This window comes from Streptomyces sp. NPDC045431, assembly GCF_040646655.1.
Taxonomy (GTDB): Bacteria; Actinomycetota; Actinomycetes; order Streptomycetales; family Streptomycetaceae; genus Streptomyces.
On record NZ_JBEZAQ010000006.1, the window covers coordinates 169,905 to 280,924 of the forward strand.

Genomic DNA, 111,020 nt, shown 5'->3' on the forward strand with positions numbered 1-111,020 from the left:
ACGACACGACGCCACACGAGACCGCACGAGACCGCACGGCACAGCACGACACGTCAGGACACACGAGTTCGGCCGGGGTGACCACTCCGGACCGGGGGACGAACGGGAGTCACGTGACCGCCTCACTGTTACGGGAACAGCGGCAACAGCCCCTGCCGCGCGCGTACCGCGCGGCCGCCTGGACGGCCCTCGCCTGGGCGGGCGTCCTGCTGGTCTGGGCCGCCTACAACTGCTTCTGGCAGGTGGGACCCGCGGAGTTCCTGCAGGGCGTCTTCTACTACGGATTCAACGACGGTTCCGGCCGCGCCGAGACGTTCAACCTCAACTGGGCGGTCGTCTACCTGGCGGCGGGGCTGCTGATCCTGAAGGGCAACGCCCTGGGGCGCGGACTGGCCGTCGGGGTGGCCCTGGTGGAGGGCTACAACCGGCTGCGCAGCCTCACCGGTGCGCTCCTGGACGACCAGCAGAGCGACTGGTTCACGGGCACCCTCCAGGGCCAGCTGAAGCTGGTCACGTTCGCGGCGGGCTTCCTGGTCACCGCGGCACTCACCGTCCTCCTCGTCCGGGGGCGGGAGGCGCACCAGCCGTGGCAGCCGCCCGCCAACCCGTGGACCCGGCAGGCCCAGGCCGCCCAGCAGTCGGCTCAGCAGTCGGTTCCGCACTCGGTTCAGCAGTCCGCCCAGGCGTACCCGCAGCAGGGCCCTCCGCCGGCCGCGCCGCAGCCGTACCACCCCGGGCCCCAGGCCGCGCCGCACACCCCGCAGCCGTACGGGAACGCCGTACCGCCCGTACCACCGGGCTGGCCGCAGCAGGACGCGCGGCAGGGGCCGCCACAGGGCCCGCCCTACGGCGCACCGCGCCCGCCGCAGCCGCCGCAGGGGTGACTCCGTAGCGAGCCCGTAGCGCCCCCGTCCCGTCACGCATGCAACGCACCGGAGAGAGACCCTTCCTCATGTCTTCGACCGCCGTACGCAGCGCGGTGACCCCGTCCCGCCTCGACGCCAGGATGGCGAAGCGGCATGCCAAGTGGAAACCGAGCGTCCTGGCATTCCTGCTTCCCTTCCTCTGCCTGCTCGCCTTCGGCCTGTGGGTCTTCGAACCGAACCCCTCCCCGCTCGGCTGGACCCTCTCGGTCATCTGGTCGCTGCCGGCCATCGGCGTGATGGTCGGCTTCCAGGGCGTCCTGCTCATCCGCCGCCGGGTGCGCCGCGCCCATGAGATGACCCCGCCGGCGCCCGTGGAGCAGGACTCCCTGATCGTGCTGGTCCCGACCATCGGCCGCCACGACACCTACCCGGCCCTGGAGAGGTCGGTCCTCAGCTACGTCGAGCACCTCCCGGCGTACTTCCCGCACCTGCGGGTCGACGTGCTGACCGAGGAGGGCTGCGAGGCCGCCGCCCGCATCGACGCGCTCGCCGCCTCCCACCCGCTCATCCGGGTCGTCGCCGTCCCCAAGGCGTACGAGACGCCCAACGGCACCCGCTTCAAGGCACGGGCCAACCACTACGCGCACGAGCTGCGGATCGGCGAGGGCGAGGCGCTCGACGACGTGTGGGTCCTGCACATGGACGACGACACCGGGGTCGGTCCGGACACGGCGGCGGCCCTCGCCCAGTTCGTCAACCGCCAGCGGCGCGCCGGCGACCAGGCCAAGCACATGGCGCAGGGCATCCTGGCGTACCCGCGGGAGAACGCCGTCAACCGGTTCACCTGGCTCGCCGACGCCGTCCGCCCCGCCGACGACATCGCACGGTTCCGGGCCTTCACCGGTCTCGGCACCCCCGTCGCCGGCGTCCACGGGGAGCTGCTGCTGTTACGCGCCTCCATAGAGGCGACCATCGGCTGGGACTTCGGCCCCAAGGCGATCGTGGAGGACGCGCAGCTGGCGCTGACCTTCTGCCGTACGTACCCCGGCCGCAGCGACTGGTTCAACGGCCGCTGCTACGGCGCTTCGCCCGCCACCACGCGGGACTTCGTCAAGCAGCGGGAGCGGTGGGCGTGGGGGCTGGTGGCGCTCTGCTTCAACCGGACCATACCGCTGCGCTACCGCTGGTTCCTGATGCTGTGCATGGTCAGCTGGGTCCTCGGCCCGCTCCAGCACGTGGCGACGGTGCTCTTCGTGGCCTGGCTGGTCGGGGACTTCAACACCTCTCCGGTCACCCAGTCCGTGGTGGTGATGTGGTCGCTGAGCTTCGCCTATGTGATCTGGACGTACTGGGAGGGGCTGCGGCTCAACGCCCTGGTCTCGTTCAACGGCAAGCGCGCCTGGTGGGAGCCGTTCGCGGTGCTTGCGCTCATCCCGGTCTTCTCGGTGATGGAGGGGCTCGGCGGCCTGCGCGGGCTCATCAAGTTCCTCCGTCGCGAGGAGAACAAGTTCGTCGTCATCGCCAAGCCCGCATAGCGTTCGGAAACCCAGATGAGCCCCATGAGACCCATGAGTCGCATGAATCCCGTGAGTTCCTCGAGCCCCGCAACACGGAAGCAGCGTTCCAGGATCCCCCTCCTCGCCGTGTTCCCGGTGACGGTGACCGTTCTGGTCGTCGGCGCGCCCCTCGTGGTGGGTGACCACCCGGTGCGCTGGGAGGCCGGCGACCCGGTCCCCAGGATCGTGGTCGGCGACGACTCCGCACCACCGTCCGTACGGCCCGAACCGCCCTCCTCCCGGGAGGGGTCCCGGAAGAACGCCTCCCCCGCGCGCGTGGCCCGGCCGTGGCGGCCCGGCATGCCGCAGTGGGGCGTCCAGGTCTACTGGGAGGACAAGGCGTCCCACAGCGACGCGTACATCGCCGCGAAGGCCGCCGAACAGGCCGACTACCTCGTGGGCCTGAAGGCCAACTCGGTGGCCGTCTCCTTCCCGCTCTACACGGAGGGGCGTACGTCCAGCGTGCTGAAGGCGGGCGTCCACACGCCGAGCCCGGGGCATCTGGCCATCGTCCTGGAGACCTTCCGCAAGGCGGGTCTGCGCACCACGGTCCGCCCCCTCCTGGACGAGAAGTCGCTGGACCCGCCCGAGGGCTGGCGGGGCAACATCGCCCCGTCGAGCCGCTCGGCCTGGTTCGCCTCCTACGAACGCTTCCTGGGCCCCTACCTGGACGTGGCGGAGGGCGAGAAGGCGGCGACGTTCGTCATCGGCACGGAGCTGAACTCCATGGAGGGCGCGCAGGGCTGGAAGGCCCTGGTGGAGTCGGCCGAGAAGCGGTTCTCGGGGGAGATCTCGTACGACGCCAACTGGGACAGTTACGTGGCCGGGCGGGTCGACGTGCCGGTCACCCACCTCGGCGTCGACGCGTACTTCCCCGTGAAGGTGTCCGACGACGCGTCCGTCGAGCAGCTGGCCGCCGGCTGGAACACCTGGCTGGACAAGAAGGCCGAGGGCCCCCTGCCCCGCGTGGTGCTGACCGAGGCGGGCATCGCCGCGATGGACGGCGCGTACCACGCCCCCGGCGACTTCTACACCACGCGCGAGGTCAACACGGCCGTCCAGGCCAACTGGTACACGGCCGTCTGCCGGGTGGTCCAGGAGCGCCGGATGGGCGGCGTCTACTGGTGGTCGGTCTACTTCGACGACGACCCGAGGACCCCGCCCACGGACGAGGAGTCCCGGCTGAACTTCGCCGGCCGCGCGAAGACGGAGGAAGCCATCCGTTCGTGCTTCGGCTCCGCCTATCCAGGCCCAGGCCCAGGGACCGGGACGGGGACCGGCACCGGGACCGGGACCGGGACCGGAAGCCGTTCCGGTCCGGACACCACCCCCGCACCATGACCCTTCGGAACAGCAGAAAGGGGTGAGCCCGCGATGAGTGAGGCCATCCTCCTGGTCGGCGGCAAGGGCACGCGATTACGGCCCCTGACCACCCACACCCCCAAGCCCCTCCTGAGGGTCGCGGGCGTCCCCCTCCTCACCCACCAGCTGGCCCGCGCGGCGGCGGCCGGAGTGACCCGGCTCGTCCTCGCCACGTCGTACCTCGCCGAGCTGTTCGAGGCGGAGTACGGCGACGGCTCCGCGCTCGGCCTGGAGCTGGTGTACGCGACGGAACCGGAGCCCCTGGGCACGGGCGGCGCCATCCGCAACGCCGCCGCGCTCCTGACGAGCGGCCCCCGGGAGCCGGTCTTCGTCTTCAACGGCGACATCCTCTCCGGCGTGGACCTCGCCGCCCTGCGCACCGCCCACCTGGCCTCGGGGGCGGCCGTCACACTGCACCTGACCCGGGTCGCGGACCCGCGCGCGTTCGGGCTCGTACCGACCGACGCGGAGGGGCGGGTGACGGCCTTCCTGGAGAAGCCCGGCCCGGCGGAGCGGATCACCACGGACCAGATCAACGCGGGCTGCTACGTCTTCACCCGCGCGGTGATCGACACGATCCCCACCGGGCGGGAGGTGTCGGTGGAACAGGAGACGTTTCCCGGCCTGCTCGCCGCCGGTGTCCCCCTGCACGGCGTGGTCGACTCCGGCTACTGGCTGGACCTGGGCACGCCGCAGGCCTTCGTACGCGGCTCCGCCGACCTGGTCACCGGCGCGGTCGCCTCACCCGCGCTCCCGGGCCCGGCCGGTGACGCGCTCGTCCTGCCGGGCGCCCTGGTGGACCCGGCCGCGGTGCTCAGCGGCGGCACCGTGGTGTGCGAGGGGGCCGTCCTGGCGGCCGAGGCGGTCGTGGAGGGCAGCGTGCTGCTGCCGGGCGCCCGGATAGCCGGCGGCGCCCTGGTGCACCGCTCCGTGGTCGGCGAAGGCGCCTCGATCGGCGCGGACACCACCCTGCGGGACACGGTCGTCGGCGCCCGCGCGGCCGTCGGCCCGGACAACGAGCTCGTCCCCGGGCTGCGGATCGGCTGCGGCGTCACGCTCCCGCCGGCCGCCATCCGCACCTCCGCGGCGCCGTCGCTCCTCTCCTAGGACCGCGCGGACAGGACCGTATGGACAAGCCGTCCGCGGAGAGGACCGTACGCGGACAGGACCGTACGCGGACGGGACCGTTACGCGGACGGGGCCCGCACCGGCGCTCGGTGCGGGCCCCGTCGCGCGAAGGCGCGGGGGAAGCGGTCAGCGGCTGTGCTGGGCGTCCGCGACCGTCACCTCGACACGCTGGAACTCCTTGAGCTCGCTGTAGCCGGTCGTGGCCATCGCGCGGCGCAGGGCGCCGAAGAAGTTCATCGACCCGTCCGGCGAGTGCGAGGGACCGGTGAGGATCTCCTCCGTCGAGCCGACCGCACCGAGGTCCACCAGCTTGCCGCGCGGCACGTCCTCGTGGACGGCCTCCATGCCCCAGTGGCGGCCCTTGCCCGGCGCGTCCGTCGCGCGGGCCAGCGGGGAGCCCACCATCACCGCGTCGGCGCCGCACGCGATCGCCTTGGGCAGGTCGCCGGACCAGCCGACGCCGCCGTCCGCGATGACGTGGACGTACCGGCCGCCGGACTCGTCCATGTAGTCGCGGCGGGCGGCCGCGACGTCCGCGACGGCGGTCGCCATCGGGACCTGGATGCCCAGGACGTTGCGCGTGGTGTGCGCGGCGCCGCCGCCGAAGCCCACCAGGACGCCCGCCGCGCCCGTGCGCATCAGGTGCAGGGCGGCGGTGTACGTGGCGCAGCCGCCGACGATGACCGGGACGTCCAGCTCGTAGATGAACTGCTTCAGGTTCAGCGGCTCGGCCGCGCCGGAGACGTGCTCGGCGGAGACGGTGGTGCCGCGGATGACGAAGAGGTCGACACCGGCGTCCACCACGGCCTTGGAGAACTGCGCCGTGCGCTGCGGGGAGAGCGCGGCCGCGGTGACCACGCCCGCGTCGCGCACCTCCTTGATGCGCCGCCCGATCAGCTCCTCCTGGATCGGGGCCGCGTAGATCTCCTGCAGACGGCGGGTCGCGGTCTCGGCCGGCAGCTCGGCGATCTCGTCGAGCAGCGGCTGCGGGTCCTCGTAGCGGGTCCACAGGCCCTCGAGGTTCAGGACGCCGAGGCCGCCGAGCCGCCCGATGCGGATGGCGGTCTCGGGCGAGACCACCGAGTCCATGGGGGCGGCCAGGAACGGCAGCTCGAAACGGTAGGCATCGATCTGCCAGGCGATCGAGACCTCCTTCGGGTCCCGGGTGCGCCGGCTCGGTACGACGGCGATGTCGTCGAACGCGTACGCCCTGCGGCCGCGCTTGCCGCGCCCGATCTCGATCTCAGTCACGATGTGTGGCCTTTCCCTCTACGTCTGCGCCTACCAGTATCCCCGACACACGCGGGAGGGGCGGTTCCGGCCGTATCCCGGAACCGCCCCTCACGCGCGTACGCCTGATTCCCGCTGCTACTTCCTGCTGTAGTTCGGCGCCTCGACGGTCATCTGGATGTCGTGCGGGTGGCTCTCCTTGAGGCCCGCCGACGTGATCCGGACGAACTTGCCGCGCTCCTGGAGCTCGGGGACCGTGCGCCCGCCGACGTAGAACATCGACTGGCGCAGGCCGCCGACCAGCTGGTGGACGACCGCGGAGAGCGGGCCGCGGAAGGGCACCTGACCCTCGATGCCCTCGGGGACCAGCTTCTCGTCGGAGGCGACGCCCTCCTGGAAGTACCGGTCCTTGGAGAAGGACCGCTGCTCGCCACGGGACTGCATGGCGCCGAGCGAGCCCATGCCGCGGTACGACTTGAACTGCTTGCCGTTGATGAACATCAGCTCGCCCGGCGACTCCTCGCAGCCCGCGAGCAGCGAGCCGAGCATCACCGTGTCGGCGCCGGCGACCAGGGCCTTGGCGATGTCGCCCGAGTACTGCAGGCCGCCGTCGCCGATGACCGGGACACCGGCCGCGCGGGCGGCCAGGGAGGCCTCGTAGATGGCGGTGACCTGCGGGACGCCGATGCCGGCGACGACGCGGGTGGTGCAGATGGAGCCGGGGCCGACGCCGACCTTGATGCCGTCGACACCGGCGTCGACGAGCGCCTGGGCGCCGTCGCGGGTGGCGACGTTGCCGCCGATGACGTCCACCGAGGAGTTCGACTTGATCTTGGCGACCATGTCGCCGACCAGCCGGGAGTGACCGTGGGCGGTGTCGACGACGATGAAGTCGACGCCCGCCTCGATCAGCGCCTGGGCGCGCTCGTACGCGTCGCCCGCGACACCGACGGCGGCGCCGACGATCAGCCGGCCTTCCTTGTCCTTCGCGGCGTTCGGGTACTTCTCCGCCTTGACGAAGTCCTTGACCGTGATGAGGCCCTTGAGGATGCCGGAATCGTCGACGAGCGGCAGCTTCTCGATCTTGTGGCGGCGCAGCAGCTCCATGGCGTCGACGCCGGAGATGCCGACCTTGCCGGTGACCAGCGGCATGGGGGTCATGACGTCGCGCACCTGCTGGTGGCGGTCGGTCTCGAAGGCCATGTCGCGGTTGGTGACGATGCCGAGGAGCTTGCCCGCCGGGTCGGTGACCGGGACGCCGCTGATGCGGAACTTCGCACAGATCGCGTCGGCCTCGGCGAGGGTGGCCTCCGGGCGGACCGTGATCGGGTCGGTGACCATGCCGGACTCGGAGCGCTTCACCAGGTCGACCTGGTTGGCCTGGTCGGCGATGGAGAGGTTGCGGTGGAGGACACCGACGCCGCCCTGACGGGCCATGGCGATGGCCATGCGGGACTCGGTGACCTTGTCCATCGCCGCGGACAGCAGCGGGATGTTCACCCGTACGTTCTTGGAGATGTACGAGGAAGTGTCGATCTGGTCGGGCGCCATGTCCGACGCGCCCGGCAGCAGCAGCACGTCGTCGTAGGTCAGCCCGAGTGTCGCGAATTTCTCGGGCACTCCGTCGACGTTGGCAGTCATGACACCTTCCCCAAATGGCCTTGATCGGTGCGGATGTCCATGCTAACGGGCTGAGCGCGTGTCTCATTCCACGAGCAAGATCACCCGGAAGGTTTGTACGTTCACACGGACGGACGCGGCCGTACGGGGCCGCTCGGAGCGGCCGCGCGGGGTGCGCGCGGGGGTCGTACGGGCCGTACGGACGGGCCGCTCACTGTTCGGCGAGGGCGCGCAGGCGGCTGAGGGCGCGGTGCTGGGCGACCCGCACGGCGCCCGGGGACATGCCGAGCATCTGGCCGGTCTCCTCGGCGGTGAGGCCGACGGCGACGCGCAGCACCAGCAGCTCGCGCTGGTTCTCCGGGAGGTTGGCGAGAAGCTTCTTGGCCCACTCGGCGTCGTCGCTGAGCAGGGCCCGCTCCTCCGGTCCGAGCGAGTCGTCCGGGCGCTCGGGCATCTCGTCGGACGGTACGGCGGTGGATCCGGGGTGCCGCATCGCGGCCCGCTGCAGGTCGGCCACCTTGTGGCCCGCGATGGCGAAGACGAACGCCTCGAAGGGGCGCCCGGTGTCCTTGTAGCGCGGCAGCGCCATCAGGACGGCGACGCAGACCTCCTGGGCCAGGTCCTCGACGAAGTGGCGCGCGTCACCGGGGAGCCTGCTCAGCCGCGTACGGCAGTACCGCAGGGCCAGGGGGTGGACGTGCGCCAGGAGGTCGTGGGTGGCTTGCTCGTCGCCTTCGACGGCACGGTGGACCAGCGCTCCGATCGCCCCCGCTCCCGCGGACATGGCAGACACCTGCGTCTCGTCATCGCGCATCGGTCCATCGTGCCTTGACGTCTGCCGCTCGGTGGCACCGCGTGCGTACTTGTGCACCGAAGCGTTATGAGCAGGTGCGCCGGACGTCATCTCCTGCGCCCTCCCCTCCCGCTCGATCGACTCGTCCCCGAGGAACTCCACATCTCAAGGATGCGGCATCGAGCCGGAAACAGACATCGGGCCTCCGCCGCCCCGTCCGCCGGGCGGCGGACGGGGATCCGACCGGTCACGTGCTAGCGCACCAGACCCCAGCGGAATCCGAGCGCGACGGCGTGCGCCCGGTCCGAGGCGCCCAGCTTCTTGAACAGCCGCCGGGCGTGGGTCTTGACCGTGTCCTCGGAGAGGAACAGCTCGCGGCCGATCTCGGCGTTGGAGCGGCCGTGGCTCATGCCCTCGAGGACCTGGATCTCGCGCGCGGTGAGCGTGGGCGCGGCGCCCATCTCGGCCGAGCGCAGCCGGCGCGGGGCGAGGCGCCAGGTCGGGTCGGCGAGCGCCTGGGTGACGGTGGCGCGCAGCTCGGCGCGCGAGGCGTCCTTGTGCAGATAGCCCCGGGCACCCGCGGCGACGGCGAGCGCGACGCCGTCGAGGTCCTCGGCGACGGTGAGCATGATGATGCGGGCGCCGGGGTCCGCGGAGAGCAGCCGGCGGACGGTCTCCACGCCGCCCAGACCGGGCATGCGTACGTCCATCAGAATCAGGTCCGAGCGGTCCGCGCCCCAGCGGCGGAGGACTTCCTCGCCGTTGGCCGCGGTCGTCACGCGCTCGACGCCGGGCACGGTGGCGACGGCGCGGCGGAGCGCTTCTCGGGCAAGCGGGGAGTCGTCGCAGACGAGGACGGATGTCATGGCCGTCCTCCGCAGCTGATGCGCGTCACCTTGGGCCTCCAGGCTGGTTACGTATCGTCACCTGTGCGGTTGACGCGCCCGGACGTCTGCCCGAGCGCTTGTTCTCTCAACCGCCTCCGCACTCTCAACGACGGTCACTCGAAAGAGTTACGGGTCCGCCCTCCCCCTTCGGCACTCTACGTGAGTGAGCGCGTACGGAGCAGAGCGACGCAGGTCACCGTTGCTTCACCCAGAGCTATGCCCCATTTAGCGGCTTTTCCTTCACTTTGTCGGTGTCTGTAGCTAGATTCGCAATGAGTCATATTTACATCTACTTAGACAGTAGTTGTACGGTCGTGGCTGTATCAGCCCAGGCATCAGCCCAGCTATCCGCTCAGCACCGGTTTCAAGGGGACATGCGCTATGGCAGATTTCTCCCGCCTTCCCGGACCCAACGCCGACCTGTGGGACTGGCAGCTCCTCGCGGCCTGCCGGGGGGTCGACAGTTCGCTCTTCTTCCACCCGGAGGGGGAGCGCGGCGCGGCGCGGAGTGCGCGCGAGAACTCGGCGAAAGAGGTCTGCATGCGGTGCCCGGTCCGCGCGGAGTGCGCGGCCCACGCGCTGGCCGTGCGGGAGCCCTACGGCGTATGGGGCGGCCTCACCGAGGACGAGCGCGAGGAGCTCATGGGGCGGGCCCGCAATCGTCTGGTCACGACGTCGGCGGCAGGGGGCCCGGGAGCATCGGCGGGATCGGCGGCACGCAGCTGAAGGAACGTTTCTTCACCAGGTCTTCACCCGACAGGACTCAGGGCGGCCCAACGGGGCCGCCCTTCTGAATGTTCAGGCCCTTCCGATGTCCGGGCCCTTCCGGTGTTCAGGCCCTTCAGGTGTTCAGGTCCGGGCCGCCGTGCGCGCCAGGTGGTCGAGGGTGGCCGCGACGGCCGGGACGTTGGCCAGGTCCGGCAGGGTGAGGGCGACGATCTCCCGCTCCAGGGCGGGTTCCACGGCGACCGTGCGGGCGCCCCGGGGGCGTACGGACTCGATGGCCAGCTCCGGCAGTACGGCGACGCCCAGGCCGGCGCCGACCAGGCCCACCACCGCCGGGTAGTCGTCGGTCGCGAAGTCGATGCGCGGGGTGAAACCGGCGCTCTCGCACACGCTGACCAGCTGGCGGCGGCAGCGTGGGCAGCCGGCGATCCAGGACTCGTCGGCCAGGTCACCGATGGAGACGGAACCGGCGTCCGCGAGGCGGTGCCCCTCGGGGACCAGGCCGACCAGGCGGTCGGCGAGCAGGGGCCGGACGACCAGGTCGTCCCACTCCGCGACGGCCGGGCGGTAGCGGAAGGCGAGGGCCACGTCGCAGTCGCCCTCGCGGAGCATCTCCACCGAGCGCGGCGGCTCGGCCTCGACCAGGGAGACGCGGGTGCCGGGGTGGGCGGCGCGCAGGGCGGCGAGGGCGCCGGGCACCAGGCTGGAGCTGCCGCTGGGGAAGGACACCAGCCGGACCCGGCCCGCCCGCAGGCCCGCGATGGCGGCGATCTCCTCCTCCGCGGCGGTGAGCCCGGCGAGGATGCCGGAGGCATGGCGTACGAGCGCCTCGCCGGCCTGGGTGAGGCGCATCTCGCGGCCCGTGCGGATCAGCAGCGGGGTACCCGCGGACGCTTCGAGCGCCTTCATCTGCTGGCTCACGGCGGGCTGCGTACAGCCCAGTTCGCGGGCGGCCGCGGAGAAGGAGCCGGTGGCGGCCACGGCACGCAGGACGCGGAGATGGCGGGCTTCGATCACCCTTCGAATATAAGACTTGCTTGGGTGTTCAGCGAAATATCCATTGGTCACTTTGGGTCACGCGGGCTAGCCTGCCGGGCCATGAGGATTCTGACCGTGAACGTGGGGCGGCCGAAGGCCGTCGAGTACACCGACGCGCCGAGCGGCACCACCGGGATCGACAAGCGGCCCGCCGAGGGCGCGGTGCGGGTGGCGGAACCCGGCCCCAGGGGCGAGGGCGCGAGCGGCGTGGCCGGGGACGCGGTGTGCGACCTGCGCCACCACGGCGGTACGCACCAGGCGGTGTACGCGTACGCGCGCGAGGACCTCGACCACTGGGAGGAGGCGCTGGGCCGGCCCATAGCCAACGGCGCGTTCGGCGAGAACCTGACCACGTCGGGCCTCGACGTGAACGGCGCGCGGATCGGGGAGCGCTGGCGGATCGGTTCCGAGCTCGTCCTGGAGGTGGCGTCGGCGCGGATCCCGTGCCGTACGTTCGCGAGCTGGCTGGAGGAGAAGGGCTGGGTCAAGCGGTTCACGGAGCAGGGGGCTCCGGGCGCGTACCTCCGGGTCGTCGAGCCGGGCGAGATCCGGGCCGGCGACCCGGTGGAGGTGGTGCACCGGCCGGACCACGACGTCACCGTGGCGCTCGCCTTCCAGGCCTTCACCGTGCGGCGCGAGTTGCTGCCGGGGGTGCTGGCGGCGGGGGACGCGCTCGACCCGGAGCTCCGCGAGACGGCACTCAAGTACGCGCGTACGAACGCTTCACCGACGGGCACTAACGTGCCCGTATGACGACTGCACTGATTACGGGCGCGACGGCGGGAATCGGGGCCGCCTTCGCGCGGCGGCTGGCGGCGGAGGGCCGCGACGTGGTGCTGGTGGCGCGCGATGTGAAGCGGCTTCGGGAGCAGGCGACCGAGCTGCACGACCGCCACGGTGTCGAGGCGGAGGTACTGGCCGCGGACCTGTCGCGGGAGGAGGGCATCGCGGCCGTGGAGGCGCGGCTCTCCGACCCGAAGCGGCCGGTGGACCTACTGGTCAACAACGCCGGGTTCGGCAACAAGGGCCGGTTCCTCGAAGTGTCCATGGCGGACGAGCTGAAGATGCTCACGGTCCACTGCGAGGCGGTGCTCCGCCTCACGGCGGCGGCGACCCGGTCGATGCGCGAGCGTGGCCGGGGCGGTGTGGTGAACGTCGCGTCGGTGGCCGCGTTCGTGCCGCGGGGCACGTACGGGGCGTCGAAGGCGTGGGTCGTGCAGTTCACCCAGGGAGCGGCGCGCGATCTGGCGGGCAGCGGGGTGCGGCTGATGGCGCTGTGCCCGGGGTTCGTACGGACGGAGTTCCACGAGCGGGCCGGGATGGGGACGGACAACATCCCCGGCTGGATGTGGCTGGACGCCGACAAGCTGGTCCGGGAGGCGCTGGCCGACCTGGCGCGCGGCAAGACGGTGTCGATCCCCGATCCGCGGTACAAGGCGCTGATGGGCGTGGTGAAGCTGGCGCCGCGCGGACTGCTCGGTGGCTTCAGCTCGCGGGCGGGCCGCAAGTACGGGCCGCGGTAGCCGCGACGTGGCCGGCGATCGGATCTCGACGGATGCCGACGGATGCCGTCGGATGCCGTCGGATGCCGTCGGATGCCGTCGGATCCGATCGAATGATCGGAACTTCTCGGGTTTCGATCAACTGGACTAGGGTCTGAAGAGCCACCACACCTCAAGGGGGACTTCCGCGTGCGCGAGAGTGCTGTCGAACGTCATGACCGGCTGCTGGCCCTGGTCCGGGAGCGGGGCACGGCCCGGGTGTCGGAGCTGGCCGCGCAGCTGGGCGTCTCCCCCGTCACGGCGCGCCGGGACGTGGAGGCGCTGGCGGCCCGGGGGCTGCTGGACCGGATGCACGGCCAGGTCTCCTGGCCCGAGCGGCCGTCCGGCGCCGAGGGGCCGGGGCAGGACGGCGGCCCGGTGCTGGGGCTGCTCGCGCCGTCCGCGACGTACTACTTCGCGGAGATCATCCGCGGGGCGCGCGAGGCGGCGGCCGCGGCCGGGGCGCGGCTGATCCTGCGCATCTCGGACTACCGGCCGGAGGACGACCGGGCGCGTACCGAGGGCCTGCTGGCGGCCGGCGCCGAGGGGCTGCTGGTCGCGCCGGGCTGGCGGGCGCCGGGCGACCAGGCCGCGCACAGCGACTGGATCGCCGAGCTGCCCGTCCCGGCGGTGCTGCTGGAGCGGCGGGCCACGCCGGGCTCGCCGCTGGACGCCCTGGACCGGGTGTCGTCGGACCACCGGCACGGGGTGGTCCTCGCCGTGCGCCACCTGGTCGGGCTCGGCCATGGGGCGCCGCTGCTGGTGGCCCGGGCGGACAGCCCGACCGCGCTCGCGGTGCGCGCCGGGTACGCGGAGGCGCTGGGCGCGCTGGGCCTGACCGGGCCGGGCCCGGTGATCGACTCCGTACCGGCGGAGCTGGACCCGGAGGGGTTCGAGGAGGCGGTGCGGGCGCTGTCGGCGGCGGTGGCGTCGGGCGCGGCCACGGCGGCGCTGGTGCACAACGACGTGGACGCCATCCAGATGGTGCAGCGCCTCGCCGAGCTGGGCGTACGGGTGCCGCAGGACCTGGCGCTGATCGCGTACGACGACGAGGTGGCGGCGCTCGCCGATACGCCGCTGACGGCCGTGGCGCCGCCGAAGCGGCACGTGGGGCGGCTCGCCACCGAGCTGCTGCTGGAGCGGCTCGCGGAGGCGGGAGCCGGAGCCGGAGCGGCGGCGGGAGCCGGGGCCGGAGCGGGGGCCGGGACCGCCGACCGGGAGGAGCCGCGCCGGCATGTGACGCTGCTGCCGAGGCTGCGCGTACGGGCCTCGTGCGGCGCTTCCTCGGGTGCTGCGGATCCGAAACCGATCTGATCTTTTTTCGATCAAACAATCTTTCGCTCTTGACTTCGCTCATGAGGGGCTCAAGTATCTCGGCCACGAGGTCCGTTCCTGTCGCCCTTCGTACGAAGCTGGAGCCCGCCATGCGCCGCAGCCGGAGAACGTCCGCCGCCATAGCCCTCACCGCCACCGTCACCGCGTTCGCCGTCCTCACGGCGTGCGGCGGCGGTGACGGTGGCGGTGACGACGCGTCAGCCCCGGGGGCCGACGGCAAGCCCGTGACCCTCACCTTCTGGGGCTGGGCCAAGGGGTCGAAGGAGGTCGTCGACGCGTTCAACGCCTCGCACACGGACATCAAGGTGAGGTTCGAGGAGATCCCCGCCGGCAACGCGGGCGGCTACGCCAAGATCTCCAACGCGGTGAAGGCGGGCAACGCCCCCGACCTGGTCTCCATCGAGTACCCCTCGCTCCCCGAGTTCGTCAGCCAGGGTTCGCTCCAGGACATCGGCGCCCACTTCTCCGAGGAGGAGAAGAAGAAGCTGCTGCCGCAGGCCGTCCAGCTCACGACCCTCGGCGGCAAGACCTGGGCCGTGCCCTTCGACGCCGCGCCGCAGGCCTTCTACTACCGCAAGGACCTCTTCGCGAAGTACGGCGTCGCCGTCCCCCGCACGTGGGACGAGTTCAAGGCGGCGGCCGAGAAGGTCAAGAAGGCCGACGCCAAGGCCAGGATCGCCACCTTCTTCCCCGACGACCCGACCACCTTCGAGGCGATGGCCTGGCAGGCCGGCGCCCAGTGGTTCAAGGCCGAGGGCGACACCTGGAAGATCGAAACCGGCGACGCGGCCACCAACAAGGTCACCGCCTACTGGCAGGGGCTCCTCGACGCCGACCTCGTCCACAACGACGCGTCGTTCACCCCCAAGTGGACCGGCTCCCTGAAGAACGGCACCACCCTCGGCTACCTCGGCGCCTCCTGGGGCGCGGGCGTCCTCAAGGGCACGCTGCCCGAACAGAGCGGCAAGTGGGCCGTCGCCCCGATGCCCAGCTGGGACGGCAAGCCCGCCAGCGGCATGCTCGGCGGCTCGACCTTCGCCGTGACCAAGGACAGCAAGAAGACCGAGGCGGCGGTCGAGTTCGCGAAGTGGATGGCCACCACCGAGGAGGGCGTCACGGCCCGGATCTCCTCCGGCACCTCCAGCGCCTTCCCGGCCGCCACCGCCCTGCGCCCGGTCGCCAAGCGCTCCTTCGACGCCGGTTTCTACGGCGGCCAGGACATCTACCGGCTGTTCGAGCAGGCGGGAGCCTCCATCAACCCGCACTGGGCCTGGGGTCCGGCCACCGGCACCACCAACACCGCCATCAAGGACCGGTTCGGCAAGGTCGCGAGCGGCGGCGTCACCCTCGCCGAGGCCGTGAAGGCCGGGCACGACGCGACCGTCGCCGAGCTGACCAAGCGCGGCCTGAAGGTCGAGGGCTGAACCGATGAAGGCCCGTGTCGCGCGCGCCGCCGGAACAGGAGTCGCCCGCGTCCATGCCGATGCCGGTGCCGGAGCCGGAGCCCGTGCCGGAGCCGGAGCCGGAGCCGGAGCCCGTGCCGGATCCCGTACCCGTGCCGGTGCCGGTGCGCGCAACCGTGCCGCAGCCGTCCTCCTGGCCCCCTTCTTCGCGCTGTTCACCGCCGTGATGGTGGTGCCGGTCGGATACGCGGTCTGGCTCAGCCTGTTCAGCGAGAAGCAGTCGGGGCTGGGCTTCGGCGGCACCGAGACCGTCTTCACCGGACTCGACAACTACGCGGCCGCGCTCGCGGACCGGGCCTTCCTCGAGGGCTTCGGCGTCCTGCTCGGATACTGCCTGTTCTACATCCCGCTGCTGCTCGCCGGGGCCCTCACCCTCGCCCTGCTGCTCGACTCGGCGCTCGCCCGCGCCCGCCGCTTCTTCCAGCTCGCGCTCTTCCTGCCGCACGCCGTGCCCGGCATCATCGCCGCGCTGATCTGGGTCTACCTCTACACGCCCCAGCTCAGCCCGGTCGTGAAGGCCATGGAGTCCGGCGGGATCGGCTTCGACTTCTTCTCCCCCGAAGGCGCCCTCCCCTCCGTCGTCAACATCGCGCTGTGGGAATGGCTCGGCTACAACATGGTGATCTTCTACGCGGCCCTCCAAGCCATCGACCGCTCCGTCCTCGAAGCGGCGACGGTCGACGGCGCCGGTGCCTGGCGCATCGCGTTCGGCATCAAACTCCCGCTGATCCGCGCGTCGCTGACGATGGTCGCGCTCTTCACCCTCATCGGCTCGCTCCAGCTGTTCACCGAGCCGCTGATCCTCAACAAGGGCACGGGCTCCGCCGTCACCTCCTCCTGGACGCCCAACATGTACGCGTACTCCGCGGCCTTCGACCGCAACGACTACGGGCTCGCCGCCGCCGCCTCCGTACTCCTCGCGCTCACCGCCGCGCTGCTGTCCTTCGCCGTCACCCGCCTCACCGGCCGCCGCCAGGAGAAGCACGCATGAGCGCGACCGCCCGCCCCGGGCCGCCCAGCCGCTGGCTGTCCCGCACCGCCGTCAACGGCGTCCTGCTGCTGTCCACCGCCTACATGCTCTTCCCCCTCGTCTGGCTGGTCACGGCCGCCACCAAGGACGCGGGCGGGCTGCTCGGCGGGGACGCCCTCTCCTTCGAGGGCTTCGACCTGTCCGGCAACCTGACCCGGCTCGCCGAGTACGGCGACGGCGTGTACTTCCGCTGGTACCTCAACAGCCTGCTGTACGCGGGCGGCGGCGCCCTCGTCTGCTCGCTGATCTGCGTCGCCGCCGGCTACGCCTTCGACAAGTACGACTTCCGGGGCAAGGAGAAGCTCTTCGGCACCGTCCTGCTGGGCGTGCTCGTCCCCACCACCGCGCTCGCCCTGCCCATGTACCTGCTCGCCAGCAGCACCGGCATCGTCAACACCTACTGGGCCGTGCTGATCCCGGTCCTGGTCAACCCCTTCGGCGTCTACCTCTCCCGCGTCTTCAGCGCCGGCTACATCCCCGGCGAGGCGCTGGAGGCCGCCCGTATCGACGGGGCGGGCGAGCTGCGCACCTTCTGGTCCATCGGGCTGCGCATGGTGATGCCGGGCTTCGTGACCGTCTTCCTCTTCCAGTTCACGGCCATCTGGAACAACTTCTTCCTCCCCCTGGTGATGCTCTCGGACCAGAAGCTCTTCCCGCTGAGCCTCGGCCTGTACGCATGGAACAGCAACGCCCACGCCGAACCGGACTTCTACCCCCTCGTCGTCACCGGCTCCCTGCTCGCCGTCGTCCCCCTGGTCGTTGCGTTCGTCTCCCTCCAACGCCACTGGAAAGCCGGCCTGACCGCCGGCAGCGTCAAGTGAGGAGCTCGGTTTCCACCATGCACCACGCCACCGACAACCGGCCGACGGTCCTCCTGGCGATGGGCCCCGGCATCGCGGACCGCCTGTTCACCGACGCGCACCGCGCCCGTCTCGCCGCCCTGTCGCGTACCGACCCGCACCTCGTCGCCCACGACCTGACCGATCCCACCCCCCGTGTCGCGGCCGCCCTCGCCGAGGCCGAGGTCCTCTTCACGTGCTGGGGCGCCACCCCGCTGACGGCCGCCGTCCTCGACCGGGCCCCGCGCCTGCGCGCCGTCGTCCACGCCGCCGGGTCGGTCAAGCACCACGTCACCGGGGCCTGCTGGGCGCGCGGCATCACCGTCACCTCGGCGGCCGCGGCCAACGCGCTGCCCGTCGCCGAGTACACGCTCGCCGCGATCCTCCTCGCCGGCAAGCACGTCCTGCCCTCGGCCCGGCGGTACGCGCAGCTGCGCGCCGCGCACGACTGGCACGAGGAGCTCGCCGCCGCCGGCAACTACCGCCGTACCGTCGGCATCGTCGGCGCCTCGCGCATCGGCCGCCGCGTGATCGAGCTGCTGCGCCCCTTCGACCTGCGGGTCCTGCTGTACGACCCGTACGTGGACGCCGCCGGGGCGGCGGCGCTCGGCGTGGAGCCGGTGACCCTGGACGAGTTGTGCGCCCGCGCGTCGGTCGTCTCCGTCCACGCGCCGCAGCTGCCGTCGACGTACCGGATGATCGGGCCGCGCCAGCTGGCGGCGATGCCGGACGGGGCGACGCTGGTCAACACCTCGCGCGGCTCGCTCGTCGACGAGGAGGCCCTCCTCGCGCACCTGCGCTCCGGTCGTCTGCACGCCGTCCTGGACGTGACGGACCCGGAGCTGCCGCCGCCGGACTCGCCGCTGTACGAGTTGCCGAACGTGCTGCTCACGCCGCACGTGGCCGGTTCGCTCGGCAACGAGCTGCACCGGATGGCGGACCAGGCGCTGGACGAGCTGGAGCGGTACGCGGCGGGCGTGCCGTTCGCCGACCCCGTGCGGCCCTCGCAGCTGACCAGGTCGGCGTAGCCGCCCGGAGCAGCACCGAGGCCCGGTGCCCCCGCGACGGGGGCACCGGGCCTCTGGCGTAACGCGTACTACCGCGTACTACTGCGTCGGGTGACGTCAGTGGGCGTGGCCGTGGCTGTGGCCGTGGCCCGCGTCCGCCGGCTCCTCTTCCTTCTTCTCGACCACGAGCGTCTCGGTGGTCAGCAGGAGGGAGGCGATCGACGCGGCGTTCTCCAGCGCGGAGCGCGTGACCTTGACCGGGTCGATGACGCCGGCCTTCACCAGGTCGCCGTACTCGCCGGTGGCGGCGTTGAAGCCCTGGCCCTTGTCGAGCTCCGCCACCTTCGAGGTGATGACGTAGCCCTCGAGGCCCGCGTTCTCGGCGATCCAGCGCAGCGGCTCGACCGCGGCGCGGCGGACGACCGCGACACCGGTGGCCTCGTCGCCGGTCTTGCCGAGGTTGCCCTCGAGCACCTTGACGGCGTGGACCAGCGCGGAGCCACCACCGGAGACGATGCCCTCCTCGACCGCGGCGCGGGTCGCGGAGATGGCGTCCTCCAGACGGTGCTTGCGCTCCTTCAGCTCCACCTCGGTGGCGGCGCCGACGCGGATCACGCACACGCCGCCGGCCAGCTTCGCGAGGCGCTCCTGGAGCTTCTCGCGGTCCCAGTCGGAGTCGGTGGACTCGATCTCGCCCTTGATCTGCGCCACGCGGCCGGTGACGTCCTCGGACTTGCCGCCACCGTCGACGATGGTGGTGTCGTCCTTGGTGACCGTCACGCGACGGGCGGTGCCGAGCACGTCCAGGCCGACCTGGTCGAGCTTGAGGCCGACCTCCTCGGCGACGACGGTGGCACCGGTGAGGGCGGCCATGTCGCCGAGCATCGCCTTGCGGCGGTCGCCGAAGCCGGGGGCCTTGACCGCGACCGCGTTGAAGGTGCCGCGGATCTTGTTGACGACCAGGGTGGACAGGGCCTCGCCCTCGACGTCCTCGGCGATGATCAGCAGCGGCTTGGAGGAGCCGGCCTGGATGATCTTCTCGAGGAGCGGGAGCAGGTCGGCGATCGCGGAGATCTTGCCCTGGTGGATCAGGATGTACGGGTCGTCGAGGACGGCCTCCATACGCTCCTGGTCGGTCACCATGTACGGGGACAGGTAGCCCTTGTCGAAGGCCATGCCCTCGGTGAAGTCGAGCTCCAGGCCGAAGGTGTTGGACTCCTCGACGGTGATGACACCGTCCTTGCCGACCTTGTCCATCGCCTCGGCGATGAGCTCGCCGACCTGCTGGTCCTGCGCGGAGAGCGCGGCCACGGCGGCGATGTCGGCCTTGTCGTCGATCGGGCGCGCGGTGGCGAGCAGCTCGTCGGAGACGGCCTTGACCGCGGCGTCGATGCCCTTCTTCAGGGCGGCCGGGGAGGCGCCGGCGGCGACGTTGCGCAGGCCCTCGCGGACCAGCGCCTGGGCCAGCACGGTGGCGGTGGTGGTGCCGTCACCAGCGATGTCGTTGGTCTTGGTGGCCACCTCCTTCACCAGCTGGGCGCCGAGGTTCTCGTACGGGTCGTCGAGCTCGACCTCGCGGGCGATCGTCACACCGTCGTTGGTGATGGTGGGCGCGCCGAACTTCTTGTCGATGACGACGTTGCGGCCCTTGGGGCCGATGGTCACCTTGACGGTGTCGGCGAGCTTGTTGACACCGCGCTCGAGGGCGCGACGGGCGTCCTCGTCGAACTTCAGGATCTTCGCCATGGGGCTGAGTCAGTCCTCTCGAACGAACCGCGCCCCTCGACGCCCGGCGCTGTGGAGAGCGGGGCGGCCAGGGGCGCAGCTCAAAGCATCTCTGCTTCGGGAAAAGCGGGGTGAATTACTTCTCGACGATCGCGAGCACGTCGCGGGCCGAGAGGACGAGGTACTCCTCGTTGTTGTACTTCACCTCGGTGCCGCCGTACTTGCTGTACAGCACGATGTCGCCGGTCTTGACGTCGAGCGGCAGGCGCTCGCCGTTCTCGAAGCGGCCCGGGCCCACGGCGAGGACGACGCCCTCCTGGGGCTTCTCCTTCGCAGTGTCCGGGATGACCAGGCCAGAGGCCGTGGTCTGCTCGGCGTCGAGCGGCTGGACCACGACACGGTCCTCGAGCGGCTTGATGGCAACCTTGGAGCTGGTGGTCGTCACGATCCGACCTCCCCCTTCGGAGATCTCACGGGGTTAACTGTCTGAGGTGGCGACCAGGTGGATCCGTCGTCGCGGGTGCCGGACCTGCCCGTCGCTGTGTTGGCACTCTCCGGTGGGGAGTGCCAGAGCCGAGACTATGACCGCGATTAGCACTCGGTCAAGCGGAGTGCCAATTCACGACGGCGCGGCGTGTTCTCGCCGCCCTCGGCGGGGTCCTCCGCGACGGGGTCCTCAGACGTAGTCCTCGAGCTTCGCGACGGCGTAGCCCTTCGCCGTCACGACGTTCATGACGTACCGGATCATGTCCGCCATGCTGCCCTTCCAGTCCTCCCGGCCCCGGAAGTGCGTGAGGATGATGTCGCCGGGGTGCAGGTCCCGGTCCCACTCGCGCCACTCCATGTGGTCGGGGAACGCCTCGGCCGCCCACAGCGGTACGGCCTTGACGCCGCAGGACCGGGCGGCGCGCAGCGTGTCGCCGTTGTAGTTGCCGTACGGCGGGCGGAAGAGCGGCGGGCGCGTGCCGTAGCGCTTCTCGATGACGTCCTGCTGGCCGCAGATCTCGCGCTTCTGCTCCGCGTAGGAGAGGGCGGGCATGTAGCGGTGGTTGAGGGTGTGGTTGTGCAGGGCGACACCGGTGCGCTGCATCTTCTTGAAGTAGCCGTAGTCCTCCCTGATGAGGTAGTCGCTGAGGAACGCGCTGTAGGGGATGTCGAGTTCGTCCATCATCCGCACCAGCTCGGGGTCCTTCTCGGCGCCGTCGTCGATGGTGAGGAAGACGATCCGCTCCTTGGTGGGGACGGTCGTGAAGACGGGCGGCAGGGTGGGGTCGCCCACGCCGAAGCCCTTACGGAAGGTGATCTTCGGTTTCTCGGCGGCCGTGGGCGGCGGGGGCGCGGCCAGCGGCGTGAGCTTCAGCCCCCACTTGCGGGCGGCGACGGCGCGGGCGGCCTGCGCGCGCTTGACCCTCTCGACGTACGCGGCCAGCGCGCCGGCCGGTCCGGCGGCCGCGGCCCCGCCGCCCTGGCGCGGCTCGGGCTGTCCGCCGGCGGGGGCGACGTCCTCCCGTCCGGAGGCGGGGTCACCGCAGGCGGCGAGTGCGGCGAGGAGGAGAGCGGCGAGCACGGCGGCGGCGCGCCGGGGCCACCACCCCCTCGCGACCGACGGCATTTGTTCCGTTTGTCGTACTAGCTGCATGGCGCCGCATCCTGTCAGCGCCGCGCCCCGCCGCCCGGGCGACACCGCCGCCCCGCGCGCACCATCGCCCACCTGGCCCACAATGGGGCGGGTGACCGATCTCGCCGCCTTCTCCGCGCTCCTCACCGACGAGGGCCAGCTCCTGCTGGCCGCCCTGCGCGACTACGACCCGTCCCAGGAACTCGCCGTCGCCTCCCGGCTGCGCCGGGACCACCCGGCCGAGCTGGTCACGGCGGCGATCGGACAGGCCCGGCTGCGGCAGCGGGCGGTGGCGAAGTTCGGCGCGGAGGACGCGTACCGGATGTACTTCACGCCCAACGGCGTCGAGCAGTCGACCCGGGCCTCCGTCGGCGCCTACCGCGCGGCGCGCTTCAAGGAGCTGGGCGTACGCGGCGTCGCGGACCTCTGCTGCGGCATCGGCGGCGACGCCATCGCGCTGGCCCGCGCGGGGATCCGGGTCCTGGCCGTGGACCGGGACCCGCTGACCGCCGGGGCCGCCCGCGCGAACGCCGAGGCGCTGGGCCTGGCCGACCTGATCGAGGTGCGCTGCGAGGACGTCACGGAGGTCGACACCTCCGGGTACGACGCGGTCTTCGTGGACCCGGCCCGGCGCGGTGGCCGGGGCCGCGTGTTCGACCCCGAGGCGTACTCGCCGCCGCTGTCCTGGGCCGTCGGCACGGCGCTCGGGGCGCCGCACGCCGCGCTGAAGATCGCCCCCGGCATCCCGCACGAGACGGTGCCGCCGGAGGCCGAGGCCGAGTGGATCTCCGACGGCGGCGACGTGAAGGAGGCCGTCCTCTGGTTCGGCACCCGCCCCGGCGCGGTCACCGCCACGCTGCTCCCGGGCCCGCACACCCTCGACGGCCGCGGCCTGCCCAACCCGCCGGTCCGCGAGGTCGGCCGTTTCCTGTACGAGCCCGACGGCGCGGTCATCCGCGCCCACCTGGTCGCCGAGGTCGCCGAGGAGCTCGGCGGCGGGCTGCTCGACGAGACGATCGCCTACATCACGGCGGACGAGCTGCGCCCGACGCCGTACGCCACCGCGTACGAGATCACCGACCGGATCCCCTTCAACGTCAAGAAGCTCAAGTCCCTCATGCGGGAGCGGGAAGTGGGCCATCTGACGGTCAAGAAGCGCGGCTCCGCGGTCGAACCGGAAGAGCTCCGCCGCAAGCTGAAGCCGAAGGGCCCGAACGCGGCGACGGTCTTCCTGACCCGGGTGGCGGGGGCGCCCACGATGCTGATCGGACGCCCGGCGTAAGGGGCTTCACCGCACGGCCTGCGGGCGGCGCGCCCCCAGGCGTACCGCCCAGCGGTAGTGGCCCACCGCCTTGGTCACGGCGATCAGCCCGTGGACCCACAGGATGAGGCCGACGCCCATGAGGGCGGCGACCTCGGCGTACGTCGTGGAGCCGGGGCGGGCGGAGGCGGGGACCGCGAAGCAGAGCCAGAGGCCCGACGCGCACAGTGCGAAGGAGAGCAGGAACCAGATCAGGCCGAGCACCGGCACCCGGAAGGCGGCGTCGCGCGGCGGGTCGCTGTCGAGGGACGCCCACTGGGCGAGCAGTTCGCGCGCCACGCGGTCACGGCGGACGGCGAAGGCCACGGCGAACACGGCCGGGATCACGACGGCGAGGCCCAGGCAGACGCCGAGGGCGCCCGCCATCGCCATGAGCGGGTCCACCAGGCCGTCCTCCAGCGACATCAGCGCTCCGCCGACGGCCAGCCAGCCCGCCTGCAGGCCCGCCAGCGTCAGCAGGAACAGCACCAGCCGCCGCCCGCCCATGATGCGCCAGGTCAGCTCTCCCATGGCCCGGTTCCGGTCGGCGAGCAGCGCCGCACGGTCCGGCCAGGTGCGCAGGTGCGGGGGCGGCGGGGGCGGGGGCGGGGGCAGGAGGCGACGGGGAGACATGCTCCGAGGCTAGCGACCGTGATCACGCGGGGGGAAAGGCGCCCGGGGTCAGAGGTAGTCCTCCAGGCGGGCGACCGTGAAGCCCTGCTCCTGGATGCGGCGCAGCATGTTCGCCGTCATCTCGGTCATGGAGGTGCCCTTGAGGTCCTGCGGGCCGCGGAAGTGGGCCAGGACGATGTCGCCGGGGTGGAGCTTCCGGTCGCCGCGCTGGTACTGCATGTCGGTGATCTGCATCGACTCGCGCCACAGCACGATCGCCTCGACACCGCACTGCGCGGCGGCCGCGCGGGTGTCCTCGTTCCAGTTGCCGTACGGCGGGCGGAAGAGGCGTGGGGCGGTGCCGTAGGTCTGCTTCAGCTTCTCCTGCTGTCCGCAGATCTCGCGCTGCTGGGCGGCGGCGCCGAGGGTGCGGAGGTTGGGGTGGGTGAGCGTGTGGTTGGCGACGCCCGCGCCGCCGCCGAGGTCGCGCAGGCGCGTGAAGTACGCGTAGTCGTCGCGGATGGCGGCGTCCGTCAGGAACATCGTGAAGGGGACCTTCAGCTCCCGCATCATCTCGATGAACTCGGGGTCCTTCTCGGCGCCGTCGTCGAAGGTGAGGAAGACGACCTTGTCGGTGGTCGGTATCTCGCTGATGACGGGCACCGGGCCGCCCGCGCCCGTCTTCACCGGCTTGGCCTTCGGCGGGGCCGGCGGCGCCGGGAAGGGCTTCAGGCCCCATTTCGCGTACGCGGCCGAGGCGTCCGGTGCCTGGCGCGGCGGCGCGGCCGCGGTCGTGCTCGGCGCCGGCTCCGGGACCGTTGCCGAGCCGGAACCGGAACCGGAGCCGGAACCCGACGCCGTACAGCCCGATATGAGCAGTGCCGCGGCCAGCGCCGCCGCACCCGCGATGTACTTCCCCACCCTGCAACCCCATGTTCGAACGTCTGATCAGCCGCGTACTGCTTGACGGCTGAACGACTCCGGGGGTTGCCTCAGGCCGCCGTCCCGTGGGACTCGAACCGCCAGCGGTGGACCGGCCGCGTGACCAGGTCCGCCGGCGGCTCGGGCAGTTCGGGCAGGTCCGCGTCGTACGCGGCGTCCCACCATGTCAGCACGAGGACCCGGTCGCCCGGCGCCGTGAAGGTCTCGCGGCGCTGCGGTACGGCCTGCGGTACGGCGGCGAGCCCGGCCGCCCGCGCCCACGCCAGCAGCTCCGGGCCGCGGCCCTCGGCGGCGCGGGCCTCCCACATCAGGGTGACCACGGTCATGAGTAGAGGTTGTCCTTGCTGATCTCGTGGACGTGGTCGTGGTCGTGACCGTGGTTGCCGGGCACGTGCGGCTCGGTCACCGGCAGGGAGGAGTCCGCGGGCAGCTCCAGGTCCGAGGCCGGCCGGTTGCGGGCGACCATCTCGGCGCCGAGCGCCGCGACCATCGCGCCGTTGTCGGTGCACAGGCCCGGCCGGGGCACGCGCAGCCGGATGCCGGCCCGCTCGCACCGCTCCTCGGCCAGCGCGCGCAGCCGCGAGTTGGCCGCCACACCGCCGCCGATCATCAGGTGGTCGACTCCCTCGTCCTTGCACGCGCGTACGGCCTTGCGGGTCAGGACGTCGACGACCGCCTCCTGGAACGACGCCGCCACGTCCCGGACCGGCACCTCCTCGCCGGCGGCGCGCTTGGCCTCGATCCAGCGGGCCACCGCGGTCTTCAGGCCGGAGAAGGAGAAGTCGTACGCCGGGTCGCGCGGCCCGCTCAGGCCGCGCGGGAACGCGATCGCGGCCGGGTCGCCCTCCTTCGCCAGCCGGTCGATCACCGGCCCGCCCGGGAAGCCGAGGTCCAGCACGCGCGCGATCTTGTCGAACGCCTCGCCCGCCGCGTCGTCGATCGTCGCGCCCATGGGCCGTACGTCGGAGGTGATGTCCGGCGCGAGCAGCAGCGACGAGTGGCCGCCGGAGACGAGCAGCGCCATCGTCGGCTCGGGCAGCGGCCCGTGCTCCAGCTGGTCGACGCAGATGTGCGACGCCAGGTGGTTCACGCCGTACAGCGGCTTGCCCAGCGCGTACGCGTACGCCTTGGCCGCCGAGACGCCGACGAGGAGCGCGCCCGCGAGGCCCGGGCCCGCCGTGACCGCGATGCCGTCGAGGTCGCGCGCGGAGACCCCGGCCTGCTTCAGGGCGCGCTCGATGGTCGGGACCATCGCTTCCAGGTGCGCGCGGGAGGCGATCTCGGGCACCACGCCGCCGTACCGCGCGTGCGCGTCCACGCTCGACGCGACGGCGTCCGCGAGCAGGGTCGTGCCCCGGACGATGCCGACGCCGGTCTCGTCGCAGGAGGTCTCGATGCCGAGGACGAGGGGTTCGTCAGCCATCACTCTCAGTTCCTTGTACGGTCAGGCGCATCACCAGCGCGTCGATGTTGCCCGGCTGGTAGTAAGCGCGGCGGAAGCCGATCGGTTCGAAGCCGAAGCGCTCGTACAGCTTCTGGGCGCGGGTGTTGTCCACGCGCACTTCGAGGAGCACCTCGTCGCACTCGAAGGCGGTGGCGTGCCGCAGCAGTTCGGTCAGGAGCCGCGCCCCGAGGCCGGTCCCCCACTGGTCGCGGGCGACGGCGATGGTCTGTACGTCGCCGAGGCCGCCGGCCGCCGCGAGCCCGGCGTACCCGACGATCCGCCCGTCGGGCGCGGACTCGGCCACGACGTAGCGGCGGGTGGAGTGCGGGCCGCGCGCGTGGGCGAGCTCGGACCAGAACATCCCGGCCGACCAGGCGTCGTCGGGGAACAGCTCCCGCTCCAGCGCCAGCACCGGCTCGATGTCCCACCAGCGCATCTCGCGAAGCGCGGCCGTGGTCACCGTGGTCACTTCGGCGTGACCACCTTGTAGTTCTTCGGCACCTGGGCGTCGGGGCGCCGCAGGTACAGCGGCAGCGGGTCCTCGAACGTCCCGCCGTCCCGCAGCCGTTCGGCGGCGAGCGCGGCGAGGGCCGCGGCCGACTGGTGCTCGGGGTCGCGGGCGTCGGGGAACACCTCGCCGTACAGGCGGGCTCCGGCGCCGACGGCCGGGAGCCCGGCGACCTGGTCGGCGATGTCGGCGGGGCGGTCGACGGCGGGGCCGGTCGCGCGCGTACGGCAGTCGTCGTAGCGCGCCCAGTAGACCTCCTTGCGGCGCGCGTCCGTCGCCACGACGAACGGCTCGTCGATCCCGGAGGCGTAGGCGAGCCCGTCGAGCGTGCACACGCCGTGCACCGGTACGCCGCCGAGCGCCGACGCGAAGGTGGCGGCGGTGACGAGGCCGACCCGCAGCCCGGTGTACGGGCCGGGGCCGACGCCCACGACGATGCCGGTCACGGCGTCCAGCGTGCGGCCGGCCTCCCGGAGCACCCGGTCGACGGTGGGCAGCAGCAGCTCCCCGTGGCGGCGGGCGTCGACCTGGGCGGCCTCGGCGAGGACGGAGTCCCCGTCGTGGAGGGCGACGGTGACGGCGGGTGTGGCGGTATCCATGGCGAGCAAGAGCACGCAAACAGCCTACGGCTCCCGAGGCGGGGGCACGGCCGCCCCGGTCGGTCCGCCCGCCGACTGCTACCGTCACCCCCATTACGTACGCGTACGCGCGAGAGGTGGGCAGCAGGGTGGCAAGGAGCAGCTCGGGATTCGTGGCCGGGCTCACCGTGGCGGCGCTGGCCGCGGTCGGTTTCCTCGCCTATCAGGCGTCGGCCAACGTCCCCGCCGACCTCGCGGCGAAGCCCTCGGCGTCGCCGAGCGGCCCCGCGACGCCGGCGCCCGCGCCCGGCGGCGGCACCAAGGCCGCGGACCCGCTGGCCCTGCCGGAGGAGTCGGGCACGGGGACGCGGGTGGTGTACGCGCTCGGCGCCCGGCGCGTCTGGCTGGTCGACGCGAACGACAAGGTCACGCGGACGTTCGCGGTCATGCCGAGCACCGTCAACCCGAAGCCGGGCACGTACGCCGTGACGACCCGCTCGGGCAGCGTGGCGGGCTCCGACGGCGTACGGGTCGAGCACGTGGTGCGGTTCGCCCGGGTCGACGGGGTGACGATCGGCTTCAGCGCGGCGGTGGACGGCACGATGGCCAGCCCGGACCCGACGCGCAAGACGGGCGGTATCCGGATGACGCGGGCGGACGGCGACGCGCTGTGGACGTTCGCCGCGGTCAACTCGAAGGTCGTCGTCGTCCCGTAAGGCGTGACGCCGGCCGGGCCGTTACGCGGGTCGGACCGTTACGCGGCGCGGGCCGTTACGCGGCGCGGGCCGTTACGCCGCGTCCGACGTCACGGCGTCGTCGCCCGGCACGTCCGCGTCGGCGTCCGCTTCGGCACCGTCGCCGTTCTCGGCCCGGGGCGGGGTGGACACGGCGCTGGCCGCCGCACACGACGCCAGCAGATCACGCATCGAGACATCCTGCTCGGACGTCGGCATCGGTTGCCTCCTGGGGCTCCGGGGGCAGACGTGGTTAGGTGGACCTAACCACGTACGGGTATCCATGGGACCACGCCCCGGACGTACGACGCAACATCGTGCCGACACCTTGTCGGAAACTACGGGGAACGCGGCGCCGCCCGAGGCCGCGAGACACGAGCCGCGAGCCGCGAGGCTCAGGCGAGGTCCGGGTCCGGGTCCGGGTCCGACCCCAGGCCCAGGCCCAGGCCGTCGAGGTCCGCCTCCGCCCAGCGCGCCCCGTACCCGGACAGCGTCACCACGCGCCGCTCGTCGTCCGTCGAGCCGACCACGCGGTGGATCACCACGTGCAGCCGGTCCTCGGACAACTCCTCGACCTTGCCCTCGCCCCACTCCACGACCACCACCGAGTCCGGCAGGGACACGTCGAGGTCGAGGTCCTCCATCTCGTCGAGGCCGCCGCCGAGGCGGTAGGCGTCGACGTGGACGAGCGCGGGGCCGCCGGTCAGCGACGGGTGGACGCGGGCGATGACGAACGTCGGGGACGTGACCGCCCCCCGTACGCCGAGCCCTTCGCCGAGCCCGCGCGTCATGGTCGTCTTGCCCGCGCCCAGTTCGCCGGTCATCAGAACCAGGTCGCCGGGGCGCAGCAGTTTCGCCAGCGCGCGGCCGAGCTCCTGCGTCTGCTCGGGCGCGTGGAGGGTGAACCGGGCGGTGGCGGCGGGGGCTTCTGCGGCTGCGGCCTGGGTGCCGTCAGCCGCCGGGCTGTGCGGTGCTTCCATACCCGCCAACGTTAGCCGCTGCGGACACCGCCCCCACGCGCGCCAGCAGGTCCGCGAGCCGGTCGGTCACCGCCTCCGGGTGCTCCAGCATCACCAGGTGCCCGCCGTCCGGGACGATGACCAGCTCGGCGTCGGGGAGGAGGTCGGCGATCGTCTCGGTGTGCGAGCTGGGCGTGACCAGGTCCTGGTCGCCCGCGAGCGCGAGCACCGGCACCTCGGCGAAGACGCGCAGCGCGTCCGCCTTGTCGTGGTCCGTGAACGCCGGGTAGAACTCCGCGACGACGTCGATCGGCGTGCCCTCGATCATCCGCTCCGCGAACCGGGCGACGGCCGGGTCCACGTCCCGCGACGAGAACGAGTACCGCTTGATGAGCCCCGCGAACAGGTCCGCGGTCGCCCCCCGCGCGCGCTCCACCAGCTCCGCCTGCGAGCCGAGCGCCCGCAGCACGCCCGGCAGGACGCGCCGGACGGCGTTGACGCCCGCGACCGGGAGGCCGTAGTTCACCTCGCCGAGCCGGCCGCACGACGTACCGACGAAGGCGACGCCGACGACCCGCTCGCGGATCAGCTCGGGGTACTGGTCGGCCAGCGCCATCACCGTCATGCCGCCCATCGAGTGCCCGACCAGCACGAGCGGCCCCTCGGGCGCGGCGGCGTCGATGACGGCCTTCAGGTCGCGGCCCAGCTGGTCGATGGAGACCGGCACGGCGTCGGCGTCCGGGCGGCGGCGCTGGGCGACGCCGCGCCCCGAACGGCCGTGGCTACGCTGGTCCCAGTGGACGGTGCGCACCAGGCCGCGCAGGGCGGCGCGCTGGAAGTGCCAGGAGTCCTGGTTGAGGCAGTAGCCGTGGCTGAAGACGACCGTGACGGGCGCGGGCGCCTTGGCGCCGAAGAGGCGGCGCCGGCGCGGGATGCCGCCTCCCGCGTCCGCCTCGTCGGGGTCGGCCACCTCGTCGACCTCGTAGTACAGCTCCGTGCCGTCGTCCGCCGCGGCCTTGCCGGGGGTGCCGCGCAGCGCGCCGTACGGGCCCGCCGCGTCCAGCGCGAGGCGCGCCTTCCTGCGCATGCCGCGCCCGACGGTGAGGCGCTCTATGGCGACACCGGCGGCCGCACCGGCCGCGATCACTCCTATCGCCGCGCCGGCGAAACCGGCGCGGCGCCAATTGCCGGCGGCCGCGGCCTCCACCGCACTGGTCTCACTCACGCGGCAGCTCCTCGTCGGTCAGGTCGCGTCGGTTACGTTCGTATAGACGCGTGGTACCCGCGATCCGATCCGGGTCACGATCTCGTACGCGATCGTGTCCGCCGCCCGCGCCCAGTCCTCGGCGGTCGGCTCACCCCGGTCGCCCGGTCCGAACAGCACGGCCTGCGCGCCCGGCTCCACGGCGTCGCCCTCCAGGTCGACCACGAACTGGTCCATCGCGACCCGGCCGGCCACCGTCCGCACCCGGTCCCCGACCAGCACCGGGCCGCGGCCGGAGGCGTGGCGCGGGATGCCGTCGGCGTACCCGAGGGGGATGAGGCCGAGGGTGGTCGGGCCGTCGGTGACGTAGTGGTGCCCGTAGCTGACGCCGTGCCCGCCCGGCACGTTCTTGACGAGCGCGACGCTCCCCACCAGCCGCATGACGGGCCGCAGCCCGAAGTCGGCCGGTGCGCCCACCTCGGGGATCGGCGAGACGCCGTACATGGCGATCCCGGTCCGTACGAGGTCGAAGTGGGTCTCGGGCAGGGTGAGGGTGGCCGGGGAGTTGGCCAGGTGCCGCACCTCGGGCCGGACGCCCGCCTTCTCGGCGTACTCCAGCATGGTGTGGAACGCGTCCAGCTGGGCGGCGATGGAGGGGTGGCCGGGCTCGTCGGCGCAGGCGAAGTGCGACCAGACGCCGGTGACCCGGAGCAGGCCGTCGGCCTCGGCCCTCAGCGCCTCGCCGACGAGCCGGGGCCAGTCGGCGGGCTGGCAGCCGTTGCGGCCGAGGCCCGTGTCGGCCTTGAGCTGCACGCGCGCCGGCTGTGCGGTCCGGCGCGCCGCCTCGATGACCTCGTCCAGGGCCCACATCCCGCTCACGGCCATGTCCACGTCGGCCCGGATGGCCTCGTCCCAGGGGCCGCCGGGCGTCCACAGCCAGCACAGGACGGGCGCGTCGATCCCGGCCGCCCGCAGTGCGAGCGCCTCGTGCGGCGTGGCGGTCCCGAGCCAGGTGGCTCCCGCCTCCAGCGCCGCCCGGGCACAGGGGACGGCGCCGTGCCCGTACGCGTCGGCCTTCACGACGGCCATGACCTGGACGTCCGTCCCCACGCGCCCGCGCAGGGCACGCACGTTGGCGCGCAACGCCCCGAGATCGATCTCGGCGCGGGCGCGAAGGGTCTGCGGTGTCTCACTCATCGCGCCCAGTCTCTCAGGTGCGCCCGTCGCCCTCGCCGCGCGCTCGTGTCATACCTGTCACGCGACCCCCCGCCACGCCCCCGGCAGCGCCTCCGCCACGTCGTACGCCGTGATCGGCGCCTCCCGCGCCGCCCGCCGCGCCGCGAGGCCGTGGAGGTACGCCGCCACCGACGCGGCGTCCCGGGGCGCGAGGCCGGCCGCGAGCAGGGAGCCGGCGAGGCCCGACAGGACGTCGCCGCTGCCCGCGGTGGCGAGCCACGCCGTACCCGTGGGGTTGACCCGTACCGGCCCCTCCGGGGCGGCGACCAGCGTCGTCGAGCCCTTGAGCAGCACGGTCGCGCCGTACCGGCCCGCGAGCTCCCGCACCGCCTCCAGGCGCCGGGCCTCGACGTCCTCGCGGGCGACGCCCAGCAGCGCGGCGGCCTCCCCCGCGTGCGGGGTCAGGACGGTGGGGGCGGGGCGGGCCCGGACGGCCGCCGGGTCCAGGTGGCGCAGGCCGTCGGCGTCGACCAGGACCGGTACGTCGGAGGCGAGTACGTCGTCGACGCCGGGCGTGTCGCCGAGGCCGGGCCCGATGACCCACGCCTGGACGCGGCCCGCCTTCGCCGGGGGCCCGGCGTGGACGAGCGTCTCCGGGTGGCGCGCGATGACGGCGTCGCCGGCCGGGCCGACGTACCGCACGGCCCCGGCCCCGCCGCGCAGCGCGCCGGAGACCGCGAGCACCGCCGCGCCGGGGTAGCGGGCGGAGCCGGCGACCACGCCGACGACGCCGCGCCGGTACTTGTCGCTCTCGCCGGAGGGGACCGGCAGCAGCCGGGCCACGTCGGCGTGCTGGAGCGCCTCCAGCTCGGGCTCGGCCGGCAGCCGGAGCCCGATGTCGACGAGCCGCACGGCGCCGGCGTACTCCCGCGCCGGGTCGATCAGCAGCCCCGGCTTGTACGCCCCGAAGGTCACCGTCGCGTCCGCGCGCACCGCCTCCCCCGCGACCTCGCCGGTGTCGGCGTCCACGCCGCTGGGCAGGTCCACGGCGACGACGGCCGCCCCGGAGTCGTGGGCCGCGCGCACCACGGGCACGGCGTCGGGCCGCAGCCCGCCGCGCCCGCCGATGCCGGTGATCCCGTCGAGGACGAGGTCGGCGCGGGCGAGGACCGCGTACGGGTCCTCGGCGACGTGCCCGCCCGCGCCGCGCAGCGCCGCCAGCCCGCCCTCATGGGCGCGGGAGCCGAGCAGCACCGCCGAGACGCCGGCCCCGCGCCGGGCCAGGCGGGCGCCCGCGTAGAGCGCGTCGCCGCCGTTGGCGCCGCTGCCGACGAGCAGCACCACGCGCGCGCCGTAGACGCGGCCCAGCAGCCCGGCGCAGGCGGCGGCCAGTCCGGCCGCGGCGCGCTGCATCAGGGCGTCCGGTGGCAGCCGCGCCATCAGTTCGGCCTCGGCGGCCCGTACGGTCTCCACCCGGTAGGCGGTACGCATCCGATCACCCCTCCACGACGACGGCGGCCTTCCGTGATCAACCCTCCGCGACGACGGCGGCCTTCCGTGATCAACCCTCCGCGATCACCACGGCCGACGCCACCCCCGCGTCATGGCTGAGCGACACGTGCCAGTGCCGTACGCCCAGCTCGGCCGCGCGGGCCGCGACCGTGCCGCGCACCCGCAGGCGCGGCCGGCCGCTGTCCTCGACGTACACCTCGGCGTCGGTCCACAGCAGTCCGGCCGGCGCTCCGAGCGCCTTCGCGATCGCCTCCTTGGCCGCGAAGCGGGCGGCGAGCGAGGCCATCCCGCGCCGCTCGCCGCTCGGCAGGAGCAGTTCGCGCTCCAGGAAGAGCCGGTGCGCCAGGTTCGGTGTCCGTTCCATCGACGCCGCGAACCGGTCGATCTCCGCGACGTCGATCCCCACCCCGATGATCATTTCTCTCCCGATCTGTCCCGCTCACTCCACCGTCACGGACTTGGCGAGGTTACGCGGCTGGTCGACCTCGTTGCCGCGCGCGGTCGCCAGTTCGCACGCGAACACCTGGAGCGGCACCGTCGACACCATCGGCTGGAGCAGCACCGGCGTCGCCGGGACGCGGATCAGGTGGTCCGCGTACGGCACGACCGCCTCGTCCCCCTCCTCCGCGATCACGATGGTCCGCGCACCGCGCGCCCGGATCTCCTGGATGTTCGACACGATCTTGTCGTGGAGGACGGAGCGGCCGCGCGGCGACGGCACCACGACCACCACCGGCAGGCCCTTCTCGATCAGCGCGATCGGCCCGTGCTTCAGCTCGCCCGCCGCGAACCCCTCCGCGTGCATGTAGGCGAGCTCCTTGAGCTTCAGCGCGCCTTCGAGCGCCACGGGGAAGCCCACGTGCCGGCCGAGGAACAGCACGGTGTCCGCGTCGGCGAGCGAGCGCGCCAGCTCGCGCACCGGCTCCATGGTCTGCAGGACCCGCTCGACGTCCTCCCCGATCCTCGACAGGTCGCGGACCACGGCCCGGATCTCGTCGCCCCACGTGGTGCCGCGCACCTGCCCCAGGTAGAGCGCCAGCAGGTAGACGGCCACGAGCTGGGTGAGGAACGCCTTGGTGGAGGCGACCGCCACCTCGGGCCCGGCGTGCGTGTACAGCACGGCGTCGGACTCGCGCGGGATGGTCGCGCCGTTGGTGTTGGAGACGGCCAGCACCTTCGCGCCCTGCTCGCGGGCGTGGCGCAGCGCCATGAGGGTGTCCATGGTCTCGCCGGACTGGGAGATGGCCACCACCAGCGTGCGCCGGTCGAGGATCGGGTCCCGGTAGCGGAACTCGCTCGCCAGCTCCACCTCGCACGGGATGCGGGTCCAGTGCTCGATGGCGTACTTGGCGATCAGCGCCGCGTGGAACGCGGTGCCGCAGGCCACGATGACGACCTTGTCCGCCTCGCGCAGCACCTCGTCCGGGATGCGGAGCTCGTCCAGGGTCAGGGAGCCGTTCGCGTCGATGCGGCCGAGCAGGGTGTCGGCGACCGCCTTCGGCTGCTCGGCGATCTCCTTGAGCATGAAGGAGGCGTAGCCGCCCTTCTCGGCCGCCGAGGCGTCCCAGTCGACGTGGTACGCCCGTACCTCGGCCGGCGCCCCGTCGAAGTCGGTCACCGTCACGGCGTCCCGGCGGACCTCGACGACCTGGTCCTGGCCGAGCTCGATCGCGGAGCGGGTGTGCTCGATGAACGCGGCCACGTCCGAGGCGAGGAACGCCTCGCCCTCGCCGACGCCCACCACCAGCGGGGAGTTGCGCCGTGCGCCGACGACCACGTCCGGCTCGTCGGCGTGCACGGCGACCAGCGTGAAGGCGCCGTCGAGCCGCCGGCACACCAGCCGCATCGCCTCGGCGAGGTCGCCGCAGGACGAGAACGTCTCGGCCAGCAGGTGCGCGACGGTCTCGGTGTCGGTCTCCGACTCCAGCGTGTGGCCCCGCTTCGCCAGCTCGGCGCGGAGGGCGGCGAAGTTCTCGATGATGCCGTTGTGGACGACGGCCACGCGCCCGGCGTTGTCGAGGTGCGGGTGGGCGTTGGCGTCGGTGGGGGCACCGTGCGTGGCCCACCGGGTGTGCCCGATGCCCGTCGACCCGGCCGGCAGGGGCCGGGCGTGCAGCTCCTTCTCCAGGTTGACGAGCTTGCCCGCCTTCTTCGCGGCGGCCATCCCGCCGTCGGCGAGCACCGCGACACCGGCCGAGTCGTAGCCCCGGTACTCCAGCCGCTTGAGGCCCGCGATCACCACATCGAGCGCCGACTGCCCGCCGACGTAACCCACGATTCCGCACATGTCGGCAGCCTAGGGGAGGGCGCCCGCGCCGGGCAGTAGACCCGCACGCGTCACGCTTTCGCCCGGTACGCCCGCATGGCCAGCGGATAGAAGACCAGGGCTATGCCCGCCGCCCAGACCAGCGACCACAGCACCGGCCGCCCCACCTCGCCGCCGAGCAGCAGCCCGCGGAAGGCGTCCGACAGATGGGTCACGGGGTTGACCTCCACCCAGGCCTGGAGCCAGCCGGGCATGGTGTCGACGCGGACGAAGGCGCTGCTGGTGAAGGTGACCGGGAAGATGAGCGTGAAGCCGAACGCCTGCACCTTCTCCGCGTCGCCCGCCAGCATGCCGATGAGCACCGCGCACCACGACACGGCCGCCGCGAAGGCGATCACCAGCGCCACGCCCACGAGGAAGCCACCGAGCCCGCCGGTGAGCCGGAAGCCGAGCGCGAGGCCGAGGGCGATCATCAGCAGCACCGCCCACAGGTGCTTGGCCAGGTCGGCGGCGATCCGGCCGATCAGCGGCGCCGAGCGGGCGATCGGCAGGCTCCGCAGCCGGTCGAAGACACCCTTCGTGAGGTCGGTGTTGAGCGCCATCGCGGTGTAGATCGTCATGAACAGCGTGTTCTGGACGATGATCCCCGGCAGGGCGTACCGCAGGTACGCGTCCGGCGAGCCGGCCATCTGGCCGCCCATCACGTACGTGAAGAGGAACACGAACATGATCGGGGTGATGCTGTAGTCCACCAGCTCCAGCGGGTTGTGCTTGACGGCCACCAGGCTCCGCCACGCCATGGTGGCGGTCTGGCGCACGGCGGCCCCCGGCGGGACGCGGCCGCTCGCCGTCACCGGGGCGGTCGCGGTGGTCGCGGTGGCCGCGGTCATGCCGAACTCACCGCCTTCTCGATGTCGCTGTCGTCGGGCTCCGGCGTCCGCCCGCCTTCCTTGCCGGACTCCTTGCCCGGCTCCTTGCCGGGTTCCGGCTCGGCGCGGTGGCCGGTCAGCGCCAGGAACACCTCGTCGAGGGACGAGCGGCGCAGCGTGAGCTCGCCGACCGCGATGCCCGCCCCGTCCAGCCGCCGTACGACGGCGGGCATCAGCTCCGGGTCGTTCACCGGCGCGGTGATCACACCGCCCTCGATCTGGGTCTGCGCCCCGGCCGCCTGCTCCACCAGGGCGTGCGCCGCGGCCAGGTCCGCGTCCCGCACCGGCCGCAGCTGGAGGACCTGGCCGCCCACCTGGGACTTCAGCTCGTCGGGGGTGCCCTCGGCGATCACCCGGCCCCGGTCGATCACCACGATGTCGTCGGCGAGCATGTCCGCCTCGTTGAGGTACTGCGTGGTGAGCAGGGCCGTCACGCCCTCGGCGACCAGGCCGCGCACCATGTCCCACAGCTCGCCGCGGCTGCGCGGGTCGAGGCCGGTCGTCGGCTCGTCGAGGAACAGGATCCGCGGCCGCCCGACCAGGCTCGCCGCCAGGTCCAGCCGGCGCCGCATGCCGCCGGAGTACGTCTTCACCGCGCGCCCGGCCGCGTCGGTGAGGTGGAACCGCCCCAGCAGCTCCGCCGCCCGCGCCCTGGCCTCGCGCCGCGATATGCCCAGCAGCCGCCCGATGAGCAGCAGGTTCTCGGTGCCCGTGAGGTTCTCGTCGACCGCCGCGTACTGCCCGGTCAGGCCCACCAGGGACCGCACGAGGCCCGCCTGCCGCACCACGTCGTGCCCCGCCACGGTCGCCCGGCCCGCGTCGGGCTGGAGCAGCGTGGCGAAGATGCGGACGGCGGTGGTCTTGCCGGCGCCGTTGGGCCCGAGCAGCCCCAGCACCGTCCCGGTCCGCGCGGCGAGGTCCACGCCGTCCAGCGCCCGGGTCTCCTTGAAGTGTTTGGCCAGGCCCTCGGCCTGGATCGCGTACGCGTCGGTCATGGGAGTTTCCCCTCGGATCGGGGTCGTCGCGCTGACGCGGGCGGACGGCGGCCGGCCGACGCCCGCCCTTCCCACAACTGTGACGCACGCCACCGGGATTCCCTGGCGTCGGCCGACACCAAAACGTAATGAGAGAAACTACCTACCGCCGGTAAGATCATTTCGCTCATTCTTCAGCCGCGAGAGACGCCAGGAAAGAACAACATGAGACTGCGTAGGGCCCTCCCGATCGCCGCCGTATTGCCGGCCCTGCTCGCGGTGTCCGCGTGCAGCGGGGAACCGAAGGAATCCGGCGACAAGAAGCCGGATGCGAAGGCGAGCGCCAAGGGCGCACAGAGCGCCGAAGAAAAGGAGGCGGCCGAAGCGAAGCAGCTGGGGGCCCTGGACACCAAAACCCTCGAAAAGGTGGTCCTCACCGGAAAGGCCGCCGGATTCGACGCGAAGAAAATCGCGAAGGCGGAGGTCGAGGCCGGCCGCAACATGGAGGCCGACAACAAGACCTGCCAGCCCCTCGCGAGCCTCATCGGCGGCTTCACCCACATCAAGCCGGTCAGCGCGGCGCACCGCTCGCTCCAGCCCACCGAGGCGACCAACGCCACCGTGGGCTCCATGTGGCTCGTCTCCCATTCCGAGAAGAACGCCGTCCAGGTCATGAAGGACCTCCGCGCGGCCGTCACCGCATGCCCCAAGGGCTTTAAGACGCTGGGCCTCACGTACGGCAAGGTCGACGGCCTCACGGCGCCGAAGCTGGGCGACGAGGCCGTCGCGTACCGGATCACCGGGGACATCGGCAAGCAGAAGGTGCCCATGAGGTACACGGTCGTTCGCAGTGGCGGGGTGATCGCGGCGTTCTACGGTGTGAACATGCTCGACGAGAAGAAGGCCGCCATTCCGGAGGCGGTCGTCAAGGCGCAGCTGGAGAAGATGGCGAGCGGCAAGGGCTGAGGCAGCTCCCGTACAAACGAAGGGGCCTCCCGGTGCTCGACACCGGGAGGCCCCTTCCCGTCGACGGACTCCCGTCGGGAGCCGCTTAGGAGCCGCTCAGGAAGGCCTCCAGGGCCGGTCCCGTCGTCGCCACGACAGCGGCGCTCTCCCGCATATCTGCGGAGAGGTGGGCCCGATCCCCCTCCTCGCGCAGGATCACCGGCCGGTCCGTCGGAATCACGCTCGCTCCCAGGCGCTCCACCAGCTCGGCCAGGATGTCGAAGAACTGGCCGGACGGGAAGCGGTTGACGGCGACACTGACCTCATTGACGTCCACATCGAGCTCATGCCCGTCTGCAGTACGGATCAGCACGCCGTTTGTGAGGTCCTCGTCGGCAGCGACGATGTACGGTCTCAGGACCTCGCGCACGAGGTCCATGTCGAGGGGCTCCGGTTCACCGTTCCTGTAGCGGAGCACGAACAGCATGCGACTCATTCTGTGGTCCTCATCGAAGTCCTTCGGAAATGATCGGGATGAGGCCTTCCCCAGAAAGCAGGCTTCCCAGGGAAGGCCTCACTGGTTCGCCATGCTACGGCATGTAAATCACGTCGATCTTCCCTGCGAGTTCGGGAGTATCCGCGACCATGTGACGGAATGCCGTCGCCGCCTCCGGGGAACTCACGTAATAGACGATCGGCGTGTAAGTGTCATCGACCGCAGACTTGGCCCCCGCGACCTGTGCCTTCGCCTCGGTGATGGGGGCCGTGACGAAGAACTTGAACTTTCCGGTCGCGGGATCGATGACGCCACTGTCGCTCCAATACTTGGCGTCGATCAGCTTGCCGTTCTGGTAACCGTCAAGCTTGACGTACTCGCCCTTCCGGCCGGCGACGGGGTACTTCATCTTCAGCTTGTAGACGAAGCCTTCCGGCACACCGCCCGTCACCCGCTGCTGATAGGCAGCGGCAGCGGCCACCATGCCTTCGTTCTCCGCAGCCCAGAACCCGGGTCCGTTGAGCCCGCCCACCCAGCAACCGGGACCGGTGCCGCCACCGGAACCGGAGCTTGTGGTGGAGTAGGCAGCGACCCTGAAGGTCGCGTTGTCAACCTTGTCGACGCTCTCGCACGCATCGTCGAGCTTCCTGACGATGCGGCTGACCATGCCCTGCACGGCAGCCTCGGTCAGACCGATGGAACGCAGCGCCAGCCAGGCGTCGGTGAAGCCGACACCCGTCTTGAGGGCGGCGTCCATCGCCGTCACCGCGGCCTTCGCCGACTTAAAGAGCGCACCGGCGACGAACCAGCCCGCGGCCCAGGCGCAGTCGCCCCAGCTGCCGGACGCGCCGCCCGGCGTGATCTTCTGGGCACAGCCGATGAAGTCGCCGAGCAGGACGTCGATGGGGTCGATGCCCGAGTTGAACTCGAGCATCGTGAGCGTGTAGCTCAGCCGCTCGGTCCTGGCCTCCGCCACCTCCGGGCCGAGGTAGACGGTGTCCGCGTCCGGGCAGCCACCCGTGTAGGTCTCCGACGCGGCCAGGCACATGAACAGGTCGACGTGCGACTTGTAGGTGATGTCGGCCGTGATCGTGCAGTCGCCGACGTGGATGATCGGGTTGCAGTTGTCCTTGACGACGTTCTTCGGCTCGCCGATGTACTCGATGTGGTCGAGGACCGCCCACACCCCGCCGATCCCGGTGGTGACACCCTCCGAGATCTGCTGGTTGTTGCCGGCCGTCTCCGTACGGTCCGCGGCCTGCTGGGCCTCGTTCGCCGCGTCCCACGCACCCGCGGCGGCCTGTTCCGCCGCCGTCGCGTCGGACTCCGCCTGGGTGGCGGTGGCGCGGGCACTGGCCGCGTCCTCCTCGGCCTTGGTGGCCGCCGCGCGGGCGCTGGCCGCGTCCTTCTCCGCCTCGGTGGCCGCGTTGTCGGCCGCGATGGCGTCCTGTTCGGCGTCGCTCGCCGCCCACGACGCCTTCACCGCGTCCTCGCCCGCCGACTGTGCGTAACCGTCGGCCCGGTTGGCCGAGGCCTGGGCGGCCTGGGCGTCCGCCGCGGCCTGGGTGGCCGAGGTCTGGGCGCGCTGGTACGCCTTGGCGGCCCGGACCGCGTCGGCTGCCGCCGCCGCGGAGGCCTGCGCCGCGAGCTTCATGTCCGCGGCGGCCTGCTCGGCCAGCGCCTTCGCCTCGGCGGAGAAGGCCTCCGCCATGCTCGCGGTGGCGGTGGCCACCGCCGCCTGCTGCTGCGAGATCGTCAGGGATTGCTGGCCGGTCAGCACCGCGAACGCGGCGGAGCTGTCGGTCTCCTGGTACGGGCCACCGAGCGCGATCGCCTCGTTGGCCGGCTTGATCACCGCTGCCGCGGAGTCGCGTGCCGCGAGTGAGGCCTGGACGGCCGCGTAGGCACGGCCGGCCGTGATGGCCGCCCAGGACGCGGTCTGCAGTGCCTCGGTGCGCGCCGCAGCGGCCTCCGTCTTGGCGACCTTGGCTGCCGCGGAAGCCTTCTCCGACTGCTCCTTGGCGCCCTTGGCGTCGGCCGCGGCCGCCTGGGAGGCGTCGATGGCCTCGGCCGCGGCGGCGTGCGCCGCGGCGGCGGAACCGGCCGCTACCAGGTAGGACGCCCAGGTGTCGTCGGCCGCCGCCCTGGCGCGGGCAGCGGAGCCCTGGGCCTGGGTGGCCGCCGTGCGGGCGTTGGTGGCCGCGGTCGTGGCCGCGTTGGCAGCCTTACGGGCGTTGGTTGCCGCCGTGGTCGCCGTGTTGGCGGCGGCACGGGCCTCGGTCGCCGCGGCCCGGGCGGCCTCGGCCGCGTCCGTACCGTCGACGGCGGCGGCGTGGGCCTCCAGGGCCGCCGCCTTCGCGTTCAACGAGTCCCGCCGCTGCTCGGCCTCCAAGGCCTTGTCGCGGGCGGCGACCGCATCGCGTTCCGCCTGCTCGGCGTCGCCCCTGCGGGCTGCCGCCGTGGCCCCCGCCGCCTCGGCCGAGAGGCGGGCGTCACCGGCGATCCGGCCCTGGGCGACCGCGTCGGCCTCGTGGACCTTGGCCTTGTCCCGCTCGCTCTCCGCGGTGGCCCGGTAGGCCGCCGCGTTGGCGCGCTCCAGCTCGGCGACGGCACGGGACGCCTGGGCGTCGGCCGCGGCCTGCCGGGCCTGCTCCTCTTCGGCGAGGGCGGTCTCCTTGGCCTTCTTGGCCGTCGCGGCGTTCGCCGCCGCCGAGGCCGCGTACGCGTCGGCGCTGTCCGCTGCGGCCTTCGCCTGGGCGGCGGCCTCCTGGGCGGCGATCCGGCGGAACTCGGTGTTCAGCGCGTGCGCCTGGGTCTGTGCCAGGGCCAGCAGGGTCTGGGACGTCGCGACCGTGGCGTTCGTCGCGTTCAGCGCCGTCTCGGTCGCCTTCGCGGCGGCCGTGGCGGCCGCGCCCGAAGCTCGGGCGACCTGGACCGACTGCTGGGCGTACATCAGGCCACGGCCGCGCGGCACGCTGGCCGCGTCCGCGATGGCCCAGGCCTCCTGCTGGGCCGTGACCGCGCGCTGGGCGGCGGCGTTGGCCAGACCGGCCTGCGACTTGGCGGTGGTGAGCAGGGCCTGGACCTTGCCTCGGGCCTTCGCCAGGTCCGTATTGGCCCGGTCGAAGAGGGCCTGCTTCGGCTTGAAGATGCTGTCCGGGTCGTTCTTGAGCTGGTCGTGCCAGTACTTCTGCCAGCGCAGGATCTGGTCGGCGAGCCACGCCTGTCCGATGGCCTCGACCATCGTGTCGGCGGCGGAGCGGGTCGCGGCGGCGGCGTCGGCCTCCGCCTGCATGATGACCGCGCGCGGGGCGGCCTGACCGGCGTACTCCGCCTCCCATTCGGCCGAGGCCTGGGAGACGGCCTCGCTCAGGGCGTTGCGCGGGTCGACCGGGTCCTGGTGGTTGCAGGAGGCCCAGGCCTGCTTGAGGTTCTCGACCTCGATGCGGAACGCCGCCGAGCCCTCAGCGACCTTCCCGGCGGGGAAGCCGCCGTGCCGCAGATAGGTGGCGATGTCCGCGGAGGTGGTGCCGCCGGCGAAGCGGGTCTGGTTCAGGTTCCAGTCCCGCAGCATGGAGTCCGCCGCGAAATCGTGCCAGGCGTCCTTGCCCCGGTTCTGCTCGGTGATCTGGCGGGCCTTGGCGATCGCCTCCGGGCTGGCGTTGGTGTGGGCGTCCCAGCCGAGGCGGGAGGCCAGCTTCGCCTGCGTGGAGAGGGTGAAGCCGAGGATGTCGGCGCCGAACTCCGGTGCGTGCAGCGTGATCCCGTCGTCGAACGAGCTCATCGCGTACGGGCGGTTGGCGTCCTCCAGGAGGGCCTTGCGTGCCGCGACGGCGTCCACGTAGGCGTAACCCGCCTCCCGGTCCTGATCGCTGGCCTGCCCCAGGGGCATGAACCCGATCCAGCCCATGTCGCCGACGACGGCGTGCAGCTGGTCGTTGGTGCCGCCCAGGCCCTCGATGGCCTTGGCCTTCATCTTCGCGCCGCCCGCGTGCAGGGCGACACCCGCGACGCAGCGCTCCAGGCGCGGGGTGCTGCGGACGTCACGGATGACGGCGGTCAGCTCGTTGAGCCGGCGCAGGGCGTTGTCGGCGTCGACGAAGATCTGCCGCATGCCGGTGGAGACCTTCTCGATCGCCTGGGCGAGCGCGGGCATACGGCCCACGATCACGGCGGACGACGGGATGTCGACGAGCGCCCAGAGGCACTCCTCGACGTCCGACGCGGCCAGGCACTGCTTGACCTTGGCGGGGTCGAGCTGCTCGAAGAGGATCTGCCCGCCGTTGGCACCGGCCCACTCGACGACGTTCACGGAGACGGCGGCGATGCCGTTGCGGTAGTCGTCGACGCAGGCCTGGCCGCAGGCGTCGAGGAGGATCTTCTCCTCGCGCTCACCCAGCACCGGCCAGTTGTTCGCGCCGCCCTTGATGGGCGTGGTGCCCTCGGCGAGCGCCGTCTTGTGCGCGGCCTCGTTCTTCTCGCGCTGCTCCTGCTCGGCCTTCTTCGCGGCCTCCTCGGCGGCGGTGCTGTGCCCCTCCGCGTTGCCCGCGCTCGTCTCGGCGGTCTTGGCCTCCTGTTCGGCCGTGGACGCCTTGCCTGCCGCGTCCTTGGCCGCTTCGCCGGCCCGGCCGGCCTTCCCGTTGGCCTCCGCGGCGTGCCGCTCGGCGTCGGTGGCCTCGCGGTCCGCCTCGAGGGCGACGCTGTTCGTCTCGTCCGCTACGAGGCGGGCGCTGGCGGCGTTGTTCCCGGCCTGCTGGGCGTGGTCCGCGGCGGTGTCGGCGGCGGCCTTGGCGCCCTGCTGGGCGCCGGCGGCCTCGGCCGCGGACGCCTGGGCGCGGGTCACGGCCTCGACGGCGCGGACCGATTCCGCGGCGGCGCGGGCGGCGGCCTCGGCGGCGAGCTTGGCGTCGCCGGTGGCCTGGGCGGCGGCCTGCTGCGCGGCCTCGGCGGCGGCGGCCGCCTCGACGGCCTTGGCCTCGGCGGCGGCGGCCTGCTGTTCGGCGATCGTCTTCGACGACTGGCCGACGAGCACGGCGAACGCGGCGGCGCTGTCCTTCTCCTGGTACGCGCTGCCGACGACGACGGCCTCACCGGCGGCGGCGACCGCCTCCTTGGCGCTGTCGCGGGCGGCGAGCGCGGCCTGGCCGGCGGCGTAGGCGCGGCCGACCACGGTCGCGGCCGACTTCACCGCCTCCGCGGCCCCGGTCCCGGCGGCGACGGCCTCCTGCTGGGCCTTCTTGGCGAGCTCGGTGGCGTTCGCCGATGCCGTGGCGGCGAGGTCCGCGCGGGTCGCGGCGTCCTGCGACGCGTCCAGGGCGGTGGCCGCGGAGGCGTGCGCGGCGGAGGCGGCGCTGAGGGAGGTGTGGTACGCCGACCACGCGCTACTCGCGTTGGCCTCGGCGCGCTTGGCGGCGCCCTCCGCCGTGGTGGCGGCGGCGCGGGCGGCGACGGCGGCCGTGGTGGCCTCGTCCGCGGCGGTCTGGGCGGCGGTCGCGGCCTCGGCGGCCTGGTTCGCGGCCGTACGGGCGGTGGTGGCCGCCGCGCGGGTCTCGGCGGCGGCGGCGGTGCCCTCGGCGGCGGCGGCCGCGGCTTCGAGGGCGGCGGCGCGGGCCGCTGTGGCCTGCCGCGTCTGGAGGGCGGCGATCGCCTTCTCGCGCGCGGTCTGCGCGGCCTTCGCCTTCTCGTCGGCGACCTTGCGCTTGGCCGTCGCGTCCGTGGTCGCGGTCTTCGCGGCCGTGTCGGCACCCTTGGCCGCCGTCTGCTGAGTGGCGGCCCGCTGCTCGGCTTCCTGGGCCTTGGCACGCTCGGCGGCGGCCTTGGCCCGGGAGGCGACGGCGGTGGCCTGCTCCGCCTGGGCCTTGGCGTGCTCGGCAGCGGCGGTGGCGGCGGCGGTCTTGGCCTTGTCGCGCTTCTGCTCGGCCGTGGTCTGCGCGTTCTTGGCCGTGGTCGCGCTCGCGGCGGCGGCCGTGGCGTTGGCCTCGGCGCTGTCGGCGGCGGCCTTCGCCTGGGCGGCGGCCTCCTCCGCGGCGACGCGGCGGAACTCCGTGCTGATCGCGTGCGACTGGGTCTGAGCCTTGGCGAGCAGCGCGTCCGCGTCGGCGATGGTCGCGTTGGCGGCACCGAGCGCGGTCTCGGTCGCCTTGGCCGCGGCCGCCGCGGCGGCGCTGGAGGCGCGGGCGACCTGGACCGACTGCTGCGCGTACATCAGACCGCGGCCGCGCGGCACGTGGGTGGTGTCGGCGACGGCCCAGGCTTCCTGCTGGGCGGTCGCGGCCTTCTGGGCCGCGGTGGCGGCCGAGGCGGCGTGCCCCTTCGCCGAGGTGACCAGGTCCGCCACGTTGGCGCGGTAGCGGGCGAGGTCGGCCGCGGCCTGGTCGTACATCGCCTGGTCGGGCTTCTCGAAGATGGTGTCGGGATCCTGGGCGAGGTGGTCCTGCCAGTGCTTCTGCCAGGTCAGGATCTGCTCGACGAGCCAGGCCTGGCCGATGGCCTCGACCATGTTGTCGGCGGCGGCCCGCGTCGCGGCGTAGGCGTCGGCCTCCGCCTGGATGATCGTGGCGCGCTGGGCGGCCTGTCCGGCGTACTCCAGCTCCCACTCGACCATCGCGGCCATGACCGGCTCGTTGAGCTTGCGCCGCGGGTCGACCGGGTTCTGGTAGTCGCAGGCCGCCCAGGCCTGCTTCAGGTCCTCGACCTCGACGCGGTACGCGGCGGAGTCCTTGGCCGGCGCCTCGACCGCGAAGCCGCCGCGCCGCAGGTAGGACGCGATGTCGCTGGAGGTCGTCCCGCCCGAGTAGCGGGTGTTGTTGATCTCGCTGTCCATCAGCATGGAGTGCGCGGCGGCGTCGTGCCAGTCGTCCTTGCCGCGGTTCTCCTCGGCGATCGCCTTGGCGCGGGCGACGGCCTCGGGGCTGGGGTTGCTGTGGCCGTCCCAGCCGAGGCGCCAGGCGAGTTCCCTCTGCGTGACGCTGGTGAAGTGGCCGACGTCTTCGCCGAACTCCGGCGCGTGCCACTCCATGCCGTCGTCGGCCCAGGCCGACTCGACATAGGGCTTGTTGGCGGCGTTGAGGCCGTTGGTGCGGGCCGTGGCCGCGTCGATGTAGGCGCTGCCCGCCTCCTCGTCGGCGTCCTTGGCCTGACCGAGGGGGCCGTAGCCGATCCAGCCGATGTTCCCGACGACGTCGCGGAGCTGCTGGTCGGTGCCGGTCAGGCCCTCGATGGCCTTGGCCTTCATCTGGGGGCCGCCGACGTGCAGCGCGACTCCGGCCAGACAGCGGTCGAGCCGCCGCTGCTGGCCGATGGTGTTGCGCTCGTACCCCGTGTCCTCCTCGGGCACCGTCTCGGCCGCGGCGGGCACGGCCTGGATCAGTCCCAGCAGGACCGCGGACGCGGTCGTCAGCGCCGTCGCGCTGATGGCCCCGGTCAGTGTGGACCGGAGGCGACGCCGGCGTCTGCCGACGTCTCGGAACAGTGACATGGTCTGCCCTGCAATCTCGCGATCGTCCGGCAGCCCAGCCATGGGCATGACAGCAGGCCCACCCCGACACAGCGCAGTGCCGGTGTGCTCGCCCCTCCCACGAGTCGGCACTGCCGCTTACGTCGCGACCATGTCACAACGCGCCCCGCAAATGAAGGTCACATAATCTCCACCAAGTGCGCACGGAGTCCTAGCGACGGACAAACGGAACCGCCTCTTGATCATGTTGTTACCCGGCGTAAGGCACCCCACGGCGCCCACCCTGGCGATGCCGGACCTCCCCCGCGCGTGACCGACCCCACCCCCCGCAGCCGCCCCTCAGCGGCCCTCCAGCCCCGACAATGGCGAGGTGATCACCTCGCCGTCCCGAAGTGCCACCGCGCCCCGGAGCGCCTCCGCGCAGCGCCGCGCGGAGGCCACGCCGTACGTCGACCTCACCCGTGAGGAGTGGAGCGCCCTGCGGGACAAGACCCCGCTGCCGCTGACCGCCGAGGAGGTCGAGCGGCTGCGGGGCCTGGGGGACGTCATCGACCTCGACGAGGTGCGCGACATCTACCTGCCGCTCTCGCGGCTGCTCAACCTCTACGTCGGCGCCACGGCCAACCTGCGCGGCGCGCTCAACACCTTCCTCGGCGACGCCGGTGAGCGCGGCTCCCAGCGCGGCACCCCCTTCGTCATAGGCGTCGCTGGCTCCGTCGCCGTCGGCAAGTCGACCGTCGCCCGCCTCCTCCAGGCGCTGCTCGCCCGCTGGCCCGAGCACCCGCGCGTCGAGCTGGTCACCACCGACGGGTTCCTGCTGCCGATGAAGGAGCTCAAGGAGCGGGGCCTGGTGTCGCGGAAGGGCTTCCCCGAGTCGTACGACCGGCGCGCGCTGACCCGCTTCGTCGCCGACATCAAGGCGGGCAAGGACGAGGTGACCGCGCCCGTCTACTCGCACCTCATCTACGACATCGTGCCCGGCGAGCGGCTGACGGTCCGCCGCCCCGACATCCTCATCGTCGAGGGCCTCAACGTCCTCCAGCCCGCCCTGCCGGGCAAGGACGGCCGCACCCGCGTCGCCCTCGCCGACTACTTCGACTTCTCGGTGTACGTCGACGCGCGCACCGAGGACATCGAGGCCTGGTACCTGAATCGTTTCCGCAAGCTGCGCGAGACGGCGTTCCAGAGCCCGTCCTCGTACTTCCGCAAGTACACGCAGGTGACGGAGGAGGAGGCGCTCGCGTACGCCCGGACGACCTGGCGGACCATCAACAAGCCGAACCTGCTGGAGAACGTGGCGCCGACGCGCGGCCGTGCCACCCTCGTCGTACGCAAGGGCCCGGACCACAAGGTCCAGCGGCTCTCCCTCCGCAAGCTCTGAAAGGGACGCGGACCCGTGCTGCACCTACGCCTGATCGTCCCCCCCGACCGTACGGACGACGCCGTCCGCACCATCGAGAAGACGGTCGGTACGACCCACCTCGTCGTCATCCCCGGCGCGGCCCGCGACCCGGCGGGCGACCTGGTCCTGTGCGACGTGGCGCGCGAGGCCGCGGACGAGCTGATCAACGACCTGTGCGCGCTGGGCCTCGACGCGTCGGGCTCGATCGCCGTCGAGAACGTCGACCTGTCGCTGTCGAAGCGGGCGGAGAAGGCGCAGGAGGACGCCCCGGGCGAGGGCTCGGACGCGGTGCTGTGGGACCAGCTGTCGGACGCGACGCACGAGGAGTCGACGCTCTCGGTCACGTACGTGGCGTTCCTGACCCTCGCCACCATGATCGCGGCCTGCGGCGTGGTCCTGGACAACGCCATCCTCATCGTGGGCGCGATGGCCGTCGGCCCGGAGTTCGGGCCGCTGGCCGGTCTCTGTACGGCGCTGGTGCGGCGCCGCCCGAAGCTGGCGGTGCGGGCCCTGGTGGCCCTGGTGGCGGGGTTCGCCGTGGCCATGGCGCTGACGGTGGCGTTCAGCCTCGCGATGGACGCAGTGGGCCTGTTCACCGAGCCCAAGCTGCACGGCCATCGGCCCAACACCGGCTTCATCTACGCGCCCGACTGGTTCTCGTTCGTCGTGGGCCTGCTCGCGGGCGCCGCCGGCACCCTGTCGCTCACCTCGGCCAAGTCCGGCGCCCTGGTGGGCGTGGCCATCTCCGTCACCACCGTCCCGGCGGCGGCGAACGCGGCGGTGGCGCTCGGCTACGGCGACCTCGCCCAGACGAAGGGCTCGGTCGAGCAGCTGCTGCTGAACCTGCTGGCGATCCTGCTCGCCGGGACACTGACGCTGCTGGCGCAGAAGTTCTTCTGGGCACGGCAGCGCGAGCGGCGGGCGAGCAGGCAGACCGTGTGAGCCGGTCCCGGGTACGGCGAAGGGGGGCACCCGACGGGCGCCCCCCTTCGTCACATCCAGCCGGTCATCCCAGCGCGGACTTCACCACGTCCGCCAGCTGCCCCGCGACCGTCCGGGCCTGCTCGATGTCGGCGGCCTCGACCATCACGCGCACCAGCGGCTCGGTGCCCGAGGGGCGCAGCAGGACGCGCCCGGTGGAGCCCAGGGCGCGCTCGGCCTCGGCGACGGCGGAGCCCAGCTCGGCGGAGGTCTTCACGCGCGTCTTGTCGACGTCCTTCACGTTGATCAGGACCTGCGGCAGGCGCTCCATGACGCCGGCCAGCTCGGCCAGCGACCGCCCGGTGGCGGCGACGCGCGCCGCGAGCAGCAGGCCGGTCAGGGTGCCGTCGCCGGTGGTCGCGTGGTCCAGGACGATGACGTGCCCGGACTGCTCGCCGCCGAGCGCGTACCCGTGCTCCTTCATCGACTCCAGGACGTAGCGGTCGCCGACGGCCGTCTGGACCAGCTGCAGGCCCTCGCGCTCCATGGCGAGCTTGAAGCCCAGGTTCGACATGACGGTGGCGACGACGGCGTCGCCGCGCAGCGTTCCGGCCTCGCGCATGGCGAGCGCCAGTACGGCGAGGATCTGGTCGCCGTCGACCTCGGCGCCGGTGTGGTCCACGGCCAGGCAGCGGTCGGCGTCGCCGTCGTGCGCGATGCCGAGGTCGGCGCCGTGCTCGACGACGGCGGCCTTCAGCAGGTCGAGGTGCGTGGAGCCGCAGCCGTCGTTGATGTTGAGGCCGTCCGGCGTGGCGCCGATGGTGATGACCTCGGCACCGGCCTGCGTGAACGCCGCCGGCGAGACGCCGGACGCGGCGCCGTGCGCCTCGTCGAGGACGATCTTGAGCCCGTCGAGGCGGTTGGGCAGGACGGACAGCAGGTGGGCGACGTACTGGTCGAAGCCCTCCGCGTAGTCGGCGACGCGGCCGACGCCCGCGCCGGTCGGCCGGTCCCACGGCTCACCGGTGCGGTGCTGGTCGTACACGGCCTCGATGCGGTCCTCCAGCTCGTCGGCCAGCTTGTGGCCGCCGCGCGCGAAGAACTTGATGCCGTTGTCCGGCATGGCGTTGTGGCTCGCGGAGAGCATCACGCCGAGGTCGGCGCCGAGCGCGCCGGTGAGGTACGCGACGGCCGGGGTCGGCAGCACGCCCACGCGCATGACGTCCACGCCCGCGCTGGCGAGGCCGGCCACCACGGCCGCCTCCAGGAACTCTCCCGACGCACGCGGGTCCCGACCGACCACGGCGGTCGGCCGGTGTCCTTCAAACGTCCCCGCTTCGGCGAGCACGTGCGCCGCCGCGACCGACAGGCCGAGCGCGAGCTCCGCCGTCAGGTCCGCGTTGGCGACACCGCGCACACCGTCCGTGCCGAAGAGTCGTCCCACAGCTGTCCTCCGAGTTACTCCGAAAAAGCAAGGTGAAGCGTAAAGACGTACGCCCCGGCAGCACGGAAAGGTGCCGCCGGGGCGTACGAATGAGCAGACCGAGCAGGCGTGATTAGCGCTTGCTGTACTGCGGGGCCTTACGGGCCTTCTTCAGACCGGCCTTCTTGCGCTCGACGGCACGGTCGTCGCGGCTCAGGAAGCCGGCCTTCTTCAGCGGGCCGCGGTTGTTGTCCACGTCCGCCTCGTTCAGCGCGCGGGCCACGCCGAGGCGCAGGGCGCCGGCCTGGCCGGAGACGCCGCCACCCGAGATGCGGGCGATGACGTCGTAGCGGTTGTCGAGCTCGAGCACCTTGAAGGGCTCGTTGACTTCCTGCTGGTGCACCTTGTTCGGGAAGTAGTCCTCGAGGGTGCGACCGTTGATCTTCCACTTGCCGGTGCCCGGGACGATCCGGACGCGGGCGATGGCGTTCTTGCGACGGCCCAGGCCAGCGGCCGGCTGCGGCTCGCCGAAGCGGGACGCGAGGGACTCGGAGGTGTACTCACCCTCGACGGGGACCTCGGACTCGAAGGTGGTGACCTCCGCGTAGGTCTCCTCGCCCTCGATGGGGTTCTCAACAGTGGTCTCGGCCACGATGCTCCTCAGATTTCTTTCGTTCTTAGGGGGTGTGGCCGGAACTACTGCGCGACCTGGGTGATCTCGAACGGGACCGGCTGCTGAGCAGCGTGCGGGTGGTTCTCGCCCGCGTAGACCTTCAGCTTCGAGAGCATCTGACGGCCGAGGGAGTTCTTGGGGATCATGCCCTTGATGGCCTTCTCGACGGCCTTCTCGGGGTTCTTGTCCAGCAGCTCGTCGTAGCGGACGGAGCGCAGACCACCCGGGTAGCCGGAGTGGCGGTAGGCCATCTTCTGGGTCTTCTTGTTGCCGGACAGGTGGACCTTGTCAGCATTGATGATGATGACGAAGTCGCCCATGTCCATGTGCGGCGCGTAGACGGGCTTGTGCTTGCCTCGCAGGAGGTTCGCAGCCGTCGTCGCCAGACGCCCCAGGACAACGTCCTGCGCGTCGATGATGTGCCACTGGCGAGTGACATCGCCGGGCTTGGGGCTGTACGTACGCACTTCGTAGCCTTCGCTTCTTCAGTGGATGGAGTCCAGACACACCTGAAGCGATCATGCAGCTGGGGCCCACACTGCCGGGACACCGCCCGTATGCGAGCCACTGGTAACTGCTCCAGGGAACCTGCGTAGGGCCCCTTCGCGTGAGAACGACGAAGCCAATACGCATAACGAACCAGAAGAATACTCGTGCGCCCCCGCCGGGGTCAAAACCGCCCCCCACCGCCGGGCCGCTCCCCCCTTACGGAGCCGCAGCCTCCGCCGGCTCCGTAATGAAGCGTACGGACGCCTCCAGCTTCCGGGCCAGGGCCTGCGCCTCCTCCGAGGTGTCCGCGCCGACCGCGATGTGGCCGACGCGGTTGCCGACCGAGCGGTGCTCCGCGATGACGTCGCCCGGGGCGAGGGCCAGCTCCGCGTGGATCAGGTTCGGGTGGGCCAGCACCTCGTCCCAGCCCTCGACCGCCACCAGCCGGCCGGGCGGCGGAGTGAGGAAGCGGATCGCGGAGCCGCGCACCGGCTTCAGGGCCGCGGGGTCGACGGGGTTGCCGAGGACGTCGTCGAACACCAGACCGAACCACTCCAGGCCCGGGATGACGTGCGCCAGCATGCGGTGGATCCAGCCGCCCGCGTTGCGTACGTGGATCTCGCCGAGGACGACGCCGCGCTCGGTCCACCACAGCTCCACGTGGAACTGCCCGTAACGCAGCTCCAGCGCGGTGAGGGCGGCGACGACCTGGCGCTCGATCTCCCCGGCGGTGTCCTCGGGGAGGATCGCCGGGATGACGTACTCGATCTCGAAGAAGTTCGGCGGCGGCAGCAGCTCCTTCGAGGTGAGGGCCAGGACGCGCGGCACCCCGTCCACGAAGACGCCCTCCGCGCTGTACTCGGGCCCTTCCACGAACTCCTCGACGATGAAGGAGCCCCCGCCCTCCGGGCCGCCCGGCAGGAAGTCCAGCGCCGCGGCCAGGTCCTCCGGCCCCTCGATCCGGGTGACGCCCTCGCTGCCCATGGCGTCGCGCGGCTTGACCACCCACGGCCCGGTGGAGCCGTCGAGGAACGCCCGGGCCTCGGCCTCGTCCGCGCAGACCCGGAAGCGCGGCTGGAGGAAGCCTGCCTCGGACAGGGCGGCGCGCGCCTCGTCCTTGGTACGCACCCGGTGCACGGCGTGCGGCGGGTTGCCCGGCCGGCCGAGCGCGTCCGCGGCCTCGGCGACCGCCTCCTGGGCCATCTCCCGTACGCCGAAGACGACGTCGAAGCGGTCGCCGGCCGCGGCCCGCTCGCGCACCCAGGCCGCGGTCGCGCCGGGCACCTCGAAGTCGACGGCCGTCGCGGCGTCGGCGAGGGCCGTGATCGCCGGGGTGGCGGCCAGGGTGGCTTCCTGGTTGGTGACGTGGACGCGCAGTCCGCGCTTGCGGGCCTGGCGTATCGCCGTCTCGACGACGTCGACGGCGAGGGTGGCGTTCCCGGCGCCGCCGACGAAGAGAAGCTGGGGGGAGGCCGGCTCGGCCATCTGTGCTCCCGGAGTGGTGATGCGTACGGACACGGTTACGGAACGGTCGGTGGAAGGTCGGTTCAGAGCGCGAGCAGCAGCTTTCCGGTGGTCGCCCGGCTCTCCAGGAGCCGGTGCGCCTCGGCGGCCTCCCGCAGCGGCAGCGTCGCGTGGAGGTGCGGCGTGAGGACACCGTCCGCGAGGTGACCGAAGACGGCGGCGGCCGCGGCGCGCAGGGTCGCGGCGTCGTACACGTGGTCCTTCATGGTGGGACGGGTGAGGAACGCCGAGCCGGCGCCGCGCAGCAGCTCGATGTCGAAGGGCGGTACGGGGCCGCTGGACAGGCCGCACAGCGCGAGCAGCCCCCGCCGGCCGAGGGCGCCCAGGCTGGTGCGGTACGTCGCCGCGCCGACCGAGTCGTACACGACGCGGGCGCCCCGGCCACCGGTCAGCTCCCGTACGGCGGTGTCGAAGCCGTCGTACCCGAGGACGTGGTGCGCGCCGGCGGCGCGCGCGGCCTTCTCCTTCTCGGGGGTGGAGGTCACCGCGATCACCGTCGCCCCGCGGGCCGCCGCCAGCTGGACGAGGAAGCGCCCGAGCCCGCCGGCCGCCGCCAGCACCACCACCGTGTCGCCCTCGGCCACCGGGTGGGTCTCGTGGGTGAGGTAGTGCGCCGCCAGCCCCTGGAGCATCACGGCGGCCGCCGCGGTCAGGTCGACGCCGTCCGGTACGGGGACGAGCTTGTCCTGGTGCACCACGCTGTACTCGGCGTACGCGCCCAGCTGGGAGGCGTAGGCGACACGGGCGCCCTCCGCGAAGGCGGTGACGCCCTCGCCGACGGCCGTGACCACGCCGGCGCCCTCCTGGCCCGGGGTGAAGGGGGGCTCGGCGGGATAGCTGCCGTTGCGGTAGTAGACGTCGATGAAGTTGACGCCGGCCGCGGTGTTGCGGACCAGCACCTCGCCCCTGCCCGGCACGGGCACCTCGCTCTCCGTGAGGGTGAGTGCGGAGGGTCCGCCGGGGCTGGTCACGATGATGGACTGCATGCTCTTACCCACTCCAGGTCGTGCTGTGGCTGCCGGGTGCCGGCCGCCGCCGGGTCAGGACGGTGCTGCGGGACTCTCGCCGAAGACGTTCAGGAAGTAGTTGATGTCCGACGTCAGCCCCTTCACCATGTCGCCGATGCGGGCGCCGCCTCCCGTGGCGGCGAGGCTCGCCTCGTTGCGTCGGCGCGTACGGTCGGAGAAGGGGAGTGACCCCGGGTCCAGGTAGCGTATGGCACCGTCCGCGGCGCGGCGGGGGATCACTTCGGAACGGGCGTAACGGCTGGCGCTGAAGGGGATGTCCAGCCGTCCGTCCGCGAACGCCGCCTCGATCTCCTTGTGGAGGCAGGCGGTTGCGAGGACCGGCTCCACGATCTCCGCCACCTCTTCGAGGATCCACTCCAGTTCGCGGCCCACCCGGTCCTCGTCGAGCGCGATGAAGTCCAGGAGCGGGGAGTTGGCGCGGGAGGCGAGGAGCAGCCCGTCGATGTTGGCGCGGGTGTCGGGGATGCCGTAGGCCTCCAGGTACGTCTTGGTGATGAGCTTGCTGGCGCCGCCGAGCCGGGCGACCAGCGCGCCGTAGAGGATGAGGTCCTCGGCGTGCGACCGCTCCCTGGGGAAGACGCCCATGAACTCGTGGAGTACGGCGTGGACTTCGACGTCCTCGGGGAGGTAGCGGGCCGCGAGGGCGGGGATCGCCCGCAGCGCGGCCACGTCCTGCTCGACGTGGCCGCCCTGGGGGTACGCCACCGAGATGCACCGCACCCCTTCGCGTGCGGCGGCCACGGCCTCCAGGACGCTGACGGCGAGCGAGACGGACGGGGGGACGAGCACGGCGGTGAGCGTGCCGAACAGTTCCCGGTCGATGACGAGTCCGCGCCGGGCGAGGTCGCCGCAGAGCGCGTCCACCTCGCGCCAGGCGGCCAGCGACTCGCCCAGCGGCACGGCCTTGGAGTAGGGCAGGTTGTACGAGATCCCGCCTCCCTCGAAGGAGGTGATGCCGGACGCCACCGAGGTCTCGAACAGCAGGCGCGCGTCGGGGGAACCGTGGCGCACCTCCAGGGGCGCGGCCACGGCTTCGTTCAGCTCGCGGCCCCGCTGCCAGCCGTGGGTGACCAGGGGGTAGCCGTTGAGCTCGGCCGAGTTGCGCAGCAGCGCGGCCCGGGCGTTGTCGAAACGTTTCAGCCGGGTGTGCGAGTCGATGGTGAGCGTGAGGATGTCCGGCTTGGCGTGCCGTTCCAGGTCCCGCAGCAGGGTCATCATCTGGGCGTGCGAGCCGACGCCGCAGCGCGGCTGCAGCGCGACCCGCCCGGCGGAGCGGGCCGCGTGCAGCACCTCGGCGGCGGTCGGCTTCCCCAGCCGCCGGACGTAGGCGACGGACTCGGCGGGCGTGGGGAGCTCGGGGGGCACCGCCGGTGGTACGGCTTCGTTCATGAGGCGGCGGTCGGCTGCGCGGTACGGAGCCGGAGCTCGTCCAGGGTCGCCGGCAGGAGCTCCGGGTCGGACAGGATGACGTCGACGCCGAGCCCGTAGAACCGGTCGAGGTGGGCCGGGTCCTTGTAGCTGCCCACGGAGAGGTTGCCGCCCAGGATCACCGGGCAGTCCAGGAGCCCCTGGGCGCGGGCGGCGGGCAGGTCCTGGAGGTCCTCGTAGGCGTGCCCGTTGAGACTGCCGATGATGACCGCCTCGGCCTCGGGGTGCTCGGCGTACGCTTCGGCGAACTCCGCGACCGAGGTGCAGGTGCCGACGTTGACGACGTGGAAACCCTGGGCGCGCAGGGCGTGGGCGATGAGCTGGTTGGCCACGACGTGGGCGTCGCTGGCCGCCACACCGAGAATGACGGTGCGGGTTGCATTTTCGTGCCGCATGGAGAACCCCCGGAAGTCTTGTGGACGGAATTTCTTCTCAGGACGGCGGACTCGGAGACCGGTCGCTTACCGACTGATTACCGATTGAATGTCGGTTGCTTGCCGGTTTCTTACCGGTCGGACGTCAGTCGTCGAACGCGGCGAAAAGTTCGCGCTTGCTGACTTCACGAAGCCGGGTGACGCTGTATTCCTCCGGGTCGGCGACGGACAGCGAGTCGAAGACGAGGTTGATCGCGGCCACGAGACCCCAGGCATGGCGGTATTCCGGCCAGCCGGGGCTTCCCTTGTCGGCGTCCGCCTGGCGCTCGAAGATGTAATTCGCCCATTTCGGCGTCGAGGGGTAGCGGTGGTGGAAGTCGTGGACGACGGTGTCACCGGTCAGGACGAGGTAGCGCGCGGGCGCGTGCACGAACAGCATCCGCGTGGCCCATCTCCCCCAGGCGGCGACGCGCCGCACCGGCGGCAGGGCCGGGGAGGGTGCCGCCTCGCCGATGAAGATGGCGTTGGTCAGGCTGCCGAAGTACTCCTTGCCGCGGCGCTCGGTCACGTCCGCCGCGGGGAAGGTGTGCTTCACGCACAGCCGCAGGGTGTTGCTCACCTGGAACAGCGGGAAGAGCGGCACCAGCCAGGCGACGACCAGCATCGGCCAGGTGCCGGTGGCGACGGTGGCGGCCACGGCGCCTCCGTAGAGCGCGACGCTGGTCGCCTTCTCGCTGGTGTCGGAGTCGTGCCAGAAGGAACGGGCGCGCGCCACCGCGAAGTTGAGGTGGAACCAGGGCGAGAAGATCTTGCCGAGAACGCGGCGCCACATCTGCCGGCGCGTCATTCCCGGGTGCAGGTCCAGGCTGACCAGGAACGCCTGGACCGTGGGGTCGCGCAGCGTCATGTGGTGTGCCGCGTGGTGGTCGCTGACGTGCTCGCGGCTGTAGCGGGCGAAGTTCTGGATGATCAGCAGGCTGGAGGTCGCGCGGCCGATCGCGGCGTCCAGACGGCGCTTGCGGTACATGTTCCGGTGCGAGCACTGGTGGTAGATCATCATGCGCAGGTTGCGCATGCCGTGCAGGGTGACGGCCCAGCCGGGCAGCAGGAGCAGCAGCCAGAAGCCGCCCAGGCCCATGCCGGTGCAGCTGATCGCGAGACCGAGCAGCATGGACAGTCCGGCGGTGGTCAGGTGAAATCCGGGGGTCCACCAGGACAGGGGTTTCTGCCCGGCTATCGGCTTTCCCGTGAACAGCGTGAGCGGATACTGAAGGAACCGAGGCAGGGCGCGCATGGTTTCGCGAGGATCCGAGTAATCCGCAATGCCTTCGGTTCGGAAGCCACTTTCGATGGCCGCCATCGCACTCCTCAAGGTCAGGATCAAATTGACACCGGCAGGAGGGGCGCTGTCCAGCGCATCCGCAATCGGTGTCACATAAAGTCTGTGACTGGGTGCGTCGTTGATCTTCGCAGGCACTCGCCGCCAAGGTCAACACGTTAGTGGAAGGTTTGATCACCTCCCCGCCGCCTTGCCATAAACAATTCGGCGCGAATTCACGCCGCCGTGTTATGTGCCTGCTGTTCGGGCAGCTCCCGCCGGGAGCGCACCGGGGAAAGGAAGACCGGCAGGAAGGCGGTGGCCATGAAGACTCCGCCGACCCACAGGGTGGCCTGTACGCCGGCGAGCTCGCCCAGCACGCCGGACACCGCGGCGCCGACGGCGAGCGCGCCGGTGAGAAGGAACCGGAAGGTGGCGTTCATCCGGCCGAGCAGGACGTCGGCGGTCATCCGCTGGCGCAGGCTGACGCCGATGACGTTGTCCATGCCGACCTTGAACATGGCCAGAAACCATCCGGTTCCGGCGAGGAGCAGCCAGAACCCCCGGTCGACCAGGGGCACCAGCAGCCCCGCGGGCGCGAAACACAGCCCGGCGAGACCGAGGGTGCGCCCGTAGCCGAGGCGGCTCGCGACCGGCCGGGCGCAGCGCGCCCCGACCAGCAGCCCCACCCCGCCGGCGGCCCAGAAGAGCCCGAGCGCCCCGGGCGAGAGGTCCAGTTCGCGGACGAACCAGACCGGCAGCATGGTGTTCACGATCGCGGAGCCCAGGTTGCCCAGCGCCGCGGTGAGCGCGAGCGCCCTGAGCTCCGGGTTTCCGAAGACGTGCCGTACGCCCTCCGCGATCTGGGTCCGCAGTCCGGCGGGCTTCCGTGCGGCGGCCTGCTGCCCCGTGGTCTTCTGCCCTGCGGTCGGCTGCCCGGCGGACGACTGCCCGGCGGACGACCGCCCGGGCGAGGTGCCGGCCGGGGCGCCCGCCGCCGGGGTCTGCCGGATGCCGGTGAGCCGTAGCGCCGAGGCCAGGTGCGCCCCGGCGGTGACGAGTACGGCCACGGGCGCCGTGAGCAGGGCGACCAGTCCGCCGCCCGCACCGCGCCCGGCCACGTTGCCCGCCGCGATCAGTGTGTTGATGTCGGCGTTGGCCTGAACCAGACCGTCCCGCCCGACGAGTTGGGGCAGCACGCTCTGCGAACCCACGTCGAAGAAGACGGTGGCGCAGCCGTTGAGCAGGACCACGGCGTAGAGCTGGCCGAGAGTGAGCACATCCAGCCACCAGGCCAGCGGCACGGTGGCGAAGAGCAGCGCCCGGCACAGGTCCGCGGTGATCAGTACCCGCCGGTGGCTGAGCCGGTCCACCCAGGCCCCGGCCGGCAGGCCGATGACCAGGAAGGCGACGGTGCTCAGGGTGGCCAGCGCGCCCACCTGGCCGGGGCGGGCGTCCAGCGCGGCCACGGCGACGAGCGGCATGGCCACGTAGCCGATGTTGGTGCCGAGCTGGCTGAGCGCGGACGCGGTGAAAAGGGTGCGGAAGTCACGTATTCGCCACGGAGAGTTGGGTCGCATGGTCCGTTCATCCGGTGGTTGGTCCGGAACCGCCGTTGTGCGGAGATTCCATCGGAGCGGGGCGGGTGGGCCCCGGTTCGCCAGTCTTTGCGGGTACGGAAAATGGCCAAGAACAGAAGCGGCTGAAAAGAGCGGGCCAATGGCTGAATTCTCGCCACAAGGATTCGGCCACACCCACCCCCTTGCCCGGTACCGACGTTACTCGGACACGTCAGTCGGCAAGGATTGACGATATCTCGGCCTTGCGCAAGGGATCCGCGACACTGGCCCGGCGTTGTTGACTCCTTTACGAACATTGGACGAACGAACCGTCTTGACGCGTTGACATGGGCTGAGGTTGGTGTGATGGTCTGGGAGGTGCCGACCGGGGGGCGGTTTACCCTCCCCTGGCCTGCTGCCATGCGCGGATATCGGGAAGCCTGCATTCCGCCAATGTGATCACCACGGCAAATCGGCCGAACCGGCATGAGGCACTGTTCAACCCCCCACAAAGGGCCCTGCACCGCCCGTTCAGGGTCATGAACCCAGACAAGCCAGGTGAGAAGTAGAGTGACCGCACGTACTGCACTCCTGATCGGTGCCGCCGGTGGAATTCTCTCCGAGACCGCCCGAGGACTGGCCGAGGAAGGGCACTCACTCGTCCTGTTCGACAGGAACGAGGAGGCCGTCAGGCGCCTCGCGGACGAGCTGGCCCCGCGGACCAAGGTCGACGTGGTCGTGGGCGACATCACCGACATCCCCGCCGCCGAGCGCCTGCTGACCTCCGTCGTCGAGCAGCACGCCCCCTCCATCCTGGTCAACGGCGTCGGCGGGGACACCCGCGTCATCGGCTACGCCGACCTGCAGCGCTCCCACTTCGAGGAGACGTACCTGGAGAACGTGGTCAGCACCTGGATCGCGATCAAGGTGTGCGCGCCGCGGATGGTCCAGGACGGCTACGGACGCATCGTCAACTTCGCCTCCGCGGGCGGCCGTACGTACAGCCACTTCAACAACGCCGCCTACGTCGGGGCCAAGGCGGCCGTCATCGGCATGACCAAGCAGATGGGCTACGAACTGGCCGGAACCGGCGTGGTGGTGAACGTGGTGGCCCACGGCCCGATCGCCACCGAGCGCGTGGCGCGGGCCTTCGAGCAGCGCGACGAGGAGTCCAAGAAGGCCGTGCTGTCCCGGCTGCCCATGGGCCGCTACGGCACGGTGTCCGAAGCCGTGGGCAGCGTCCTGCACCTGTGCTCGGAGAGCGCCGGCTACTCCACGGGCTCCGTCATCGACATCAACGGCGGCCTCTACATGTGAGGGCCACCCCCACCCTCGTAAGAAAAAGCGCACAAGGAGCTGGTGTGGCGAAGTTTGTCGTCGAATTCGAGTACAACGTCGACCGGGCCGGCCGCCAGGGCCTGCATCCGGCACATGCCGAGAACCTCTACCGGCTGGCCGACAGCGGAGTCCTGCTGCTCGGCGGCCCGCTCGTGGGAGAGAACGCCGGACTCCTGCTCTATGAGGCGGCCGACCGCGACGAACTCCAGCGGATTCTGGACGACGAGCCGTATGTAAAAGGCGGAATCGTGGCGAGCACTCGTATCCGTGAATGGAACCCGGGTAAAGGCAGCTGGATATCCGCGCTGAACCCGTCGGAAGAAGTCACCAGCGCGGAAGGAAACCGCTGACATGCTCTCGTTCCAGCAGGACGCATTGCACGGGGGAATCGCCGATCCCGAAATGGACTCCATGCGGATCCTCAGCGAGACGGCGCTGCGCTTCCCGGACGCGCTCTCCTTCTCGTCGGGCGCGCCGTACGACGGGAACCACGATCTGGGGAATCTCACCTATTACGTGGACCGCTATATCAAGTACCTGCGGGACAAGGGTGTGCCGGAGCAGCGCATCACCCGGCTCCTCTTCCAGTACGGGCCGGTCAACGGCCTGATCCAGGAGGAGGTCGCCCGCATGCTGAAGCGGGACGAGGACATCGATGTCCCACCCGAGGCGGTCATGATCACGCACGGTTTCCAGGAGGCGGCCCTGGTCGCCCTGCGCGGCCTGTGCGCCTCCCCCGACGACGTACTGCTGTCGGTCTCCCCCGCGTACGTCGGCATCCGGGGCGCCGCGCGCATGCTCGACGTCCCCGTCCGCGGCATCCTGGAGGGCCCCGACGGGCTCGACCCCGAGGCCGTGGCCGAGGCCGCCCGCGCCGTACGGGCCGAGGGCAAGCGCGCGGTCGCGCTCTACCTGGTGCCCGACTTCTCCAACCCGTCCGGCACGGTGCTGCCCCTGCAGGCCCGCAAGCGGCTCCTGGAGGTGGCCGCCGAAGAGGACTTCGTGATCCTGGAGGACAACCCGTACGGCCTCTTCGCCCGCGACGGCGAGTCGATGCCGACGCTGAAGTCGCTGGACACCGAGCGCCGGGTCGCCTACCTCGGCTCGTTCGCCAAGTCGGCCTTCCCGGGCGCCCGCCTCGGCTACCTGGTCGCGGACCAGGAGGTCACCGACGCCACCGGGGCCACCCGCACCCTCGCGCAGAGCCTCTCCAAGGCCAAGGCGATGTTCACGGTCGGGTCCTCCACCCTCTCCCAGGCGGTGATCGGCGGCATCCTCGTCGAGCACGACTACGACCTGCGCTCCGCCACCCGTGAGCTCGCCGCGGTCTACCTGGAGCGGCTGGACGCCACCCTGGAGGCGCTGGCCGAGCACTTCCCGGCCGGCGAGGACCACGGTGTCAGCTGGAACACCCCGCGCGGCGGCTTCTTCCTCACCCTGACCGTCCCCTTCACCGCGGACCTCGCAGCGATGGAACGTTCCGCCAGGGACTACCGGGTGAGCTGGGCGCCCATGAGCATGTTCTACCTCGACGGCGGCGGCGACCGGGAGATGCGGCTCGGCTTCAGCAACCTGGCGCCGGAGGCGATCCGCGAGGGCATCTCCCGCCTGGCCCGCTTCATCAAGGAGACCCCGCGCGAGACCCCGGAGGTGCGGGCATGACCACCGCACAGCCGGGCGCCGCACAGCCGACCGCCGTCGTCGTGGACGGCTACTCGGCCGGCAACTTCTACCCCGCGGCCTTCACCGCCGCCGGCGCCCGCGTCATCCACGTACAGAGCACGCCGGAGCTCATCCCGACGATGCTCGCGCCCGACCTCACCGCGTACGCCGAGAACATCGTCTGCTCCGACGAGGACCGGCTGGTCGAGCTGCTCCGCCCGTACGCCCCCGTCGCCGTCGTGCCCGGGCAGGAGTCCGCCGTGCAGCTTGCCGACCGCCTCTCCGAGGCGCTCGGCGTGAAGTCCAACGGCACCGCGCTCTCCGCCGCCCGCCGCGACAAGTACGAGATGATCGAGGCCCTTCGCCGCGCCGGGGTGCGCTGCGCGGAGCAGTTCAAGAGCGACGACGCGGACCTCGTCGTCAAGTGGGCGCAGGACCACGGAAGCTGGCCCGTGGTGGTCAAGCCGATCAGCTCCGCCGCCTCCGACGGCGTGTTCGTCTGCGACAGCGCCGAGGAGGTGGCCGCCGCCGCCCGCCGCGTCCTCGGGACCCGCGACATCTTCGGCTCGGCCAACACCGAGGTGCTCGTCCAGGAGTACCTCAGGGGCCAGGAGTACGTCGTCGACACGGTCAGCTGCGACGGCCGGCGGTACGTCTCCGGCGTCTGGAAGTACGACAAGATCCTGCTGCCCTCCGGTCAGAACATCTACAACCGCGACATCCTCGTCTCGCCGGACGAGGAGCCGGTCGCGGCGCTGATCGACTACATCCACGACGTCCTCGACGCACTGGACGTCCGCTGGGGCCCGGCCCACGCCGAGGTCATCGCCACCGACCGGGGCCCGGTCCTGGTCGAGATCGCCACGCGCCTCAACGGCCAGCTCAACCCCGGCTTCCAGGAACTGTGCCTGGGCGACGACCAGGCCGGGCTCGCCGCACTGGCCTACACCCGCCCGGAGGAGTTCCTCCGGGAGTACGCCGGTCGGATCTACCGCAAGCTGCGCTCCGCGTACAGCTACAACCCGGGCACCACCCTCGACGGTGTGGTGGCGGAGGTCGACCAGGACGTCGTCGCCCGCATCAACGCGCTGCCCAGTGTGTTCCTCACCAGCGTCAAGTACGCGCCCGGCGCCCGTATCCGCCCCACCACCGACCTGCTGACGGCCGCCATGAGGATCTACCTGACCTCGGCCGACGAACGACAGCTCGTCGCCGACTACGAGACGGCACGCGAGCTGAAGGACTCCGTCTACCGCCTCGCCTGACCACGCGGCCCCTCGCCTTCCTCACCACACCACCCATGCTGGAGGACAGCAGTGCACAGCCGTATCGGCCTCTTCCTGTCACCCGTCCACGAGACGGGTCAGGACCCGCATCTGGCGATTCACCGCAATCTCGACCTGGTGGAGCACGCCGACCGCCTGAACTTCGACGAGGCGTGGTTCGGCGAGCACCACACCCTGGGCTGGGGCCTCGTCGGCGCCCCGGAAACCATGATCGCCGCCGCGAGCCAGCGCACCCGGCAGATCAAGCTCGCGCACGGCGTGGTCCCGCTCTCCGGGCACCACCCCTTCCACGTCGCCAGCCGCGCGGTGCACCTGCACCACCTCGCCCGGGGCCGCTACATCCTGGGCGTCGGCCCGGGCGTGCCCTTCGACGCCGGCATGTTCGGCCTCGACCCGAAGGTGCAGCGCAAGCGCCTCGACGAGGCCCTGCCGACCGTCCTGGAGCTGGTCAACGGCGAGGAGCGCGTCACGCAGAAGACGGACTGGTACGAGCTGAACGACGCCAAGCTCCAGCTGCCCCGCTTCGGCCCCGGCCCGATCGAGGTCGCCATGGCCACCTCCGGCACCTCGGTGACCAGCCCCCGCCTCGTCGGCCGGTACGGGCTGAGCATGACCTCCTTCGCGCTGCCGTTCGCCCTGATGACCCCGGGCGCGCCGGACCACATCGGACTGGCCCAGCAGTGGAAGCACGCCGAGGAGGCCGCCGACGAGTTCGGGCGGACCATCCGCCGCGAGGACTGGCGCATCGCCCTCCCGGTGCACGTCGCCGAGACGAGCAAGCAGGCGTTCGACGAGGTCCGCGAGGGCTACGACCGCTGGCTCTTCGAGTACTTCGGCAAGGCCGCCGGCCGCGAGGTCCAGCCCCCCGGCACCCCGCGCGAGAAGCTCCTGGAGGCCCGCGTGGAGGCGGGCGGCGCCCTGGTCGGCTCCGTCGACGAGGTGGTCGCCGGCATCCGCCGCATGCAGGAGGCCACCGGCGGCTTCGGCACCCTCCTGGTGTACGTGGCGGACTGGACCTCGTACGAGAACACCAACCGCAGCCTGGAGCTGCTCGCCCGGTACGTGGCCCCGCAGATCACCGGTGCCGCGGCCCGCCCCCAGGAGGCCGTCGACTGGGCGATCGCCGCCCGCGCGGCGCGGTAGGCCGCGCCCGCCCCACTGCGTCTCGCCGACGAGCGCGGCGTCCCGGCAATCCCGGGACGCCCGCGCCGCCGGTGACCGAAGCCCTCACCGCCGACCAAGACCGTCCGCCGGACCGAGTGGAAACGCATCGCATGCTGCAACAGACCGAGCCGGTACAACACCCTTTGGATCAGCGCTCGTTCCGTGACATTCTGGGCCGTTTCACCACCGGAGTCGTGCTCGTGACCGCACAGGCGGCGCACGGCCCGGTGGGGATGGCCGTCAACTCGTTCACCTCCGTCTCGCTCGACCCGCCGCTCATCGCGCTGTGCGCGGCGTACACCTCGACCACGTGGCCGGACATCCGGGCGACGGGGAGCTTCGCGGTCACCATCCTCGGCGAGCGCCACGCCGAGCTGTGCCGCCTGTTCAGCGAGCGCGGTGCCGACCGGTTCGCCGGCCGCGACTGGGCGTACACCAGGGCCGGGCACCCCATCCCGGCCGACGGACTGGCCTGGCTGGACTGCGGGATCACCGCGATCCACCCCACCGGAGACCACGAACTGGTGGTCGCGTCGGCGGCCGAGGGCGCCCTGGCGGACTCCGCGGAGCCGCTCGTCTTCCACGCGGGCCGGTTCCGCGGGCTCGTCGCCCGGAGCGTCGGCGCCTGAGCCGGCCGTCGCCCGAGCCATTCGGCGGCCACCGGAGCCATGACTCACCAGTTCACCGGCACCACTGTCAGAACGAGTTGAGGGAGATACCGAAGCCGTGGGCAGTTCGCACTGGCACGAGCACTGGAACACGCGCCGCAGCCCCTTCGCCGAGGAGTGCCGGCAGGCCCGCGCCACCCTGCTGGCGGACCTCAAGGACCCCTACGCGGCCCAGCAGCGGGTCCTGAACGACATCATCGCCCTGTGCGCCGACTCGCTGCGCTGGAAGGAGCGGGGGTACGACGCCGTCGCCGCCGACCCGGCGGCCTTCCGCGACGTCGTCCCGGTGATGCGGTACGCCGACTTCACCGAGGACATCGACCGGGAGACCCGCACCAAGGGCGGGGTCCTGTCGTGCAGCCCGGTGCTGCGCTGGCTGAAGACGAGCGGCACGACCGACGTCCCCAAGCGCATCCCGTACACCCTGCACTGGCTGCTGACCTACCGCATCCCGGCGATGCAGGCCATGTGGGGCACGTACATGGAGCACCACCCCGAGATCCTCGCCCACCCGCACGCCACGCTCGACACGCAGACCGTGTACGACGACGTCGACGACTTCCTGTACGGCGTCCAGTACCAGGCGATCAGCAACCGCCACCCGCGGATCAACAGCCGCGACTGGAACCCGCCGTGGTCCGCGGCCCCGTGGTTCGGCACCGAGGCGCCGTCCTCGCACGCCGGGCGGATGTACCACCGGATCCGCCACCTCGTGGGCAAGGACCTGCACTTCGTCTCGGCCATCAACCCGAGCACCCTGATCTCGCTGCGGGACCTGGTCGCCGAGCACGGCCCCGACCTGGTCCGCGACCTCGCCGAGGGCACCCTCGAAGGCAAGCCGTACACCGACCCCGACCCCGAGGCGGCCCGCCACCTGCAAGGCGTCCTGGACCGGAGCGAGTTCGCCCTCACGGACGTCTGGCCCTCGCTGCGCCTCTACAGCTGCTGGCTGTCGTCCTCGGCCGGGCTCTACCAGTCCCGGCTGGACACCGTGCTGCCGGGCGTGGCCGCCATGCCGTTCATGAGCTGCGGCACCGAGGGCGTGACCACCATCCCGGTCGACGACTCCCTCGACAGCCAGCCCCTCGCCGTCAACCAGGCCTTCTTCGAGTTCGTACCGGCCGGGGTGGAGCTGGGCGCACTGCTGGACGCGGGCGAGGGGGTCGACACCCTGCTCTTCGACGAGGTGGAGGAGGGCCGCGACTACCACCTGATCATGACGCAGGCCAACGGCCTGCACCGGCTGTGGAGCGGGGACGTCTACCGCGTCGACCGGATCGTGGACGGCACCCCCTGGGTGCACTTCGTGCAGCGCGACGACATCTACCACTCCTTCACCGGCGAGAAGATCACCGAAGTGCAGGTCACCCAGGCCATCGAGCAGGCCCTCGGCGACCGGGGGATGCCCGTCGGGCTCTACATGTGCGGACCGCAGTGGGCCGAACCGCCCTACTACGTGGTCGTCGGCGAGGCCACCGAGCCGGGACCCGACCTGGACCGGGCCCTGTCGGAGGCGGTGGACCGCGCGCTGGGCGTCATCAACATCGAGTACGCGTCCAAGCGGAGCAGCGGCCGCCTCGGCCCGCTCTCCTTCGCCACGGTCCCGCACGGCGCCATCGCCGCCTACACCGAAGCGCGCCGCCAGCAGGGCAACGCCACCCAGTACAAGTACAAGCCCTTCCAGAAGGACACGGACTTCGCCGCCGACCTCCTCGGCGTGACGGCGGCGACGGCAGCGACGGGAGCGCACCGGTGATCGAGACGAAGAGGCCGCCGCAGAACCTCCGCCGGGAGATCATCACGCTCGCGGCCGACGACGGCACCGACCTGGCGCTCCACCTGTGGCGGCCCCGGGAGCGGACCAAGGGGGCGGTCTTCTACCTCCACGGGCTCCAGAGCCACGCCGGATGGCTGTGGGAGGTGGGGCCGAGATTCGCCGACAACGACATCGCGTTCTTCGTGCTCGACCGGCGCGGCAGCGGCATCAGCGGCGGGCCGCGCCACGAGATACCCGACGTGGACACGGTGATCTCCGACTACACCGGCGCGCTCGCGCATGTACGGAAGCTGATCGGCGACGAGATCCCGCTGACGCTGTTCGGGCACTGCCTGGGCGGCTCCTTCCTCGCCGCCCTGCTGCACCACTCCGCCTTCGACGTCCGCTACGACGCCGCCGTCTACTGCTCGACGTGGCTGGGCCGGCTGCACTCGCTGCTCGGCGGGGAGGAGCGCGCGGCGCTGGCCGCCGAGCGGTCCACCGAGCTGTGGGACGCGGGACTGAAGTCGCACGACTTCACCGACGACCCCCGCTACCGGCACTTCATCGACCACGACGACCTGGCCCTGCGGGAGATCACCCGCCGCTCCCGCGCCACCCTGCTGGGGCTGGAGCGCCTCTACCTGGACCCGCACCACCCGGACCGGCGCGAACTCCCGGAGGCTCCCGCGGCGTTCGTCTCCGGCCTGACCGACCCGATCGTCGACCTCGACGACACCCACCGGGTGTTCAACCGGATGGTCTCCGACCGGGGCATGATCATCAAGTTCCCGACCGACCGGCACTACCTCTTCTACACCGACGTCCGCGACGACGTGGTCGACTGGGCGTCCGCCTACACCCTGCTCCAGGCCGTGGACCGCGATGTCTGAGGCCGAGGCCCGGCTGTACCGGGTGGCGCTGCCGATGCGCGTCGGCTTCGACCACCCGGCGGCCCGCCGCTCCGCCAGCGACAGCCTCGTGCTGAGCCTGACCGTCGACGGGGTGACCGGCCTCGGGGAGTGCGCGCCGCGCGCGTACGTCACGGGCGAGACGACCGCGAGCGTCACGGAGGAGCTGCGCGGGGTCCCGCTGGACGGGCTGTTCGCACGGCTGCGCGAGGTCCCGCCGGAGGAACTCCTCGACCGGCTGCGGCGGGACGGCTTCGCGGCGGCGGGCGTGGACCTGCCACCCGAGGCACCGGAGCGGCCCGGCGCGTACAACAACCTCGTCTGCCTGCTGGAGACGGCGGTCCTCGACCTCCTCGCGCACCGGCTCTCCGTCCCGGCCGCCGACCTCCTGGAGGGTTTCCCGGCACCCGCCACCCTGCCCGTGTCGCAGGTCCTCGACCTCAGCCTGGACGTCGACGAGTTCCTCGACACCCGCGGCCCCTTCCACTTCGTCAAGGTCAAGGCGTCGGAGGACATCGACCGCGACGTCCGCACGGTCGGCGCCATCCGGGACCGGCTCGGCCCGAAGGTCCCCGTCATGGTGGACGCCAATATGAGCTGGACCCCCGAGACCGCCGTGCCGTACGCGCGCCGGCTGCGCGACGCCGGTGCCGAGCTCGTCGAGGAGCCGCTGCCCCGGCGCTCCTGGGACGCCCTGCGCACGCTGCGCCGCGAGTCCGGCATCCGCGTGATGCTGGACGAGTCGGTGTGCACGCTCGCGGACGCCCGGGCGGCCGTGGCCGCCGAGGCCTGCGACGCCGTCAACGTACGCGTCGCGAAGAACGGCGGCCTGCTGAACGCCGCCCGCCTGGTCGCGTACGCCCGAAGCGCCGGCCTCGCCTTCCAGATCGGCGTCCAGGTCGCGGAGACCGGCCCGTTGATCAACGCCGGCCGCGCGCTGGCCTTCCGCAGCCCCGACGCCCTGACCGTCGAGGCCGGGCAGTCCGACCGGTTCTTCCCCGGCCCCGAGATGATCGTCTCGCCGCGCCCCCTGGTGGACCGCCGGGCCAACACCCTCGCCCCGCCCCCCGGACCCGGCTTCGGGCTCCGCCTGACCCCATCGGCCGCGCCCTGGGCCGCCCTGACCTGGGCCGACGGCCGCTGGTCCCCCCTCACCCGCAAGGAGAACCCACGTTGACGGTCCTGTACGAGTGCGTCCACCGGGGCGCGCGGCACTTCGGTCTCGGCTCGCCCGAGGACACCGTCCTGCGCCTCTACCCGCTGGGCGACACCGACCTGCGGGCCGCCCTGCTCGCGGCGGGCGGCGACACGGAGGCGTTCGTCGCCGCCGTCACCGAGGGCCGCACCCCGGCCGAGGCGGCGCCCGCCGACGTACGCTTCCGGCCTCCGCTGCTGCCGGAGTCGGCCGGCGACGCCATGGTCAGCGGCTTCATGGCCACCCACAACGTCAAGGTCGACGACAGCACGCAGACGCAGCCCAACTGGTTCTTCAAGGGCCTCGGCGACGTCCTGAAGGTCCCCGGCGAGCCGCTGCGCGCGCCCGCCGGCTCCGTCGCGCTGACGGAGGAGGCGGAGGTCGTGCTCGTCTACGTCACCGACGAGCACCGCACCCCGCAGTACGCCGGCTACACCTTCGGCAACGACCTCACCGACATCGGCCGCTTCAAGCGCCACAACGGCCACCTGTCGTACGCCAAGCTCTGCGACGCGGGCGTGGCCCCCTGGCTGTTCCTGGGCACCCCGCCCCGCCACGTCACCGGCGAGGTCACCATCGCACGCGACGGCGCACCGGCCTGGGAGGGCACCTTCACCACGGGCGTCAAGGCGCTCCACTACGGCCTGCGGGACATGATGGCCGGCCTGTTCTCCCACGAGGCCCTGCTCCACCCCGGCCGAGTGCACTACGTCTACCTCGGCGCGGACCGCAGCAGCTTCCACAGCGGCTTCACCATGGCCGACGGGGACCGCGTCGAGATGCGGTTCACCACGCACGGTGTGGAGCTGTCCCACCCGGTGTCGGCCCCCTGACCACGGCGCGGCGGGTGGACCGGGTCCCTCACGGCTACCGGGCCCGGTCCACCCGCCGCTCGTCCCACACCGGCTCGGCGGACTCGCGGACGACCCCGTCCGCGCCGAACACCAGGAAGCGGTCGAAGGCCCGCGCGAACCACCGGTCGTGCGTGACCGCGAGGACCGTGCCCTCGTACGCCTCCAGGCCCACCTGCAGGGCCTCCGCCGACTCCAGGTCCAGGTTGTCCGTCGGCTCGTCGAGCAGCAGGGCCGTCGTGCCCGACAGCTCCAGCAGCAGGATCTGGAAACGCGCCTGCTGCCCGCCCGACAGCCGGTCGAAGGGCTGGTCGCCCTGGCGCTCCAGCTCGTACCGCCGCAGCGCGGACATCGCCCCGCCCCGGTCCTTGGCGTGCTCGGTCCACAGGATGTCGACGAGCGTCCGGCCCAGCAGCTCCGGGTGCGCGTGGGTCTGGGCGAAGTGCCCCGGCACCACCCGCGCGCCGAGCTTCCACGTGCCGGTGTGGGCGACGTCCTCCCCCGCCAGCAGCCGCAGGAAGTGCGACTTGCCGGAGCCGTTGGAACCGAGGACGGCGACCCGCTCGCCGTAGAAGACCTCCAGCGAGAAGGGCTTCATCAGCCCGGTCAGCTCCAGCCCGGAGCAGGTCACCGCCCGCACCCCGGTCCGCCCGCCGCGCAGCCGCATCCGGATGTCCTGCTCCCGCGGCGGCTCCGGCGGCGGGCCCGCCTCCTCGAACTTCCGCAGCCGCGTCTGGGCGGCCTGGTAGCGGGAGGCCAGCCCGTCGTTGTACGCGGCCTTGTTCCTCAGGGTGTTGACCAGCTGCTTGAGCTGCGCGTGCTTCTCCTCCCAGCGCCGCAGCAGCTCCTCGAAGCGCGCGAACCGCTCCCGCCGCGCCTCGTGGAAGGTCGCGAAGCCGCCCCCGTGCACCCACACGTCCGACCCCGCGGGACCCGGCTCCACGGCCACGATCTTCTCGGCGGCCCGCGCCAGGAGCTCCCGGTCGTGCGAGACGAACAGCACCGTCTTGCGCGTCTCGGCGAGCCGCTCCTCCAGCCACCGCTTGCCGGGCACGTCCAGGTAGTTGTCCGGCTCGTCCAGCAGCAGGACCTCCTCGGGCCCGCGCAGCAGCGCCTCCAGGACGAGCCGCTTCTGCTCGCCGCCGCTCAGCGTGCGCACCTCACGGAACTGCGCCTTCTCGTACGGCACTCCCAGCGCCGCCATGGTGCACATGTCCCAGACGGTCTCGGCCTCGTACCCCCGCGCCTCCGCCCAGTCGCTCAGCGCCTGCGCGTACGCCATCTGCGCGGCCTCGTCGTCGACCGTCAGGATGCGGTGCTCGGCGGCGTCCACCGCGGCCGCCGCCTCCCGGATCCGCGCCGGCGCGACCGACACCAGCAGGTCGCGCACGCTCCGCTCGTCCCGTACCGACCCGACGAACTGCGGCATGACACCCAGCCCGCCCCCGACGGTCACCGCACCGCCGTGCGGCTGGAGCTCCCCCGCGATCAGCTTCAGCAGCGTCGACTTGCCGGCGCCGTTCGCTCCCACCAGGGCCACCACCGCGCCCTCGCCCACCCGGAACGACACATCGCCGAGCAGGATCCGACCGTCCGGCAGGTAGTACTCCAGATGCGCGACCTCTACATGACCCATGGAGCGCATTCTCTCCGGGGAAGAGCCCCCGTCCCAACCGCATTAGGATGCGCGGCATGAGCTTTGGGGGATCGCAGTGGCCGCCGCAAGAGCCGCACCGGCCGTACCAGCAGCACCAGCAGCCGTACCCGCCGTCGTACGAGCAGTCCTACGACGCCGGCACGCCCGACTGGAGCGCGCTCGCCGAAGCCTCCGAGGCACGGGCCCGGCGCAGGCGCTGGCTGCTCATCGGCGGCGGCGCGCTCGCCACCGCCGCCATCGGCACGATCATCGCGGTCGCGATCGTCTCGGCCAACAAGGGCGGTGACGACAACAAGGCGTCCGGCACCGGCAGTTCCACCCCCGAGCTGCCCACCGACACCACCAAGCCGCAGCCGTCCTTCTCCTCCGTCGCTCCCCCGCCCCCGCCGAACCCGATGGACTTCATCTCCACCGCGCAGAAGGACAAGGCGCCCCTCACCCCCGAGTCCCTCTTCCCGGGCAAGACGCTCACGATGGGCGACCGCGTCTACGACAAGGGCGCGACCAGCTCCACCACCGACTGCACCGCCGCCGTCCAGGCCGGCCTCGGCCCGGTCCTCACGAAGCACGGCTGCAGCCGCGTGATCCGCGCCACGTACGAGAAGGACGGCGTCGCCATCACCGTGGGCGTCGCGCTCTTCGACACCACGGCCGCCGCGCTCAAGGCCAAGGAGCAGGTCCAGGGCGGCGTCGCCCCGCTCGCCGGGTCCGGCGTCGGGGGCTTCTGCCAGGCCAAGACGGTCTGCCTGCGCCGCGCCAACTCCCTCGGCCGATACGCCTACTTCACCCAGGCGGGATACACCAGCGGCAAGAAGGTGACGAAGGCGGACGACGTCGTCTTCAAGACCAGCGACGACGTCGGCACCTTCGCCTTCAACCAGATCTACGCCCGCGGCCGCGCCCAGGCGTCAGCAGCAGCCGCCTCCCCCGCGCCCGCCGGCTGACACCGAGATCGGCAGTGACCGCTTGTTGCGGGCCTCCAGGTTCCTGGCGGCCAGCAACTCGTCGGCCGGGTAGCCGACCTCTTCCAGCGTGAGCCCGTGCGGCCGTACGACATGGACGGCCGAGTCCCGCACGCCCGCGGCCAGCACCTTCCCGGGCCACTCCACCGGCCGGTGCCCGTCGCCGACGAAGAGCAGCGCGCCCACCAGCGAGCGCACCATGTTGTGGCAGAAGGCGTCCGCCCGGACCGTGGCCTCCAGCACCCCGGACGGCAGCCGCTCCCAGCGCAGCTCCTGGAGCGTGCGGATGGTGGTCGCCCCGTCGCGCTTCTTGCAGTACGCGGCGAAGTCGTGCTCGCCGACGAGCCGCTCGGCGGCCGCGTTCATCGCGTCGACGTCCAGCGCCCAGTCGTGCCACAGCACATGGCCCCGCAGCAGCGGGTCCACACCGCCCGGATCGTCCGTCACCCGGTACGCGTACCGCCGCCAGATCGCGGAGAACCGCGCGTTGAAGCCGGCCGGAGCCTCCTCGACGCGCCAGATCCGCACGTCGTGCGCCAGCCGCCCGGCCAGCCGCCGCAGCAGCTTGTCCCGGTGCTCGGCCCACAGCGCCTCCGGCAGGTCGACGTGCGCGACCTGCCCGCGCGCGTGCACCCCGGCGTCGGTCCGCCCGGCCACGGTCAGCTCGTACGTCTCCGACGACCGCGTCACCGTCCGCAGCGCGTCCTCGATCTCGCCCTGCACGGTCCGCTGGCCGCCGGCCTGCTTGGCCCAGCCGTGGAAGTCCTTGCCGTCGTAGGACAGGTCCAGCCGCACCCGTACGAAACCGGGCTTCACCTCATCGCTCACGCGTCCATCCTCTCAAGCGCGCGACACAACGGAACGGGCCCGCCCCCCGCGAGGGGAACGGGCCCGTCCGTCAGCCTTCAGAACGCGGTTCAGGCGTCCTTGGACTCTTCGGCCTTGGCCTCGTCAGCCTTGGCCTCGGCCTCGTCGGCCTTCGCCTCGTCGACCTTGGCGTTGGCCTCGTCGGCCTCCTTGACCGCGCGCTTCGTCGCGGCCTCGGCCTCGGCGACGGTCGCCTTCTTCGCGATCTCACCCTCGACCAGCTCGATCACAGCCATCGGGGCGTTGTCGCCACGACGGTTGCCGATCTTGGTGATGCGGGTGTAGCCACCCGGGCGCTCGGCGTAGCGCGGGGCGATCTCGGTGAAGAGCGTGTGGACGATGCCCTTGTCCGTGATCGTCTGCAGCACCAGGCGACGGTTGTGGATGTCGCCCTTCTTCGCCTTGGTGATCAGGCGCTCGGCGACCGGACGCAGGCGGCGGGCCTTGGCCTCGGTCGTGGTGATGCGGCCGTGCTCGAACAGCGACTTCGCGAGGTTCGCGAGAAGCAGCTTCTCGTGCGCGGCGCTGCCGCCCAGACGGGCACCCTTGGCGGGCTTCGGCATGGTGTTTCTCCTTGTGATCTGCACCGGCCGTATCAGGTACCGGTGTCAGGACCCCGCAGGCGGACGCCTACGGGCAGCAATCAGTCAGTACTGCTCGGTCTCGACGAAGCCCGCGTCCGCGTCGTCGTCGGCGCCGAAGGCGTCGGCGGCGGCGGTCGGGTCGAATCCGGGCGGGCTGTCCTTCAGGGCCAGGCCCATGCCGGCCAGCTTCGCCTTGACCTCGTCGATCGACTTCGCACCGAAGTTGCGGATGTCGAGCAGGTCGGCCTCGGAGCGCGCCACGAGCTCACCCACGGAGTGGATGCCCTCACGCTTGAGGCAGTTGTACGAGCGGACCGTGAGCTCCAGCTCCTCGATCGGCAGCGCCAGGTCCGCGGCGAGCGCGGCGTCCGTCGGGGACGGACCCATGTCGATGCCCTCGGCGTCGATGTTGAGCTCGCGCGCCAGGCCGAAGAGCTCGACCAGGGTCTTACCGGCGGAGGCCATGGCGTCACGCGGACGCATCGCCTGCTTGGTCTCGACGTCGACGATCAGCTTGTCGAAGTCGGTGCGCTGCTCGACTCGGGTCGCCTCGACCTTGTAGGTGACCTTGAGGACGGGCGAGTAGATGGAGTCGACCGGGATGCGGCCGATCTCCTGGCCCGCCTGCTTGTTCTGAACGGCGGAGACGTAGCCGCGACCGCGCTCGACGGTCAGCTCCATCTCGAGCTTGCCCTTGCCGTTCAGCGTGGCGAGCACCAGGTCGGGGTTGTGCACCTCGACACCGGCCGGCGGGGCGATGTCGGCCGCGGTCACGAGGCCCGGGCCCTGCTTGCGCAGGTACATCACGACCGGCTCGTCGTGCTCGCTCGACACGACCAGCTGCTTGATGTTGAGGATGAGGTCGGTGACGTCCTCCTTGACGCCCGGCACGGTGGTGAACTCGTGCAGGACACCGTCGATGCGGATGGACGTGACGGCCGCACCCGGGATCGAGGAGAGGAGCGTACGGCGAAGCGAGTTGCCGAGCGTGTAGCCGAAGCCCGGCTCCAGGGGCTCGATGACGAACCGCGAGCGGTACTCGTCGACGACCTCTTCGGTCAGCGAGGGACGCTGAGCGATAAGCATGGTGTGTTTCCTTCAGTCGTGGACGCCCGCTATTTGACGTCCTCTGATTGCAAGGGTACGGGCGGCACGCCCCCGAAGAGCCGTACCGCCCGGAACCTCACAGAACAAGCAGCAACCGTGCCCGTGCGTCAGACGCGGCGGCGCTTCGGCGGACGGCAGCCGTGCTGCGAATTCCCGGGGGATAACCCCCGGACCCCCAGCAGACCGCCGCACCGCGGCCGAGCCGTGCGTCAGACGCGGCGGCGCTTCGGCGGACGGCAGCCGTTGTGCGGGGTGGGGGTGACGTCCTGGATCGAGCCGACCTCGAGGCCGGTGGCCTGGAGGGAGCGGATCGCGGTCTCACGGCCGGAGCCGGGACCCTTGACGAAGACGTCGACCTTGCGCATGCCGTGCTCCTGCGCGCGGCGGGCGGCCGACTCGGCGGCCATCTGCGCGGCGAAGGGGGTGGACTTGCGCGAGCCCTTGAAGCCGACGTGGCCGGCGGAGGCCCAGGAGATCACGTTGCCGCTCGGGTCCGTGATGGACACGATCGTGTTGTTGAACGTGCTCTTGATGTGCGCGTGGCCGTGAGCGACGTTCTTCTTTTCCTTGCGGCGCACCTTCTTGGCAGCGCCCTGACGACCCTTGGGGGGCATGTCTTACTCCTACGGGAGGTGGTCGGTCCTACAGCGAAGACCGTGGACAGTCGTCCGCTGCGGACTACTTCTTGCCCGGCTTCTTCTTGCCGGCGATGGCGCGACGCGGGCCCTTGCGGGTACGAGCGTTCGTGCTGGTGCGCTGACCGTGGACCGGCAGACCGCGGCGGTGACGCAGACCCTGGTAGCAGCCGATCTCGACCTTGCGGCGGATGTCGGCCTGGATCTCGCGACGGAGGTCACCCTCGGTCTTGAGGTTGGCGTCCACGTACTCGCGGATCTTGACCAGGTCCTCCTCGGACAGGTCACGAACGCGGGTGTTCGGGTTCACACCGGTGGAGGCGAGGGTCTCCTTCGCCAGGGTGCGGCCGATGCCGAAGACGTAGGTGAGTGCGACCTCCACGCGCTTGTCGCGCGGGATGTCAACACCGGAAACGCGTGCCATTCAATGGCTCCTGTGTGTTCGGGGGTCTTCCGCAGCACCGCTCCGTGGCCGCCGACCCCTTTTGATCAAAAGAAGTGGTACGTCCAGGTCCCCGGCCCCCGCCGGAGGTGTCGTCAGCCCTGTCAGGGGCTTGGACGGGCGCTGCGTATGTACGAGTTTGCTCGCGTCGCGCGAAGATACTGCGAGGTGCAGGATGGCGTGCGTCAGCCCTGGCGCTGCTTGTGGCGCAGGTTGTCGCAGATGACCATGACCCGGCCGTGGCGGCGGATCACCTTGCACTTGTCGCAGATCTTCTTGACGCTCGGCTTGACCTTCATGGGATGTGAGGTTCTCCGGGTCAGTGCCACCACCCGCGCGGAAGAACACCGCGCCGGTGCGGGCAAGATCTACTTGTAGCGGTAGACGATCCGGCCACGCGTCAGGTCGTACGGAGAGAGCTCCACCACGACCCGGTCGTCCGGGAGGATACGGATGTAGTGCATCCGCATCTTGCCGGAGATGTGCGCGAGGACCTTGTGACCGTTCTGGAGCTCCACCTTGAACATGGCGTTCGGCAGGGACTCGATCACGGTGCCCTCAATCTCGATGGCACCTTGCTTCTTGGCCACGCTTCGCCCTTCGAATCGGCTACCTTGATCGACTCTCCGTCTCCGTGTGTGGACACACGGGTACACGAGAGCCGACGCATCAGTCTACGTCAGGCCATTCGAAAAGACGAATCGGGCTCAGTCTGCCCACGCCGGAAGATCACTATGCAGGCGGATCGGCCCGGGCCGGCCCCGCCCGGCGACATCACGCCAGCGGGTCCGGCGCCGCCGTGACGCCCAGCTCCGCCAGCTTCGCCTTGCCGCCATCGGGGGCGGTCAGCACCAGCGGGCCCTCCTCGGTGAGGGCGACCGAGTGCTCCCAGTGGGAGGACCAGGTGCCGTCCGTCGTGATGACGGTCCACTCGTCTTCCAGGACCTCCGTGCGCGGCGTACCCAGCGACACCATCGGCTCGATGGCCAGGCAGAAGCCGGGGACCAGCTTCGGGCCCTTGCCGCGCTTGCGGGAGACGTAGTTCAGCAGGTGCGGGTCCATGTGCATCTCGGTGCCGATGCCGTGGCCGCCGTACTCCTCGATGATCCCGTACTTGCCGCCGCCCGGCTTCGGCTGGCGGCGGATGTACGTCTCGATGGCGCGCGAGATGTCGACCAGCCGGTTGCCGTTCCGCATGGCGGCGATGCCGTGCCACATCGACTCCTCCGTCACCCGGGAGAGCTCGATCAGCTCCGGGGCGTGACCGGAGCCCACGAAGGCGGTGTACGCCGCGTCGCCGTGCCAGCCGTCGACGACCGCGCCGCAGTCGATGGAGATGACGTCGCCGTCCTTGAGAACGACGTCCTGGCTGGGGATGCCGTGGACGACGACCTCGTTGACCGAGGTGCAGATCGTCGCGGGGAACCCGCCGTACCCGAGGAAGTTCGACTTGGCGCCGTGCTCGGCGAGCACCTTGCGCGCCACCTCGTCCAGATCCTTCGTCGTCGCCCCGGGAACCGCCGCCTCGCGCGTCGCCGCGTGGATGGCGGCGACGACCAGCCCCGCCTCGCGCATCTTCGCGATCTGCTCGGGAGTCTTGATCTGCACCATGACGGCTGACGCCTTTCCAAACGGAGAACGGGGTGACCCGACAACGATACGGCGGTACGACACCGGCCGCGGCGCCCCGAAGGGCACCGCGGCCGGTGTACGACACGTACGACGCGTACGAAGAGTGCTAGGCGGCCTGCTCGCCGCGGCCCCGCAGCGCCTCCATCGCGCGCGCGGTCACGTCCTCGACCTTGCCGAGCGCGGAGATCGTGACCACCAGGCCCTGGGCCTTGTAGTAGTCGATGATCGGCTCGGTCTGCGTGTGGTAGACCTCCAGGCGGCGGCGGACCGTCTCCTCGGAGTCGTCACCGCGCTGGTACAGCTCGCCGCCGCAGACGTCGCAGACGCCCTCGGTCTTCGGCGGGGTGTACGTCACGTGGAAGACGTGCTTGTCGTTGTTGCGGCACAGCCGACGGCCGGCGATCCGCTTGACGACCTCGTCCTCGGGGACCTCCAGGTCCAGCACCGCGTCGAGCTTCATGTCCCCGGCCTGGAGCATCGCGTCCAGCGCCTCGGCCTGCGACACGTTGCGCGGGAAGCCGTCCAGCAGGAAGCCGTTCACCGCGTCGGGCTGCTCCATGCGGTCCTTGGCCATGCCGATGGTGACCTCGTCGGGCACCAGCTCGCCGGCGTCCATGAAGGACTTGGCCTTGAGGCCCAGCTCCGTGCCCTGGCTGATGTTGGCACGGAAGAGGTCGCCCGTGGAGATGTGCGGAATCGACAGGTTCGCGGCAAGGAACGCGGCCTGCGTTCCCTTCCCGGCACCGGGCGGTCCGACGAGGACGATTCGCATCAGCGGAGGAACCCTTCGTAATTGCGCTGCTGGAGCTGGCTCTCGATCTGCTTCACGGTCTCCAGACCCACACCCACGATGATCAGGATGCTCGTCCCGCCGAACGGGAAGTTCTGGTTCGCGCCACCGAAGCCCGCCAACGCCATCGTCGGCACGAGAGCGATCAGACCCAGATACAGCGAGCCCGGCCAGGTGATCCGGTTGAGCACGTAGCTCAGGTACTCGGCAGTAGGTCGACCAGCCCGGATGCCCGGGATGAAGCCACCATACTTCTTCATGTTGTCCGCGACTTCCTCGGGGTTGAACGAGATGGCCACGTAGAAGAACGCGAAGAACACGATCAACAGGAAGTACACGGTGATGTAGTACGGGTGGTCACCCTTGACGAAGTGCTGTTCGATCCAGGTTTTCCAGCCCGCGGTGGAGTTCGAGAACTGCGCGATCAGTGCCGGGATGTAGAGCAGCGACGACGCGAAGATGACGGGAATCACACCCGCCTGGTTCACCTTGAGCGGGATGTACGTGGACGTACCGCCGTACGACCGCCGACCGATCATCCGCTTCGCGTACTGCACGGGGATGCGGCGCTGGGCCTGCTCGACGAAGACGACGAGCGCCACCATGACGAAGCCGATCAGGATGACCGTGCCGAACTCGATCCAGCCCTTGGCGAGCTTGCCGCTCTCCTTGATGGCCCACAGGGCACCCGGGAAGCCGGCCGCGATCGAGATGAACATCAGGATCGACATGCCGTTGCCGATGCCGCGGTCGGTGATGAGCTCGCCGAGCCACATCACGAGCGCCGTACCCGCGGTCATGGTGATCACCATGGTGATGGTGACGAAGATCGACTGGTCCGGGACGACCTCGCGGGCCACGGTGCAGTTGCTGAAGAGGGCGCCGGTACGGGCGGTGGCCACGAGGCCGGTGCCCTGGAGGATCGCCAGCGCGACGGTGAGGTAGCGGGTGTACTGCGTGATCTTCGCCTGGCCGGACTGCCCCTCCTTCTTCAGGGCTTCCAGACGCGGGATGACCACGGTCAGCAGCTGCAGGATGATGCTCGCCGTGATGTACGGCATGATGCCGAGCGCGAAGATCGTGATCTGCAGCAGCGCCCCGCCACTGAACATGTTCACGAGGCCGAACAGGCTGTTGTTGCCCTGCTGGGCCTGGTCCACACACATCTGGACCTTCTCGTAGCTGACCCCGGGCACGGGGACGTGCGCCCCGAGCCGGTACAGCACGATGATGCCGAGCGTGAAGAGCAGCTTCTTGCGCAGGTCGGGCGTCTTGAACGCCCGGGCGAACGCGGTGAGCACGGTGCCTCCTGCGACCCCCGCGCTATGCGTCAGAGGTGACGGTCTTGAGGATCGACGAATACGTATCAGTCAGTGGTCAGTAAAAACCGCGGGGGCGGACCCGGGGGTCCGACCGCGCGGCCCGGGGCGCATGCCCCAAGTCATTACAGCAACACAGTGCACGCCACCTTACCGGCGGACATGCCCCCCTAGGAACGACCAACCGGGGATGCCCCTTTTGAGAGGCATCCCCGGTCGGATGTTCAAGCCATCGAGTCGTCTCAGACGAGCTCGGTGACGGTACCGCCGGCGGCGGTGATCTTCTCCTTGGCGGAGCCGGAGACGGCGTCGACCGTCACCTGCAGCGCCACGGAGATGTCGCCCTGGCCCAGGACCTTGACGAGCTGGTTCTTGCGCACGGCACCCTTGGCGACCAGGTCGGCCACGGTGACCTCGCCACCCTCGGGGTAGAGCGCGGCCAGCTTGTCCAGGTTCACGACCTGGTACTCGGTCTTGAACGGGTTCTTGAAGCCCTTCAGCTTCGGGAGACGCATGTGGAGCGGCATCTGGCCACCCTCGAAGCGCTCCGGAACCTGGTAGCGGGCCTTCGTGCCCTTCGTACCACGACCGGCCGTCTTACCCTTCGACGCCTCACCACGACCCACACGGGTCTTGGCGGTCTTGGCGCCCGGGGCGGGACGGAGGTTGTGGACCTTCAGCGGGTTCTGCTCCGCCATGTCAGTCGACCTCCTCGACCGTCACGAGGTGGCGGACGGTGTGCACCATGCCGCGGAACTCGGGGCGGTCCTCCTTGACGACCTGCGTGTTGATGCCCTTGAGACCAAGGGAACGCAGGGTGTCGCGGTGGTTCTGCTTGCTGCCGATGTACGACTTCGTCTGCGTGATCTTGAGGCGAGCCATTACGCACCCGCCCCGGCACGCGCACGGAGGAGAGCCGCGGGGGCGACGTCCTCGAGGGGCAGACCACGGCGAGCCGCGATCTCCTCGGGACGCTGCAGGCCCTTCAGGGCCTCCACGGTCGCGTGCACGATGTTGATCGCGTTGGACGAGCCGAGCGACTTCGACAGGATGTCGTGAACGCCGGCGCACTCGAGCACGGCACGCACCGGGCCACCGGCGATAACGCCGGTACCGGGGGACGCCGGCTTGAGCATGACGACGCCCGCCGCCTTCTCACCCTGGATGGGGTGCGGGATGGTGCCCTGGATACGGGGGACCTTGAAGAAGTGCTTCTTGGCCTCCTCCACACCCTTGGCGATGGCGGCCGGCACCTCCTTGGCCTTGCCGTAACCGACACCAACGGTGCCGTCACCGTCGCCTACCACGACCAGCGCGGTGAAGCTGAAGCGACGACCACCCTTCACAACCTTGGCGACGCGGTTGATCGCGACGACGCGCTCAACGTACGCGGTCTTCTCGGCGGCAGCAGCGCCGCCGTCACGGCCCTTCCGGTCCCGCCGCTCGCCGCCACCGGCACCGCTTCCGCGGCGCTGGGGTCCAGCCATTGGACTTTCCTTCCTAGTCTTCCTACGTGCGGAACCGGCTCAGAACTTCAGGCCGGCTTCACGGGCGGCATCCGCCAGGGCGGCGATGCGCCCGGCGTAGCGGTTGCCGCCACGGTCGAACACGACAGCTTCGACGCCGGCGGCCTTGGCACGCTCGGCCACGAGCTGGCCGACCTGCTTCGCCTTCGCCGACTTGTCGCCTTCGCCGCCGCGGATGGACGCGTCCAGGGTGGACGCCGACGCCAGGGTGTGACCCGCGATGTCGTCGATGACCTGAGCGGTGATGCCGCGGTTGGACCGGGTGACGACCAGACGCGGACGCTCCGGCGTACCCGAGACGTTCTTGCGGATACGGATGTGGCGACGCGCCTTAGCGGCGCGCTTGTAAGCGTCGCCCTTGGCGATCTTCGTACCGTATGCCATGGGTTACTTACCAGCCTTTCCGACCTTGCGGCGGATGACCTCGCCCGCGTACTTCACGCCCTTGGCCTTGTACGGGTCGGGCTTGCGCAGCTTGCGGATGTTCGCGGCGACCTCGCCGACCTTCTGCTTGTCGATGCCCTCGACCGAGAACTTGGTCGGCGACTCGACCTTGAAGGAGATCCCCTCGGGGGCCTCCACCAGGATCGGGTGGCTGTAACCGAGCTGGAACTCCAGGTTGGAGCCCTTCGCGGCGACGCGGTAACCGACACCGCTGATCTCGAGCGCCTTCGTGTACCCCTGGGTCACACCGGTGATCATGTTGGCCACCAGCGTGCGGGACAGGCCGTGGAGGGCCTTGTTCTGACGCTCATCGTTCGGGCGGGTGACGTTCAGAACGCCGTCCTCACCCTTGACGATCTCGATCGGGGCGGCGACGGTGTGGGTGAGGGTGCCCTTGGGGCCCTTCACCTCGACCGTGCGGCCATCGATGGTGACGTCCACACCGGCGGGAACCGTGATGGGGAGCTTGCCGATACGCGACATTGGCTTTTCCTCCGTTCCCGACTACCAGACGTAGGCGAGGACTTCCCCACCCACGCCCTTCTTCTGCGCCTGCTGGCCGGTCAGGAGACCGTGGGACGTGGAGATGATCGCCACGCCCAGGCCGCCGAGGACCTTCGGCAGGTTGGTGGACTTCGCGTACACCCGGAGACCGGGCTTCGAGATCCGCTTGATGCCCGCGATGGAGCGCTCACGGTTCGGGCCGAACTTGAGCTCGAGGACGAGGTTCTTGCCGACCTCGGCGTCCTCGACCTTCCAGCCCGTGATGAAGCCCTCCTGCTTGAGGATCTCCGCGATGTGAGACTTGATCTTGCTGTGCGGCATCGTCACGGTGTCGTGGTACGCCGAGTTCGCGTTCCGCAGACGCGTAAGCATGTCTGCGATCGGATCAGTCATGGTCATGAATTGGCCTTCGGCCTCTCTCGCCGGGGTTTCCTATGTGCGCCATCCCTCTCCCCACTCATGGGCGGGACGGGTGCGGTGCGGGGACCTACGGCGTAGTAAGTCGTACGGGCGGCAGGCGCCCAACCCCACAAGCCTACGGCATGCGGGGAAGGGCTCCTGCCGACCAGATGCTTACCGAGAGACTCCGGTCATCCCAAGTGAGGGATTACCAGGAGCTCTTGGTCACGCCCGGCAGCTCGCCACGGTGAGCCATCTCACGGAGGCACACGCGGCACAGGCCGAACTTGCGGTAGACGGAGTGCGGACGACCGCAGCGCTGGCAGCGGGTGTACGCGCGCACGCCGAACTTGGGCTTGCGGGCAGCCTTCGCGATGAGAGCCTTCTTCGCCATCTCGCTTACGCCTCCTTGAAGGGGAAGCCGAGGTGACGGAGGAGCGCACGGCCCTCTTCGTCGTTGGTCGCCGTGGTCACCACGGTGATGTCCATACCCCGGACACGGTCGATCTTGTCCTGGTCGATCTCGTGGAACATGACCTGCTCCGTGAGACCGAAGGTGTAGTTGCCACGGCCGTCGAACTGCTTGGGGGACAGGCCGCGGAAGTCGCGGATGCGCGGCAGCGCGAGCGACAGGGTGCGGTCCAGGAACTCCCACATGCGGTCGCCACGGAGCGTGACGTGGGCACCGATCGGCTGGCCCTCACGCAGCTTGAACTGCGCGATGGACTTGCGGGCCTTGGTGACGGCCGGCTTCTGACCGGTGATCGTGGTGAGGTCGCGGATGGCGCCCTCGATCAGCTTGGAGTCGCGGGCGGCGTCGCCCACACCCATGTTGACCACGATCTTGACGAGACCCGGGACCTGCATGACGTTCTCGTACGAGAACTCCTCACGCAGCTTGCCCGCGATCTCCTCGCGGTACTTCGTCTTCAGACGCGGAGTGGTGGTGGTAGCCATCAGATGTCCTCACCCGTCCGCTTGGCAACGCGGATCTTGTTGCCCTCATCGTCGAAGCGGTAACCGACGCGGGTCACGACCTTCTTGCCGTCCTTCTCCACGACGAGCTGAACGTTGCTCACGTGGATGGGGGCCTCGGTGGTGATGATCCCACCGGTCTGCGAACCGCGAGCGGTCTGACCGGCCTTGGTGTGCTTCTTGACCCGGTTGACACCCTCGACCAGGACACGGTCCTCGCGGGGGAAGGCCGCGATGACCTTGCCCTGCTTGCCCTTGTCCTTACCGGTGATGACCTGGACCAGGTCGCCCTTCTTGATCTTCATGCTTACAGCACCTCCGGCGCGAGCGAGATGATCTTCATGAACTTCTTCTCGCGCAGCTCACGGCCCACGGGGCCGAAGATACGGGTGCCGCGAGGGTCGCCGTCGTTCTTCAGAATGACGGCGGCGTTCTCGTCGAAGCGGATGTACGAGCCGTCCTGGCGGCGGCGCTCCTTGACGGTGCGAACGATGACCGCCTTGACGACGTCACCCTTCTTCACGTTGCCACCGGGGATCGCGTCCTTGACGGTGGCGACGATGACGTCACCGATGCCCGCGTAGCGGCGACCGGAACCACCGAGAACACGGATGCAAAGGATCTCCTTGGCACCAGTGTTGTCGGCGACACGCAGTCGCGACTCCTGCTGGATCACGTCTATCTCCTGATCGTCTGCCGGTTCCCGGCAGGGCCTGGAGAGGCCCTGCCGAGCCTGGCGGAACTAAATGCTGGGGCAGTGACGCCTCAGCGAGGGGCATGCGGGGACTCTCCCGGCGAGGGGAGAGTCCGCCGCAAAATTACTTGGCCTTCTCGAGGATCTCGACGACGCGCCAGCGCTTCGTCGCGGACAGCGGCCGGGTCTCCATGAGGAGGACGCGGTCGCCGACACCCGCGGCGTTCTGCTCGTCGTGCGCCTTGAGCTTGTTCGTACGGCGGATGACCTTGCCGTACAGCGCGTGCTTGACGCGGTCCTCGACGGCGACGACGACGGTCTTGTCCATCTTGTCGCTGACGACCAGACCCTCACGGGTCTTGCGGAAACCGCGCGCTTCCTTGTTCTCAGTCACGTTGCTCTCGCTCATCAGGCGCTCTCCACCGTCTCGATGCCCAGCTCGCGCTCGCGCATCAGGGTGTAGATCCGGGCGATGTCCTTACGGACGGACTTGAGCCGACCGTGGTTCTCGAGCTGCCCGGTCGCCGCCTGGAAGCGGAGGTTGAACAGCTCTTCCTTGGCCTCGCGGAGCTTGTTGAGAAGCTCCTCGTTGCCCAGCTCGCGCAGCTCGGACGCCTTGGTACCGGCCGACATCACAGCTCACCTGCCTCGCGCTTGACGATCTTGCACTTCATCGGCAGCTTGTGGGCGGCACGAGTCAGGGCCTCACGCGCGATCTTCTCGTTCGGGTAGGACAGCTCGAACATCACCCGACCAGGCTTGACGTTCGCGATCCACCACTCCGGCGAACCCTTACCGGAACCCATGCGGGTCTCGGCAGGCTTCTTCGTGAGCGGACGGTCCGGGTAGATGTTGATCCAGACCTTGCCGCCACGCTTGATGTGGCGGGTCATCGCGATACGCGCGGCCTCGATCTGGCGGTTGGTCACGTAGGCCGGGGTGAGGGCCTGAATGCCGTACTCGCCGAACGCAACCTGCGTGCCACCCTTGGACATACCGTTGCGCTTCGGGTGGTGCTGCTTGCGGTGCTTGACCCTACGGGGGATCAGCATGTCGGTCAGGCCTCCGTTCCGGTGCTCTCAGCCGGAGCAGCGGCGGCAGCCTCGGCCTTGGGGGCCTCGGCGCCGGCGTTCTGCTGCGGCTTGCGACCGCGACCGCCACGCTCGCCACCGCGGCCACCACGGCCGGCGGGGCGGTCAGCGCCACCACGGGCCGGGCGGTTGCCGGCGCGGGCAGCGGCGTTCTCGGCGCGGACCTCGGCGATGTTCTTGACGTCGCCCTTGTAGATCCAGACCTTCACGCCGATGCGGCCGAAGGTCGTCTTGGCCTCGAAGAAGCCGTACTCGACGTTCGCGCGGAGCGTGTGCAGCGGCACACGGCCCTCGCGGTAGAACTCCGAGCGGGACATCTCGGCGCCGCCGAGACGGCCGCCACACTGGATCTTGATGCCCTTGGCGCCCGCCTTCATCGCCGACTGCATGCTCTTGCGCATGGCGCGGCGGAAGGAGACGCGGGAGGACAGCTGCTCGGCAACGGCCTGGGCCACGAGCTGAGCGTCGACCTCGGGGTTCTTGACCTCGAGGATGTTCAGCTGGACCTGCTTGCCCGTGAGCTTCTCGAGGTCACCGCGGATGCGGTCGGCCTCGGCGCCACGGCGGCCGATGACGATGCCCGGACGCGCGGTGTGGATGTCCACGCGGACACGGTCACGGGTGCGCTCGATCTCCACCTTCGAGATGCCGGCGCGCTCCATGCCGGACGTCATCATCCGACGGATGGCGACGTCTTCCTTGACGTAGTCCTTGTACAGCTTGTCGGCGTACCAGCGCGACTTGAAGTCGGTGGTGATGCCGAGCCGGAACCCGTGCGGGTTTACCTTCTGGCCCATTACCGGGTTCCTTCCTTGCTGCTGACGACCACGGTGATGTGGCTGGTCCGCTTGCGGATCCGGTAGGCACGGCCCTGGGCGCGCGGACGGAACCGCTTCAGGGTCGGGCCCTCGTCAACGTACGCCTCGCTGATGTACAGCGAAGAGGCGTCCGTGTGGTCGTAGTTGTGCGCGGCGTTGGCAATGGCGCTGTCCAGCACCTTGCCCACCGGCACGCTCGCGGCCTGCGGGGCGAAACGCAGGACCGCCTGAGCCTCCGTGGCGTCCATGCCACGGATGAGGTCCACCACGCGGCGGGCCTTCATGGGCGTGACGCGGATGTACCGCGCCTGGGCCCTGGCTTCCATGGTTGTCCCTTCAGTGTCTGACACGTTCGTCATGGTCTTTCACCCCGCTGGTTAGCGGCGCTTCGACTTCCGGTCTTCCTTGACGTGACCCCGGAAGGTGCGCGTCGGCGAGAACTCGCCGAGCTTGTGGCCGACCATCGACTCGGTGACGAACACCGGGATGTGGGTCTTGCCGTTGTGCACCGCGATCGTGTGGCCGAGCATGGCCGGGACGATCATCGAGCGACGGGACCAGGTCTTGATGACGTTCTTGGTGCCGGCTTCGTTCTGAGAATCCACCTTCTTGATCAGGTGGTCGTCGACGAAGGGCCCCTTCTTGAGACTACGCGGCATCTAAACCCGCTCCTAGCGCTTCTTGTTCGTCTTGCGGCGGCGGACGATGTACTTGTTGCTCGCCTTCTTGGGAGAACGAGTACGACCCTCCTTCTGACCCCACGGGGAAACCGGGTGACGACCACCGGAGGTCTTGCCCTCACCACCACCGTGCGGGTGGTCGACCGGGTTCATGGCGACACCACGGACGGTCGGGCGGACGCCCAGCCAGCGCTTACGGCCGGCCTTGCCCCAGTTGATGTTCGACTGCTCGGCGTTGCCGACCTCGCCGATGGTGGCGCGGCAGCGGACGTCGACCAGACGGATCTCACCGGACGGCATGCGGAGGTGGGCCATCGAGCCCTCCTTCGCGAGCAGCTGCACGGAGGCACCGGCGGAGCGGGCGAACTTGGCGCCACCGCCGGGACGGAGCTCGATCGCGTGGATCGTGGTACCGACCGGGATGTTGCGCAGGGCCAGGTTGTTGCCCGGCTTGATGTCGGCCGCGGGGCCGTTCTCGATCCGGTCGCCCTGGCTCAGGCCACGCGGAGCGATGATGTAGCGCTTCTCGCCGTCCGCGTAGTGGAGCAGCGCGATGCGAGCGGTGCGGTTGGGGTCGTACTCGATGTGAGCGACCTTCGCCGGCACGCCGTCCTTGTCGTGACGACGGAAGTCGATCACGCGGTAGGCGCGCTTGTGGCCACCGCCCTGGTGACGGACGGTCACACGACCGGTGTTGTTACGGCCGCCCTTGCTGTGCAGGGGGCGGACCAGCGACTTCTCCGGCGTGGACCGCGTGATCTCGACGAAGTCGGCGACGCTGGAGCCACGACGGCCCGGAGTCGTCGGCTTGTACTTGCGGATACCCATTTCTCAGTCCTCGTCCGATATTCGGACCAGGGCACTCCGTTAGGAGGCCTGGCCGAAGATGTCGATTCGGCTGCCCTCGGCAAGGGTCACGATGGCGCGCTTCGTGTTGGCGCGCTTGCCGAAACCGGTGCGGGTGCGCTTGCGCTTGCCCTGGCGGTTGATCGTGTTGACCCCGGCGACCTTGACCGAGAAGACCGCCTCGACGGCCTGCTTGATCTGGGTCTTGTTCGCGCGCGGGTCGACGATGAACGTGTACTTGTTCTCGTCCAGCAGCGCGTAGCTCTTCTCGGAGACAACCGGCTTGACGAGAATGTCGCGCGGGTCCGTGAAGGTCTTGCTGGTGATCTCGGCCATCAGGCCTCGCTCCCCTCGTTGTCAGCGGCCTTGGGGCCAGACACGAAGGACTCGAAGGCGGCCTTGGTGAAGACCACGTCGTCGGAGACGAGCACGTCGTACGTGTTCAGCTGGCCCGGCTCCAGGATGTGCACCTGGGGCAGGTTGCGGGCGGACAGCCACGCGGCCTCGTCCGAGCGCTCGGCGACCAGGAGCAGGTTCTTGCGCTCCGAGATCTTGCCGAACAGCGTCTTGGCGGCCTTGGTGGAGATCTCGCCCTCGACCACGCCGGAGACGACGTGGATGCGGGAGTGACGCGCCCGGTCCGAGAGGGCACCGCGGAGGGCGGCGGCCTTCATCTTCTTCGGGGTGCGCTGCGAGTAGTCACGCGGCACGGGGCCGTGGACGACGCCACCGCCGGCGAACTGCGGGGCGCGGGTCGAGCCCTGACGGGCGCGGCCGGTGCCCTTCTGGCGGTACGGCTTCTTGCCGCCGCCGCGGACTTCGCCACGGGTCTTGGTCTTGTGCGTGCCCTGGCGGGCAGCGGCCAGCTGTGCGACGACGACCTGGTGGATCAGCGGAACGCTGGTCTTCGCGTCGAAGATCTCCGCGGGGAGCTCGACGGTCCCGGCCTTGTCGCCTGCCGGCGAAAGGATGTCAATGGTGCTCATCGGTTACCTCAGGCCCCCTTGGCCGCGGTACGGACCAGGACGAGGCCGCCGTTCGGACCAGGAACCGCACCCTTGATCAGGAGCAGGCCCTTCTCCGCGTCAACGGCGTGGACGGTCAGGTTCTGGGTGGTGACCCGCTCGTTGCCCATGCGGCCCGCCATACGGAGGCCCTTGAACACACGGCCCGGGGTGGCGCAGCCACCGATGGAACCGGGCGAGCGGTGCTTGCGCTGGGTGCCGTGTCCGGCGCCCAGGCCACGGAAGTTGTGGCGCTTCATGACACCGGCGAAGCCCTTGCCCTTGCTCTTGCCGGTGACGTCGACCTTGACGCCCGCCTCGAAGACCTCAGCGGTGATCTCCTGGCCGAGCGTGTACTCGGAGGCGTCAGCGGTGCGGATCTCCACCAGGTGGCGGCGCGGGGTGACGTCGGCCTTGGCGAAGTGACCCTTGAGGGGCTTGTTCACCTTGCGCGGGTCGATCTCGCCGAAGGCGATCTGGACCGACTCGTAGCCGTCGATGTCGTTCGTGCGGACCTGGGTGACGACGCAGGGCCCGGCCTTGACGACGGTCACCGGGACGACCCGGTTGTTCTCGTCCCAGACCTGGGTCATGCCGAGCTTCTCGCCCAGGACGCCCTTAATGTTCTTAGCCATCTCGCGCGTCACCTCAGAGCTTGATCTCGATGTCGACGCCGGCCGGCAGGTCGAGGCGCATGAGCGAGTCAACCGTCTTCGGCGTGGGGTCGAGGATGTCGATGAGGCGCTTGTGCGTGCGCATCTCGAAGTGCTCGCGCGAGTCCTTGTACTTGTGCGGCGACTTGATGACGCAGTACACGTTCTTCTCAGTGGGCAGCGGCACCGGGCCCGCGACCGACGCACCGGTACGGGTCACCGTCTCGACGATCTTCTTCGCCGAAGAGTCGATGACCTCGTGGTCGTAGGCCTTGAGCCGGATGCGGATCTTCTGTCCCGCCATGGCTACTCAGTAGTCCTGTCTCTCGTAACGCTCTGGTACCTGGTGGGTCCGCGCCCTGTCCTGATCTCCGACCCCCGCGGTCGGGCGTGTCGCACTCCCTCTACGCAGATATCCCGAAGGATTTCCCAACCGAGGGGGTGCGGTCCCGTGGACCGCGAGACCGGGGATCGACGTATGGACGCGTCTGGCCACCGGGTGCCTGGTCGGCGCCCCGCTGACACTTCCCGGAAGATTCCCGTACGTCCGCCCCTGATCAGAGGCGACGAGTACTGTGGGACTCGCTTCCGGTCCTCCCGGCGGGAGGCGCGCAGCATCGGCACTCAACCGAGCAACCCGGACAGTCTGCCACACCGGGCACGGCCGACGCCAATCGAGCCGAAGAGATTACCCCGCCGGGGTTGCCTGTCAAACCGCGGCACGCGGAAGCGCGCGGTCCGGCCGCGCCGGGCGCCGCCCGCCACCGCCACTATGATCACTGGCCGTCCCGGGCGGGCCCACCGCCCGGAAACCGGATGGATCATGGGGGAAATCGTGCGCAAGACGACGACGGCCGTGGCGCTGGCCCTGGCGGCGGCACTGCTGACGGGCTGCGGCGGAGCGGACGGGACCGGCGGCAGCGCCGGCGACAAGGGCGACGCGGGTGCCGGCAAGACGCCGACGGCGGAGCAGCCGACGGAGAAGCCCGCGGGGAAGCCCGCGGACGAGGGCGGCGCGGCGCACGAGGTGACCATCGAGGTGACCGGCAAGGGTCAGACGATGATCATGTACACCCTCGACGAGTCGAAGACCGAGACGGTGACGCTGCCCTGGAAGAGGACCGCCACCATCACCCCGGAGGGCGCGGAGAAGCAGGTCGGCCGGCTCGTGATCGTCACGCCGGGCCACTCGCAGGGCGAGGACGGCATGCTGAAGGCGGCCGGGTGCACGATCACGGTCGACGGCAAGAAGGTGGCGGACAACGGCGACGGGGCGGTCGCCAAGCCCTGCTCGTACAAGCTGAAGTAGCGCAGCGCTCCGCTGACGTTCTCTCGCGCCTCGCCTCGCGCCTCGCGTGGGTGAGGCCGACGACGACACGGTCGCGAGACCGGTACGAACCCGCTGGCGCGCGCCCGGCGCCGGCACGGTGCTGGACTACCGGGGCGTCGGCAGGGTCTACCGCTTCGACCCGCGGCACCTGGACACGCGCGTCGCCTACGCACTCGCGGTCCTCCACACGTGGGAGCGCGAACGGTGGCCGTATAACCGGGTGCGCGGCGGCGGGGAGGCCGCCTACGGTACGGATGCCTTGATCGAATTCGGAGCATGGGGGAACCGTGCGTACGTCCTACCCCCGCACGCCCCACCTGCCCTGGTCCCCCGGCGCGACCGCCGACGATGTGCGGACGGGGAGTCTGGAGGGGTTCGCCGGCCGGGAAGTCGTGGTCACCGAGAAGCTCGACGGCGAGAACACGACCCTGTACGCCGACGGCCTGCACGCCCGCTCGCTCGACTCGGCACACCATCCGTCGCGGGCCTGGGTCAAGGGTCTCCAGGGGCGGATCGCCGCCCGCGTCCCGGCGGGGTGGCGGGTGTGCGGCGAGAACGTGTACGCGCGGCACTCGATCGCGTACACCGGTCTGGAGAGCTGGTTCTACGGCTTCTCCGTCTGGGACGGCGACGGGCGGTGCCTGGACTGGGACCGGACCGTGGCGTTCCTGCGGCGGCTGGGGATCCCCACGCCGCCGGTCCTGTGGCGGGGCACCTTCGACGAGCGGGCGCTGCGCGCCCTAAGGCTCGACACCGGCCGCCAGGAGGGGTACGTCGTCCGGACGGTCGAGGGCTTCGGGTACGCGGAGTTCGGGCGGCGGGTGGCGAAGTGGGTGCGGCCCCGGCACGTGACGACCGACGCGCACTGGATGTACGCCGCCGTCGTGGAGAACGGGCTCGGCCCGCGCGCCGCGCTGTGGGACGTGCGGTCCGGGGCGACGCCCGACCCCGAGGCGCTCGCGGCGGCGGTCGGCCTGCCGCAAGGCGGGGATGCCGGTGCTGCCTCGGACGGGGCCCCGGACGGTGCCGCGGACGTGTCCTCGGACGTGGCTGCGGACGTGGTGGCGGACATCGTGGCGGACGTGGCGGCGCGGCTCGACGGGCTCGGGCTCGGACGGTCGGGCGACGACCGGCTCGCCGGGGTGCTCGCGGCGCTGCTGCACCGGCACCCGAGGGCGCGGCTCGCGGCCCGGCTGGCGGCGCCGCTGGGCATGCCGCTCGCGCGCCGCGTGGCCGACCTGGTCGGGCTGTACCCGGGGCTGCACCGGCCGTACCCGGACGAGGAGCGGCGCACCGGGCTCCTGCGGCTGTCGTACGCCGCCGACCTGGGCGTCCTGCACGCGGTGGCGGCGGCCCTCGCGGACACCGCCGAGGCGCGCGAGCAGGTGGAGTGGTCCGCGCTCCATGCGGAGGAGGCCCGGCCGCTGGACGGGCTCCGGGAGGCGTTCCGTGACGTGGACGACCCCGACGCGGCCGACCGCTGCGTGGCGCAGGCGCGCGAGGCGTACGCACGGGGCCGGATCGCGACCGCCGAGGAGGCGGTCGCGGCGACGTGGCGGTGGCGGTCGGGGGGCTTTCCCCGGCTGGTGCACCTGGTGGGGCCGTCGGGCAGCGGGAAGAGCACCTTCGGGCGCCGGCTGCCCGGCATGGGCGCAGGCGCAGGCGTGGCCGCGTACGTGTCGCTCGACGAGCTGCGTGCGGCGCGCGGCGCCCGGTCGGACCAGCGGGACAACGGCGCCGTCCTGCGCGAGGGCCTCGACCGGCTCGACACGGCCCTCGCCGCCGGAGGCACCGTGGTGTGGGACGCCACGTCGCTCAATCCGCACCAGCGGTCCCTGGTGCACGCGGTCGCGCACCGCCGCGACGCGCTCGTCACGCACGCGGTGGCGCTGGTCGACGAAGCCGAGCTCGCGCGCCGCAACGCGCACCGGACACATGCGGTGCCGCCGGAGGTGCTCGCCGGCCAGCTGCGCCGGTTCGTCCCGCCGTACCCGGGCCAGGCACACCGCACCTGGTACGTCGGCGCGAGCGGCACAGTGGAAGACGAGGCGTGAGGCATGCGTACGAGCGAGGAGATCTACCACCGGGTGCTGTGGGACCCGCGGTTCGACCCGGCCCGGTTCGTGGTGGGTGTGCGGCGGCGCGACCCCGGCGTGGGCCCGAAGCGGATGCCGCTGTCCGCGTTCGTCCCCGGCGGGGACATCCCGTGGCACCGGGTGCTGTTCTTCGAGGCCGACGGCGAGATCGTCTGGGACCGCTCCACGGGCGTGGACCGCATCGACGCGACCGACGCCGGGCGGGTGCGCGACCCGCGGCTGCTGCGGGCGCCGTTCTTCACGGCGCGGACGCCGTACGTGTACGACGGCGGCTGGGCACCGGCGTCGACGCCGCGCGGCGCACCCGCCGCGGCCGGGCTGCGCTTGCTGACCTGGAACACCCTGTGGGACCGGTACGACAGCGACCGTATCGACAGCGCCCGGCGCCGCCCGCTGCTGCTGGCCGCCCTGGAGGAGGCGGACGCCGACGTCATCGCGCTCCAGGAGGTCGAGGCCGGGCTGCTGCGCCTGCTGCTGGACGCGCCGTGGGTGAGGGACGCGTACACGCTGGGCACCGACCCGGCGGGGCCGGACGTCGCCGACTGCGGGCTGCTGCTGCTCAGCCGGCTGCCCGTGCGGGAGGCCGGTCTGCACGCGCTGGGGCCGCACAAGGCGGTCGCGGCCGTCGTCGTGGAGACGGCGACGGGTCCGCTGGTCGTGGCCGCGACGCACCTCAGCAGCGACCACTCCCCCGACGGTGCCGCGCGGCGCGACACCGAGCTGGCCCGGATCGCCGAGGGGCTCGCGTCCACCGAGGCCCCCGTGATCCTGCTGGGCGACTTCAACGACGGCGGCGAGACCCCCGCGCGCACGCTGGGCATGCGCGACGCCTGGAGCGAGGCGCACGGCCCGGCGGACGGCACACCGACGTTCGACCCGCGGGTCAACCCCCTGGCGGCCGTCTCGTCGCTCACCGGCCGCGCCTCCCGGCTGGACCGGGTGCTGCTGCGCGCCGACGAACTGCGGGTGGACGCGGCCGTGCTGCGCGGGGACACCCCCACGGCGGACGGGCTGTACGTCTCCGACCACTACGCCGTCCAGGCCGACCTCGGCTTCGACGGACCCGCCGCCTCGGGCGTCCTCGACACGCGGCCGACGGCCCGTACGGCGGTGGCCTGGCTTCCGCCACGGGAGCTGTGGCCGCCGCTCCAGGCCGTGCGCGAGGACCACGACCCGCAGATCGACCGCTGGCCGCCGCACGTCAACCTCCTCTTCGGGTTCGTACCGGAGTACGACTTCGAGCGCGCGGCGCCGCTGATCGCCGAGGCCGCGGCCGCCGTCCAGCCGTTCGAGGCCCGGCTCGAGGGCGTGCACACCTTCGGGCACCGGGAGGACGCCACCGTGTGGCTGGACCCGGCCGCGGCGGGCGAGGAGCCGTGGGCGCGGCTGCGCAGCGAACTGGAGCGGCGCTTCCCGCGCTGCCGGGCCCATCGGTCCGGGTTCACACCGCACCTGAGCCTGGGCAGTACCCGCGACCCGCAAGCCGTCGCCGCCGAGTGCGCGCGCCGCCTGCCCGGCCCGCTGGCCGCGCGCGTCGGTGAGCTGGTGCTGCTGTCCCGGCGGGGTGACGAGCCGATGCGGGTGCGGGCGACGGTCGTGCTGGGCACGGGCGAGGTGCGCTGGGCCGAGGACCCGGGTCCGGAGGCCCCACGGCCGGAGGACCCGCGCCGCGCCGAGCACGCCCGCGAGGTGGCGGCCCGTGTGTCGGACGCGCTGCCGCAGGCGGCGGTGTACGTCGTCGGCTCGCGGCGCATGGGCTGCGCCCTGGAGGGCGCCGACCTGGACCTGGTGGCGGCCGCGCCGGGCCTCACCGGCGTACGGGACACCCGGGACCGGCTGGCGGCGGCGTTCCCCGAGGCCGACGGCGTACGGGAGGTGGTCGGCGCCCGCGTGCCGGGCCTGCGGCTGCGGGTCGGGGACCTGGGTGTCGACCTGGTGCTCGTGGACACGGCTCCGGTGCAGCCGTCCGAGGCGGCGTCCGAGGCGGCGGCGGTCGCGCTGAGCGCGGTGAGCGACGCCGACGCACTGCTCCCGGAGCCGGGCGCGCGGCGGGAGGGCTTCGTACGCCTCGCCCGCGAGGTGAAGGCGTGGGCGCGGGCACGCGGCCTGGACTCGGCGCCCTTCGGCGGCCTGCCGGGCCTGGCGTGGTGCGTCCTGGCGGCCCGTACGGTACGGGAGGCCGACGGCCTGTCACCGGAGGATCTGCTCCGGCAGTTCTTCGCCCGGTGGGCGGCCTGGGACTGGCGCGAGCCGGTGGGGGACGGGCCGGTGCCGGTCCCGCGGCCGCCGGTCACGATCCTGACCCCGACCGCGCCCGTACGCCCCTGCACGGAGCAGGTGAGCCCGGGCGGCCGCGATCTGCTGACGCAGGAGCTGTTCCGCGCCTGGGAGATCCTGGAGGCGTCCCCCACCGCCTGGTCGTGGTCCGAGCTGCTGGCGCCGCCGCCGCTCCACCGCCGCCACGCCGGGTGGGCGGTCCTCACCGTCCCGGACGCCGAACTCGGCCGGGTGCGGGGCCGGATGCGCGCCCTGCTGTCCGACCTGGAGGCCGCGGGCGCCCCGGACGCCCACGCGTGGCCGCGCCCGTTCGCCCCCGGCCGCTACGCGATCGGCCTCGGCGCCACCCCGCCGGACGAGCAGGCGCTGGCCCGCATCGCCGAGCACCGGCTGCGGGGCCTCGCCGGTGTGGCGTTGAGACGCGCGGAAGGCGGCGACGTACCGACCCTGCGCTGACCGCGTCAGGCGACGGGGGCCCAGGAGGCCTTCGCCGCCTCGGTGTCCAGGGAACCGGGCCGGACCTGGCCGCAGGGAGCGTAGACGGTGACGACCAGGGTCGTCGTCCGGTTGTTCCACCGCACGTCGATATGGTCCTCGCCGCCCGGCTGCTGGTAGCGGTAGCCGAGCTCGACCAGTTCCTCGAGCGTGCGGTTCCCGTCATGGGTGAGCTTCCAGCCCGCCCCCTCCAGCCGCTTCCGCAGCCGCTGCTGTGCCTGACGGGCCGTGTCCTCCGGGACGCCGGGCACTTCCCACCGGAGCCCGAAGTCGACGACGTCCATGCGCGCCTCATCGATGTGCCCGAACCCCCGCAGCCCGCGGTAGTAGCAGGCGCCGGTGCTCATGCCGCCCGCCTGGACCGCGCCGGCCGTGGCCGGAGGCAGGCCGAAGCCGTCGTACGTCCACTGGGACCGCTCCTGCAGCTTCTGCGACACGGCCGCCGGATCGGCCGCCGGGTACGGGCGCCCGTTCCAGAGCTCCGACACCTTCTTCGCCCCGGCGTCCACGCCGACGGCCAGGAGGGCCAGGGCCCCCACGGCCGCCAGAACCCCCAGGCCCACGCGCTTCTTCTTCATGCCCCCGACGCTACGAACTGCGGTGCGGGCGCGCGTGAGTAGGCGTACTCACGAACGCACGCGCCACGTGCTCACGTTCGCGTGACCGTCCCGCACTCCTCCGACCGGTCGGCGAGCGGCTTGCTGCGGTCGTAGGGGTCGACCGACGGGCCGGGCGCCTCGGTGGGTGTGGGCGGGAGTTCGGAGGCGAACTGCGGGTGGAGGAAGCCGTCGCCGTCGCGGGTGCAGTCGTCGTTGCCGGCGGACTCCAGCCAGCGCAGGACGTACAGCTTCCCGGGCGTCGTACGGATCTTGGCGGGGTCGTAGAGGGCGAACGTCATCTCGCGGCGTACGACCGTCCGCGCGACCTCCGTGGCGCCCGGCCTCGCGCGCACCACGGGGTAGACGAAGGTGTAGTCGGCGTGCACCAGCACCTCGCCGTCGCGGTCGCCCTTCTCGTACGTCATGCGTCCGCGCGTCTTGACGACCGCACCCGCCGGCCGCACCTCGGACGGGTCGAAGCGGCTGAAGGCCCACAGCGGGTTCTGCTCGGCGCTGGGCGCGGTGAGCGCCTTCTCGATCAACCGGCGTCCATCGGCCTGGAGCGGGTCCAGCAGCTCCAGCGCCGCCGTCGGCCGCTCGCCCCGGAGCGTGGCGGGGTCGAGGTTGGCGGCGACCAGGAGCTGCTTGGTGCTGGTCAGGGCGTGGGCGACCTGCTCTTTGGTCATGCCGCCGACGGCCTTGGCCTCCGGTACGTGGATCCCGGCGGCGCCGTCCTCCCAGGCGGCGGCGGGCGAGCCCCGGAACGGCTCCTTGAGCGTCGGCTCGTCCGGGAAGAGCTCCTCCGGCGGCGCCCCGGTGGGCCGTGCCGTCTCGGCGGCCGGCGGCGCCGCCTGGCCGTCGGTGCCCCAGCCACCCGGCAGCCGGTCGGTGACCAGCTCCGGCCGTACGGCGACGACGGCGAGGCCCAGCGCCAGCAGTACGCCGACCGACGCCGCCCAGCGCCGCTTTCGCGTGCGGCCGCCGTTCATCTCCTGCCACGCGGGGCCGGTCCGCCACCCTTCGGGCTCCGCCGCGCGCGGTTTCCGCGCGGCCCTGGCGGCGGCGGACGGCTCCTTCGGCGCGCCGCGCCCGCCGTCCTCCTGGGCCTTGCGGACGAACTCCGCCCACTCCTCGTCCGACACCGATGACGACTCGTCGCCGCGCTTGCCCATCGCCCCACCCCACGTTGTGCACCTGACGCGGACATTGCACCACGGGCCGCGTCCTACGCCGGGGGCGGCCTCACCCCTCCACCAGCCCGGTGATGCCGTCGAGCAGCGCGCGCAGCCCGAAGGAGAAGAGCGCGTCGAGGTCGAGGTCGTAGCCGCCGTTCGGGAAGCCGGTGAGGGTGCGGGACAGGGCGGGGAAGCGGCCCGAGGAGACGAGCTCGTGGACCGCGCCCTGCCGGTCCATCCACTCCTCGTCGGTCAGGCCGGTCGCGGCCCGCGCCTGGACCTCGCGCTCCAGGTTGACCGCGAGGCCCTGTACGTGGCTGTAGACCAGCAGGTGGATGTCGAACATCGTCTGGGCGTCGAGGCCGTGCCCTTCGAGGGCGCCGAGCAGCCAGTCGCCGTGCGCCATCAGGTTCGGCAGGAGGAGGGGCCGGCCGAGCGGACCGATGTGAGCGACCCAGGGGTGGCGGCGGCACACCTGCCACAGGGTGTGCGCGACCAGCTCCAGGCGGGCGCGCCAGCCCTCGGGCGGTGGGACGGGGTAGGCCGGCGCCTCGCCGTAGACGGTGTCGGCCATCAGCGCGACGAGCTCGTCCTTTCCGCCGACGTGACGATACGGGGACATCGCCGCCACGCCGAGGCGGGCGGCGATCGAGCGCATGGAGAGCGTGGCGAGGCCCTCGGCGTCGGCGATCTCGATGGCGGTACGCACGATGCGCTCCCGCGTGAGCTCGCGCTCGGGTGCGGCGGCGGGCGCGGGCCCGGGTGCGGGCACGGACCCGGGCGGCTTAGACCGTACTGGTACGTCCGCCGCGCCCCGCACGGCGGCGACGACCGTGCCGACCCGGGGCCGCGCCTCCACGTGTCCCTCCAGCCGCAGGGTGGTGAGCGCCTTCGTGGCGGTGGCGAGGGCGACGCCCCACTCCTGGGCGATACGGCGGGTCGACGGCACCCGGTCGCCGGGCGCGAGCTCGCCGGTGGCGATCCGGTGGCGGATGTCGGCCGCGATGCGCTGGTAGGGCGGCGGGTCGGTGAACTCGGTCATGCGCGGATCCCCCTCGGCTCTCTCGACTTCTTCGATTCTTCGACTTTTTTCGGCTGCCCGTACGTCTGTACTAGCGCAGACGCTACCAGCGACGACACCACATCGACGCCCATTTGACCTAGTACAGAGGCGGAAAATCGCCTTTTGGCAGGCGCGCGCGTACACCGTACATTCAGAGGCGTACACCGTACGAAGGGGAAACACATGGAGACCGTCCTCATCTCCGGCGGCGGCATCGCAGGAGCCGCACTCGCGCTGCTGCTGCGCCGCCGCGGCTTCGCTCCGGTGGTCGTCGAGCGGGCGCCGGACGTGCGCGCGGGCGGCCAGGCCGTCGACATCCGGGGCGTCGCGCTGGAGGTCATGGACCGGGTGGGCCTGCTGGCGGAGGCGCGCAGCATGCGCACCCGGATACGCGGCATGTCGATGCTCGACGCCGACGGCACGGAGGTCGAGCGCACGACGGAGTACGCCCTCAGCAGTGGGCGGCTCGACAGCGCCGACATCGAGATCCTCCGCGAGGACCTCGTACGACTGCTCCACGCGCAGACGCACGGGGAAGTGGAGTACGTCTTCGGCGACAGCATCGTGTCGCTGGAGGAGCACGAGGCCGGCGTGCGGGTCGGCTTCGCGCACGGCTCGGCGCGGGACGTCGACATCGTCGTCGGGGCCGACGGCCAGCACTCGGTGGTGCGGCGCCTCGCCTTCGGCCCCGCCGAGGACTACACCCACTACCTCGGCAGCTACCTCTCGGTCTTCAGCGCCGACAACTTCCTGGACCTGGACAACTGGCAGGTCTGGCTGCGGGACGGCGATGCGGGCTTCGGCATCATGCCGGTGCGCGACAGCAGGGAGCTGCGGATCGCCTTCGGTTTCGAGTCCGCGTCGCCTCTGGACGGCGACCACCGGGACACCGAGTGGCTGCGGCGCGTCGTGGTCGACCGCCTCTCCGCCCTGCACTGGGAACCTCACCGGCTGGCGGAGGCGGCGCTGGCGGCACCGGACTTCTACTGCGACGCCATGGCCCAGATCCGGATGGACCGCTGGTCGCACGGCCGCATGGTCCTCCTCGGCGACGCCGGTTACTGTGCCTCGCCCTTCTCCGGGCAGGGCACGAGCCTCGCGCTGGTCGGCGCGTACGTCCTCGCGGACGCGTTGGCCCAGGCGCCGGGCGCCGACCACCGTGCCGCCTTCGCCCGCTACGAGTCGGTGATGCGGCCCTTCGTCGAGTTGAACCAGGCCCTCGCGACCGAGAACCCGGGCGGCCCGGCCTCGGAGGAGTCGATGGTCCGGGCCAAGAACGCGATCACACTGCCGGGAGCTGCTGCCGTCCGCTGACGACGCCGGACTCGGCGGGCGCGGGCGCGGGTGTGGGCGTCGTGGGCGTCGACGTCCCGGGCGTCGTGGGCGCGGGCGTCGTGGCCGGCGTACCCAACGTCGACACGCCCTGGTAGTACGTCCACGCCAGCGTGTGGCACGAGACGCGGACGGCGCCGCTGGCGTACCGCGCGCACACGCGCTTCATGTCCTCGTGGAACGCCGTGTCCAGCCGCGTCTTGTTCGCCTCGAGCTGCCCCGCCGCCTTGTAGTTGCGGTACCCGAAGTCATGCCGCGCGCAGGAGAACTGGAAGGGGAAGCCGAGGGGGTTGTCGGGCGCGCCGGAGCAGTAGTCCGTGGACCAGTCGAAGGCGTACGCGCTCCACGCGGCCTGGTTCTGGCGCGCCGCCCACCAGGTGTCGTAGCTGGTGGCGCTCGGCTGGGTCCAGGCGCTGAGCAGCTGCGGCTTGTCGGCGGGCACGGCGGACACGGCCGCCGGTGCGGCGAGGGCGTAGGCCGGGGAGGCCAGGGCGAGCAGGGTGGACGCGAACGGCAGGGCGAGACGGCGACGGCGCATACGGGGTCTCCGGAGGGCGCGAGCGATCATGGGCGCCCATAGCCTCCGCTCGCGCGGGGCCGCGCCCCGTCAGCGACGCGCGCGCCGAAGGGTGAACCTGGGCGCTCAGGCACGCGGAGGTGGTCCCGTGCGGCGCCAGCTCGATGTCGAAGTGCAGCATCTCCGGGGTACGGGGAAAGGGCCCCGAGCGTGCACGACCACCTCGCCGTGGGGCGCGAGGACCGTCGCCGGGCTTCCTTCATGATCATTGGGTGGTACGTCCATGAGTATGCGAGGTGCGAGCGACGCCGGGCGCGTGTTGGCCGTGCCCCCGACGCCCCGTACGGCGGTGGCCTGGCTGCCGCCCCCCGAGCTGTGGCCGCCGATCCAGCACATCCGCCGCGAGCACGACCGCCAGTTCCACCGCTGGCCGCCGCACGTCAACGTCCTCTTCGGCTTCGTACCGGAGACCGACTTCGAGCGGGCGGGCCCGCTGCTCGCGGCGGCCGCCGCCGAGGTGGCGCCCTTCCCGGTCCGGCTGGAGGGCGTGCGCTGGTTCCGTCACCGCCACGACGCCACGGTCTGGCTGGACCCTGCGGCCGGAGGCGCCGAGCCGTGGACGCGCCTGTACGACGCGCTGGAGCTCCGCTTCCCCCTGTGCACGGGCCGCCACGAGCGCTTCACCCCGCACCTCTCCCTCGGCCGCAGCCGCACCCCGCACGAGCTGGCGGCCCACTGCGCCGCCCTGCTCGGCACCTTGACGGCCCGGGTCACCGAGCTGACGCTCCTCTCCCGCCGCGCCGACGGCCCGATGCGGCCCCGGGCGACGGTGGCGCTGGGAGAGGGAACGCTGCGGTGGTCAACGGGCGGGTAGCGGGTGCGTCACCAGCGCTCGTACGCCGTGAAGGGCCGCACGCCCTCGCCCCACCGGACGACGATGAGGAGGTCCTTGTACGTGAGCAGGTCCTGGCTCGCGACCGGCTCCTCGCGGAACTTGCGGTCCTCCTCTTCCTCCCCCGTGGCGGCGTCGTAGACCAGCATCCGGTCCCCGTACCTGTGCGAATCGACCAGGAACAACACCCGGTCGCCCTCCGCGCGCAGCGCCCCGGGGTCGGACCCGCCGCCACCGCCGCCCTCCCGCCACAGCTCGTCCCCGCTCGCGAGGTCGAAGGCGACGATCTGCTCCAACTCGCTCCGGCTGCCCTTGTACGTGGCTACCGCGAAGAGCCGCCCGTTGGCGATCGCCATGTCGGAGATCCTGCCGTACTCGCCGCTGCCCTCGATGTGCGCCTGCGGCCGGCCGTCCGGTCCGAAGGCGAGCGCGGTGAGGGTGGTGGGGCTGAAGACGCTGGTGCCGTCACTCACGCCCAGCACGATCGGTTCGACGGACTCGAAGGTCACCTCCGTCTCCGCGCTCACGCCCCGCCGGTCGTCGAGCGGCACGGTCCACCGCTCCTTGCCGTCGGCCGGGTCGAACGCGGCGAGCTTCAGTTCGTCGCCGCAGGTGAGGACGGCGAGGACCTGCTTCGTGGCGGCGGCGGTCGTGTACGGGGTGCAGCCCTTCGGCAGGGCCGCCTGCCAGCGCGGAGTACCGGTCCGCAGGTCGAAGACCCGCACGGCCACGGCGCCCTGCTGTACCACGGCGAGTCCGCCACCGGTGGCGACGTCGCGGACTGAGGCGGCCTCTTCGCCCTTCACCGGTACGACGGCGGTGCGCCACAGTTCACGGCCTTCCGTGAGGTCGAGCGCGGCGACGGTGTCGCAGCCCTTGCCCTTCTGGCTGTACGCGATCAGCGCGACGGAGTCGTCGGCGACGGTACTGGCCGCGCAGATCTCGGTGCGCCGGGGCGGAAGGTACTCCCAGCGCTTCTTCCCGGACCCCGCGTCGAAGCCGGTGACGGCGTCGTAGCGGCTACGGACGACGGTGTCACCGACGAGCCAGGCGCCGTTGCCGTGCTTGGCCGCCTTGCGGTCGACCGGGGTCTCCCAGACCTGCTTGATCGAAACGAACGGCACGTAGCCGGTGCTGCTCAGCAAGACGTACGCGATACCGCCGGTGAAGCCGAGCACGACAATGCCGGCGACCAGATACGCGAGCGGTCTCCGCCACCAGCTCGCTGGTGACGACGTGCCAGTTGCCATACGGATCCCCACCCCTTGTGACGTCGAACGCCCTGAGGGTAGGGGATCCATGATCAGCGCGCTGACGTGTCCGCGATGAAGCCGGCCCAGGCGGTGGGCGCGATGGCGAGGCGGGGACCGCCGGGGTTCTTGGAGTCGCGGACGTGGACCGCGCCGGGAGTTGCAGCCACCTCGACGCAGTCCTCACCCTCGCTGCTGCTGCTGTAGCTGCTCTTGAACCACGTCAGCCCGGAAGCATCGGCGGAGGTCTCGCGGATCATGTCTCTCCCAGCACTTGCTCGATGAAGGCCACCGACTCCCCTGGCGTGAGAGCCCGAGCCCGGATGATGCCATACCGCAGTTCAAGGACTCGGAGCTGCCGAGGGTCGGAGACCGGCCGACCAGCGAACCCGCCGTCCGAGCGACCAACAGCTGAACCGTCCTCGAACTTCAAGATCTCGATGCGGCCGCCCGTACCTGGATGGTCGCCCCTGGCGGTCGGCATTACCTGAATCTCCACGTTTCCCATCTGCGCAATTTCCAGCAGGCGTTCGAGCTGCCGACGGAGCACCATTCTGCCTCCCACAGGGCGACGGAGAGTCACCTCTTCTTGGACAAAGCTGAGCTCCGGGGCGGGCGTCCGCTCGAAGACGGACTGGCGCACCACGCGCGCGGCCACCATTCGTTCCAGCTCATCGTCCGAGTAGGCGGGCCGACGCGTCTTGAGCAGCGCACGCGCGTACTCCTCTGTCTGCAAGACGCCGTACAAGTTGTGGTTGCCGTACGACAGCAATTCGACCGCCCGTGCCTCCAACCTCGCCAGGTCCCGCACCTTCTTCGGGTAGCGGGCCTCCGCAACGTCCTTCTTCATTGCGGAGATCCGCCCGCCCGCCTGCAGCACCTCGTCCGCCTTGTCGAGGTACTCGGGCCGGGGGATCCGCTTCCCCGCCTCCACCTTGTAGACGAGGTCCTCGCCATACCCGATGGCGAGTCCGAACTCGGCGGCCTTCATACCCGCGGACTCCCGCCACAGCCGCAGCTGCCGCCCCACCGTCGCGACGACCGCCGCGCCGGACTCGTCGTCCGGGTCCACCTCCCAACCCGGCTCGTCCGCCTCGCTCTTGCTGCCGTTCTCTTCCAGGCTCATGCGCGCCCACCTCCGACGTACCTCCCTGCCCGTACGCCCCGGCGGACAGGCCGGACAGCGCCGGACAAGCTCCGGACAGTCACCGTACGCATGCATAACGTGACTAGCGCGCCCGCGCTCGCCGCCGTCAGGCTTTGTGTCGTGAACCACAAAATCACCGAACTACCCTCATCCCCCTGCCACTTCAGCGTGCGCCTGTCCCCCACCCCGCGCGGCGCCCGCCTCGCCCGTCTGCTCGCCACCGAGCGGCTGCACGCGTGGGACCTGCCGTACGGAGTGGCCGAAACGGCCGCGCAGCTCGTGGCCGAGTTGGCCGCGAACGCCGTCACCCACGGCAAGGTGCCGGGCCGGGACTTCGTCCTCGAACTGCGCACGACCGACGGCGACAAGAGGCTCCGCGTCGAGGTGACGGACACGCGCGGGGACCGGCTCCCGCGCCGCAGCGAGACGGGGCACGGGCTGGTGCTCGTCGAGGCGTTCGCGGACCGGTGGGGCGTAACGGAAGGGCCAGTTCCGCGCAAGACGGTGTGGGCGGAGATCGGGCTCGTACCGGCGCCCGGAAACCCGGACTCCGGTGGCTCGGGCGGTCTTCCCAAAACCAAAGAACCGGAGAGAAAGAACCCCAACCAAACCCCACCCCTCCCTCCCGCGGGGCGGCCTCACTCACCCGAGTGAATATGCCAAGTGGAGTGGCATAACGGGCGGTTGTGTGTCTTACGCTCACGGCGACACAGAACCGCAGACATGCGACGGCCCCCGCCGGGACGGGCAATCCCGGACGAGGGCCTGGCCACCGAGGAAGTTAGGACCTTCCTGATGGATACGAAGCACCTTAGCGCGCGCTCACGCGCCCAGCGCGGGAACGTCCGTACCCGTACGCACCACTCACGAGGCGGCGGCGTCGTCCACGAGAACAACCGGCACCGCACCCGGTTCACGATCATCGGCAATCACCTCGCCCAGCACGCGAAGTTGTCACTGACGGCGATCGGGCTCTCGGTGCACATCCAGTCCCTGCCCCCAGGCGCTCGGGTGGACATCAGGACCCTGGCGGGACGCTTCCCGGAGGGCAGGGAACGGGTCGCGGCGGCGCTGCGGGAGCTGGAGGAACACGGGTACCTGCGGCGGGAGCGCGGGCGCACCCCGGACGGCCGGTGCTTCACCCGGACGATCTCCTGCAACAAGCCCGCCGCCGCGCGGAAGGAGTCCGCACCGGAGCCGACGGCCGCGCCACCGGAGCCGACGCCCCGACCCCGGCGCGAGCCCAAGCCCCTCTCCGTACCGCAGCCGGGCTACTCGAATGCCGAACTGCTGTGGCAGGCCGTCGACCTGCTGGCCGGGCTGCGCCACGCGGACCCGCGCCTGCTGCTGTCGGAGCGGGACGCGGAGGTGCTGGCTCCAGGGGTCGTCGCGTGGCTGGAGCGCGAGGTGGAGCCCGAGCTCGTACGCGCCGCGCTGACCGCGTGCCTGCCGAGCGGGCCGCTGAACCGCCCGGCCGCTCTGCTCGCCCACCGCCTGACGGCCCAGCTGCCGCCACCGCCCACGTTCCGGGCAGCGCGTCGGCCGCACCCGCTCCAGTGCTGCGACCGCTGCGAACGGGCCTTCCGCGCCCCGGAACCGGGCGTGTGCCGCGACTGCCTCCCGGCGACCTCACCGACCTAAGGACCCGCATGGTCAGCTCGTCCCACGAGGCGATGCACCGCATCTTCCAGGAGTGCCCGGACCTCTTCTCCCGGGTGTCGGAGGTGCTGGGCGTCGACTTCGCCCCGCCCACCGCCGTGGACATCCTGCCCACGGACCTCACCGAGACCCGCCCCCTCGAACGCCGGGTGGACACCCTGCTGCGCTTCGACACCGAGGAGGACGGCACCTTCCTGCTGGCGGTGGAAGCCCAGGGCAAGAAGGACCCCGCCAAATCCGCCAGCTGGATGTACTACCTCACGTACCTGCACAGCAAGTACCGGCTCCCGGTCTTCCTGCTGGTCGTGTGCCAGGACCGTTCCACGGCCGAGTGGGCGACGCGGCCCGTGCACATCGGGAACCCGAAGTGGGCATCACTGACGATGCGGCCCTTCGTGATCGGCCCGCACAACATGCCGCTGATCACCAGAACGGAGGAGGCCCGCAAGGACCCGGCACTGGCGACGCTCGCCGCGATCACACACGCTGACAATCGGGACGCCGATGCCATACTGAAGGCGGTCTCCGGCGCCCTGCGCGAAACACCTGAACAGCTGGCGTACGTCCTCGCGGAATTCATCGCACAAGGCCTGGGCGGACGCCCCATCGCATCCCTGTGGAGGAAACTGATGGCTGTCGAACTGTCGTTCTTCCAGTCTTCCGTCTCGGAGGAGCTGCGCGAGGAGGGGCGGGAGGAGGGCCGCGAGGAAGGCCGCGAAATCGGCCGCCAGGAAGGCCAGGCTGCAGGCCTCGCAAAGGCCATCCTGCGCCTCCTTGACCGCCACGGCGTGGACGTGCCGAGCGCGGCCCGCGAGCGCATCACCGGCTGCCTGGACCTGGAGCTCCTGGACCAGTGGTTCGACCGCGCCCTCACAGCCACGTCGGTCGATGAGCTCTTCGCCGATGAGTAACCCCGACGCGGAAGAGGTGTTCATCTTCGACCGCCGCATGGTGCTCATCGAAAAGATCAATCAAGGTCTCAGCGACAACCCGGAGGCCCTTGCCAAGTGGATGGAGCTGGTGGATCGGCATTTTCCCTTCTTCAGGGTGACACTCAGGGAAGCAGCTCGTTGGCAAGCCCTCAGAGAGTGCCGCATCGAAAACATCCTGTCGGTCTTGGAAAGGCGCGCCCTCGACGTCACCGACGACACCCGCGAGCGCATCGCCGACTGCTTCGACCCGGATCTCCTGCTCCGCTGGTTCGACCGCGCCCTCACCGCCACCTCCGCCGAGGAGATCTTTACCGACGCCTAGGCCTCGTCCGCCGACCATGTGTGGAGCCAGAGGGTGAGGGCTGCGACGGTGGCCGGCGATGGTCAGTACGGGGTGAGTGGGAGGCTGCTCTCTCGCTTCCCCTCGACCACGGCGCCCGTGACGACCTGAAACAGCTCATCGACGCGGACCCGTGCTTCACCCTTCACTTCGACACCTCAGCCGTCGAAGTACAGGCAGAGGGCTTCGACGATCTTGATCAGCTTCGGCTGACGGTCATTCCCGGGCCGTAATCGGCTGCAGACCGAAGGGGTTCGCGGGCCTGCTCGGTTAGTGACCGGCAGCCGGTGGCCGCACCCTTTTCCAGACCAGCCCCTACCGGCAAGATCGGGATGGCCCCGAGCGTCGACTCTGGAGTTGAATCGGCTGATGGACATGTCCTCCCGAGAGATCCGCATGCCGCTCAGCGAGGTCGTCGCAGTGCTGCAGGACCTGAACGAGTTCGTCGTTTCTCTTGACCGGCTCGGATCCCGTCAGGCAGCCGGAACCGCCGACGAGTACACCGTCGGCGAATTCATCGCAGACTGGGATGTCGCTCGGCGATTGGCCCGCGCCCGACGCGTCATCAGCGTTGCGCTGGATGCGCAACTGAGCAAGGAGGACAACGCCGAGATCGACGCCCTGTGCGACCAGGGCCGCTTCTACGGCACGGACAGCGCCATCAGCCCCTCCGCTGAACAGTCCAGCTGAGGCTCGACCGGGCAGGCTAGCCGCAGCGCAGCTGGCCGCTGCCGCCCTTCCCGACTCCCCGAGGGGGACGACCGCCTTCCCGGACCTAGGGGCCCACGGTGTCCTTGGCGACCAGCCTCCCGCCCGAGTAGCACAGGCGGTAGAGGTCGACCTCCTCCAGGAGGTTGCCGTTCGAGCGGTAGAAGTCGCAGGTGGCGCCGGGCGGGGCGGGCGCGGAGCGCGCCGCTTCGGGGGCGTAGCGGAAGGGCCGGGCGGGGAGCACGGGGGTCAGGTCCGCGCGGGGGGTGCCGACGCGGAGGCCCTCGTAGCGGGACGGCGGCAGGACGCTGCCGGTGAGCTGGTACGCCAGGTACGCGGCACTCGGCAGGAAGACTGCCGCCGCCGCGGCGGGGAAGGCGAAGACGGCCGCGAAGCGCCAGCGGGCGATGCGGCGGACGCGGGCGCGGCGGCGTACCGATTCGGGTACGGCGTCGGCGGACGGCGTACGGTCGGCCGGGCCGTCCGGGTCAGGGGGCGCTGCCTGGGCGGAGGCCCGGTGCGGAAGGGTGGCGGCGACCTCGAAGCCACCCGCGTACGGACCGGCGCGCAAGGTGCCGCCCAGGACCGCCACCCGCTCACGCAGTCCGGCCAGGCCGTGGTTTCCGCCCACGACGAGCGGCGGCGGGCCGTCCGGCGGCTCCGTGTTGACGACGCGTACGCGCGTGGTGTCGCCGGTGTGCGCGATGGTGACGCGGACGGCGCTGCCCGGCGCGTGCTTGGTGGCGTTGGTGAGGGCCTCCTGCACCACCCGGTACACGGCCCGTTCGACCAGGGGCGACCGGGGCGGCGGTCCGCCGCGCTCCCACCGCACCGGGACGCCGGAGGCGACCGCACGCCCGAGCAGCTCCTCCACCGTGTCGGCCGCGTCCCCGTGCGGGTCGGCGCGCAGCACGGTGACGGTCTCGCGGAGCCGGTCGACGGCGTCGGATATCGCGCGCCGGAGTTCGGCGACGTCGTCGCGGTCCTGCGCGGTGAGGGACGGCGACAGCTCCAGCGCCCCGGCGCGCAGCGCGACCAGGCTCAGGACGTGGCCGAGGGAGTCGTGCATGTCGGCGGCGATGGCCGCGCGTTCGGTCAGGCGGGCCCGCTCCGCGGCGAGGTGCTGCCGTTCCTCCAGGTTGCGGGCCAACTGCCAGCCGCCCTCGACCAGTTCGCGGCGCCCGCGCCGGTAGCGGCCGGCGAGCCAGGGCGGCAGGAGGGCGGCGGGCAGCATGGTCATCGCGTAGAACCACCACACCGCGGGGACCCGCAGGACGGCGCAGACGGCCAGGTCGACCGTCAGGCAGCCGGCGAGCACCAGCAGCGGCGTGCGGGCCGTGGCGCTGCGGGCGCCCAGCAGGAAGCTCATGCAGGCCAGCGTCAGCGCGTAGACGTTCGCCGGGCTCGCGGCACCGGCGAGCCCCAGCGCGCACGGGACGTTGGCCAGGAGGACGGCCGCCCCGGGGCGGCGGCGGGACAGCGGTACGGCCACGGCCAGCGCGAGCAGGGGGATGAGCAGGTCCCGGGTGGCGGAGGGGGTCCGGGTGTCGCCGAACCAGAGGGCGCCGGCGGTCGCGAACACCGCCCACAGGGCGATGTCGGCGACCACCGGCCTCAGCCAGGGCCATGGCCTCAGCTCTCCTGGGAGTGCCGGGGGCTCAGTGCGTGCTGTCACCAGGCCGACGCTACGTCACCCGTACTACACCCGTACGACGCGGCGACCGGGGTCACGCATCCCGGCGGCGCAGCACGTACAGGCCGGCGAGGTGGGCGGCGAACGTCCACGCGAGCAGCACGAGGAGTGCTGTGGCGGTGCCGTAGGGGGCGCCGGCGCCGCCCCGCATGAAGATGCCGCCCGCGCTGTGCGGCAACCAGTCGTTGATTGCGAACAGGGCCGGGCCGCCGAGTCCGACGAGCATGCTCGGCAGGGCCCACAGCAGGGTGAAGAGCACCGTCAGGGTCCCGGCCGCGTGGCGCGTCGCGAAGGAGACGCCCACGGTCATGACGGCGATGAAGGCGTAGTACACGCCGACGGAGAGCGTCTGGCCCACCGTCTCGGCGGCGTCGAACGAAGCGCGGCCGGAGAACGGGTCCCACGCGACAGCCGTGCCCAGCGCGGCGCACACGGTGCCTGCGGTGAAGGTGACCAGCGCGGTGACCAGCGCCTTGGCGAGCTGCACGCGGCGGCGCACCGGTACCCACAGCAATGACGCGCTCATGCTGGTGGTCGTGTACTCGCTGGTGACGGTGAGCATGGCCAGGATGACCACGGCGAACTGGACGAGGACCGTGGAGGAGATCGCCGCATGGCCGACGGGCTGGACGGGATGGTCGTTGATGCGCGCGATCGAGCCGTAGTAGAAGGTGAACACGCCGGTCGCGACAAGCGCCGCCGCGAGACAGAGGTACGGGGCGCGCACCGACCACAGCTTGGTCCACTCCGCGGCGACCGCCAAGCGAAACGGCCGGGCCGGGGGGCGGGGAGTGTCGTGCGCCGTCATCGTGTCTCCCCCTCGGTCCGTGCGCCCGTCGCGTACTCGACGCTGCGCGCCGTCAGGTCCATGTACGCCTGCTCCAGGGACACGTGGACGTCGGTGAGCTGGTGCAGCCGGACGCCGCAGCGGTGGGCGAGGTCGCCGACCTGCCCGGCGGTCCGGCCCGTGACGACGATCTCGTCCCGGTCCGCCGTGTCGACGGTCACGGACACGGTCGCAGTGGCGTCCGACCTGTCGGTCGCCGCCAGGCCACGTACGAGGACGGCCCGCTCCTCCGGATCCGGTACGCGCACCCGCACGGTCGCGCGGGAGCCGCCCGCGAGGAAGTCCGCCATGGAGGTGTCGGCCAGCAGCCGGCCCCGGCCGATGACCACGAGGTGGTCGGCCGTCAGCTGCATCTCGCTCATCAGGTGGCTGGAGAGGAAGACCGTGCGGCCCTGCGCGGCCTGGCTCCGGACGAGGTCGCGCATCCAGCGCACGCCGTCGGGGTCGAGGCCGTTGACCGGCTCGTCCAGGATCAGCGTGGACGGGTCACCGAGCAGCGCCCCGGCGACGCCGAGCCGCTGGGACATGCCGAGCGAGTACGTCCCGGCGCGGCGGCGCGCCGCCTTGGCGAGGCCGACGGTCTCCAGCACCTCGTCCACGCGGCGTACCGGGATGCCGTTGCTGCGGGCCTGTGCGACGAGGTGGCTGCGGGCGGAGCGCGCGGGGTGGAGCGCCTTCGCGTCCAGCAGCGCGCCGACCTCGCGGACCGGGTGCCGCAGGGCGGTGTAGGGCCTGCCGTTGACAAGGGCCCGGCCCCGGGAGGGGTGGTCGAGGCCGAGGATCATCCTCATCGTGGTGGACTTTCCGGCGCCGTTGGGGCCGAGGAAGCCGGTCACCTTGCCTTCCCTGACGTCCACTGTCAGGTCGTTGACGGCGACGGTCTCGCCGTAGCGCTTGCTGAGCCCTCTCAGGGTGATCACGCCGATTCCTCCGTCTGCTCCGAGGTACGGCGACGACGCTAAGAGGCCTGCGTCCAGCGGCACATGGGCCGATCGTCAGGTCCTTCCTTCCGTTCGTCGGGGGTGGTGCTGCGCCGCTGGTCGGACTTCGGCGGGGGTCCGGGCCGCGCGGCCCGGCCGGGTCCGTACGCTCGCCGTGTGGAAGAGACGACACCAGGTCAACGGCCGGTCCGCGTCCTCGTGGTGGACGACGAGGCGATGGTGCGGGCCGGTATCCGGGCCATCCTGGCGCGGGACCCGCGGACGGAGGTGGTCGCCGAGGCGGCCGACGGGGCGGAGGCGGTCTCGCTGGCGCGCCGTCACCGGCCCGATGTGGTCCTCATGGACATCCAGATGCCCGGCCTCGACGGCATCGCGGCGGCGGCCCGCATCCATCAGGCCGTGCCGACGAGCGGCGTGGTGATGCTGACGACGTTCGGCGAGGACCACTTCATCCAACGGGCCCTGGAGGAAGGCGCCAGCGGGTTCCTGCTGAAGGCCGACGATCCCCGGGAGCTGCTGAACGGGGTGCAGGCCGTGGCCTCCGGCGGGGCCTACCTGTCGCCGAGGGTCGCCGCCCGGGTCGTCGCCGGTCTGCGCGCGCACCGGTCCGCCCGGCCCCGGCGGTCCCTCGACCATCTGACGGGCCGGGAGCGCGACGTGCTGGCCGGGCTCGGCGCGGGGCTCTCCAACGCGGAGATCGCGGCGACGCTGCACCTGGTCGAGGGCACGGTGAAGGCCCACGTCAGCGCCGTACTGGCGAAGCTCGGCGCCCGGAATCGTGTGGAGGCCGCCCTCGCGGCGCACGAGGCGGGCCTGGTCGCGGGCCAGGTCGCGGGCCAGATCGCGGACCGGCCGCCCCAGCCACCCCGGCGGTCCCAGCCGCACCAGTAGTCCCGTCAGCCCCGGCCGTCCCCGCGCGACAACTGAAGAACCGACACGCCATCCGGAAGGACCATGACTTCATGACGACCCCTGCCCGTGGCCTCACGCTCTGGATACCCCGACTCGTCCACGCCGCCGCCGCGACGCACCTGCTCGTCGGCTTCGTCGCCGCCCGCTCCCACTGGAGCGGCATCCTCTCCGAGGGGCTGTGGAACACCGTCGGCAACGACGACGAGGGCCGCATGATGGCCCTCTGGTTCATGGCCTGCGGCATCGCCTTCATCGGTCTCGGCCTCCTGGCCCGCAGGTCCGCGACGACCACCGGGACGCTGCCCCCCGAGCTCGGGTGGATCCTGCTGGCGCTCGGGGTGCCGGTGTCCCTGCTGGAGCCGGTTTCCGGCGGCTGGTCACTGGTCGCCATCGGCGCGCTGGCGGTGCTGCGTTCGC

Annotated in this window: 115 protein-coding genes and 1 pseudogene (1 of these 116 only partly in view); 40 read left to right on the plus strand and 76 right to left on the minus strand. The window is 71.4% G+C overall.

Going from position 1 to position 111,020, the window contains the following annotated elements; genetic code table 11:
- The first annotated feature begins 113 nt into the window (after positions 1-113).
- From AB0A69_RS16180 to AB0A69_RS16195, 4 genes are all read left to right on the plus strand, one after another.
- Entirely contained in the window at positions 114-884 is a 771-nt protein-coding gene (locus AB0A69_RS16180; RefSeq protein WP_361421214.1) for a hypothetical protein, read from the plus strand.
- Between the two features lie 68 nt (positions 885-952).
- Entirely contained in the window at positions 953-2,401 is a 1,449-nt protein-coding gene (locus AB0A69_RS16185) for a glycosyltransferase family 2 protein (RefSeq protein WP_361421217.1), read from the plus strand.
- Between the two features lie 117 nt (positions 2,402-2,518).
- A complete protein-coding gene (locus AB0A69_RS16190; protein WP_361421220.1) occupies positions 2,519-3,763 on the plus strand; it encodes a hypothetical protein in 1,245 nt (414 codons plus the stop codon).
- A gap of 33 nt (positions 3,764-3,796) precedes the next feature.
- Entirely contained in the window at positions 3,797-4,891 is a 1,095-nt protein-coding gene (locus AB0A69_RS16195) for an NDP-sugar synthase (protein WP_361421223.1), read from the plus strand.
- A gap of 147 nt (positions 4,892-5,038) precedes the next feature.
- Here AB0A69_RS16195 and AB0A69_RS16200 read toward each other — a convergent pair whose 3' ends face one another.
- The 4 genes from AB0A69_RS16200 to AB0A69_RS16215 all read right to left on the minus strand — a co-directional run bounded on the left by AB0A69_RS16200 (position 5,039) and on the right by AB0A69_RS16215 (position 9,421).
- Positions 5,039-6,163: a GuaB3 family IMP dehydrogenase-related protein gene (locus AB0A69_RS16200; protein WP_361421226.1), complete on the minus strand. Its 1,125-nt coding sequence runs from the start codon at positions 6,161-6,163 to the stop codon at positions 5,039-5,041.
- Positions 6,164-6,280: 117 nt separating this feature from the next.
- Positions 6,281-7,783, minus strand: coding sequence for an IMP dehydrogenase (gene guaB, locus AB0A69_RS16205; RefSeq protein ID WP_361421229.1), 1,503 nt, complete (start codon positions 7,781-7,783; stop codon positions 6,281-6,283).
- Positions 7,784-7,973: 190 nt separating this feature from the next.
- Positions 7,974-8,576, minus strand: a complete 603-nt coding sequence (locus tag AB0A69_RS16210) for a sigma-70 family RNA polymerase sigma factor (RefSeq protein WP_361421232.1) — start codon at positions 8,574-8,576, stop codon at positions 7,974-7,976.
- A gap of 233 nt (positions 8,577-8,809) precedes the next feature.
- A complete protein-coding gene (locus AB0A69_RS16215; RefSeq protein WP_003948568.1) occupies positions 8,810-9,421 on the minus strand; it encodes a response regulator transcription factor in 612 nt (203 codons plus the stop codon).
- 402 nt (positions 9,422-9,823) lie between these two features.
- Here AB0A69_RS16215 and AB0A69_RS16220 point away from each other — a divergent pair, with 402 nt between their 5' ends.
- Entirely contained in the window at positions 9,824-10,168 is a 345-nt protein-coding gene (locus AB0A69_RS16220) for a WhiB family transcriptional regulator (protein ID WP_361421234.1), read from the plus strand.
- A 123-nt stretch (positions 10,169-10,291) separates the two neighbouring features.
- Here AB0A69_RS16220 and AB0A69_RS16225 read toward each other — a convergent pair whose 3' ends face one another.
- Complete coding sequence (locus tag AB0A69_RS16225) at positions 10,292-11,185, minus strand: LysR family transcriptional regulator (protein ID WP_361421237.1); 894 nt, start codon at positions 11,183-11,185, stop codon at positions 10,292-10,294.
- 81 nt (positions 11,186-11,266) lie between these two features.
- Between AB0A69_RS16225 and AB0A69_RS16230 the strand changes: the two genes are divergently transcribed.
- From AB0A69_RS16230 to AB0A69_RS16260, 7 genes are all read left to right on the plus strand, one after another.
- Positions 11,267-11,959, plus strand: coding sequence for an MOSC domain-containing protein (locus AB0A69_RS16230; protein ID WP_361421240.1), 693 nt, complete (start codon positions 11,267-11,269; stop codon positions 11,957-11,959).
- Positions 11,956-12,729 (plus strand): SDR family oxidoreductase, encoded by a 774-nt coding sequence (locus tag AB0A69_RS16235; protein ID WP_361421243.1) that lies wholly within the window; start codon positions 11,956-11,958, stop codon positions 12,727-12,729. Before AB0A69_RS16230 ends, AB0A69_RS16235 begins: the two co-directional genes overlap by 4 nt.
- Positions 12,730-12,897: 168 nt before the next feature.
- The gene (locus AB0A69_RS16240) at positions 12,898-14,061 is read left to right on the plus strand and encodes a substrate-binding domain-containing protein (RefSeq protein WP_361421246.1); all 1,164 of its coding nucleotides are present in this window, start codon (positions 12,898-12,900) and stop codon (positions 14,059-14,061) included.
- A 110-nt stretch (positions 14,062-14,171) separates the two neighbouring features.
- The gene (locus AB0A69_RS16245; RefSeq protein ID WP_361421249.1) at positions 14,172-15,506 is read left to right on the plus strand and encodes a sugar ABC transporter substrate-binding protein; all 1,335 of its coding nucleotides are present in this window, start codon (positions 14,172-14,174) and stop codon (positions 15,504-15,506) included.
- A gap of 4 nt (positions 15,507-15,510) precedes the next feature.
- Positions 15,511-16,536, plus strand: coding sequence for a sugar ABC transporter permease (locus tag AB0A69_RS16250; protein ID WP_361421252.1), 1,026 nt, complete (start codon positions 15,511-15,513; stop codon positions 16,534-16,536).
- Complete coding sequence (locus AB0A69_RS16255) at positions 16,533-17,396, plus strand: carbohydrate ABC transporter permease (RefSeq protein WP_361421255.1); 864 nt, start codon at positions 16,533-16,535, stop codon at positions 17,394-17,396. The genes AB0A69_RS16250 and AB0A69_RS16255 overlap by 4 nt, the downstream gene beginning before the upstream one ends.
- 17 nt (positions 17,397-17,413) lie before the next feature.
- Positions 17,414-18,442: a hydroxyacid dehydrogenase gene (locus AB0A69_RS16260; RefSeq protein ID WP_361421258.1), complete on the plus strand. Its 1,029-nt coding sequence runs from the start codon at positions 17,414-17,416 to the stop codon at positions 18,440-18,442.
- Between the two features lie 96 nt (positions 18,443-18,538).
- Here the strand turns inward: AB0A69_RS16260 and groL are convergent, their stop codons facing one another.
- From groL to AB0A69_RS16275, 3 genes are all read right to left on the minus strand, one after another.
- Entirely contained in the window at positions 18,539-20,167 is a 1,629-nt protein-coding gene (gene groL, locus AB0A69_RS16265; protein ID WP_361421261.1) for a chaperonin GroEL, read from the minus strand.
- Between the two features lie 115 nt (positions 20,168-20,282).
- On the minus strand, positions 20,283-20,591 hold the full coding sequence (groES, locus tag AB0A69_RS16270; protein ID WP_355354073.1) for a co-chaperone GroES: 309 nt from the start codon (positions 20,589-20,591) through the stop codon (positions 20,283-20,285).
- A gap of 231 nt (positions 20,592-20,822) precedes the next feature.
- Positions 20,823-21,758, minus strand: a complete 936-nt coding sequence (locus AB0A69_RS16275) for a polysaccharide deacetylase family protein (RefSeq protein ID WP_361421265.1) — start codon at positions 21,756-21,758, stop codon at positions 20,823-20,825.
- 109 nt (positions 21,759-21,867) lie between these two features.
- Between AB0A69_RS16275 and AB0A69_RS16280 the strand changes: the two genes are divergently transcribed.
- Positions 21,868-23,046, plus strand: a complete 1,179-nt coding sequence (locus tag AB0A69_RS16280) for a class I SAM-dependent methyltransferase (RefSeq protein ID WP_361421682.1) — start codon at positions 21,868-21,870, stop codon at positions 23,044-23,046.
- 6 nt (positions 23,047-23,052) lie between these two features.
- On the opposite strand, the gene AB0A69_RS16285 is transcribed toward AB0A69_RS16280, so the two are convergent.
- From AB0A69_RS16285 to tsaB, 6 genes are all read right to left on the minus strand, one after another.
- The gene (locus AB0A69_RS16285; protein WP_361421268.1) at positions 23,053-23,697 is read right to left on the minus strand and encodes a hypothetical protein; all 645 of its coding nucleotides are present in this window, start codon (positions 23,695-23,697) and stop codon (positions 23,053-23,055) included.
- 48 nt (positions 23,698-23,745) lie between these two features.
- Positions 23,746-24,597, minus strand: a complete 852-nt coding sequence (locus tag AB0A69_RS16290; RefSeq protein WP_361421271.1) for a polysaccharide deacetylase family protein — start codon at positions 24,595-24,597, stop codon at positions 23,746-23,748.
- A gap of 71 nt (positions 24,598-24,668) precedes the next feature.
- A complete protein-coding gene (locus AB0A69_RS16295; RefSeq protein WP_361421274.1) occupies positions 24,669-24,944 on the minus strand; it encodes a hypothetical protein in 276 nt (91 codons plus the stop codon).
- Positions 24,941-26,041, minus strand: coding sequence for a tRNA (adenosine(37)-N6)-threonylcarbamoyltransferase complex transferase subunit TsaD (gene tsaD / locus AB0A69_RS16300; protein WP_361421277.1), 1,101 nt, complete (start codon positions 26,039-26,041; stop codon positions 24,941-24,943). Before tsaD ends, AB0A69_RS16295 begins: the two co-directional genes overlap by 4 nt.
- Complete coding sequence (gene rimI, locus AB0A69_RS16305) at positions 26,034-26,498, minus strand: ribosomal protein S18-alanine N-acetyltransferase (protein ID WP_361421685.1); 465 nt, start codon at positions 26,496-26,498, stop codon at positions 26,034-26,036. Before rimI ends, tsaD begins: the two co-directional genes overlap by 8 nt.
- Positions 26,499-26,527: 29 nt before the next feature.
- Entirely contained in the window at positions 26,528-27,184 is a 657-nt protein-coding gene (tsaB, locus tag AB0A69_RS16310) for a tRNA (adenosine(37)-N6)-threonylcarbamoyltransferase complex dimerization subunit type 1 TsaB (RefSeq protein WP_361421280.1), read from the minus strand.
- A 137-nt stretch (positions 27,185-27,321) separates the two neighbouring features.
- Between tsaB and AB0A69_RS16315 the strand changes: the two genes are divergently transcribed.
- Positions 27,322-27,864 carry a hypothetical protein gene (locus AB0A69_RS16315; RefSeq protein ID WP_361421283.1) on the plus strand — a complete coding sequence of 181 codons (543 nt, stop codon included), beginning with the start codon at positions 27,322-27,324 and terminating at the stop codon, positions 27,862-27,864.
- Between the two features lie 72 nt (positions 27,865-27,936).
- Here AB0A69_RS16315 and AB0A69_RS16320 read toward each other — a convergent pair whose 3' ends face one another.
- From AB0A69_RS16320 to AB0A69_RS16360, 9 genes are all read right to left on the minus strand, one after another.
- Positions 27,937-28,101, minus strand: a complete 165-nt coding sequence (locus tag AB0A69_RS16320) for a hypothetical protein (RefSeq protein WP_361421286.1) — start codon at positions 28,099-28,101, stop codon at positions 27,937-27,939.
- Between the two features lie 176 nt (positions 28,102-28,277).
- A complete protein-coding gene (tsaE, locus tag AB0A69_RS16325; protein WP_361421289.1) occupies positions 28,278-28,862 on the minus strand; it encodes a tRNA (adenosine(37)-N6)-threonylcarbamoyltransferase complex ATPase subunit type 1 TsaE in 585 nt (194 codons plus the stop codon).
- Positions 28,834-30,066, minus strand: coding sequence for an alpha/beta hydrolase (locus AB0A69_RS16330; RefSeq protein WP_361421292.1), 1,233 nt, complete (start codon positions 30,064-30,066; stop codon positions 28,834-28,836). The genes tsaE and AB0A69_RS16330 overlap by 29 nt, the downstream gene beginning before the upstream one ends.
- A gap of 18 nt (positions 30,067-30,084) precedes the next feature.
- The gene (alr, locus tag AB0A69_RS16335) at positions 30,085-31,242 is read right to left on the minus strand and encodes an alanine racemase (protein WP_361421295.1); all 1,158 of its coding nucleotides are present in this window, start codon (positions 31,240-31,242) and stop codon (positions 30,085-30,087) included.
- 57 nt (positions 31,243-31,299) lie between these two features.
- Complete coding sequence (locus tag AB0A69_RS16340; RefSeq protein ID WP_361421298.1) at positions 31,300-32,712, minus strand: NAD(P)H-hydrate dehydratase; 1,413 nt, start codon at positions 32,710-32,712, stop codon at positions 31,300-31,302.
- Between the two features lie 70 nt (positions 32,713-32,782).
- Complete coding sequence (locus tag AB0A69_RS16345; RefSeq protein WP_361421301.1) at positions 32,783-33,151, minus strand: holo-ACP synthase; 369 nt, start codon at positions 33,149-33,151, stop codon at positions 32,783-32,785.
- 21 nt (positions 33,152-33,172) lie between these two features.
- Positions 33,173-35,020, minus strand: a complete 1,848-nt coding sequence (glmS, locus tag AB0A69_RS16350; RefSeq protein WP_361421304.1) for a glutamine--fructose-6-phosphate transaminase (isomerizing) — start codon at positions 35,018-35,020, stop codon at positions 33,173-33,175.
- 50 nt (positions 35,021-35,070) lie between these two features.
- Positions 35,071-35,889 (minus strand): ABC transporter permease, encoded by an 819-nt coding sequence (locus tag AB0A69_RS16355; RefSeq protein WP_361421307.1) that lies wholly within the window; start codon positions 35,887-35,889, stop codon positions 35,071-35,073.
- Positions 35,886-36,923, minus strand: coding sequence for an ATP-binding cassette domain-containing protein (locus AB0A69_RS16360; protein ID WP_361421310.1), 1,038 nt, complete (start codon positions 36,921-36,923; stop codon positions 35,886-35,888). Before AB0A69_RS16360 ends, AB0A69_RS16355 begins: the two co-directional genes overlap by 4 nt.
- Before the next feature lie 204 nt (positions 36,924-37,127).
- On the opposite strand from AB0A69_RS16360, the gene AB0A69_RS16365 reads away from it, so the two are divergent.
- Positions 37,128-37,868 (plus strand): hypothetical protein, encoded by a 741-nt coding sequence (locus AB0A69_RS16365; RefSeq protein WP_361421313.1) that lies wholly within the window; start codon positions 37,128-37,130, stop codon positions 37,866-37,868.
- Positions 37,869-37,953: 85 nt separating this feature from the next.
- Here the strand turns inward: AB0A69_RS16365 and AB0A69_RS16370 are convergent, their stop codons facing one another.
- On the minus strand, positions 37,954-38,334 hold the full coding sequence (locus AB0A69_RS16370) for a hypothetical protein (RefSeq protein ID WP_361421315.1): 381 nt from the start codon (positions 38,332-38,334) through the stop codon (positions 37,954-37,956).
- A 103-nt stretch (positions 38,335-38,437) separates the two neighbouring features.
- The gene (locus AB0A69_RS16375; protein WP_361421318.1) at positions 38,438-45,820 is read right to left on the minus strand and encodes a hypothetical protein; all 7,383 of its coding nucleotides are present in this window, start codon (positions 45,818-45,820) and stop codon (positions 38,438-38,440) included.
- Positions 45,821-46,169: 349 nt separating this feature from the next.
- On the opposite strand from AB0A69_RS16375, the gene coaA reads away from it, so the two are divergent.
- Both coaA and AB0A69_RS16385 read left to right on the plus strand, forming a co-directional pair.
- Positions 46,170-47,180: a type I pantothenate kinase gene (coaA, locus tag AB0A69_RS16380; RefSeq protein WP_361421321.1), complete on the plus strand. Its 1,011-nt coding sequence runs from the start codon at positions 46,170-46,172 to the stop codon at positions 47,178-47,180.
- Positions 47,181-47,195: 15 nt separating this feature from the next.
- The gene (locus AB0A69_RS16385; protein ID WP_361421324.1) at positions 47,196-48,143 is read left to right on the plus strand and encodes a DUF389 domain-containing protein; all 948 of its coding nucleotides are present in this window, start codon (positions 47,196-47,198) and stop codon (positions 48,141-48,143) included.
- 64 nt (positions 48,144-48,207) lie between these two features.
- On the opposite strand, the gene glmM is transcribed toward AB0A69_RS16385, so the two are convergent.
- The 9 genes from glmM to AB0A69_RS16430 form a co-directional block, all read right to left on the minus strand.
- Positions 48,208-49,566: a phosphoglucosamine mutase gene (glmM, locus tag AB0A69_RS16390; RefSeq protein WP_361421327.1), complete on the minus strand. Its 1,359-nt coding sequence runs from the start codon at positions 49,564-49,566 to the stop codon at positions 48,208-48,210.
- A gap of 112 nt (positions 49,567-49,678) precedes the next feature.
- Entirely contained in the window at positions 49,679-50,197 is a 519-nt protein-coding gene (gene rpsI / locus AB0A69_RS16395) for a 30S ribosomal protein S9 (RefSeq protein ID WP_031076704.1), read from the minus strand.
- A gap of 44 nt (positions 50,198-50,241) precedes the next feature.
- Positions 50,242-50,685, minus strand: coding sequence for a 50S ribosomal protein L13 (gene rplM, locus AB0A69_RS16400; protein WP_031076703.1), 444 nt, complete (start codon positions 50,683-50,685; stop codon positions 50,242-50,244).
- A 238-nt stretch (positions 50,686-50,923) separates the two neighbouring features.
- Complete coding sequence (locus tag AB0A69_RS16405) at positions 50,924-52,192, minus strand: ATP-grasp domain-containing protein (protein WP_361421330.1); 1,269 nt, start codon at positions 52,190-52,192, stop codon at positions 50,924-50,926.
- 62 nt (positions 52,193-52,254) lie between these two features.
- Entirely contained in the window at positions 52,255-53,217 is a 963-nt protein-coding gene (locus AB0A69_RS16410; RefSeq protein ID WP_361421332.1) for a quinone oxidoreductase, read from the minus strand.
- Between the two features lie 54 nt (positions 53,218-53,271).
- The gene (locus tag AB0A69_RS16415; RefSeq protein WP_361421334.1) at positions 53,272-54,648 is read right to left on the minus strand and encodes a methylaspartate mutase; all 1,377 of its coding nucleotides are present in this window, start codon (positions 54,646-54,648) and stop codon (positions 53,272-53,274) included.
- Entirely contained in the window at positions 54,645-55,082 is a 438-nt protein-coding gene (locus AB0A69_RS16420; RefSeq protein ID WP_361421337.1) for a cobalamin-dependent protein, read from the minus strand. Before AB0A69_RS16420 ends, AB0A69_RS16415 begins: the two co-directional genes overlap by 4 nt.
- Positions 55,083-55,206: 124 nt before the next feature.
- Positions 55,207-56,538: a fatty acid desaturase gene (locus tag AB0A69_RS16425; RefSeq protein ID WP_361421340.1), complete on the minus strand. Its 1,332-nt coding sequence runs from the start codon at positions 56,536-56,538 to the stop codon at positions 55,207-55,209.
- Positions 56,539-56,615: 77 nt separating this feature from the next.
- On the minus strand, positions 56,616-57,959 hold the full coding sequence (locus AB0A69_RS16430; RefSeq protein ID WP_361421343.1) for an MFS transporter: 1,344 nt from the start codon (positions 57,957-57,959) through the stop codon (positions 56,616-56,618).
- Positions 57,960-58,508: 549 nt separating this feature from the next.
- Here AB0A69_RS16430 and AB0A69_RS16435 point away from each other — a divergent pair.
- The 10 genes from AB0A69_RS16435 (at position 58,509) to AB0A69_RS16480 (ending at position 68,751) form a co-directional block, all read left to right on the plus strand.
- Positions 58,509-59,255, plus strand: a complete 747-nt coding sequence (locus tag AB0A69_RS16435) for an SDR family NAD(P)-dependent oxidoreductase (protein ID WP_361421346.1) — start codon at positions 58,509-58,511, stop codon at positions 59,253-59,255.
- Between the two features lie 44 nt (positions 59,256-59,299).
- A complete protein-coding gene (locus tag AB0A69_RS16440; RefSeq protein ID WP_361421349.1) occupies positions 59,300-59,626 on the plus strand; it encodes a YciI family protein in 327 nt (108 codons plus the stop codon).
- Between the two features lies 1 nt (position 59,627).
- Positions 59,628-60,938: a PLP-dependent aminotransferase family protein gene (locus AB0A69_RS16445; RefSeq protein ID WP_361421352.1), complete on the plus strand. Its 1,311-nt coding sequence runs from the start codon at positions 59,628-59,630 to the stop codon at positions 60,936-60,938.
- Entirely contained in the window at positions 60,935-62,203 is a 1,269-nt protein-coding gene (locus AB0A69_RS16450) for an ATP-grasp domain-containing protein (RefSeq protein WP_361421355.1), read from the plus strand. The genes AB0A69_RS16445 and AB0A69_RS16450 overlap by 4 nt, the downstream gene beginning before the upstream one ends.
- Positions 62,204-62,254: 51 nt before the next feature.
- A complete protein-coding gene (locus AB0A69_RS16455) occupies positions 62,255-63,367 on the plus strand; it encodes an LLM class flavin-dependent oxidoreductase (protein WP_361421358.1) in 1,113 nt (370 codons plus the stop codon).
- A 131-nt stretch (positions 63,368-63,498) separates the two neighbouring features.
- Positions 63,499-64,017 carry a flavin reductase family protein gene (locus tag AB0A69_RS16460; protein ID WP_361421361.1) on the plus strand — a complete coding sequence of 173 codons (519 nt, stop codon included), beginning with the start codon at positions 63,499-63,501 and terminating at the stop codon, positions 64,015-64,017.
- Positions 64,018-64,114: 97 nt separating this feature from the next.
- Positions 64,115-65,812, plus strand: a complete 1,698-nt coding sequence (locus tag AB0A69_RS16465; RefSeq protein WP_361421364.1) for a GH3 auxin-responsive promoter family protein — start codon at positions 64,115-64,117, stop codon at positions 65,810-65,812.
- On the plus strand, positions 65,809-66,705 hold the full coding sequence (locus AB0A69_RS16470) for an alpha/beta fold hydrolase (protein ID WP_361421367.1): 897 nt from the start codon (positions 65,809-65,811) through the stop codon (positions 66,703-66,705). Before AB0A69_RS16465 ends, AB0A69_RS16470 begins: the two co-directional genes overlap by 4 nt.
- On the plus strand, positions 66,698-67,900 hold the full coding sequence (locus AB0A69_RS16475) for an enolase C-terminal domain-like protein (protein WP_361421370.1): 1,203 nt from the start codon (positions 66,698-66,700) through the stop codon (positions 67,898-67,900). Before AB0A69_RS16470 ends, AB0A69_RS16475 begins: the two co-directional genes overlap by 8 nt.
- Entirely contained in the window at positions 67,897-68,751 is an 855-nt protein-coding gene (locus tag AB0A69_RS16480) for a fumarylacetoacetate hydrolase family protein (RefSeq protein ID WP_361421373.1), read from the plus strand. Before AB0A69_RS16475 ends, AB0A69_RS16480 begins: the two co-directional genes overlap by 4 nt.
- A 34-nt stretch (positions 68,752-68,785) precedes the next feature.
- Here AB0A69_RS16480 and AB0A69_RS16485 read toward each other — a convergent pair whose 3' ends face one another.
- Positions 68,786-70,414, minus strand: a complete 1,629-nt coding sequence (locus AB0A69_RS16485; protein WP_361421376.1) for an ATP-binding cassette domain-containing protein — start codon at positions 70,412-70,414, stop codon at positions 68,786-68,788.
- 47 nt (positions 70,415-70,461) lie between these two features.
- Here AB0A69_RS16485 and AB0A69_RS16490 point away from each other — a divergent pair, with 47 nt between their 5' ends.
- Positions 70,462-71,370 (plus strand): hypothetical protein, encoded by a 909-nt coding sequence (locus tag AB0A69_RS16490; RefSeq protein WP_361421379.1) that lies wholly within the window; start codon positions 70,462-70,464, stop codon positions 71,368-71,370.
- On the opposite strand, the gene truA is transcribed toward AB0A69_RS16490, so the two are convergent.
- From truA to rpsJ, 31 genes are all read right to left on the minus strand, one after another.
- The gene (gene truA / locus AB0A69_RS16495; RefSeq protein WP_361421382.1) at positions 71,335-72,216 is read right to left on the minus strand and encodes a tRNA pseudouridine(38-40) synthase TruA; all 882 of its coding nucleotides are present in this window, start codon (positions 72,214-72,216) and stop codon (positions 71,335-71,337) included. The two genes, AB0A69_RS16490 and truA, sit on opposite strands and share 36 nt — an antisense overlap.
- An 89-nt stretch (positions 72,217-72,305) precedes the next feature.
- Positions 72,306-72,818 carry a 50S ribosomal protein L17 gene (rplQ, locus tag AB0A69_RS16500; RefSeq protein WP_351809138.1) on the minus strand — a complete coding sequence of 171 codons (513 nt, stop codon included), beginning with the start codon at positions 72,816-72,818 and terminating at the stop codon, positions 72,306-72,308.
- Between the two features lie 84 nt (positions 72,819-72,902).
- The gene (locus tag AB0A69_RS16505; protein WP_023587013.1) at positions 72,903-73,925 is read right to left on the minus strand and encodes a DNA-directed RNA polymerase subunit alpha; all 1,023 of its coding nucleotides are present in this window, start codon (positions 73,923-73,925) and stop codon (positions 72,903-72,905) included.
- Between the two features lie 230 nt (positions 73,926-74,155).
- Positions 74,156-74,560, minus strand: coding sequence for a 30S ribosomal protein S11 (rpsK, locus tag AB0A69_RS16510; RefSeq protein ID WP_003956432.1), 405 nt, complete (start codon positions 74,558-74,560; stop codon positions 74,156-74,158).
- A 64-nt stretch (positions 74,561-74,624) separates the two neighbouring features.
- Positions 74,625-75,005 (minus strand): 30S ribosomal protein S13, encoded by a 381-nt coding sequence (rpsM, locus tag AB0A69_RS16515; RefSeq protein ID WP_064069941.1) that lies wholly within the window; start codon positions 75,003-75,005, stop codon positions 74,625-74,627.
- A 203-nt stretch (positions 75,006-75,208) separates the two neighbouring features.
- Complete coding sequence (rpmJ, locus tag AB0A69_RS16520; protein WP_003956441.1) at positions 75,209-75,322, minus strand: 50S ribosomal protein L36; 114 nt, start codon at positions 75,320-75,322, stop codon at positions 75,209-75,211.
- A gap of 69 nt (positions 75,323-75,391) precedes the next feature.
- Entirely contained in the window at positions 75,392-75,613 is a 222-nt protein-coding gene (infA, locus tag AB0A69_RS16525; protein ID WP_003956442.1) for a translation initiation factor IF-1, read from the minus strand.
- Positions 75,614-75,797: 184 nt separating this feature from the next.
- Positions 75,798-76,634, minus strand: a complete 837-nt coding sequence (gene map / locus AB0A69_RS16530) for a type I methionyl aminopeptidase (protein ID WP_361421387.1) — start codon at positions 76,632-76,634, stop codon at positions 75,798-75,800.
- A 127-nt stretch (positions 76,635-76,761) separates the two neighbouring features.
- Positions 76,762-77,427 carry an adenylate kinase gene (locus AB0A69_RS16535; protein ID WP_361421390.1) on the minus strand — a complete coding sequence of 222 codons (666 nt, stop codon included), beginning with the start codon at positions 77,425-77,427 and terminating at the stop codon, positions 76,762-76,764.
- Positions 77,427-78,746 (minus strand): preprotein translocase subunit SecY, encoded by a 1,320-nt coding sequence (gene secY, locus AB0A69_RS16540; protein WP_361421393.1) that lies wholly within the window; start codon positions 78,744-78,746, stop codon positions 77,427-77,429. The genes AB0A69_RS16535 and secY overlap by 1 nt, the downstream gene beginning before the upstream one ends.
- Positions 78,747-79,006: 260 nt before the next feature.
- Positions 79,007-79,462, minus strand: coding sequence for a 50S ribosomal protein L15 (rplO, locus tag AB0A69_RS16545; RefSeq protein WP_361421396.1), 456 nt, complete (start codon positions 79,460-79,462; stop codon positions 79,007-79,009).
- A 1-nt stretch (position 79,463) separates the two neighbouring features.
- Positions 79,464-79,646, minus strand: coding sequence for a 50S ribosomal protein L30 (rpmD, locus tag AB0A69_RS16550; protein ID WP_010473936.1), 183 nt, complete (start codon positions 79,644-79,646; stop codon positions 79,464-79,466).
- Positions 79,646-80,251: a 30S ribosomal protein S5 gene (gene rpsE / locus AB0A69_RS16555; protein WP_355353929.1), complete on the minus strand. Its 606-nt coding sequence runs from the start codon at positions 80,249-80,251 to the stop codon at positions 79,646-79,648. The genes rpmD and rpsE overlap by 1 nt, the downstream gene beginning before the upstream one ends.
- A 39-nt stretch (positions 80,252-80,290) precedes the next feature.
- On the minus strand, positions 80,291-80,674 hold the full coding sequence (gene rplR / locus AB0A69_RS16560) for a 50S ribosomal protein L18 (protein WP_355353926.1): 384 nt from the start codon (positions 80,672-80,674) through the stop codon (positions 80,291-80,293).
- Between the two features lie 3 nt (positions 80,675-80,677).
- On the minus strand, positions 80,678-81,217 hold the full coding sequence (gene rplF / locus AB0A69_RS16565) for a 50S ribosomal protein L6 (protein ID WP_010473939.1): 540 nt from the start codon (positions 81,215-81,217) through the stop codon (positions 80,678-80,680).
- A 21-nt stretch (positions 81,218-81,238) separates the two neighbouring features.
- Positions 81,239-81,637, minus strand: coding sequence for a 30S ribosomal protein S8 (gene rpsH, locus AB0A69_RS16570; protein WP_010473942.1), 399 nt, complete (start codon positions 81,635-81,637; stop codon positions 81,239-81,241).
- Between the two features lie 208 nt (positions 81,638-81,845).
- A complete protein-coding gene (locus AB0A69_RS16575) occupies positions 81,846-82,031 on the minus strand; it encodes a type Z 30S ribosomal protein S14 (protein WP_003956452.1) in 186 nt (61 codons plus the stop codon).
- 5 nt (positions 82,032-82,036) lie between these two features.
- Positions 82,037-82,594 carry a 50S ribosomal protein L5 gene (gene rplE / locus AB0A69_RS16580; protein ID WP_004984522.1) on the minus strand — a complete coding sequence of 186 codons (558 nt, stop codon included), beginning with the start codon at positions 82,592-82,594 and terminating at the stop codon, positions 82,037-82,039.
- Entirely contained in the window at positions 82,594-82,917 is a 324-nt protein-coding gene (gene rplX / locus AB0A69_RS16585) for a 50S ribosomal protein L24 (protein WP_031076675.1), read from the minus strand. The genes rplE and rplX overlap by 1 nt, the downstream gene beginning before the upstream one ends.
- Positions 82,918-82,919: 2 nt before the next feature.
- Entirely contained in the window at positions 82,920-83,288 is a 369-nt protein-coding gene (rplN, locus tag AB0A69_RS16590; RefSeq protein WP_003956455.1) for a 50S ribosomal protein L14, read from the minus strand.
- A 142-nt stretch (positions 83,289-83,430) separates the two neighbouring features.
- Positions 83,431-83,715 carry a 30S ribosomal protein S17 gene (rpsQ, locus tag AB0A69_RS16595; protein WP_039656223.1) on the minus strand — a complete coding sequence of 95 codons (285 nt, stop codon included), beginning with the start codon at positions 83,713-83,715 and terminating at the stop codon, positions 83,431-83,433.
- Positions 83,715-83,939 carry a 50S ribosomal protein L29 gene (gene rpmC, locus AB0A69_RS16600; RefSeq protein WP_015035581.1) on the minus strand — a complete coding sequence of 75 codons (225 nt, stop codon included), beginning with the start codon at positions 83,937-83,939 and terminating at the stop codon, positions 83,715-83,717. The genes rpsQ and rpmC overlap by 1 nt, the downstream gene beginning before the upstream one ends.
- Positions 83,939-84,358 (minus strand): 50S ribosomal protein L16, encoded by a 420-nt coding sequence (rplP, locus tag AB0A69_RS16605; RefSeq protein ID WP_030494257.1) that lies wholly within the window; start codon positions 84,356-84,358, stop codon positions 83,939-83,941. Before rplP ends, rpmC begins: the two co-directional genes overlap by 1 nt.
- Positions 84,359-84,363: 5 nt before the next feature.
- Positions 84,364-85,194: a 30S ribosomal protein S3 gene (rpsC, locus tag AB0A69_RS16610; RefSeq protein ID WP_355353915.1), complete on the minus strand. Its 831-nt coding sequence runs from the start codon at positions 85,192-85,194 to the stop codon at positions 84,364-84,366.
- Entirely contained in the window at positions 85,194-85,541 is a 348-nt protein-coding gene (rplV, locus tag AB0A69_RS16615; protein WP_030685471.1) for a 50S ribosomal protein L22, read from the minus strand. The genes rpsC and rplV overlap by 1 nt, the downstream gene beginning before the upstream one ends.
- 51 nt (positions 85,542-85,592) lie before the next feature.
- Positions 85,593-85,874 (minus strand): 30S ribosomal protein S19, encoded by a 282-nt coding sequence (gene rpsS / locus AB0A69_RS16620; RefSeq protein ID WP_041665437.1) that lies wholly within the window; start codon positions 85,872-85,874, stop codon positions 85,593-85,595.
- Between the two features lie 12 nt (positions 85,875-85,886).
- Complete coding sequence (gene rplB, locus AB0A69_RS16625) at positions 85,887-86,723, minus strand: 50S ribosomal protein L2 (protein WP_361421407.1); 837 nt, start codon at positions 86,721-86,723, stop codon at positions 85,887-85,889.
- 39 nt (positions 86,724-86,762) lie between these two features.
- Positions 86,763-87,077 (minus strand): 50S ribosomal protein L23, encoded by a 315-nt coding sequence (gene rplW, locus AB0A69_RS16630; protein WP_361421410.1) that lies wholly within the window; start codon positions 87,075-87,077, stop codon positions 86,763-86,765.
- A complete protein-coding gene (rplD, locus tag AB0A69_RS16635; protein WP_355353904.1) occupies positions 87,077-87,727 on the minus strand; it encodes a 50S ribosomal protein L4 in 651 nt (216 codons plus the stop codon). The genes rplW and rplD overlap by 1 nt, the downstream gene beginning before the upstream one ends.
- Positions 87,728-87,735: 8 nt before the next feature.
- On the minus strand, positions 87,736-88,380 hold the full coding sequence (gene rplC / locus AB0A69_RS16640) for a 50S ribosomal protein L3 (protein WP_361421414.1): 645 nt from the start codon (positions 88,378-88,380) through the stop codon (positions 87,736-87,738).
- A gap of 13 nt (positions 88,381-88,393) precedes the next feature.
- On the minus strand, positions 88,394-88,702 hold the full coding sequence (gene rpsJ, locus AB0A69_RS16645; RefSeq protein ID WP_003948644.1) for a 30S ribosomal protein S10: 309 nt from the start codon (positions 88,700-88,702) through the stop codon (positions 88,394-88,396).
- A gap of 519 nt (positions 88,703-89,221) precedes the next feature.
- Here rpsJ and AB0A69_RS16650 point away from each other — a divergent pair.
- The 3 genes from AB0A69_RS16650 (at position 89,222) to AB0A69_RS16660 (ending at position 94,557) form a co-directional block, all read left to right on the plus strand.
- Positions 89,222-89,707: a hypothetical protein gene (locus AB0A69_RS16650; protein WP_361421417.1), complete on the plus strand. Its 486-nt coding sequence runs from the start codon at positions 89,222-89,224 to the stop codon at positions 89,705-89,707.
- Between the two features lie 308 nt (positions 89,708-90,015).
- Positions 90,016-91,782 (plus strand): RNA ligase family protein, encoded by a 1,767-nt coding sequence (locus tag AB0A69_RS16655; protein WP_361421420.1) that lies wholly within the window; start codon positions 90,016-90,018, stop codon positions 91,780-91,782.
- A gap of 3 nt (positions 91,783-91,785) precedes the next feature.
- Positions 91,786-94,557, plus strand: a complete 2,772-nt coding sequence (locus AB0A69_RS16660) for a poly(A) polymerase (protein WP_361421423.1) — start codon at positions 91,786-91,788, stop codon at positions 94,555-94,557.
- A 5-nt stretch (positions 94,558-94,562) separates the two neighbouring features.
- On the opposite strand, the gene AB0A69_RS16665 is transcribed toward AB0A69_RS16660, so the two are convergent.
- The 3 genes from AB0A69_RS16665 to AB0A69_RS16675 all read right to left on the minus strand — a co-directional run bounded on the left by AB0A69_RS16665 (position 94,563) and on the right by AB0A69_RS16675 (position 97,412).
- Positions 94,563-95,174, minus strand: a complete 612-nt coding sequence (locus AB0A69_RS16665) for a hypothetical protein (RefSeq protein ID WP_361421426.1) — start codon at positions 95,172-95,174, stop codon at positions 94,563-94,565.
- A gap of 71 nt (positions 95,175-95,245) precedes the next feature.
- The gene (locus AB0A69_RS16670; RefSeq protein ID WP_361421429.1) at positions 95,246-96,367 is read right to left on the minus strand and encodes a hypothetical protein; all 1,122 of its coding nucleotides are present in this window, start codon (positions 96,365-96,367) and stop codon (positions 95,246-95,248) included.
- Positions 96,368-96,437: 70 nt separating this feature from the next.
- A complete protein-coding gene (locus tag AB0A69_RS16675) occupies positions 96,438-97,412 on the minus strand; it encodes a GntR family transcriptional regulator (protein ID WP_361421432.1) in 975 nt (324 codons plus the stop codon).
- Positions 97,413-97,616: 204 nt separating this feature from the next.
- On the opposite strand from AB0A69_RS16675, the gene AB0A69_RS16680 reads away from it, so the two are divergent.
- Complete coding sequence (locus tag AB0A69_RS16680) at positions 97,617-98,747, plus strand: FAD-dependent monooxygenase (protein WP_361421435.1); 1,131 nt, start codon at positions 97,617-97,619, stop codon at positions 98,745-98,747.
- Between the two features lie 91 nt (positions 98,748-98,838).
- On the opposite strand, the pseudogene AB0A69_RS16685 reads toward AB0A69_RS16680, so the two are convergent.
- Positions 98,839-99,303, minus strand: a pseudogene (locus tag AB0A69_RS16685) (phospholipase); the annotation flags it as partial.
- A 262-nt stretch (positions 99,304-99,565) separates the two neighbouring features.
- Here AB0A69_RS16685 and AB0A69_RS16690 point away from each other — a divergent pair.
- Positions 99,566-100,156, plus strand: coding sequence for a 2'-5' RNA ligase family protein (locus AB0A69_RS16690; RefSeq protein WP_361421438.1), 591 nt, complete (start codon positions 99,566-99,568; stop codon positions 100,154-100,156).
- Between the two features lie 8 nt (positions 100,157-100,164).
- Here the strand turns inward: AB0A69_RS16690 and AB0A69_RS16695 are convergent, their stop codons facing one another.
- The 3 genes from AB0A69_RS16695 to AB0A69_RS16705 are packed head-to-tail and all read right to left on the minus strand — an operon-like array spanning position 100,165 to position 102,550.
- Positions 100,165-101,424: a PQQ-binding-like beta-propeller repeat protein gene (locus AB0A69_RS16695; RefSeq protein WP_361421440.1), complete on the minus strand. Its 1,260-nt coding sequence runs from the start codon at positions 101,422-101,424 to the stop codon at positions 100,165-100,167.
- Between the two features lie 53 nt (positions 101,425-101,477).
- Positions 101,478-101,684 carry a DUF397 domain-containing protein gene (locus AB0A69_RS16700; RefSeq protein WP_361421443.1) on the minus strand — a complete coding sequence of 69 codons (207 nt, stop codon included), beginning with the start codon at positions 101,682-101,684 and terminating at the stop codon, positions 101,478-101,480.
- Positions 101,681-102,550, minus strand: a complete 870-nt coding sequence (locus tag AB0A69_RS16705; RefSeq protein WP_361421446.1) for a helix-turn-helix transcriptional regulator — start codon at positions 102,548-102,550, stop codon at positions 101,681-101,683. Before AB0A69_RS16705 ends, AB0A69_RS16700 begins: the two co-directional genes overlap by 4 nt.
- A gap of 141 nt (positions 102,551-102,691) precedes the next feature.
- On the opposite strand from AB0A69_RS16705, the gene AB0A69_RS16710 reads away from it, so the two are divergent.
- The 5 genes from AB0A69_RS16710 to AB0A69_RS16730 all read left to right on the plus strand — a co-directional run bounded on the left by AB0A69_RS16710 (position 102,692) and on the right by AB0A69_RS16730 (position 106,192).
- Positions 102,692-103,225: an ATP-binding protein gene (locus tag AB0A69_RS16710; RefSeq protein ID WP_361421449.1), complete on the plus strand. Its 534-nt coding sequence runs from the start codon at positions 102,692-102,694 to the stop codon at positions 103,223-103,225.
- A gap of 141 nt (positions 103,226-103,366) precedes the next feature.
- Entirely contained in the window at positions 103,367-104,212 is an 846-nt protein-coding gene (locus AB0A69_RS16715) for a helix-turn-helix domain-containing protein (protein WP_361421452.1), read from the plus strand.
- Positions 104,213-104,220: 8 nt separating this feature from the next.
- Positions 104,221-105,141: a hypothetical protein gene (locus AB0A69_RS16720; RefSeq protein WP_361421455.1), complete on the plus strand. Its 921-nt coding sequence runs from the start codon at positions 104,221-104,223 to the stop codon at positions 105,139-105,141.
- Positions 105,134-105,484 carry a hypothetical protein gene (locus tag AB0A69_RS16725; protein WP_361421458.1) on the plus strand — a complete coding sequence of 117 codons (351 nt, stop codon included), beginning with the start codon at positions 105,134-105,136 and terminating at the stop codon, positions 105,482-105,484. The genes AB0A69_RS16720 and AB0A69_RS16725 overlap by 8 nt, the downstream gene beginning before the upstream one ends.
- Positions 105,485-105,871: 387 nt before the next feature.
- Complete coding sequence (locus AB0A69_RS16730) at positions 105,872-106,192, plus strand: hypothetical protein (protein ID WP_361421461.1); 321 nt, start codon at positions 105,872-105,874, stop codon at positions 106,190-106,192.
- An 85-nt stretch (positions 106,193-106,277) separates the two neighbouring features.
- On the opposite strand, the gene AB0A69_RS16735 is transcribed toward AB0A69_RS16730, so the two are convergent.
- From AB0A69_RS16735 to AB0A69_RS16745, 3 genes are read right to left on the minus strand one after another with little or no spacing between them, the layout of a single operon-like run.
- The gene (locus AB0A69_RS16735) at positions 106,278-107,885 is read right to left on the minus strand and encodes a histidine kinase (protein WP_361421464.1); all 1,608 of its coding nucleotides are present in this window, start codon (positions 107,883-107,885) and stop codon (positions 106,278-106,280) included.
- A gap of 52 nt (positions 107,886-107,937) precedes the next feature.
- Positions 107,938-108,711: an ABC transporter permease gene (locus AB0A69_RS16740; protein WP_361421467.1), complete on the minus strand. Its 774-nt coding sequence runs from the start codon at positions 108,709-108,711 to the stop codon at positions 107,938-107,940.
- On the minus strand, positions 108,708-109,670 hold the full coding sequence (locus tag AB0A69_RS16745) for an ABC transporter ATP-binding protein (RefSeq protein WP_361421470.1): 963 nt from the start codon (positions 109,668-109,670) through the stop codon (positions 108,708-108,710). The genes AB0A69_RS16740 and AB0A69_RS16745 overlap by 4 nt, the downstream gene beginning before the upstream one ends.
- A gap of 177 nt (positions 109,671-109,847) precedes the next feature.
- Between AB0A69_RS16745 and AB0A69_RS16750 the strand changes: the two genes are divergently transcribed.
- Entirely contained in the window at positions 109,848-110,582 is a 735-nt protein-coding gene (locus tag AB0A69_RS16750) for a response regulator transcription factor (protein WP_361421473.1), read from the plus strand.
- Between the two features lie 71 nt (positions 110,583-110,653).
- Positions 110,654-111,020: the 5' portion of a DUF6463 family protein gene (locus AB0A69_RS16755; RefSeq protein WP_361421476.1), read on the plus strand. The gene runs 89 nt beyond the window's last position; the window shows 367 of its 456 coding nt (coding positions 1-367); it begins with the start codon at positions 110,654-110,656; its stop codon lies off the right edge, out of view.

Excerpts from the sequence above, each read along its gene's own strand:
- rplP (WP_030494257.1), bottom strand. The coding sequence starts at position 84,358 with ATGCTGATCCCCCGTAGGGTCAAGCACCGCAAGCAGCACCACCCGAAG.
- AB0A69_RS16285 (WP_361421268.1), bottom strand. The coding sequence starts at position 23,697 with ATGTCTCCCCGTCGCCTCCTGCCCCCGCCCCCGCCCCCGCCGCCCCCG.
- rimI (WP_361421685.1), bottom strand. The coding sequence starts at position 26,498 with ATGCGCTGGTGGGACATCGAGCCGGTGCTGGCGCTGGAGCGGGAGCTG.
- AB0A69_RS16185 (WP_361421217.1), top strand. The coding sequence starts at position 953 with ATGTCTTCGACCGCCGTACGCAGCGCGGTGACCCCGTCCCGCCTCGAC.
- rplW (WP_361421410.1), bottom strand. The coding sequence starts at position 87,077 with ATGGCCGAGATCACCAGCAAGACCTTCACGGACCCGCGCGACATTCTC.
- rplR (WP_355353926.1), bottom strand. The coding sequence starts at position 80,674 with ATGGCATACGGTACGAAGATCGCCAAGGGCGACGCTTACAAGCGCGCC.
- rpsE (WP_355353929.1), bottom strand. The coding sequence starts at position 80,251 with ATGGCTGGACCCCAGCGCCGCGGAAGCGGTGCCGGTGGCGGCGAGCGG.
- AB0A69_RS16450 (WP_361421355.1), top strand. The coding sequence starts at position 60,935 with ATGACCACCGCACAGCCGGGCGCCGCACAGCCGACCGCCGTCGTCGTG.
- AB0A69_RS16730 (WP_361421461.1), top strand. The coding sequence starts at position 105,872 with ATGGACATGTCCTCCCGAGAGATCCGCATGCCGCTCAGCGAGGTCGTC.
- AB0A69_RS16340 (WP_361421298.1), bottom strand. The coding sequence starts at position 32,712 with ATGCGTACCGCCTACCGGGTGGAGACCGTACGGGCCGCCGAGGCCGAA.
- rpsK (WP_003956432.1), bottom strand. The coding sequence starts at position 74,560 with ATGCCCCCCAAGGGTCGTCAGGGCGCTGCCAAGAAGGTGCGCCGCAAG.
- rpsQ (WP_039656223.1), bottom strand. The coding sequence starts at position 83,715 with ATGAGCGAGAGCAACGTGACTGAGAACAAGGAAGCGCGCGGTTTCCGC.
- AB0A69_RS16665 (WP_361421426.1), bottom strand. The coding sequence starts at position 95,174 with ATGAAGAAGAAGCGCGTGGGCCTGGGGGTTCTGGCGGCCGTGGGGGCC.
- alr (WP_361421295.1), bottom strand. The coding sequence starts at position 31,242 with ATGAGTGAGACACCGCAGACCCTTCGCGCCCGCGCCGAGATCGATCTC.
- tsaE (WP_361421289.1), bottom strand. The coding sequence starts at position 28,862 with ATGGAAGCACCGCACAGCCCGGCGGCTGACGGCACCCAGGCCGCAGCC.
- AB0A69_RS16255 (WP_361421255.1), top strand. The coding sequence starts at position 16,533 with ATGAGCGCGACCGCCCGCCCCGGGCCGCCCAGCCGCTGGCTGTCCCGC.
- AB0A69_RS16405 (WP_361421330.1), bottom strand. The coding sequence starts at position 52,192 with ATGGCCGAGCCGGCCTCCCCCCAGCTTCTCTTCGTCGGCGGCGCCGGG.
- AB0A69_RS16260 (WP_361421258.1), top strand. The coding sequence starts at position 17,414 with ATGCACCACGCCACCGACAACCGGCCGACGGTCCTCCTGGCGATGGGC.
- AB0A69_RS16365 (WP_361421313.1), top strand. The coding sequence starts at position 37,128 with ATGAGACTGCGTAGGGCCCTCCCGATCGCCGCCGTATTGCCGGCCCTG.
- AB0A69_RS16210 (WP_361421232.1), bottom strand. The coding sequence starts at position 8,576 with ATGCGCGATGACGAGACGCAGGTGTCTGCCATGTCCGCGGGAGCGGGG.
- AB0A69_RS16245 (WP_361421249.1), top strand. The coding sequence starts at position 14,172 with ATGCGCCGCAGCCGGAGAACGTCCGCCGCCATAGCCCTCACCGCCACC.
- AB0A69_RS16345 (WP_361421301.1), bottom strand. The coding sequence starts at position 33,151 with ATGATCATCGGGGTGGGGATCGACGTCGCGGAGATCGACCGGTTCGCG.
- rplX (WP_031076675.1), bottom strand. The coding sequence starts at position 82,917 with ATGAAGATCAAGAAGGGCGACCTGGTCCAGGTCATCACCGGTAAGGAC.
- rpsJ (WP_003948644.1), bottom strand. The coding sequence starts at position 88,702 with ATGGCGGGACAGAAGATCCGCATCCGGCTCAAGGCCTACGACCACGAG.
- rpmJ (WP_003956441.1), bottom strand. The coding sequence starts at position 75,322 with ATGAAGGTCAAGCCGAGCGTCAAGAAGATCTGCGACAAGTGCAAGGTG.
- AB0A69_RS16235 (WP_361421243.1), top strand. The coding sequence starts at position 11,956 with ATGACGACTGCACTGATTACGGGCGCGACGGCGGGAATCGGGGCCGCC.
- AB0A69_RS16695 (WP_361421440.1), bottom strand. The coding sequence starts at position 101,424 with ATGGCAACTGGCACGTCGTCACCAGCGAGCTGGTGGCGGAGACCGCTC.
- rpsH (WP_010473942.1), bottom strand. The coding sequence starts at position 81,637 with ATGACCATGACTGATCCGATCGCAGACATGCTTACGCGTCTGCGGAAC.
- AB0A69_RS16430 (WP_361421343.1), bottom strand. The coding sequence starts at position 57,959 with ATGCGACCCAACTCTCCGTGGCGAATACGTGACTTCCGCACCCTTTTC.
- rpmD (WP_010473936.1), bottom strand. The coding sequence starts at position 79,646 with ATGGCTCGCCTCAAGATCACGCAGACGAAGTCGTACATCGGCAGCAAG.
- rpmC (WP_015035581.1), bottom strand. The coding sequence starts at position 83,939 with ATGTCGGCCGGTACCAAGGCGTCCGAGCTGCGCGAGCTGGGCAACGAG.
- AB0A69_RS16485 (WP_361421376.1), bottom strand. The coding sequence starts at position 70,414 with ATGCGCTCCATGGGTCATGTAGAGGTCGCGCATCTGGAGTACTACCTG.
- AB0A69_RS16355 (WP_361421307.1), bottom strand. The coding sequence starts at position 35,889 with ATGACCGCGGCCACCGCGACCACCGCGACCGCCCCGGTGACGGCGAGC.
- AB0A69_RS16715 (WP_361421452.1), top strand. The coding sequence starts at position 103,367 with ATGGATACGAAGCACCTTAGCGCGCGCTCACGCGCCCAGCGCGGGAAC.
- AB0A69_RS16230 (WP_361421240.1), top strand. The coding sequence starts at position 11,267 with ATGAGGATTCTGACCGTGAACGTGGGGCGGCCGAAGGCCGTCGAGTAC.
- guaB (WP_361421229.1), bottom strand. The coding sequence starts at position 7,783 with ATGACTGCCAACGTCGACGGAGTGCCCGAGAAATTCGCGACACTCGGG.
- rplV (WP_030685471.1), bottom strand. The coding sequence starts at position 85,541 with ATGGAAGCCAGGGCCCAGGCGCGGTACATCCGCGTCACGCCCATGAAG.
- rplO (WP_361421396.1), bottom strand. The coding sequence starts at position 79,462 with ATGGCGGAGCAGAACCCGCTGAAGGTCCACAACCTCCGTCCCGCCCCG.
- AB0A69_RS16490 (WP_361421379.1), top strand. The coding sequence starts at position 70,462 with ATGAGCTTTGGGGGATCGCAGTGGCCGCCGCAAGAGCCGCACCGGCCG.
- AB0A69_RS16320 (WP_361421286.1), bottom strand. The coding sequence starts at position 28,101 with ATGCCGACGTCCGAGCAGGATGTCTCGATGCGTGATCTGCTGGCGTCG.
- AB0A69_RS16280 (WP_361421682.1), top strand. The coding sequence starts at position 21,868 with ATGGGGCGGGTGACCGATCTCGCCGCCTTCTCCGCGCTCCTCACCGAC.
- AB0A69_RS16670 (WP_361421429.1), bottom strand. The coding sequence starts at position 96,367 with ATGGGCAAGCGCGGCGACGAGTCGTCATCGGTGTCGGACGAGGAGTGG.
- rplF (WP_010473939.1), bottom strand. The coding sequence starts at position 81,217 with ATGTCGCGTATCGGCAAGCTCCCCATCACGGTTCCCGCCGGTGTGGAC.
- AB0A69_RS16250 (WP_361421252.1), top strand. The coding sequence starts at position 15,511 with ATGAAGGCCCGTGTCGCGCGCGCCGCCGGAACAGGAGTCGCCCGCGTC.
- AB0A69_RS16220 (WP_361421234.1), top strand. The coding sequence starts at position 9,824 with ATGGCAGATTTCTCCCGCCTTCCCGGACCCAACGCCGACCTGTGGGAC.
- AB0A69_RS16375 (WP_361421318.1), bottom strand. The coding sequence starts at position 45,820 with ATGTCACTGTTCCGAGACGTCGGCAGACGCCGGCGTCGCCTCCGGTCC.
- rpsS (WP_041665437.1), bottom strand. The coding sequence starts at position 85,874 with ATGCCGCGTAGTCTCAAGAAGGGGCCCTTCGTCGACGACCACCTGATC.
- AB0A69_RS16700 (WP_361421443.1), bottom strand. The coding sequence starts at position 101,684 with ATGATCCGCGAGACCTCCGCCGATGCTTCCGGGCTGACGTGGTTCAAG.
- groL (WP_361421261.1), bottom strand. The coding sequence starts at position 20,167 with ATGGCGAAGATCCTGAAGTTCGACGAGGACGCCCGTCGCGCCCTCGAG.
- AB0A69_RS16295 (WP_361421274.1), bottom strand. The coding sequence starts at position 24,944 with ATGACCGTGGTCACCCTGATGTGGGAGGCCCGCGCCGCCGAGGGCCGC.
- AB0A69_RS16680 (WP_361421435.1), top strand. The coding sequence starts at position 97,617 with ATGGAGACCGTCCTCATCTCCGGCGGCGGCATCGCAGGAGCCGCACTC.
- AB0A69_RS16415 (WP_361421334.1), bottom strand. The coding sequence starts at position 54,648 with ATGAACGAAGCCGTACCACCGGCGGTGCCCCCCGAGCTCCCCACGCCC.
- AB0A69_RS16690 (WP_361421438.1), top strand. The coding sequence starts at position 99,566 with ATGAGTATGCGAGGTGCGAGCGACGCCGGGCGCGTGTTGGCCGTGCCC.
- AB0A69_RS16660 (WP_361421423.1), top strand. The coding sequence starts at position 91,786 with ATGCGTACGAGCGAGGAGATCTACCACCGGGTGCTGTGGGACCCGCGG.
- AB0A69_RS16475 (WP_361421370.1), top strand. The coding sequence starts at position 66,698 with ATGTCTGAGGCCGAGGCCCGGCTGTACCGGGTGGCGCTGCCGATGCGC.
- AB0A69_RS16725 (WP_361421458.1), top strand. The coding sequence starts at position 105,134 with ATGAGTAACCCCGACGCGGAAGAGGTGTTCATCTTCGACCGCCGCATG.
- AB0A69_RS16650 (WP_361421417.1), top strand. The coding sequence starts at position 89,222 with ATGGGGGAAATCGTGCGCAAGACGACGACGGCCGTGGCGCTGGCCCTG.
- rplQ (WP_351809138.1), bottom strand. The coding sequence starts at position 72,818 with ATGCCGAAGCCCGCCAAGGGTGCCCGTCTGGGCGGCAGCGCCGCGCAC.
- AB0A69_RS16535 (WP_361421390.1), bottom strand. The coding sequence starts at position 77,427 with ATGCGAATCGTCCTCGTCGGACCGCCCGGTGCCGGGAAGGGAACGCAG.
- rpsC (WP_355353915.1), bottom strand. The coding sequence starts at position 85,194 with ATGGGCCAGAAGGTAAACCCGCACGGGTTCCGGCTCGGCATCACCACC.
- rplD (WP_355353904.1), bottom strand. The coding sequence starts at position 87,727 with ATGAGCACCATTGACATCCTTTCGCCGGCAGGCGACAAGGCCGGGACC.
- map (WP_361421387.1), bottom strand. The coding sequence starts at position 76,634 with ATGGTGCAGATCAAGACTCCCGAGCAGATCGCGAAGATGCGCGAGGCG.
- AB0A69_RS16195 (WP_361421223.1), top strand. The coding sequence starts at position 3,797 with ATGAGTGAGGCCATCCTCCTGGTCGGCGGCAAGGGCACGCGATTACGG.
- AB0A69_RS16675 (WP_361421432.1), bottom strand. The coding sequence starts at position 97,412 with ATGACCGAGTTCACCGACCCGCCGCCCTACCAGCGCATCGCGGCCGAC.
- AB0A69_RS16460 (WP_361421361.1), top strand. The coding sequence starts at position 63,499 with ATGCTGCAACAGACCGAGCCGGTACAACACCCTTTGGATCAGCGCTCG.
- AB0A69_RS16720 (WP_361421455.1), top strand. The coding sequence starts at position 104,221 with ATGGTCAGCTCGTCCCACGAGGCGATGCACCGCATCTTCCAGGAGTGC.
- AB0A69_RS16410 (WP_361421332.1), bottom strand. The coding sequence starts at position 53,217 with ATGCAGTCCATCATCGTGACCAGCCCCGGCGGACCCTCCGCACTCACC.
- AB0A69_RS16215 (WP_003948568.1), bottom strand. The coding sequence starts at position 9,421 with ATGACATCCGTCCTCGTCTGCGACGACTCCCCGCTTGCCCGAGAAGCG.
- rpsM (WP_064069941.1), bottom strand. The coding sequence starts at position 75,005 with ATGGCACGCGTTTCCGGTGTTGACATCCCGCGCGACAAGCGCGTGGAG.
- rplE (WP_004984522.1), bottom strand. The coding sequence starts at position 82,594 with ATGGCTACCACCACCACTCCGCGTCTGAAGACGAAGTACCGCGAGGAG.
- AB0A69_RS16740 (WP_361421467.1), bottom strand. The coding sequence starts at position 108,711 with ATGACGGCGCACGACACTCCCCGCCCCCCGGCCCGGCCGTTTCGCTTG.
- AB0A69_RS16505 (WP_023587013.1), bottom strand. The coding sequence starts at position 73,925 with ATGCTTATCGCTCAGCGTCCCTCGCTGACCGAAGAGGTCGTCGACGAG.
- AB0A69_RS16445 (WP_361421352.1), top strand. The coding sequence starts at position 59,628 with ATGCTCTCGTTCCAGCAGGACGCATTGCACGGGGGAATCGCCGATCCC.
- AB0A69_RS16705 (WP_361421446.1), bottom strand. The coding sequence starts at position 102,550 with ATGAGCCTGGAAGAGAACGGCAGCAAGAGCGAGGCGGACGAGCCGGGT.
- rplC (WP_361421414.1), bottom strand. The coding sequence starts at position 88,380 with ATGGCTAAGAACATTAAGGGCGTCCTGGGCGAGAAGCTCGGCATGACC.
- AB0A69_RS16275 (WP_361421265.1), bottom strand. The coding sequence starts at position 21,758 with ATGCCGTCGGTCGCGAGGGGGTGGTGGCCCCGGCGCGCCGCCGCCGTG.
- AB0A69_RS16360 (WP_361421310.1), bottom strand. The coding sequence starts at position 36,923 with ATGACCGACGCGTACGCGATCCAGGCCGAGGGCCTGGCCAAACACTTC.
- AB0A69_RS16575 (WP_003956452.1), bottom strand. The coding sequence starts at position 82,031 with ATGGCGAAGAAGGCTCTCATCGCGAAGGCTGCCCGCAAGCCCAAGTTC.
- tsaD (WP_361421277.1), bottom strand. The coding sequence starts at position 26,041 with ATGGCTGACGAACCCCTCGTCCTCGGCATCGAGACCTCCTGCGACGAG.
- rplB (WP_361421407.1), bottom strand. The coding sequence starts at position 86,723 with ATGGGTATCCGCAAGTACAAGCCGACGACTCCGGGCCGTCGTGGCTCC.
- AB0A69_RS16420 (WP_361421337.1), bottom strand. The coding sequence starts at position 55,082 with ATGCGGCACGAAAATGCAACCCGCACCGTCATTCTCGGTGTGGCGGCC.
- AB0A69_RS16370 (WP_361421315.1), bottom strand. The coding sequence starts at position 38,334 with ATGCTGTTCGTGCTCCGCTACAGGAACGGTGAACCGGAGCCCCTCGAC.
- glmS (WP_361421304.1), bottom strand. The coding sequence starts at position 35,020 with ATGTGCGGAATCGTGGGTTACGTCGGCGGGCAGTCGGCGCTCGATGTG.